The sequence below is a fragment of the Bradyrhizobium retamae genome, assembly GCF_001440415.1.
Lineage (GTDB): Bacteria > Pseudomonadota > Alphaproteobacteria > Rhizobiales > Xanthobacteraceae > Bradyrhizobium > Bradyrhizobium retamae.
Window position 1 is genome coordinate 1 of record NZ_LLYA01000157.1, and the last position, 95475, is coordinate 95475.

87 protein-coding genes are annotated in these 95475 nt (G+C 62.7%); 33 read left to right on the forward strand and 54 right to left on the reverse strand.

Annotated elements, in window-relative coordinates; all coding sequences use genetic code 11:
• Window positions 1-75: 75 nt before the first annotated feature.
• The 6 genes from CQ13_RS19280 to CQ13_RS19305 all read right to left on the reverse strand — a co-directional run bounded on the left by CQ13_RS19280 (window position 76) and on the right by CQ13_RS19305 (window position 5725).
• Window positions 76-780, reverse strand: a complete 705-nt coding sequence (locus tag CQ13_RS19280) for an ABC transporter ATP-binding protein (RefSeq protein WP_057844424.1) — start codon at window positions 778-780, stop codon at window positions 76-78.
• Window positions 764-1495 (reverse strand): ABC transporter ATP-binding protein, encoded by a 732-nt coding sequence (locus tag CQ13_RS19285; RefSeq protein ID WP_057844425.1) that lies wholly within the window; start codon window positions 1493-1495, stop codon window positions 764-766. Before CQ13_RS19285 ends, CQ13_RS19280 begins: the two co-directional genes overlap by 17 nt.
• Window positions 1492-2499, reverse strand: coding sequence for a branched-chain amino acid ABC transporter permease (locus tag CQ13_RS19290; protein ID WP_057844426.1), 1008 nt, complete (start codon window positions 2497-2499; stop codon window positions 1492-1494). The genes CQ13_RS19285 and CQ13_RS19290 overlap by 4 nt, the downstream gene beginning before the upstream one ends.
• Entirely contained in the window at window positions 2499-3377 is an 879-nt protein-coding gene (locus CQ13_RS19295; RefSeq protein ID WP_057844427.1) for a branched-chain amino acid ABC transporter permease, read from the reverse strand. Before CQ13_RS19295 ends, CQ13_RS19290 begins: the two co-directional genes overlap by 1 nt.
• Window positions 3378-3571: 194 nt before the next feature.
• The gene (locus CQ13_RS19300) at window positions 3572-4822 is read right to left on the reverse strand and encodes an ABC transporter substrate-binding protein (RefSeq protein ID WP_057844428.1); all 1251 of its coding nucleotides are present in this window, start codon (window positions 4820-4822) and stop codon (window positions 3572-3574) included.
• 81 nt (window positions 4823-4903) lie between these two features.
• Complete coding sequence (locus tag CQ13_RS19305) at window positions 4904-5725, reverse strand: putative hydro-lyase (protein ID WP_057844429.1); 822 nt, start codon at window positions 5723-5725, stop codon at window positions 4904-4906.
• Between the two features lie 120 nt (window positions 5726-5845).
• Here CQ13_RS19305 and CQ13_RS19310 point away from each other — a divergent pair, with 120 nt between their 5' ends.
• The 4 genes from CQ13_RS19310 (at window position 5846) to CQ13_RS19325 (ending at window position 9591) form a co-directional block, all read left to right on the forward strand.
• A complete protein-coding gene (locus CQ13_RS19310; protein ID WP_057844430.1) occupies window positions 5846-6763 on the forward strand; it encodes a LysR family transcriptional regulator in 918 nt (305 codons plus the stop codon).
• A 56-nt stretch (window positions 6764-6819) separates the two neighbouring features.
• Complete coding sequence (locus tag CQ13_RS19315) at window positions 6820-8070, forward strand: Zn-dependent hydrolase (RefSeq protein WP_057844431.1); 1251 nt, start codon at window positions 6820-6822, stop codon at window positions 8068-8070.
• A 25-nt stretch (window positions 8071-8095) separates the two neighbouring features.
• Entirely contained in the window at window positions 8096-9007 is a 912-nt protein-coding gene (locus tag CQ13_RS19320; protein WP_057844432.1) for an NAD(P)-dependent oxidoreductase, read from the forward strand.
• A 308-nt stretch (window positions 9008-9315) separates the two neighbouring features.
• A complete protein-coding gene (locus CQ13_RS19325) occupies window positions 9316-9591 on the forward strand; it encodes a hypothetical protein (RefSeq protein WP_057844433.1) in 276 nt (91 codons plus the stop codon).
• A gap of 190 nt (window positions 9592-9781) precedes the next feature.
• On the opposite strand, the gene CQ13_RS19330 is transcribed toward CQ13_RS19325, so the two are convergent.
• Both CQ13_RS19330 and CQ13_RS19340 read right to left on the reverse strand, forming a co-directional pair.
• Window positions 9782-10165 carry a hypothetical protein gene (locus tag CQ13_RS19330; protein WP_057844434.1) on the reverse strand — a complete coding sequence of 128 codons (384 nt, stop codon included), beginning with the start codon at window positions 10163-10165 and terminating at the stop codon, window positions 9782-9784.
• A gap of 965 nt (window positions 10166-11130) precedes the next feature.
• On the reverse strand, window positions 11131-11628 hold the full coding sequence (locus tag CQ13_RS19340) for a hypothetical protein (RefSeq protein WP_057844436.1): 498 nt from the start codon (window positions 11626-11628) through the stop codon (window positions 11131-11133).
• A gap of 167 nt (window positions 11629-11795) precedes the next feature.
• On the opposite strand from CQ13_RS19340, the gene CQ13_RS19345 reads away from it, so the two are divergent.
• Window positions 11796-12410: a hypothetical protein gene (locus CQ13_RS19345; RefSeq protein WP_057844437.1), complete on the forward strand. Its 615-nt coding sequence runs from the start codon at window positions 11796-11798 to the stop codon at window positions 12408-12410.
• A 410-nt stretch (window positions 12411-12820) separates the two neighbouring features.
• Here CQ13_RS19345 and CQ13_RS19350 read toward each other — a convergent pair whose 3' ends face one another.
• Window positions 12821-13897 carry a tartrate dehydrogenase gene (locus CQ13_RS19350; protein ID WP_057844438.1) on the reverse strand — a complete coding sequence of 359 codons (1077 nt, stop codon included), beginning with the start codon at window positions 13895-13897 and terminating at the stop codon, window positions 12821-12823.
• 175 nt (window positions 13898-14072) lie between these two features.
• On the opposite strand from CQ13_RS19350, the gene CQ13_RS19355 reads away from it, so the two are divergent.
• From CQ13_RS19355 to CQ13_RS19370, 4 genes are all read left to right on the forward strand, one after another.
• Entirely contained in the window at window positions 14073-14849 is a 777-nt protein-coding gene (locus CQ13_RS19355) for an SDR family oxidoreductase (RefSeq protein ID WP_057844439.1), read from the forward strand.
• Between the two features lie 124 nt (window positions 14850-14973).
• Window positions 14974-16395, forward strand: coding sequence for an amidase (locus tag CQ13_RS19360; protein ID WP_057844440.1), 1422 nt, complete (start codon window positions 14974-14976; stop codon window positions 16393-16395).
• A gap of 33 nt (window positions 16396-16428) precedes the next feature.
• Window positions 16429-17094, forward strand: a complete 666-nt coding sequence (locus tag CQ13_RS19365; RefSeq protein WP_057844441.1) for a sulfite oxidase-like oxidoreductase — start codon at window positions 16429-16431, stop codon at window positions 17092-17094.
• A gap of 39 nt (window positions 17095-17133) precedes the next feature.
• On the forward strand, window positions 17134-18357 hold the full coding sequence (locus CQ13_RS19370) for a bifunctional alpha/beta hydrolase/OsmC family protein (RefSeq protein WP_057844442.1): 1224 nt from the start codon (window positions 17134-17136) through the stop codon (window positions 18355-18357).
• A 42-nt stretch (window positions 18358-18399) separates the two neighbouring features.
• Here the strand turns inward: CQ13_RS19370 and CQ13_RS19375 are convergent, their stop codons facing one another.
• From CQ13_RS19375 to CQ13_RS19450, 16 genes are all read right to left on the reverse strand, one after another.
• Window positions 18400-19458, reverse strand: a complete 1059-nt coding sequence (locus CQ13_RS19375; protein WP_197427372.1) for a YeeE/YedE family protein — start codon at window positions 19456-19458, stop codon at window positions 18400-18402.
• Between the two features lie 230 nt (window positions 19459-19688).
• Complete coding sequence (locus CQ13_RS19380; RefSeq protein ID WP_057844443.1) at window positions 19689-20708, reverse strand: quinone oxidoreductase family protein; 1020 nt, start codon at window positions 20706-20708, stop codon at window positions 19689-19691.
• Between the two features lie 31 nt (window positions 20709-20739).
• Window positions 20740-22071: a phenylacetate--CoA ligase PaaK gene (gene paaK, locus CQ13_RS19385; protein WP_057844444.1), complete on the reverse strand. Its 1332-nt coding sequence runs from the start codon at window positions 22069-22071 to the stop codon at window positions 20740-20742.
• A gap of 19 nt (window positions 22072-22090) precedes the next feature.
• The gene (gene paaI, locus CQ13_RS19390) at window positions 22091-22549 is read right to left on the reverse strand and encodes a hydroxyphenylacetyl-CoA thioesterase PaaI (protein ID WP_057844445.1); all 459 of its coding nucleotides are present in this window, start codon (window positions 22547-22549) and stop codon (window positions 22091-22093) included.
• Window positions 22550-22824: 275 nt separating this feature from the next.
• On the reverse strand, window positions 22825-23904 hold the full coding sequence (gene paaE / locus CQ13_RS19395) for a 1,2-phenylacetyl-CoA epoxidase subunit PaaE (protein WP_057844446.1): 1080 nt from the start codon (window positions 23902-23904) through the stop codon (window positions 22825-22827).
• A 2-nt stretch (window positions 23905-23906) separates the two neighbouring features.
• Entirely contained in the window at window positions 23907-24410 is a 504-nt protein-coding gene (paaD, locus tag CQ13_RS19400; protein WP_057844447.1) for a 1,2-phenylacetyl-CoA epoxidase subunit PaaD, read from the reverse strand.
• Window positions 24404-25180, reverse strand: a complete 777-nt coding sequence (paaC, locus tag CQ13_RS19405) for a 1,2-phenylacetyl-CoA epoxidase subunit PaaC (protein ID WP_057844497.1) — start codon at window positions 25178-25180, stop codon at window positions 24404-24406. Before paaC ends, paaD begins: the two co-directional genes overlap by 7 nt.
• Window positions 25181-25288: 108 nt before the next feature.
• A complete protein-coding gene (gene paaB, locus CQ13_RS19410) occupies window positions 25289-25576 on the reverse strand; it encodes a 1,2-phenylacetyl-CoA epoxidase subunit PaaB (RefSeq protein WP_057844448.1) in 288 nt (95 codons plus the stop codon).
• A 10-nt stretch (window positions 25577-25586) separates the two neighbouring features.
• Window positions 25587-26579, reverse strand: a complete 993-nt coding sequence (gene paaA / locus CQ13_RS19415; RefSeq protein ID WP_057844449.1) for a 1,2-phenylacetyl-CoA epoxidase subunit PaaA — start codon at window positions 26577-26579, stop codon at window positions 25587-25589.
• A gap of 75 nt (window positions 26580-26654) precedes the next feature.
• Complete coding sequence (paaX, locus tag CQ13_RS19420; RefSeq protein ID WP_057844450.1) at window positions 26655-27524, reverse strand: phenylacetic acid degradation operon negative regulatory protein PaaX; 870 nt, start codon at window positions 27522-27524, stop codon at window positions 26655-26657.
• A gap of 231 nt (window positions 27525-27755) precedes the next feature.
• Window positions 27756-28526: an esterase/lipase family protein gene (locus CQ13_RS19425; protein WP_057844451.1), complete on the reverse strand. Its 771-nt coding sequence runs from the start codon at window positions 28524-28526 to the stop codon at window positions 27756-27758.
• 187 nt (window positions 28527-28713) lie between these two features.
• Complete coding sequence (locus tag CQ13_RS19430) at window positions 28714-30000, reverse strand: DUF445 domain-containing protein (RefSeq protein ID WP_057844452.1); 1287 nt, start codon at window positions 29998-30000, stop codon at window positions 28714-28716.
• A 222-nt stretch (window positions 30001-30222) separates the two neighbouring features.
• Entirely contained in the window at window positions 30223-30699 is a 477-nt protein-coding gene (locus CQ13_RS19435; protein ID WP_057844453.1) for a phasin, read from the reverse strand.
• Window positions 30700-30944: 245 nt separating this feature from the next.
• Window positions 30945-31538 carry a GNAT family N-acetyltransferase gene (locus CQ13_RS19440; protein WP_057844454.1) on the reverse strand — a complete coding sequence of 198 codons (594 nt, stop codon included), beginning with the start codon at window positions 31536-31538 and terminating at the stop codon, window positions 30945-30947.
• On the reverse strand, window positions 31535-32617 hold the full coding sequence (locus CQ13_RS19445) for an alpha/beta fold hydrolase (RefSeq protein WP_057844455.1): 1083 nt from the start codon (window positions 32615-32617) through the stop codon (window positions 31535-31537). Before CQ13_RS19445 ends, CQ13_RS19440 begins: the two co-directional genes overlap by 4 nt.
• Entirely contained in the window at window positions 32614-32994 is a 381-nt protein-coding gene (locus CQ13_RS19450) for a hypothetical protein (RefSeq protein WP_028350065.1), read from the reverse strand. Before CQ13_RS19450 ends, CQ13_RS19445 begins: the two co-directional genes overlap by 4 nt.
• Before the next feature lie 165 nt (window positions 32995-33159).
• On the opposite strand from CQ13_RS19450, the gene CQ13_RS19455 reads away from it, so the two are divergent.
• Window positions 33160-34074 carry an alpha/beta fold hydrolase gene (locus CQ13_RS19455; protein WP_057844456.1) on the forward strand — a complete coding sequence of 305 codons (915 nt, stop codon included), beginning with the start codon at window positions 33160-33162 and terminating at the stop codon, window positions 34072-34074.
• Window positions 34075-34098: 24 nt separating this feature from the next.
• Here CQ13_RS19455 and CQ13_RS19460 read toward each other — a convergent pair whose 3' ends face one another.
• The 7 genes from CQ13_RS19460 to CQ13_RS19490 all read right to left on the reverse strand — a co-directional run bounded on the left by CQ13_RS19460 (window position 34099) and on the right by CQ13_RS19490 (window position 43332).
• A complete protein-coding gene (locus CQ13_RS19460) occupies window positions 34099-34773 on the reverse strand; it encodes a spermidine synthase (RefSeq protein WP_057844457.1) in 675 nt (224 codons plus the stop codon).
• 61 nt (window positions 34774-34834) lie between these two features.
• Complete coding sequence (locus CQ13_RS19465; protein WP_057844458.1) at window positions 34835-38074, reverse strand: bifunctional cytochrome P450/NADPH--P450 reductase; 3240 nt, start codon at window positions 38072-38074, stop codon at window positions 34835-34837.
• A gap of 129 nt (window positions 38075-38203) precedes the next feature.
• Window positions 38204-39199 carry an alpha/beta fold hydrolase gene (locus CQ13_RS19470; protein ID WP_057844459.1) on the reverse strand — a complete coding sequence of 332 codons (996 nt, stop codon included), beginning with the start codon at window positions 39197-39199 and terminating at the stop codon, window positions 38204-38206.
• A gap of 9 nt (window positions 39200-39208) precedes the next feature.
• Window positions 39209-40753 (reverse strand): WS/DGAT/MGAT family O-acyltransferase, encoded by a 1545-nt coding sequence (locus tag CQ13_RS19475; protein ID WP_057844498.1) that lies wholly within the window; start codon window positions 40751-40753, stop codon window positions 39209-39211.
• Between the two features lie 155 nt (window positions 40754-40908).
• A complete protein-coding gene (locus CQ13_RS19480) occupies window positions 40909-41643 on the reverse strand; it encodes an esterase/lipase family protein (RefSeq protein WP_245309233.1) in 735 nt (244 codons plus the stop codon).
• A 68-nt stretch (window positions 41644-41711) separates the two neighbouring features.
• Entirely contained in the window at window positions 41712-41963 is a 252-nt protein-coding gene (locus CQ13_RS19485) for a DUF6489 family protein (RefSeq protein WP_057844500.1), read from the reverse strand.
• 115 nt (window positions 41964-42078) lie between these two features.
• Complete coding sequence (locus CQ13_RS19490) at window positions 42079-43332, reverse strand: NAD(P)/FAD-dependent oxidoreductase (RefSeq protein WP_057844460.1); 1254 nt, start codon at window positions 43330-43332, stop codon at window positions 42079-42081.
• Between the two features lie 213 nt (window positions 43333-43545).
• Between CQ13_RS19490 and CQ13_RS19495 the strand changes: the two genes are divergently transcribed.
• From CQ13_RS19495 to CQ13_RS19550, 12 genes are all read left to right on the forward strand, one after another.
• Window positions 43546-45135, forward strand: a complete 1590-nt coding sequence (locus CQ13_RS19495; protein ID WP_057844501.1) for an ABC transporter substrate-binding protein — start codon at window positions 43546-43548, stop codon at window positions 45133-45135.
• A 104-nt stretch (window positions 45136-45239) separates the two neighbouring features.
• Window positions 45240-46220 (forward strand): ABC transporter permease, encoded by a 981-nt coding sequence (locus CQ13_RS19500; protein ID WP_057844461.1) that lies wholly within the window; start codon window positions 45240-45242, stop codon window positions 46218-46220.
• Between the two features lie 11 nt (window positions 46221-46231).
• Window positions 46232-47203 (forward strand): ABC transporter permease, encoded by a 972-nt coding sequence (locus tag CQ13_RS19505; RefSeq protein ID WP_057844462.1) that lies wholly within the window; start codon window positions 46232-46234, stop codon window positions 47201-47203.
• Window positions 47200-48198, forward strand: coding sequence for an ABC transporter ATP-binding protein (locus CQ13_RS19510; protein ID WP_057844463.1), 999 nt, complete (start codon window positions 47200-47202; stop codon window positions 48196-48198). The genes CQ13_RS19505 and CQ13_RS19510 overlap by 4 nt, the downstream gene beginning before the upstream one ends.
• Window positions 48195-49193, forward strand: a complete 999-nt coding sequence (locus tag CQ13_RS19515; RefSeq protein ID WP_057844464.1) for an ABC transporter ATP-binding protein — start codon at window positions 48195-48197, stop codon at window positions 49191-49193. Before CQ13_RS19510 ends, CQ13_RS19515 begins: the two co-directional genes overlap by 4 nt.
• A gap of 202 nt (window positions 49194-49395) precedes the next feature.
• Window positions 49396-51201: a gamma-glutamyltransferase family protein gene (locus CQ13_RS19520; protein ID WP_057844465.1), complete on the forward strand. Its 1806-nt coding sequence runs from the start codon at window positions 49396-49398 to the stop codon at window positions 51199-51201.
• A gap of 12 nt (window positions 51202-51213) precedes the next feature.
• Window positions 51214-51924: a DUF1028 domain-containing protein gene (locus tag CQ13_RS19525; RefSeq protein WP_057844466.1), complete on the forward strand. Its 711-nt coding sequence runs from the start codon at window positions 51214-51216 to the stop codon at window positions 51922-51924.
• Window positions 51921-52910, forward strand: coding sequence for an ABC transporter ATP-binding protein (locus CQ13_RS19530; protein WP_057844467.1), 990 nt, complete (start codon window positions 51921-51923; stop codon window positions 52908-52910). Before CQ13_RS19525 ends, CQ13_RS19530 begins: the two co-directional genes overlap by 4 nt.
• Window positions 52907-54016 carry an ABC transporter ATP-binding protein gene (locus CQ13_RS19535; protein WP_057844468.1) on the forward strand — a complete coding sequence of 370 codons (1110 nt, stop codon included), beginning with the start codon at window positions 52907-52909 and terminating at the stop codon, window positions 54014-54016. Before CQ13_RS19530 ends, CQ13_RS19535 begins: the two co-directional genes overlap by 4 nt.
• A 40-nt stretch (window positions 54017-54056) precedes the next feature.
• Window positions 54057-55568, forward strand: coding sequence for an ABC transporter substrate-binding protein (locus CQ13_RS19540; RefSeq protein ID WP_057844469.1), 1512 nt, complete (start codon window positions 54057-54059; stop codon window positions 55566-55568).
• 147 nt (window positions 55569-55715) lie between these two features.
• On the forward strand, window positions 55716-56657 hold the full coding sequence (locus CQ13_RS19545; RefSeq protein WP_057844470.1) for an ABC transporter permease: 942 nt from the start codon (window positions 55716-55718) through the stop codon (window positions 56655-56657).
• Between the two features lie 4 nt (window positions 56658-56661).
• Window positions 56662-57549, forward strand: a complete 888-nt coding sequence (locus CQ13_RS19550) for an ABC transporter permease (protein ID WP_057844471.1) — start codon at window positions 56662-56664, stop codon at window positions 57547-57549.
• A gap of 67 nt (window positions 57550-57616) precedes the next feature.
• Here CQ13_RS19550 and cnbZ read toward each other — a convergent pair whose 3' ends face one another.
• The 4 genes from cnbZ to CQ13_RS19570 form a co-directional block, all read right to left on the reverse strand.
• Window positions 57617-58360: a 2-amino-5-chloromuconate deaminase CnbZ gene (gene cnbZ / locus CQ13_RS19555; protein WP_057844472.1), complete on the reverse strand. Its 744-nt coding sequence runs from the start codon at window positions 58358-58360 to the stop codon at window positions 57617-57619.
• Between the two features lie 122 nt (window positions 58361-58482).
• Window positions 58483-61575, reverse strand: a complete 3093-nt coding sequence (locus tag CQ13_RS19560) for a MexW/MexI family multidrug efflux RND transporter permease subunit (RefSeq protein ID WP_057844473.1) — start codon at window positions 61573-61575, stop codon at window positions 58483-58485.
• A 100-nt stretch (window positions 61576-61675) separates the two neighbouring features.
• Window positions 61676-62869 (reverse strand): efflux RND transporter periplasmic adaptor subunit, encoded by a 1194-nt coding sequence (locus tag CQ13_RS19565; RefSeq protein ID WP_057844474.1) that lies wholly within the window; start codon window positions 62867-62869, stop codon window positions 61676-61678.
• 1 nt (window position 62870) lies between these two features.
• Complete coding sequence (locus tag CQ13_RS19570; protein WP_057844475.1) at window positions 62871-63572, reverse strand: TetR/AcrR family transcriptional regulator; 702 nt, start codon at window positions 63570-63572, stop codon at window positions 62871-62873.
• Between the two features lie 320 nt (window positions 63573-63892).
• Between CQ13_RS19570 and CQ13_RS19575 the strand changes: the two genes are divergently transcribed.
• The 4 genes from CQ13_RS19575 to CQ13_RS19590 all read left to right on the forward strand — a co-directional run bounded on the left by CQ13_RS19575 (window position 63893) and on the right by CQ13_RS19590 (window position 68316).
• Window positions 63893-65113 carry a cytochrome P450 gene (locus tag CQ13_RS19575; RefSeq protein ID WP_057844476.1) on the forward strand — a complete coding sequence of 407 codons (1221 nt, stop codon included), beginning with the start codon at window positions 63893-63895 and terminating at the stop codon, window positions 65111-65113.
• 498 nt (window positions 65114-65611) lie between these two features.
• Complete coding sequence (locus CQ13_RS19580; protein WP_057844477.1) at window positions 65612-67072, forward strand: Spy/CpxP family protein refolding chaperone; 1461 nt, start codon at window positions 65612-65614, stop codon at window positions 67070-67072.
• 150 nt (window positions 67073-67222) lie between these two features.
• A complete protein-coding gene (locus CQ13_RS19585; protein ID WP_156433764.1) occupies window positions 67223-67573 on the forward strand; it encodes a c-type cytochrome in 351 nt (116 codons plus the stop codon).
• Window positions 67574-67833: 260 nt separating this feature from the next.
• Window positions 67834-68316: a GNAT family N-acetyltransferase gene (locus CQ13_RS19590; protein WP_283807512.1), complete on the forward strand. Its 483-nt coding sequence runs from the start codon at window positions 67834-67836 to the stop codon at window positions 68314-68316.
• Window positions 68317-68412: 96 nt separating this feature from the next.
• Here the strand turns inward: CQ13_RS19590 and CQ13_RS19595 are convergent, their stop codons facing one another.
• From CQ13_RS19595 to CQ13_RS19650, 12 genes are all read right to left on the reverse strand, one after another.
• Entirely contained in the window at window positions 68413-68793 is a 381-nt protein-coding gene (locus CQ13_RS19595) for a hypothetical protein (RefSeq protein WP_057844479.1), read from the reverse strand.
• Window positions 68794-68979: 186 nt separating this feature from the next.
• Window positions 68980-69273, reverse strand: a complete 294-nt coding sequence (locus tag CQ13_RS19600) for a hypothetical protein (RefSeq protein WP_156433760.1) — start codon at window positions 69271-69273, stop codon at window positions 68980-68982.
• 234 nt (window positions 69274-69507) lie between these two features.
• Window positions 69508-70371, reverse strand: a complete 864-nt coding sequence (locus CQ13_RS19605) for a sugar phosphate isomerase/epimerase family protein (RefSeq protein ID WP_057844481.1) — start codon at window positions 70369-70371, stop codon at window positions 69508-69510.
• The gene (locus CQ13_RS19610; RefSeq protein WP_057844482.1) at window positions 70371-71564 is read right to left on the reverse strand and encodes a dihydrodipicolinate synthase family protein; all 1194 of its coding nucleotides are present in this window, start codon (window positions 71562-71564) and stop codon (window positions 70371-70373) included. The genes CQ13_RS19605 and CQ13_RS19610 overlap by 1 nt, the downstream gene beginning before the upstream one ends.
• 12 nt (window positions 71565-71576) lie before the next feature.
• Complete coding sequence (locus CQ13_RS19615) at window positions 71577-72728, reverse strand: Gfo/Idh/MocA family protein (RefSeq protein ID WP_057844483.1); 1152 nt, start codon at window positions 72726-72728, stop codon at window positions 71577-71579.
• Window positions 72725-74128 (reverse strand): enolase-like domain-containing protein, encoded by a 1404-nt coding sequence (locus CQ13_RS19620; RefSeq protein WP_057844484.1) that lies wholly within the window; start codon window positions 74126-74128, stop codon window positions 72725-72727. The genes CQ13_RS19615 and CQ13_RS19620 overlap by 4 nt, the downstream gene beginning before the upstream one ends.
• An 11-nt stretch (window positions 74129-74139) precedes the next feature.
• Window positions 74140-74988: an ABC transporter ATP-binding protein gene (locus tag CQ13_RS19625; RefSeq protein ID WP_057844485.1), complete on the reverse strand. Its 849-nt coding sequence runs from the start codon at window positions 74986-74988 to the stop codon at window positions 74140-74142.
• A 159-nt stretch (window positions 74989-75147) separates the two neighbouring features.
• Window positions 75148-76146 (reverse strand): ABC transporter substrate-binding protein, encoded by a 999-nt coding sequence (locus tag CQ13_RS19630; RefSeq protein WP_057844503.1) that lies wholly within the window; start codon window positions 76144-76146, stop codon window positions 75148-75150.
• A 55-nt stretch (window positions 76147-76201) separates the two neighbouring features.
• Entirely contained in the window at window positions 76202-77011 is an 810-nt protein-coding gene (locus CQ13_RS19635) for an ABC transporter permease (RefSeq protein WP_057844504.1), read from the reverse strand.
• A 217-nt stretch (window positions 77012-77228) separates the two neighbouring features.
• Window positions 77229-77936, reverse strand: a complete 708-nt coding sequence (locus tag CQ13_RS19640) for a TetR/AcrR family transcriptional regulator (RefSeq protein ID WP_197427373.1) — start codon at window positions 77934-77936, stop codon at window positions 77229-77231.
• Between the two features lie 97 nt (window positions 77937-78033).
• The gene (locus CQ13_RS19645) at window positions 78034-78906 is read right to left on the reverse strand and encodes a VOC family protein (RefSeq protein WP_057844486.1); all 873 of its coding nucleotides are present in this window, start codon (window positions 78904-78906) and stop codon (window positions 78034-78036) included.
• Complete coding sequence (locus CQ13_RS19650) at window positions 78903-80162, reverse strand: Glu/Leu/Phe/Val family dehydrogenase (RefSeq protein ID WP_057844506.1); 1260 nt, start codon at window positions 80160-80162, stop codon at window positions 78903-78905. Before CQ13_RS19650 ends, CQ13_RS19645 begins: the two co-directional genes overlap by 4 nt.
• A 242-nt stretch (window positions 80163-80404) precedes the next feature.
• Between CQ13_RS19650 and CQ13_RS19655 the strand changes: the two genes are divergently transcribed.
• Complete coding sequence (locus CQ13_RS19655) at window positions 80405-81298, forward strand: sugar kinase (protein WP_057844487.1); 894 nt, start codon at window positions 80405-80407, stop codon at window positions 81296-81298.
• A gap of 24 nt (window positions 81299-81322) precedes the next feature.
• Complete coding sequence (gene rbsK / locus CQ13_RS19660) at window positions 81323-82237, forward strand: ribokinase (RefSeq protein ID WP_057844488.1); 915 nt, start codon at window positions 81323-81325, stop codon at window positions 82235-82237.
• Between the two features lie 132 nt (window positions 82238-82369).
• Here rbsK and CQ13_RS19665 read toward each other — a convergent pair whose 3' ends face one another.
• On the reverse strand, window positions 82370-83590 hold the full coding sequence (locus tag CQ13_RS19665) for an NAD(P)/FAD-dependent oxidoreductase (RefSeq protein ID WP_057844489.1): 1221 nt from the start codon (window positions 83588-83590) through the stop codon (window positions 82370-82372).
• Between the two features lie 271 nt (window positions 83591-83861).
• Between CQ13_RS19665 and CQ13_RS19670 the strand changes: the two genes are divergently transcribed.
• Window positions 83862-84653 carry an enoyl-CoA hydratase/isomerase family protein gene (locus CQ13_RS19670; protein WP_057844490.1) on the forward strand — a complete coding sequence of 264 codons (792 nt, stop codon included), beginning with the start codon at window positions 83862-83864 and terminating at the stop codon, window positions 84651-84653.
• Window positions 84654-84745: 92 nt separating this feature from the next.
• Here CQ13_RS19670 and CQ13_RS19675 read toward each other — a convergent pair whose 3' ends face one another.
• On the reverse strand, window positions 84746-86452 hold the full coding sequence (locus CQ13_RS19675) for an IlvD/Edd family dehydratase (RefSeq protein ID WP_057844507.1): 1707 nt from the start codon (window positions 86450-86452) through the stop codon (window positions 84746-84748).
• 165 nt (window positions 86453-86617) lie between these two features.
• On the opposite strand from CQ13_RS19675, the gene CQ13_RS43150 reads away from it, so the two are divergent.
• The gene (locus tag CQ13_RS43150) at window positions 86618-86776 is read left to right on the forward strand and encodes a hypothetical protein (RefSeq protein WP_156433762.1); all 159 of its coding nucleotides are present in this window, start codon (window positions 86618-86620) and stop codon (window positions 86774-86776) included.
• Window positions 86773-87462: a GntR family transcriptional regulator gene (locus CQ13_RS19680; RefSeq protein WP_057844491.1), complete on the forward strand. Its 690-nt coding sequence runs from the start codon at window positions 86773-86775 to the stop codon at window positions 87460-87462. Before CQ13_RS43150 ends, CQ13_RS19680 begins: the two co-directional genes overlap by 4 nt.
• Here the strand turns inward: CQ13_RS19680 and CQ13_RS19685 are convergent.
• Window positions 87459-88283: an NAD-dependent epimerase/dehydratase family protein gene (locus CQ13_RS19685; protein ID WP_057844492.1), complete on the reverse strand. Its 825-nt coding sequence runs from the start codon at window positions 88281-88283 to the stop codon at window positions 87459-87461. The genes CQ13_RS19680 and CQ13_RS19685 overlap by 4 nt on opposite strands.
• A 94-nt stretch (window positions 88284-88377) precedes the next feature.
• On the opposite strand from CQ13_RS19685, the gene CQ13_RS19690 reads away from it, so the two are divergent.
• Window positions 88378-89346, forward strand: coding sequence for an SMP-30/gluconolactonase/LRE family protein (locus CQ13_RS19690; protein WP_057844493.1), 969 nt, complete (start codon window positions 88378-88380; stop codon window positions 89344-89346).
• Between the two features lie 2 nt (window positions 89347-89348).
• Here the strand turns inward: CQ13_RS19690 and bla are convergent, their stop codons facing one another.
• The 3 genes from bla to CQ13_RS19705 form a co-directional block, all read right to left on the reverse strand.
• Window positions 89349-90239, reverse strand: coding sequence for a subclass B3 metallo-beta-lactamase (gene bla / locus CQ13_RS19695; RefSeq protein WP_057844508.1), 891 nt, complete (start codon window positions 90237-90239; stop codon window positions 89349-89351).
• Window positions 90240-90379: 140 nt separating this feature from the next.
• Window positions 90380-91810, reverse strand: a complete 1431-nt coding sequence (locus CQ13_RS19700) for an aldehyde dehydrogenase family protein (RefSeq protein WP_057844494.1) — start codon at window positions 91808-91810, stop codon at window positions 90380-90382.
• A gap of 190 nt (window positions 91811-92000) precedes the next feature.
• On the reverse strand, window positions 92001-94367 hold the full coding sequence (locus CQ13_RS19705) for a transketolase (RefSeq protein WP_057844509.1): 2367 nt from the start codon (window positions 94365-94367) through the stop codon (window positions 92001-92003).
• A 137-nt stretch (window positions 94368-94504) separates the two neighbouring features.
• On the opposite strand from CQ13_RS19705, the gene CQ13_RS19710 reads away from it, so the two are divergent.
• Window positions 94505-94966, forward strand: coding sequence for an Lrp/AsnC family transcriptional regulator (locus CQ13_RS19710; protein WP_057844495.1), 462 nt, complete (start codon window positions 94505-94507; stop codon window positions 94964-94966).
• Window positions 94967-95475: the final 509 nt, after the last annotated feature.

Genomic DNA, 95475 nt, shown 5'->3' on the forward strand with positions numbered 1-95475 from the left:
TCACCAGTCTGGCACATCGATGCCGTCGGGGGCCGTCCACCCCATCATTGCGAGCCACCCGGTCGGCGCAAAGCCTCACAATCCCAGATACGCCTTCCGCACATCCGGATTGACGCTGATCTCGGCGGCACTGCCCTGCATCAGCACGCGGCCGGTTTGCAGGATGTAGGCGCGGTCGGCGATCTCCAGGCATTCGGACATGCGCTGTTCGACGATCAGCACGGTCATGCCGGCGTCGCGGATGCGGTTCACGGCCTGGAAGATTTCATCGACCAGCTTTGGCATGATGCCCTGCGACGGCTCGTCGAGCATGAGTAGCCGCGGTCGAGTCATCAGCGCGCGGCCGATGGCGAGCATCTGCTGCTCGCCGCCGCTTAGGGTTTCGGCGCGCTGCTCCAGCCGCTCCTGCAGGCGCGGAAACAGCTTGAAGACGAGATCGAGCGGAGCCTCGCGATCGGACTGGCTACGAAAAAGATAACTGCCGAGCCTTAAGTTGTCGCGCACCGAGAGGCGCGGAAACAGCCGGCGGTTCTCCGGCACATAGGCGATGCCCCGCGAGGTGATGATGTGCTGCGCCATGCCGTCGATGCGGGCGCCATCGAACGTCACGGTGCCGGAGCGCGGCCGCTCGGCGCCCGCAATCGATTTCAGCAGCGTCGACTTGCCGGCGCCGTTGGCGCCGGCGACGCAAACGATTTCGCCCTTTGCCACCTCGATCGAGACCGCCGAGATCGCAACCAGCCCCTGATAGGCGGTGGTGACTTCATGCACCGATAGCATGACGGTCTCCCAGATAGGCGGTGATGACTTTCGGGTCGCGAACCACGTCGGCGGGCTTGCCCTCGACCAGCACCTTGCCGAGGTCGAGCACGATGGCGCGGTCGACCAGTGGCATCACGATTTCCATGACATGCTCGACCATCAGCACGGTGACGCCGGTATCGCGCACCTTGCGCACCAGTTCGACGCCGGTCTTGGCTTCGACCGGCGTAAGCCCCGTGAGCACCTCATCGAGCAGCAGCAGTTTCGGTTCGGTCGCGAGCGCACGGGCGACTTCGAGCCGGCGCTTTTCGGACGGGACCAGATCGCTGGCGAGCACGTTGGCGCGCGGGCCAAGGCCACAGAATTCAAGCACCTCATGCGCCTTGCGCCGCGCATCGCGCATCACGGTTGATCTGACCAGCGCGCCGACAATGACGTTATCGATCACCGTCATGGTCTCGAAGCTTTTCACTACCTGGAAGGTGCGGCCGATGCCGCGCTGGCAGCGCTCCGCCGCCGGCAGCGCGGTGACATCTTCGCCGTCGAAGATGATCGAGCCTTGCGTCGGCGGCAGCACGCCCGCGATCAGGTTGAACAGCGTCGACTTGCCGGCGCCGTTCGGGCCGATCAGGCCGACGATCTCGCCGCGTCCGACCGAGATCGAAACGTCGCTGTTGGCGATCAGCCCGCCGAAGCGCTGCCAGACGCCGCGCGTTTCCAGAAGAGGCGTCATCGGACAGCCTCCTTGCGCTTGGGCGAGAACAGTCCCGCAAGGCCCTTGAACGAGAACAGGCCGATCAGCCCCTGCGGCCGCGCCAGCGAGATCGCAATGATCAGGCCGCCATAGACGATCAGGTCGACACCGCGACCGGAGCCCCCGACATAGGAGCGCGTCAATTCGGTGAGCGGGATCAGGATGACAGCGCCCAGCATCGGCCCCCACAGCGTGCCGATGCCTCCCAGCACCGCGGGCAGCGCCATCAGCAGCGAGAACTGAAAGCCCATGACGCTCTCGGGATCGATAAAGTAGACGAACTGCGCATAGAAGCTGCCGCCGATTGCGACCAGGAATGCCGATACCGCCGCCGCGCCCATCTTGGAATTGAACACGACCACGCCGAGGCTTTCAGCCGCCTCCGGATTGTCCTTCACCGCGCGCCACCAATAGCCCCATTTGGAATCCTCCAGCCACCAGGTGACGAACCAGGCGACACAAGCCAGCGCCAGCGCGAAGTAAAAGTATGGCAGCTTGCTGCGTGGGAACTGGAATTTCAGCCAGCTATCGCCACGCGCCGGGATTTCGATCCCCATCGCAGCACCAGCCCAATCCCAGTTGTGGAACAGCAGCAGCCCGATCTCGGCAATGACGATGGTGGCGATGACGAAGTAATGTCCGCGCAGCCGGAAACAGGGATAGCCGAGCGCCATCGCAATAAGCGCGGAGATCACCCCGCCGCCGAGCATGCCGAACCATGGCAACACACCGAATTTGGTAAACAGCAGCGCGGTGGTATAGGCGCCAAGCCCGAAGTAGAGCGCGTGGCCGAGCGAGATCTGCCCGCAATAGCCGGAAAGGATATTCCAGCTTTGCGACAACGCACCCCACATCAGCGTCAGCACCATGATGTTCTGGACGTAAACGTCTTTGACGAACAGCGGGACGGTAGCCGCAATCGCGGCAAGAACAACTGCGACGATGAGGTCGCGGCGGCGGCGTTCTGCGAAAGCGGTATCCATCACATCGATCCGAACAGGCCGCGCGGCCGGATAAAGACCACAAGGAGATAGACGGCATAGATGCCGACCGCCTTGAGCGACGGCGGCAGCAACATGGCGGTCGTAGCTTCGACGAGGCCGACGATGATGCCGCCGGCGAAGGCGCCGAACACGCTGCCGAAGCCGCCGAGCGCCACCGTCACATAGGCGATCAGCGCAAACGAGGCGCCGACATCGGGATAGATGTAAAAGAAGATCGCCATAACCGCGCCGGCGAGGCCCACCAGCGCCGCGCCGAGGCCCCAGCCCAGCGCAAACACCTTGTTCTTGTCGATGCCGACCAGCGCCACCGCTCCGGCATCCTCGCGGGTCGCTTCCAGCGCGCGGCCGAAATCGGTGCGGTTGATGAAGAGATAGAGCGCGCCGAACGCTGCAATCGCCACCAGGGCGCCGACCAGTTGCGGCACCGGCAGGTAGATCCCGGCGATCGAGACAGTTTTGCCGCCGAGCCAGGAATGGGTGACGCTGCGATAGTCCGGCGTGAAAAAATACTGCGCCAGGCCGCGCATGACGATGGCCAAACCGAATGTCGAGAAGATCTGCACCATGCCGGCATTGGCTTTCGCACGCACCGCAAAGCGCACAATTAACAGATAGACGACGGCCCCGAACACGAACAGGGCGGCGGCGACCAGCGGCGCCGACAGCAAGGGATCGATCGCAAAGAACACGAACAGGAAGAACGTCGCGTACATTGCGATCATCAGGAACTCGCCATGGGCGAAGTTCACGACGTCCATCAGCCCGAAGATCAGCGCGAGACCTACGGCGATGAGGCCGTAAAGCAGCCCCATGAGCAGGCCGCTCGCCAGGCTTTGGATGATTGTTTCGGCGGTCACCGGGACGCCCCCCTTGCTCGTCGTCCCTGCCTAGTGCGCAATCGCACACAGGCGCAGGGACCATAACCACCGGAGTCGCACTTGAAGGAAGGACATGAGGCCACGGTGAAACTGATGCTCCTCGGCGTATGGGTCCCAACCGCGCACTAGGCAGGGACACGACGCTGCGTTTGTGATGTCTCTCCGGAAGGCGGTCAGCCTTGTTTCATCGGCCAGACGGCTTCCGCGATGGCGGCCTGCGGCGGGAAGATGGTGACGAACTTGCCGCCGATATATTGCAGCAGCACCGGGTCGGCGTCGTTGTTTTGGCCCAGCTCGTCGAACTTGACGCGTTTCCAGGGCATGATGGTCTGCTCGCCCGGGATATCGGTGGTGACCAGCGCCTCGCGGATCTTCTCGCCATCCGTCGACTTGGCGCGGTTGATAGCGTCCGCCATCACCAACAGCCCCATGAACTGGCGCGAGGTGAGGTCGTTAAAATCCTTGCCCGATTTCTCCTTGAACATGGCGTTGACCATGCCGACCATCGGCCGCTTGGCGGCGAGATCGAGCGAGAAACTGCCGCGCGAGATCACGCCTTCGAGCTTGTCGCCGACCGCATCATATAGCGCCTTTTCTGAGAAACCGGCGTTCTGCGCCACGATCGCGTTCGGCTTGTAGCCGAGCTCTGCCATGGTCTTGACCAGCAAAATGCCGTCCGTGGTGTAGCTCGAGGGCATCAGCACGTCGGCATTTGCCGCCTTGAGCTGCTGTACTTCCGCCGACAAGGACGGAGAGTTGGAGCGGTACTTGATGTCGGAGATGACCTTGTAGCCACGCTCGGAGGCCAGCTTGAGCTGGGTGTTGGCGGAGTCGGTGCCGAAAATGGTGTCCTCATGGAACAGCGCCAGCGTATCGATCTTGGTGCCCTTCTTCTTCATCGCATCGAAAAAGTTGAACATCGCGGCCGAGAACATCTCGTCATGGGGCGCGGCGCGGAAATAGTATTTGAGGCCGCGCTTGTGCAGGCTCGGCGAGGAATTGTCCGCCGAGATGAACGGGACCTGGTAACGCTCGCAGATCTGGCTGACGGTGACGGCAACCGCGCTCTGATAGGTGCCGATGACGGCGCAGACTTTTTCCTGGGTGATCAGACGCTCGGTCTCGGCGCGGCCCTTCTGCGGGTCAGCCTGATGGTCGGCGAAGACGAGGCGGATCTTGGCGCCGCCGAGGCCGGGCAATCCCTCGCCCTTCGCCAGCGGCAAATCGAAATCGTGGTTCTTGTTGATGATGTCGAGCGCAGTCTCGAACGACTTCTGGGCGTCGACACCCATCTGCGCGCTGGCGCCGGAGAACGGATAGATGACGCCGATCACCACTTCGGACGTTTGGGCGCGCGCGGCGATCGGGCCGAGCGCAGCGGCAGCAGTAGCTCCAAGCAAGACGTTACGGCGCGTGATGTTCATGGCGATATCCTTTGTGGGTCGGCAACTATCGATGAAACGGGCGAAGGGTACGGTAAAGCCTCAATGAGCAGCACGGCTGCATCAAAGCACGGCAAGCTGCTTGTTCATGAGATCGGTCACCAGCATCAGTCCCGGCGCATGCGTGATCGCGAACGGCAGCTTCGCGGCCTGGATCACCGATTGCGGCGTGACACCGCACGCCCAGAACACCGGAATTTCGTCCGGCCCGACCGGCACCGGATCACCATAGTCGGGCTTGTTGATGTCGGCGATGCCGATCGACTGTGGATGGCCGAGATGCTCGGGCGCGCCGTGCACGGCGGGAAAGCGTGAGGTGACCTGCACCGCGCGGATCGCATCGGCCGGCTTGAACGGCCGCATCGACACCACCATGGGACCTGCGAACGGGGCCGCCGGGCTGCACGCGATATTGGTGCGATACATCGGCACGCGAACCTTGCGCTCGATGTGGCGGATCGGCAGGCCCTCCGCCAGAAGCGCCTCCTCGAACGAGAATGAACATCCGATGACAAAGGCGACGAGATCGTCGCGCCAATGCGCCATGATGTCGGTCGGCTCTTCCACCACCTCGCCGTCGCGCCAGACGCGGTAGCGCGGCAGGTCGGTGCGGATGTCGAGATCGACGCCGAGCGCGGGAATGCGGGGATCGCCAACATCGGACATGCCGATGATCGGGCACGGCTTAGGATTGAGCTGGCAGAACCGGTGAAACGCGCTCGCGAGCTTTTCCGGCAGTATCGCGAGGTTGCCTTGGACGAAGCCGTTGGCGACACCGGCGGTCGATGATGCCATGCCGTTGCGGCACGCATGCCGGGCTGCCACGCTGGGCAATAAATCCGGCCTATCGCGGCCCGTCGTTTCCGTCCTCGCCAAGCCGGTCATCGTTGTCCCCGCTTCCATTCTTATCGACATCTACTCCCGCATATGGCTATGATAATGTCTAATCGTCTTTTCTAATCAAGTTCGATAAATAGCAATTATCAACCTGCGGGCTGAGGGTGCATGACTGATTTCAAGGCAATTGAGACTTTCATGTGGGTGGTGACACTCGGCAGCTTCCGCGGCGCGGCCCAGAAGCTGAACACGACTCAGCCGGCGATTTCGCAACGGATCGCCCAGCTCGAGCGCGAAGTCGGCGTGAAGCTCTTGCAGCGCGACCGTCGCATGGTGCTGCCGACGCCGAGCGGACGGCAATTGATGGTCTATGCCGAGAAGCTGATCGGGCTGCGCTCGGAAATGCTCGCTGTGGTCGGCGATCGCTCGGCGATGCGCGGCGTGCTGCGGCTCGGTGTCGCCGAAACCATCGTGCACACCTGGCTGCCGCAACTGATCAAGAGCGTCAACTACGCCTACCCCAACCTCTCGCTCGAGATCGAGGTCGACATCACCTCGAATTTGCGCAACCGGCTGTTGGCCCAGGAGATCGAACTCGCCTTCGTGCTCGGCCCGCTGACGGCGCCAATGGTCAACAACCGGGCACTGTGCGATTATCCGGTGGGCTTTACGGCCAGCCCCTCGCTCGGCCTCGGCAAGCAGGAACTGACACTGCACGACCTGGCGAAGTTCCCCATCATCACGTTTTCACGCCGTACCCAGCCCTATGAAATCGTGCGCTCCCTGTTCAACCGCCCTGACCTGCCGCCCATACGGCTGCATGCCAGCGCCTCGCTCGCAACCGTGATCCACATGGCGATCGAAGGTCTCGGTATCGCCCTGATACCGACCGCGATCGTCGAGGACGACATGGCAAACGGGCGGCTGCAATTGCTGTCGACCAATCTGCAATTGGCACCGCTGACGTTTTCGGCAAGCTGGCTCGCCTCCCCCGACACCGTCGCAGTGGAGCGCGTGGTCGAACTTGCAGCCAGCCTGGCCCGCGGCGGCGTCATTGTTGACGCGACGCCGCAGGCGCGTCATTGAAAATAACCGAACAAGAATGAACAAGCGCCTGCCCACCTGATCTCCCGGAACAGTGCATGACCAAGATCGGCTCCAATCTGCAAATCGATTCCGCCCGGCTATGGGGCACGATTCATGAAACCGCCAAATTCGGCGCGACGCCGAAAGGCGGCGTGCGGCGGCTGACGCTCGGACCTGAAGACAAGCAGGTGCGCGACTGGTTCCGCGAGCGGTGCGAGGCCGCCGGGCTGGAAGTGCATGTGGATGCGCTGGGCTCGATGTTCGGCCTGCGCAAGGGCCGCGACATGTCCAAGGCTCCGATCGGTCTCGGCTCGCATCTCGATACGCAGCCGACCGGCGGCAAATATGACGGGGTGCTCGGCACGCTGGCGGCGCTGGAAGTGGTGCGCACGCTCAACGATGCCGGCATCGAGACCGAAACGCCGATCTGCATCTGCAACTGGACCAACGAGGAAGGCTCGCGGTTCGCGCCGGCAATGATGGCTTCCGCCGCTTACGTCGGCGATTTCACCACCGACGACATTCTGTCGCGCAAGGACGCCGAAGGCGTCACGGTGGCGGAGGCGCTTGATAGCATCGGCTATCGCGGTGACGCGCCGGTGGGTCGCCAAAAATTCTCCGGCTTCGTCGAGCTGCATATCGAACAGGGGCCGATCCTCGAGGCCGAGAACAAGACCATCGGCGTGGTCGATTCCGGCCAGGGAGTTCTGTGGTACGACGGCAAGATCACCGGCTTCGAGAGCCACGCCGGCTCGACGCCGATGCCGCTGCGCCGCGACGCGCTGGCGACGCTGTCAGAAATCGTGCTGGCGATGGAGGCAATCGCCAGGAAGCACGGGCCGAAAGCGGTCGGCACCGTCGGCGAGGCGGTGATCGCCAATCCCTCGCGCAACGTCATTCCCGGCGAGATCGCCTTCACGGTGGATTGCCGCAGCGCGGATGCTGCCATCATGGACGCGCTGGACAGGGATTTGCGCGCGGCGATCGCCGAGATCGCGGCGCGGCGCAAGGTCGATGTCCAGTTCGACCTGATCTGGCGCAAGCCGCCGACCCATTTCGATCCCAAGCTGGTGGATGCGGTGGAGAACGCCGCAAAAATGCTCGGCTATTCGCATCGCCGCATCACCTCAGGTGCCGGTCACGACGCTTGCAACCTCAACACCGTGATGCCGGCCGCCATGGTGTTCGTGCCCTGCAAGGACGGCATCAGCCACAACGAGCTCGAGGACGCCACCCAAGCCGATTGCGCGGCGGGCGCCAACGTGCTGATGCATACCGTGCTGGCGCTGGCCGGCGTCGCATCCTGACAATCAAGAAACGAGGGGGAAAGCTGTGCGCGGAGTTTTCGTCGACGCAAATGAATCGCTGGCTGTGATCTTCGAAAGGCTGCACCAGCCCGGCGATCCCGAGGTGCGGATCCACCGAAATCCCGATATCACTTCGGATCAATATCCCGGGATACTCGACGGCGCCGAGATCGCAATCGTCGATCACACCGCGCTGCCGACCGATATCGCGAAGAAATGCTCGGGGCTGAAGCACGTGGTGTTTCTCGGAACCGGCGCCCGCAGCTACATGAATCCGGAAGAGCTCGCCGAGCTCGGGATCCAGGTGCACCTGATCAAGGGCTATGGCGATACGGCGGTCGCCGAATGCGCTGTTGCGCTGATGTGGGAAGGCGCGCGCGGACTTGCGAAAATGGATCGCGGTATCCGCGCCGGCAACTGGCTGCGCGACGACGGCATGCAACTGACCGGCAAGACGCTCGGCCTGATCGGCTTTGGCGGCATCGCCGCGGAAGTGGCGCGGATCGCGATCGGTTCAGGCATGCGCGTCGTCGCCTGGAACCGGTCGCCGAAGAAACATCCGAAAGTCGAGTTCGTCGATCTCGACGAACTCTTGACCGAGAGCGACGTCATCTCGATCCACCTCCTGCTCAACGACGAAACGCGTGGATTGATCTCGCGCGCCTGCATCGAGGCGATGAAACCCGGCGTCATCCTGATCAACACCGCGCGCGGCGCCATCGTCGACGAGGAAGCGATGATCGAGGCGCTGAAATCGGGCCAGATCCGCCATGCCGGCCTCGACGTCTTCAACATAGAACCGCTGCCGGCCGATCATCCGCTGACCAAACTGCCGAACGTGACGCTGTCGGCGCATTCGGCGTTCCGCACGCCGGAAGCGAGCGAAAACCTGATGCGCGCCGCGTGGGAGCATTGCCGAAGGATTGTGAAGAAGTGAAAGAGGCGTGATCTTCCTTCTCCCCTTGTGGGAATAAGGCCTTTGGAAAAGCGCTAGATGTCGCTTGTTGGCCCCAAGCCGACCAACTTCGTCGCTTGCGGCTGGTCTGCTTTTGAAAGCAGTCCGGACTTCGCATCAGCGATCGTTCGACCGCCGCTTGTGACCCAAAGCTGACAGTCGGAGGTTGGACGCACCACACAGGCTGGTGCATGCACTAACGAATATTTAGCGTTTCTTCGGTCGTATCTGGGAGCAAACGCGACCCGGAGTTAGACCAATGGCCGTTATTGCGGCGGAGGGAAATCCCTGTGACGGACAATCCCATCCTCTCCTTCAGCTTGGGCCTGTTTGGAATTCTCGTGGCGGCCTTCGTTGTCGGAGCCTTGCTGTTTCAGTTTCGCTTCCGGGCAGTCTGGTGCTTTGCGGCCTGCGAAGCATTTTTCCTGCTTTGGTACTTCTATGCATTTTATCCCGTTGACCCTCATCGGATGCAATTCAACATCTTGCAGGTGCTTTCTCTTTGCTTACTGCTGCCGCCGACATATCTGGGCTACTATTTCAACAAGCACATCCTTCATTTCTGAGCGATGGCTGTTGCAGCGACTTCCGCCTCTGGCACCTTTGAGACATGCCCGCATATCCTCAGAATGTCCGTTCACCGGGGTAGACCGGAAGTCGCAGTGGTCCGGCCAAACCGACGCGATTGACCCAAAACAGACCTTGGGCTTTTCGGCTCTAGCCGAACCAAACCCCACATGAGTCTCCTCAGTCTCATTAGTATGGGAAGATAAGATCCCATTCTGAAAGAATTGGCCGCAGACCCACTTGATTGCACTTATCTGTTGTTCCTTGGCGCGCACTATCGCCCGGGATTGCAACCCACGTGATGCGATCCCGGCTCACGGCCAAAACGACTTCGAAGTCCTTGGTGCCGGATTTGAGCAATCGAAATACGATATCCCCTGCAGCGGCTGTCTCAATACGGCCCTTCAATGCCAACCCGGCTACACTCTCGAATACGACCCTTCCTGAATCGGTATCAAACGTCACGTGATAGTACCCTTGATTCGCACACCTCACAGTGAACTGCTCTGCGTTCGCGGGTGTCGCCTCAAGCAACAACATCAAAAGTGAAATTGCTCTTGCCTTTTCGATCATGCGCAGCCAACCAAAGCACGAATGTCGGTGTTGCGACGACGCAGAACCCTGCTGAGGTTGTTGTATGCTTAGGGCATGCTGGCCGGGTTTCAATGTACGCTGCCTTTGGCTTGACTTCGCTCAAAGGTAGCAATCTAGTACTAAGAGATTATTTAGAGTGATGCCAAGATTGAAGCCGATCTTAATCAAGCCAAGTCGCCTGTTGGCACCTTTGAGACATGCCGAACCTTACGATGAATGTCGGCTTTCAGGGGTAAAGCCGATGCAACGCGGACATCGCGAGATCGTCGCTTTTGACCCGAAGCGGAAGTGGCGACGATATTGAAAATTTGATCTAAACTTTTTACCTGCTCCCCATGCGGCGCATCTACCTTCTGGCTGAACGACCGAGATTATAAGGCACGCGTAGCGATGTCTCTGAGGACGGTTACTGAGAAGATCGACAGCATCATCTTCAGCATTGTCGCTGTCTTTTGCCTTTTGATTTGGGCTATTCTCGGCTTTCCGCTCGTGTTCGAATTACTGATAACGGTGGTGACGGTGTTCGCGGTTTATGTAGCGATCCGCTGGATGGAATCCCGACATCCATGGTAGCCGAAGTGCCAGTTGGCGGATGTCGCGTCCGCTTCTGGCGGCTGAGTAGAAGCAGGGCGGTAGTTCTCGGGATTTCCGCTTATGGCACTTTTCGGACGTGCCGCGATGTCCGACTTGGGTCCGGAATGTGCACTAGAGCGGACATCCGCCTGCGCTCTTCTGGGCGGGGGGCGAGGCCTGTCAAATAGCAGACTGCAGCATTTGCGAGCGCGGGGCGTTCTGAAATTAATAGAAAGCCCTTCTACGCATCAAATTTTGATGAGAAGATTTTAGCTGCCCGGCCTGCCGAAGCCGAGCGAAGCCAGCAAAGCAAAGACGGTGGAAACCGCCCAGTTAAGAAACTGAACCCGACGGGACACGGCCCCATGATCTCAGAGCTTATTCCAGCCCCCTATATCAGCCCGTGTCTTCACGAGCCTTACCACCAAGGCAGTTGCCAGAATGATTGGCCCAAGGAAATCCAGTCGCGTGTAGTGTCCGCTTGCAGCGAGGTCTAATCTGTTGATTGACCCGAGAATGCCCAACGCGCCTAATGAAAGATAGACGTAGTCCAATTCCTTGATCCACTTTTCGCCGCGCATCTTTGTCAGACGTGCAGCCCATCCAAAGCGTAAACCATCGCAAATCAGGGCATACAATGCCGCCGCGTATATTACCAAGGTGACGCTCATCTGGCGGCGCGTGATCGTTTGCGGCGCGAGGAACATGGACGCAAAGGCCAATGGTGCCACCGCGATAATTGCCCATGCAATCACTAGCTGGACACGACTGCGCGTTTGCCCCTGTGAATGCTGAATGCTCGCCAGAAACGCGGCGGCTGCCCCGACTACATCGAAGTAGTCACGCACAAAGTTCCAGATTGCCCCCAACTAACACTCCCCACTCAGATCGTTGGCCTCGAACTCTACGCCTACCGATTGCACAAAGCACGCCTGACCACCCGATTTCCACAGAGCAGCCAATCTGACCGCGAAGTAAGATTGTGCTAGGACGTGGTGACGATTAGTTGCTCGCTGATTAATGGGGGGAGAAGGGGATGGACTGGAAGGCATTCATCGCCGCGATTGTAGGCTCGCTGGCGTGGCCTTTCGTGATTTTGAGCTTGTTGTTCATTTTGCGAAAACAACTAGTGGGGCTCGCTGATAGGCTACAAGAGTTTTCGCTCGCAGGTGCGAAAGCGACTTTTGAAAAGCAATTGGAGACTGCGCGTGAAGAAGCGGAGAGATTGCCGCCCCCTTCATCTCCCGATGCAATACCTGACGACCAACGAATCGTTCCGCTGACCGATGAGAAGAAATTTTTGCGGCTTGCCAATGAGTTTCCCGAGGCGGCGATCACAGAGGTCTATAAGGACATTGAGGGCATTCTCTTTCGCATCGGCGAAATTCTGGGCATTCCGCGCACTGGCGCTGACCGGATAATGAATGAGTTATATGAGCGTAGGGAAGTCGATGAGAATGCGCGTGATCTCTTTCATACCCTGCGGAAAGCAAGGAACCTATCGGCGCATGGTACAGGCGATAGGCGCGTGAGCCCGGGCGAGGCGTTGGATTACCGCGATCACAGCATCAGACTGATGACGAGACTTTCCTTCGTCCTCGGAAAAGTGGAAGCAGCAGCCGATATCAAAAAAGCAAAGGGGTCGGCTTAGTCATTTGCGCTTTGCCAGCGTGACCACTTTGCTGGCGGCGGGCTTAGCGAGATCGAGCAACGTCGCGCGCGTCATAGAGCTGCGTAGAGGTTACTTTCTCCCCTTGTGGGAGAAGGTGGCGCGTAGCGCCGGATGAGGGGTTCTCTCCGCGGAGACAGCCCCCTCATCCGTCTCGCTGCCGCTAAGCGTCAGCGATCCACCTTCTCCCACAAGGGGAGAAGGAAGACCTGCCACACCCTCCGCCCTCATCCTGAGGAGACCGCCAACGCGTCGCGCGAATGCGCGCCCGATGACAGGTTCCGCGCGGAATTTGTAGGGTGGGCAAAGGCGCTCTTGCGCCGTGCCCACCATCTATCGATCAACCATCACGCCGAACGGTGGGCACGCTTCGCTTTGCTCACCCTACGAGATCAATCCACCATCTCCGCGACCGCCTTGCCGCACGCCACCGTATCCGCGTTGCCGCCGAGATCGCGCGTGCGCAGGGTGCGCTCGCCCAGCGTGCGCTCGATGGCGCCGACGATGGACTCCGCCGCCTGCTTCTCGCCGAGATGCTCCAGCATCATCGCGCCGGACCAGATCATGCCGATGGGGTTGGCAATCCCCTGCCCGGCAATATCGGGCGCCGACCCGTGCACGGGTTCGAACACGGACGGGAAATTGCCTTCCGGGTTGATGTTGCCGGATGGCGCGATGCCGATGGTGCCGGTGCAGGCGGGGCCGAGATCGGAGAGAATGTCGCCGAACAGATTGGAGCCGACCACGACGTCGAACCAGTCCGGATGCAGCACAAAATTCGCGGTCAAGATATCGATGTGGTACTTGTCCCACTTCACGCGTGGATATTTCTTCGCCATCGCCTCCACGCGCTCGTCCCAATAGGGCATCGTGATCGAGATGCCGTTGGACTTGGTCGCCGAGGTCAGGTGCTTCTTCGGCCGCGACTGCGCCAGATCGAACGCGAATTTCAGGATGCGGTCGACGCCGGTGCGCGTCATCACCGTCTGTTGCGTGACGAATTCACGGTCGGTATCGGGGAACATGCGGCCGCCGACGGAGGAATACTCGCCCTCGGTGTTCTCGCGCACCACCCAGAAATCGATATCGCCGGGCTTGCGGTTGGCGAGCGGTGACGGCACGCCTGGCATCAGCCGCACCGGCCGCAGGTTGACGTACTGATCGAACTCGCGCCGGAACTTGATCAGCGAGCCCCACAGCGAAACGTGATCGGGGATCTTCGCGGGCCAGCCGACCGCGCCGAAATAGATCGCATCATGCTTGCCGATCTGCGCCTTCCAGTCCTCCGGCATCATCTCGCCGTGCTTTTCGTAATAGTCCCAGGACGCGAAATCGAAATGATCGAAATGCACGGAAACGCCGTGCTTTTTCGCTGCCGCCTCCAGCACGCGCAGGCCTTCGGGGATCACTTCCTTGCCGATGCCGTCACCGGGAATGACCGCGATCCGATACTGTTTCTTTGTACTCATCCTAGACTTCCTTGAGGTGGGCTTGCCGCGCTGGGTGCGGCCGTTCTGATGGCCCTGCAATGGACCAAACTTGGCCGTGGCGCAACGCTGCAGTGCAATGTTGACCTCGATAGCGCCTCCCGCCTACCAATTTTGCTACCCCTTCCACCATCCCCAAGCCAAGCGGAGTATTCCCATGGACCTGCATTTGCGCGGCAAGCGCGTCCTGATCACCGGCGCCTCCAAGGGCATCGGCGCGGCCGCGGCCGAAGCCTTTGCCGAAGAAGGCTGCGACGTCATGCTGGCCGCCCGCAGCGGCGAGCAGTTGCAAGCGCTGACCGACCGGCTGCGCTCGGCGCACCAGATCGGCGCGACCGCCCATGTCGTCGACCTGCGCAAGGGCGAGGACATCGCAAGGCTCGCGAAAGAAGCCGCCGATATCGACATTCTCGTCAACAATGCCGGCGACATCCCCGGCGGCTCGCTCGACAAGATCGACGAGGCGACATGGCGCCACGCCTGGGAGCTGAAGGTGTTCGGCTACATCAATCTCACCCGCGCGATCTACGCGCAGATGAAGGCGCGCGGCGGCGGCGTCATCGTCAACGACATTGGCGCTGCCGGTGAAAAATTTGACGCCAATTACATCTGCGGCAGCGCCGGCAACGCGGCGCTGATGGCATTCACCCGCGCGCTCGGGGGAAAAAGCCTCGCCGACAATATCCGCGTGGTCGGCATCAATCCCGGCCCCGTCGGCACCGATCGCCATGTGACGCTCCTGAAGACGCGGGCGAAGAACCAGTTCGGCGACGAGAACCGCTACAAGGAATTCCAGAAGAACATGCCGCTCGCCCGCCCCGCGCATGCGCGCGAGATCGGCGACCTCATGGCGTTCCTGGCGTCGGATCGCTCGGGATATACGTCGGGGGTGATCTTTACGGTGGATGGCGGATATACGGCGGGGTGGAGTTAGGCCGCATTCCTACGCCGTCATGCAAATATCTCCAGTCGGCCACAACGCTGAAGCGTTTCCACTTTGCCGGAAAATGTTCTACAGCACGATCTGCGATCGAGAAAACTGACGCAGGAGTATCGAAGTGGCTGATCAGGGGCTGGTGCGTGAGACGGCGGTTGCCATTGTCGGCAAGCTGAAATCGGGTGAAGTCACGCCGCTCGACCTGCTCGACGTGCTGGAGAAGCGCATCGCTGAGGTCGACGGCAAGGTCAACGCGCTGCCGACGCTGTGCTTCGACCGCGCTCGCAAGCACGCCACCGCGCTAATGCAGAAGCCCGTCGCCGAACGCGGCCTGCTCGCCGGTCTTCCGATCCCGATCAAGGACCTCACCAATGTCGCCGGCGTCCTGACCACGCAGGGCTCGCCGATCTACAGGGATAACATTCCGGCGAAGTCGGATATTCTGGTCGAGCATCTCGAAAACAATGGCGGCGTGATCTACGCCAAGTCGAACACGCCGGAATTCGGCGCCGGCGCCAACACCTTCAACGAAGTGTTCGGCCCGACGCGTAACCCATGGGACACGTCACGCTCCGCCGCTGGCTCCTCGGGCGGCGCGGCGGTTGCGCTCGCGACCGGCACGGCCTGGTTGGCGCACGGCTCCGACATGGGCGGCAGCTTACGCAATCCCGCGAGCTTCTGCGGCATCGTCGGATTGCGGCCAAGCATCGGCCGCGTCGCGCATACGCCGATCGCCGCGATCGATCGCAATCTCGGCGTTCAGGGCCCGATGGCGCGCAACATCGAAGACGTCGCGCTGCTGCTCGACGCCATGAGCGGCGAGCATCCAGCCGACCCCTTGTCGCTGCCGGTGTTGCCGACATCGTTTCTGTCCGCCGCACGTTCTGGCAGCAAGCCGAAGCGCGTCGCCTATTCGCCCGATCTCGGCATCACGCCGGTCGACGCGGAAGTCGCCGCCGTCACCCGCAAGGCGGCACAGCGCTTTGCGGAGCTAGGGGTCATCGTCGAAGAGGCTCATCCCGATTTGCGCGAGGCCCATGAATGCTTCCATGTGCTGCGCGCGTTCGACTTCGCGCTTTCCAAGGCGGCGCTGCTGCGCACGAAACGCGACCTGCTCAAGCCCGAGGTGATCTGGAATATCGAGGAAGGTCTGAAGCTGACGGTCGAACAGCTCGAACGCGCCGAGGCGCAGCGTGTCGCGATGACCGCGCGCACGCTGGAATTTTTCGAAAAATACGATCTATTGCTCGCCCCCGCCACGATCGTGCCGCCCTTCCCGGTCGAGAACCGCTACGTCGCCGAATGTGCCGGCAAGAAGTTCGACAATTACGTCGAATGGCTCGGCATCGTCTACGCGATCACGCTGGTGTGCTGTCCTGCGCTGTCGTTGCCGTGCGGCTTCACGGCCTCGGGCCTTCCGGTTGGGCTGCAAGTGGTCGCGCCGCCGCGCGGCGAGGCGCAATTGCTCGCCGGAGCCAAGGTGCTGGAGGATATTCTGGGCGTGCGCAGCACGACGCCGATCGATCCGAGGGCACTGATGTAAACCAGGCGCGCTTGCCGATGAGGGGCCCTTCACATGACCGATGAGAATGAGCCGCCGCCCGAGAGCAAGCTGACGCGCAGCAAGGAACGCTGGGCGCGCGAGGGAAAATTCCTCACCGGGAAGACCTCGCGGCCTGAAGACCAACGGCTGCCGCCGGGGCAGCATCTGACCAGGGATTGGCCGACGCTCGATCTGGGATTGACGCCCAATATTTCCCGCGAACGCTGGCGGCTTGACGTCTACGGCGCAGTCGAAAAACCGATCTTCTGGGATTTTGCGCAGTTCACGGCCCAACCGCAGAGCAAGTTCGTATCCGACATTCACTGCGTCACGACCTGGTCGCGCTACGACAATCAATGGGAGGGGCTGGCAACGCGTGACCTCCTGGACACCTGCCGGCCGCGCGAGGAAGCGCGTTTCGTGGTGCTGCACTCCCATGACGGCTACACTACCAATCTGGCGCTGGAAGATTTCGCCGCCGAGGATGCCCTGCTCGCCCATAGCTGGTCCGGTGCGCCGCTGGAGCAGGAGCATGGCGGCCCGGTGCGGCTGGTAGTGCCGCATCTCTATTTCTGGAAAAGCGCGAAATGGCTGCAGAGCATCGAGTTTCTGGCAGAGGATTCGCCTGGCTATTGGGAAGTACGCGGCTATCACAACCGCGGCGATCCGTGGGCCGAGCAGCGCTACTCAGGCGATTGAAGCCAAGTCCGAGGAAACCAAGTCGGAGGGAGAACAGCCGTGTCGAACGAACGCTTTCAATTCAGCGGCGAAGGCGGCCATCAGCTGGCCGCTGCCCTCGATATGCCTGACGGACCGGTGCAGGCCTACGCGCTGTTTGCGCATTGCTTCACCTGCGGCAAGGACGTGCTGGCCGCGAAACGCATTGCGACGGCGCTCACCGCAAAAGGCATCGCGGTGTTGCGGTTTGATTTCACCGGGCTCGGCTCCAGCGAGGGCGAATTCGCCAACTCGACCTTCTCCTCGAACGTTGCCGATCTCGTCCACGCCGCCGATCATTTGCGCGAAACCCGCACGGCGCCCGCGATCCTGATCGGCCATAGCCTGGGTGGCGCCGCAATCCTCGCTGCCGCGGGGCAGATACCGGAGGCAAAGGCAGTCGTTACGATCGCCGCCCCCTCCGATCCCGTGCATGTCACGCATCTCTTCAGGGATCGCCTCGACGACATCCGCACGCACGGCACGGTCGAGGTCCAGCTCGCCGGGCGGCCGTTTCACATCAAGCGCGAATTCCTCGACGACGTCGCCGAACACAGGCTGGCGGCGCAGATCGCAAAACTTCACAAGGCGCTGCTGATCATGCATTCGCCGACCGACGACACGGTCGGCATCGACAATGCAACGAAGATTTTTGCCGCCGCCAAACATCCCAAGAGCTTCGTGTCGCTGTCAGGCTCCGATCATCTGCTCAGCGGCAAACGGGACGGCGCCTATGTCGCCGGCGTCATCGCCGCGTGGGCCGAGCGCTATATCGAGTCCGCCGCGGCGCAGCCTGCTTCTGCCGCGAGCGAGGCGCCGCGCAACGTCGTGGTGCGCGAAACCCGCAACAGCAAATTCCAGCAGATCGTAGCCACAGGTCCCCATCAGATCGTGGCGGATGAGCCCGTTGCCGTCGGCGGGCAGGATAGCGGGCCCGGGCCATATGACTTCTTGCTCGCAGGCCTTGGCGCTTGCACGTCGATGACGATGCGGATGTATGCCGATCGCAAATCGCTGCCGCTGGACCGCGTCACCGTGACGCTGAAGCACAGCAAGATTCACGCAGCGGATTGCGCCGAATGCGAGACGCGGGAGGGCATGCTGGATCAGATCGACCGGGTGATTTCGATTGAAGGCGCCCTCGACGCCGATCAGCGCACGCGGCTGATGGAGATTGCGGACAAGTGCCCGGTGCATCGAACGCTGACGTCGAAGACACGGATCGTGACGAGGGCGGCGGAGTGACGAAGTAACCTCTCCCCGCGAAGAGCGGGGCGAGGGAGAAGGTCAGGCGGCCGCCAATGGCCGAACCCGCAGCGCGCCGCGCAGGCCGACGGCGGTGCCGACGAGGATGCCGGCGAAGGCAATCAGCGAAGCAAGCGCCAGCGTGGAAAATCCCGTCAACCCCTGCCCGATCGAGCAGCCGAACGCCATGACGCCACCGATGCCCATCAGCGCGGCACCACTGCCGGAGCGCAGCATGTGACGCGGCGACTGATAGCCTTCGAGTTGAAAGCGTCCGGTCAACAGCGCCGTCGCGAGGCTGCCGGCGAACACGCCGAATACGGTGACGATGCCGAAATTGAGCGTCGAGCCCGTCGACAGCATGACATATTGAAGGGCGTCCGCGATCGGCGCGATGAAGGTGAGCGAGGTCACCGGCGTGGGATTGAAATCGTCGGCGCCGAGATAGCCGGTGGCAAACCAGCCCGCCGCCACCAGGAGGCCGATGACGAGACCCGCGGCGATCTGGCCCGGTGACCGCCGGAAAGCGGGATGCGCAAAGGCAAAAATGATCAGCGCTGCGGAGATGACCGAGGCGGCCAGCATGCGCGCGGCCGTTGCGCTCAGGCCTGCGGCGGCAAACAAGGCCGGCACCGAGTTTGCCGTGGCCGTGGTCTGCGATGCCCCGACGATTGCGATGCGCGACGGGGCGATCAGGCCCTTCAGCGTCATCTGGGCAAAGATCGCCAGCACGACCACCACCACGAAGGAGCGGAGATTGCCGCGCCCGAGCAGCACCAGCGCGCGCGAGCCGCAGCCGTTCGACAGCACCATGCCGTAACCGAACAACAGCCCGCCGAAGAACATCACGGGCGCGGAGAATGACGGCTGCAGATAGATCGACTTGCCGATGTCGATGAGGCCGCCCGCAGCGAGCAACTGCGTCATGACCACCGCGACGCCGATCGCCAGCGCATAGGTGCGCACCAGCCGGCCGTCGCCTTCAGCCCAAAAACCTCTGAGGCTGCTGAGCAAACAAAACCCGCTCAACAATCCGACCGATCCATAGACGAGACCGATCAGCAATCCGCTGATGACGACGATATTGGCACTGTCCAGCACTGGTGTTTCCCCGTTCCCGCGCAGCCGATGCAGCGGTTACCGCTCAAGTAGGAAGCCATTTCAGCAGTTGCTAATATGTTGGAAAGGTGCCCGCGTCCACGCCGCAACGAAGCGGAGAATGAATCGCCCATCGAGATCGAGGATGGCGAAATAAAGTCATTGCACGCAGGCGACGGACGACGGATTTATTCCCCATGAAAGAATTGGGAATCCCGCGCCTCCAGCGAACTCTAAGGCCGCAGGATCACCCGGTCGCGCGACGAGCCGGCGACCGCGATGAAGGCAGCGCGAGCCTGTTCCAGCGGATAGATCGCGGCCGGCTTGATCGGGAACGGCTTGAGATGCCCGCTGGCGAAGCCGGGACCGAGTTCCCGCAGCACCGCGCCGGTCGCGATCGACGACAGGCCGAGGGTGTCGATGCCGACATAGGTATGCTGTCCGCGATAGAATTCCAAAATATTGAACTGCACGATGCGGTCGATCGCAGCGATCAGGATCTGCCGCCCGCGCACCGCCAGCGATTGGTGTGCGGCCTGGAAATAGGGATCGCCGACCGTGTTGAACACGATGTCGGCACCCTTGCCGCCGGTGAGTGCGCGCACGCGCGCCGCGACATCGGTTGCGGAAGTGTCGATGACTTCTACCGTTGAATTGGCGTGGCCTTCGTAGGGCTCGTTCTTGCGCACCACGCCGATCACCCGCGCGCCGTGCCAGCTCGCGATCTGCACCGCCGCCTGCCCGACCTTGCCGTTGACGCCCATGACCAGCAAGGTCTCGCCCGCCTTCGGAACGCCGGCGCGGCGCAGGCCTTCCATGGCGGTGACGAAGGGCACGCCGATGCCGGCCGCCTCTTCCCATGAAATGCCCTTGGGCTTCTCCATCACGGCGTCAGCTTCGACCACCAGATGCGTAGCATGCGTGCCGTCCCGGCGAATACCGAGATCGCCGGAAGAGCCGAACACCTCGCGCCCGATCCAACCGTCCGGCCCATCGATGACAACGCCCGCATAGTCGCGGCCCGGCGTGCGTGGAAATACCGCATAGGGCATCAGCCCGGTAGCGGCCTTGACGTCGGACGGATTGACCGCCGCAGCCCTGACCTCGATCAGCAACTCGTTGCCGGCACGCGACAACGCGTGCGTTTCGATGACCGGCGCAAGTGAGGCAGCATCGGCGGCCTTTGCTGGCAGGCGGACGCAGCGGGCCTGTATCGTGGCAGGTCGACCATCGGAATTTTCGGCAACTGACATTAGAGATTCCCGCTCGGCTTCTGAGCAGGAGTTACCCTTTCGGCCGCTTGTCGTAAACACGTTTCGCCTTGCCGAGCGAACGTTCCAGCGTTTCCGGCGCCACTGCCTTGATGCGCGCGGTGATGCCGATGGTGTTCTTGATGAACAGCGCAACTTTTTCGGCGTGCGCGAGCAATCCGCTGCCGTCCCAGCTTTCGGGACGGGCTTCGGCGAGCACGGTCATCTCGTCCATGCGCCCTTCGCGCGTCAGCTCGATGATGAAATGACCACCGCACCAGTCGGTCGCCAGCAACGCTTCCTCGATTTGGGTCGGGAACACGTTGACGCCGCGCAAGATGATCATGTCGTCGGAGCGGCCGGTGACCTTCTCCATGCGCCGCATGCCCGGGCGCGCGGTGCCCGGCAACAGCCGCGTCAGGTCACGGGTGCGATAGCGGATGATCGGAAAGCCTTGCTTGGTGAGCGAGGTGAATACCAGTTCGCCCTTCTTGCCGTCCGGCAACACCGCGCCGGTCTCGGGGTCGATCACCTCGGGATAGAAATGATCCTCCCAGATATGCAGGCCGTCCTTGGTCTCCACGCATTCCTGCGCCACGCCGGGGCCGATCACTTCCGACAGCCCGTAAATATCGGTCGCGTCCATGTCAAAAGTCTGCTCGATCTCGGCGCGCATCGCATTCGTCCAGGGCTCGGCGCCGAAGATGCCGACCTTCAACGACGACTGACGGGGGTCGAGCCCCTGCCGCTTGAACTCGTCGAGAATGGCCAGCATGTAGCTCGGCGTCACCGTGATGATATCAGGCTTGAAATCGTTGATCAGTTGCACCTGGCGTTCGGTCATGCCGCCGGAGACCGGCACCACCGTGCAGCCGAGTTTTTCCGCACCGTAGTGCACACCGAGCCCGCCGGTGAACAGGCCGTAGCCGTAGGCATTGTGAATGATCATGCCGGTGCGGCCGCCGGCGGCGCGGATCGAGCGCGCCATCACCTCTGACCAGATGTCGATATCGCCTTGCGTATAGCCGACCACGATCGGCTTGCCTGTTGTGCCCGAGGACGCGTGGACGCGGACCAGTTTTTCGCGCGGCACGGCGAACATGTTGAAGGGGTAGTTGTCGCGGAGATCGGTCTTCGCCGTGAATGGGAACTTCGTGAGATCAGAGAGCTGCTTGAAATCGGAGGGATGCACGCCGGCCGCGTCAAACGCCTTCCTGTAATAGGCGACATTGTCGTAGGCGTGCCGGAGCGACCAGGCGAGGCGCTTGGTCTGTAGCGCCATGATCTCGTCGCGCGAGGCGCGCTCGGCCTCATCCAATTCAGTGACGTAACCGCTTCCACTGGATTTCAATCTTGCCATGGCCATGGCGTGTTCCTCTCGCTTGCTATTTTTGTTTGGTCTCTTCGTCCGCGGCCGGCAGCCATGTCCCGGCGATGGTGCGGGAATGACCGCGGAACTCCGCAATCACGACATCGCCCGATGTGACGCGGACGTCATAGATCCCGGAGCGACCGTTGCGCGAAACTTCCCGCGCGGTCGCGACCAGCACGTCGCCGAGCTTGCCCGGGCGGATGAAGGCGATATCGCATTGCGCAGCGACTGCGCGCTCATTGCGGGAATTACAGGCAAAGGCGAAGGTGGAATCGGCGAGGAGAAAAATGAAGCCGCCATGGGCGATGCGCTGGCCGTTGACCATGTGCGGCTGCACCGTCATCGTCAGCGTCGCCTGCCCCGGCCTGACCTCGACAATTTTCATGCCGAGGCCCTTGCTGGCGTCGTCTTCCTTCCACATCGCCTCCGCGCAGGCGCGGGCGATCTCGTCGGGCGACAGCACGACGTTCATAGCGGGTTGCACGCTCTGCGAGATGGATCCACGACGTTCTCTCCCTGTTGCCGGGCTTGTTATCAAGCCTCGTTGCGTAATCGGTCGGTCTGGGAACGAAGCACCTGAGGTGTCAACGATCCTGCATTTCGTAGCCCAACTGCTTCCGTCATTCCGGGTCGCGCGCAGCGCGAACTGTGGTGCGCAACTGCGCACCAGAGAATCTCGAGATTCCCCGATGCGCAATTGCGCATCTGAGGTCTGGTCCTTCGGGCCATCCCGGAATGACGTTGCCGTCACACATGGTCGTAGTCCACCACGACCTTGTCCGAGCACGGCCGTGCCTGGCAGGTCAGGATGAATCCCGCTTTCAATTCCCACGGCTCCAGCGAATAGTTGACTTCCATCTGTGCCTCGCCCTCGACCAGCTTGGCGCGGCAGGTCGAGCACATGCCGCCCTTGCAGGCGAACGGCAGATCCATGCCGGCGCGCAACGCGGCGTCGAGAATGGCCTCTCCTTCGGCGACCGGCACCTCGCGGCGCTTGCCGTCGATGATCAGCGAGGCGATCGCCTTCGGCGGCGCGGACGGCTCGACAATCTTCTTCGCGCGCGGCTTGCCGCCGAATTCCGAGACAAAGCGCTCCACATGGATGCGGTCCTCCGCAATGCCGAGCTCGCGGCAAGTGGTCTCGATCTCCTCGCTCATACCCATGGGGCCGCAGATGAAGACGTGATCGACACTCGAGGCGGGCACCAGCGAGCGCAACAGCACGCGCACTTTCGCGCCATCGAGCCGGCCATGCAGGATCGGGATATCCTGATCCTCGCCCGAGATGACATGAAACAGCGACAACCGCTGCATGAAGCGGTCTTTCAGTTCCTCGAGTTCTTCGAGGAACAGCATGTTTGACGTCGTGCGATTGCCGTAAAACAGGAAGAACCGGCTGTTCGGCTCGCGCGCCAGCACGCCCTTGACGATCGACAGGATCGGCGTGATGCCGCTTCCTGCGGCAAATCCGACATAGACCCTCGCCTCATCCGGCGCAGGGGCGACGCCGAAACGGCCAGTCGGCGTCATCACGTCGAGTTCGTCGCCGGCCTTCAATTCGTCCGCTGCCCAGTGCGAAAACGCGCCGCCGTCGACCTTCTTCACCGCGATGCGCAGCTCGCCGTCGTCAGGCCCCGAGCAGATCGAATAGGAGCGGCGGACTTCCTCGCCGTCCATCGTGGTACGCAAAGTGAGGTATTGTCCCGGCGCAAAGCTGTAGTCGCCTTCCAGCTCCTTCGGGATCGCAAACGTCATCGATACCGCATCGGCCGCCTCGCGACGGAGGTCGTTGACGGCAAGACGATGGAAACGCGGCGCGACGGACATGGTCAATGACACTTGAAATAATCAAAGGGTTCGCGGCAGGCCTTGCAACGCCACAGCGCCTTGCAAGAGGTCGAGCCGAATTCGGACAGCAGCTCGGTATTCCCCGAGCCGCATTGCGGACACGCCACCTGCTGCTCGCCGAACAGCGCGCGGCGCGAGTGTGATGCCTGCGGTGGGGCGATGCCGTATTCCCGGAGCTTGTTGCGGCCGTCGTCGCTCATCCAGTCCGTGGTCCAGGCAGGCGACAGCACGGTGCGGACGGTCGGGCGCGGCATGCCGGCGCGTTCCAGCGCCAGCTCGATCTCGAGCGCGATCATGTTCATCGCCGGACAGCCGGAGTAAGTGGGCGTAATCGCGACCTCGACCCGGCCGTCATGAACCTCGACGTCGCGCAGTACGCCGAGATCGGCGATCGTAAGCACCGGTATTTCGGGATCGACCACTTGTGAAGCGGCCTCCCAGGCGCGGCGGCGCAGATCGGTGTCGCTGGGGATGGCCGTTACCATGTCGCCCCCGGAAACGTCCGTTGCATCGATTGCAACTCGCTGAGGAGATGGCCGAGATGCTCGCTGTGCCGGCCACTGCGGCCGCCCTGCTGCATCCAGTTGTTATCGGGCAAAACAAGCGTCGCTTCGCGGACGATATCCGATACCGTCTTCAGCCATTGCGGACGCAAGGTGGCAGGGTCGATCGCAATGCCGCCATCGATCAGGCCGCGCTCGCTGTCGTCGACCTCAAACATCTCGCCGGTGAAAGCCCAGAGCTCGTCGACCGCCCCTTGCGTGCGGCGGTGGCTTTCCTCGGTGCCGTCCCCGAGACGGACGATCCATTCCGAGCAATGCCTGACATGATAGGCGCTTTCCTTTTCCGATTTCGCCGCAATCGCCGCCAGCGTTGCATCGGTCGAGCGCATCATCGCGCGCCAATAGAGATCGGCGAACGCAGCATAGAAGAACTGCCGCACCATGGTGCGGGCGAAATCGCCGTTCGGCTGTTCCAGCAATAGGAGATTACGGTATTGCCTGACATCGCGGAGATAAGCGAACTTGTCCTCGTCGTTGCCCCTGCCCTCGACCTTGGCCGCGTAGGAATAGAGCTCGCGCGCCTGGCCGAGCAGATCGAGGCCCATATTGGCGAGCGCCATGTCCTCTTCCAGCATCGGCGCATGGCCGCACCATTCCGACAGCCGATGGCCCAGGATCAAAGCATCGTCAGCGCGGCGCAGGGTGTAGAGCACCAGCGGCGTTTCGGAGACCTGGATGTTGATTGCGGCCATGTCAGTTCCTGCTTGCTCAGCCGTCATTGCGAGGAGCGGAGCGACGAAGCAATCCACACTTACGTTGCCGGCGCGATGGATTGCTTCGCTTCGCTCGCAATGACGGTCTCACATATGCCCGACTTCGTCGGGCACGTCGTAAAATGTCGGGTGCCGGTAGATCTTCGACTCCGCCGGCTCGAACATCATGCCTTTCTCAGACGGATCGGACGCGGTGATGGCGCTCGACGGCACCACCCAGATCGAGAGGCCCTCGCCGCGGCGGGTGTAGATGTCGCGGGCAGCCTGCAGCGCCAGCGTGGCGTCGGTGGCATGCAGCGAGCCCACATGCTTGTGCGCCAGCCCGTTGCGGCTGCGGATGAAAACTTCCCAAAGCGGAATGTTCGGCGTCGCCATCGCGTCTCTCCTATTCGGCCGCCTGCAGCGCCGACCGTTGCCGGCGCTTCTCGGCATAGGCCATCGCTGCTTCGCGCACCCAGGCGCCGTCCTCATGCGCCTTGCGCCGCGCCGCCAGACGGTCGCGGTTGCAGGGGCCGTTGCCTGCCAGCACCTGTTTGAACTCGTCCCAATCGATCGCGCTGTATTCCCAATTGCCGTTCGCGTTCTGCTTCATGCCGGGATCGGGAATCGTCAGGCCCAGGAACTGGGCTTGCGGCACCGTGGCATCGACGAATTTCTGCCGCAGCTCGTCATTGGAAAAACGCTTGATCTTCCACTTGGTTGATGTGTCGCTGTGCTGGCTGACCTGATCGGGCGGGCCGAACATCATAAGCACCGGCCACCACCAGCGGTTCAGCGCGTCCTGCGCCATCGCCTTCTGCTCGTCAGTGCCGCGACACAGCGTCAGCATGATCTCAAAACCCTGGCGCTGGTGGAAAGACTCTTCCTTGCAGACGCGGATCATCGCGCGCGCGTAGGGACCGTAGGAGCAGCGGCACAGCGGGATCTGGTTCATGATCGCCGCGCCATCGACCAGCCAGCCGATGGTGCCGATGTCGGCCCAGGTCAGCGTCGGATAGTTGAAGATCGAGGAATATTTTGCCTTGCCCGCGAGCATCGCGTCGACCAGCTCTTCCCGCGAAGAACCGAGCGTTTCGGCGGCGGCGTAGAGGTAGAGGCCGTGGCCGCATTCGTCCTGCACCTTGGCGAGCAGCGCCGCCTTGCGGCGCAGCGACGGCGCGCGAGCGATCCAGTTGCCTTCGGGCAGCATGCCGACGATTTCGGAATGCGCGTGCTGCGAAATCTGCCGCGTCAGCGTCTTGCGGTAGGCGGCCGGCATCCAGTCGTTTGGCTCGATGCGCTCGTCGGCATCGATGCGCGCCTGAAACTGCGCAGCCCGCGTGGCGTCCTCAATGTGGCGGTCGTCGCCTTCGGACGTGTTGAGCGCCTGCGTGTACATGGCGGACCTCCCGGAATTTGTTGGGAAGAAATATATAACAAAAATTATGATATGCAATATATTTCTGTAACATATCTACGGCCCGTCAAACCGGTTCGAAAGTTCCCCGCCGGGCTTTGGCAGGGGTCCGTTTTCGTTGGTGGCATGGCGATCAAGCCATTGTTCGGACGCGGGAAGCAGCGCGCGATAGATCTCGCCACAGAGCGTTCGGGCGGCCCTGCCCGGCCAGTCCGCGGGCAATAGCGCGGTCGGCAGCAACGGGTCGCGCAGCACGACGCGACGGTAGTGATGGATCAGCAGAATCCGCGCTATGAACGCCTCGGCCTCGGTCAGCCGCTCGCCGCGACCGAGCCAGCCGTGCAGCGGCTCGAAGGTCTTCATGAATTTCTGATAGGCGTCGGCGGTGCGATCGAGCGGCCAGCTTTCGCTGAGCAGACGCCGCCCGCTGTCGTCTTCCGCCGACACTTCGAGACGAATGGCGCCGGCGGCTTCGGCAGGCACCGGCACGCCCGACGGCGCCACCCATACGCCAGGCAGCGGACTGCCGAAGCCAGCGTTCTTCAACGCCTCGCGCGCGGCGTCGCGGTCTCCGCCATTGCCGATCAGCAGCAGCTCAAATCGCCCGGTCCAGTCGGAGGCTGGCGGGCCGTAAATGTGTTTGGTCGCGATATCGAAGGTCTGCCGCTCGCCTTGCACCAGGCGATAGAAACTATTGCGGCCAACTTTAACGCGCTCGAACCAGCCGTCGGCCGTCAGCCGCGACATCGCGGTTCGCACTACGCTGGCGTCGATGTCGAGATGCTCGAAGAATTCGAGCAGCGTGCCAAGCCAGACCGAGCCGCCGCGCGGCACGATGGCATCGCCGAATACGGTGATGACGATCGAACCCGTGCGCGACGGTTCGCGCTTCAACTGCTGGATGATGCGGGCAAGCGGCGGCGGCATGCGTCAAGGCATAGCGCGTTTTGCGGGTTTGCGAAAATCGGTGGCTGCCTCCCTCTCCACGTCCTTCACGGGGTCGAGACGAGCGAAGCTCGCTCTTAGAAGGTCGGGCTGAGGGGCTACTTCCGCAAATTCGATAGACGTGAGTGCGCGGAGAGAGCGCCCCCTCACCCGACGCTACGCGCCGACCTCTCCCCGCAAGAGCGGGGCGAGGTTAGCAAACACCCGCGTCTGCTACCGATGCGGATTCGGGTAAACCACGCTGCGCCAGCCGCTTCGATCGAACGGCGACCATTCGCCTTCCGGCTGCGCCAGGCGATCTGCAACCGCGTACACGACCGCGGGGTGATGGCCCATGCCGCAATGGCTGCTTTCGACCTCGATGCTCTCGGATGTCGCCGACGTCTTCTCCATGCAGCCCTGCCAGGCGCAGATGCCGTCGGTGCGGCTGAAGATCGCGGTGGTCGGCACCGGCGGCGTGGCCGACAGCGCGCCGCCGAAGCGGGCGTCCTCCTCGTCGGCGCGACGGCCGCTCGCCATTTCGTAAACGCGCCAGGCGTTGGTCGCCTTCGGTCCCGACGCAAACGGGCTGCCGAGCGTGATCACCGAGCGCACGCGCTCCGGCATCATCTTGGCAAGCTGGCGCGCGTAGAGACCGCCCAGACTCCATCCGACCAGCGAGACCTTGCGGCCATGCATGTCGTTCAACTCCCGCACGAGATCGACCATGGCGTTCTGCACGCCGTGGCGCAGGCCGAGGTTGCGCCCCTGACGCCAGCCGCTGACGGCATAGCCGCGCGTGCGCAGGAAGCTGCGCAGCGGTCGCGTCGAGGCGTCGGATGCAACAAGGCCGGGCAACACCAGCACGGGGTGCCCGTCGCCGCGCGGCGCCAGACTCAGCAATGGCAGTGCCCCCAGAAACGCGCCGAGTTCGTGAATGGCACGCCCCTCCAGAAGCATCAGGGTTCTGGATGGCGGGGCAAGCGTCTGCGCAGCAACGGACATCATATCTCCTCTCGGGCTCGGCCCCTTACGTCGCGGCAGCCGGCCACCGGTTCAGTTAGACGCCAACGCGGTAGAATCGTTCGGCACTGCAATATAGTTCCACAAAAAAGCTAGGGAACCGGCTTTCCCCTTGCAAGCAGTGCAGGTCACATCTCGGATAACTAAAAGCGTTGACGTGATGAATTAGTCACAGCAGCCGCAGCAGGTATTCGAGAGTGTACAGCGCCAATCCCGCTAGCCCGCCGATCAGCGATCCGTTGAAGCGGATGTATTGCAAGTCGCGGCCGATGTTGATTTCGATCAGCGAGATCAACTGCCCCATGTCCCAGGACTTCACCTGGTCGGAGATGAAGGTCGAGACGCCGCTCTTCTGTTCGGCGATCACGGTGCGCAACACCGCCACGAGCCCCTGGTTGATCTCGGTGCGCATCTCGGCGTCGCCCGCCAGCGCCTCACCCGCTTTCACGAACATGCGCACCAGATATTGCTCCAACACCTGCGTCTCGCCCGAGGCGCTGCGTTCGAAGAACGAGCGTGCGTTGGCCCAGATGTGGCGTGCGAGACCCGTCACTTCGGGACGCGCCAGGAGATCGCGCTTCAACCCTTCGATCCGCTCGGCGTAGCTTGGATCGGTGCCGAGGCGATCGACGAAGGTCATCACCATGCGGTCGAACTCGCCGCGGAACGGATGCGCGGGATCGTTGCGGACTTCCTCGAAGAAGGCGGTGGCGGAAGCCACGATCTTGTTCACCAGGAACTTGTCGGCGCGATAGAGCTTTAGCAGCGTCGGCAGTTCGGCGCGGATCTTTTCGCGGATCATCGCCATGGTTTCGGCCTGCGTCATGGTCTGATGCACCGCGCGCAGGATGTCATCGAGCAGCCCTGAATGCCGCCCCTCCTTCACGAAAGCGCGCAGCGTTCCGGCCGCCAACGGCGCGAGATCGATCGACATCAGTTGCGCGGTGATGCGGCGACTGACGAAGGTCATCAGCCCGGAGGTCTCCGTCGCCGCCACCGCTTCGGGCAACAGCCGCAGCGCAAAGCGCGCAAGATCCTCGCTGCGCTTGCGGTCGCGCAGCCAGTCGGCGATGAACGCGCCGAAATCGATCTGCCGCAGCTTGGTCTCGACGGGAGCAGCTTCCAGGAAATGCTTCTCGATGAATTCGCCGAGCTTGTCGGCGATGCGGTGCTGGTTGCTCTGGATGATTGCAGTGTGCGGAATCGGCAGTCCCAGCGGCCGTTTGAACAGCGCCACGACGGCGTACCAGTCGGCCAGGCCGCCGATGGTGGCGGCTTCCGCAAACGCCGCGATGAAGCCGAAGGCCGGATGCAGCGGCAGCAGCGCTCGTGCGGCGAGGAAGATCGCAAACGTCGCCGCCAGCACCGACGTTGCCAAAATCTTCACGCGCCGCAACTCGGCGGCGCGGATCGCGTCGCCGGGAGAGTCGATGACGAAGGTGGCGGGAAGCGTCATGGCGGCTTTCGAGGAACGGTTCGCGTCCGCATCAGACTAGCCGTCATTGCGAGCGAAGCGAAGCAATCCATGTCGCCGCACCGAAACGATGGATCGCTTCGTCGCTATCGCTCCTCGCAATGACGGCAACGGGTCATGACGAGGAGAGGACAAAAAGAAGGCCCGCAAAAGCGGGCCTTCGAAAACGGCAGTTGTCAGCGGATCGCGATCAGGCGGTCTTCATCAAGCGGTCTTGGAATAGACCTTGGCAAAGTTGTCCTGCGCGGTCCTGGCGCTGTCGGCGACGAGCTTGCCGAGATAGTCGGTGGCGGCCTTCGCCCGCGTGACGAGCACTTCGCCGCGCGCACGGACCAGGTCCGACTGGATCTGGGCAGCTTCGCTCAGCGACTTCGCCGAAGCGAGCTTGTCGATGCCGGCGAAGAACGCTTCCGCGTCCTGGTAGAGCGCCTGCTGGATGTTGCGGCTGATCTTGGCGGCCTCGGAAACCGAACCGGCAACGGCGGTTTCGATCGCAGCAGTCGCCTTCTCCGAACCGGCATAAAAGTCGGCGGTGCGCTCCTTGGCGGTCTCGGTCTGCTTCTTCACGAACTCACGGGCGGCTTCCGGAACTTCCAGGTTCTGGAGCTTGGTGAACGCCTCGGTGACGGGCGCGAAGGCTTCCTTGACGGTGTTCAGCACGGAATTGGTTTCGATGGTCATGGGGGTCTCTCCATCCTCAGGTTTGAGCTATGGGCTCACCCCGTCCGGATTGGCCCGGGGCGCGAGTGTTGTGCCATAGTTAATGGTGCACCGCAACATCAATGTTGCAGCGCGATATCACGAACTCGTGAAAAGCCTGATGGATGAGCGGTTCGCCCAGAGAACCGGCAAAGGTTCCACTTTAGGCTAATGCCGGCCGGCCCCATCTACTTTGCATGGGGTTGTTTTCGCGATTTTGTGTTTGGCTAGTGCTGCACGGCCCCCGGGAGCCCATAGGCTTCCATCTGTGCCCGAACCTGCGCCACATTGTGCCCGAGCACGACGATGTCGTGCTTCTTGCCGTCGACATCGCTGACGTGGTCCCGCAGCAGGGCCTCGGCCCGGAAGCCGAGGCTCTCGAACAGGGCGATCGCCGCTTGCTGGTCGACGGTCATCTGTACCGACAGCTTTTCCAGCCCGGCGCCCAGCGCCAGCGCAAACGTTTCCTGCGACAGCGCCCGGCCGACCCCCTGCCCGCGGACGTCAAGCGAGACCACCATCCGGATTTCGCCGAGATGGGGCGACCAGGAATGCGGGTCGCGCACCAGCGTGCCGCAGCCGACCACCGTCCCATCCTTCACTGCCAGCAGGCTTACGATCTGGCCGCGCTCGATCTCGTTGATCCAGGCCGAGAGCACCTTTGGCTGGCTGATGTTGCGCGGCAGGAACAAGAGATCATGCGTCGGGAGCTTTTGCGCAAATGCCAGCACGGCGGCTTCGTCCGCCCGCCCCATCATGCGGAATTCGATCTCGCCGGCATCGGTCTTGACGTGGCGCGGATAGGAACGTGTCTCGCTCATGTTGATCTCTTACCTAGCCAGGAATCCAGTCTCGGCCACAGCCGCTTGATCGCGTTGGCGCCGGCGACGAGGCTGACGTGACCGCCCTTGAGGATCACCTCTTCCTTGTCGGTCGAACCGACCTTGGCGATCAGGTGCTTGGCCGCATCATAGGGCACGATGTGATCGTGTTCGGCGACCGCATGCAGGATCGGCACCTTGATCCTGGAAATATCCGCCGCACGCCCGCCGACCGACATGTTGCCGTTAAAGAGCTTGTTGTCCCACATCAGGTTCTTGGTGATGTCGCGGAAATACTCGCCCGCCAGTGGCAGCGTATCCGTCGCCCAGCGGTCGAACATCCGGTACGACTTCACGAACTCGTCGTTCCAGATGTTTTCCCACAATTGCACCTGGCTGACGGTGCGCGACGCCGGCCGCAGCATTTCGAACGAGGACAGGATCATTTCGGGCGGCACATTACCGACACTGTCGACGAGGCGATCGACGTCGAAATAGCGGCGGTCCGAAAAGTTCTGGAACAGCTTCATCTCGCGGAAATCGATCGGCGTGGTGAAGCAAATCAAATTCTTCATCGGCCCGTCGTGGAAGATCGAGCCGTACAAGAGCGACAGCACGCCGCCGAAGCAATAGCCGATCACGGTAACGTCCTGCTCGCCGGAATCCTGCTGCACGCGGCGGACGCAGTCGGGGATGAAGTCGAGGACGTAGTCCTCCATCCGTAAGGATTTTTCTTCCGGCTTGGGCGCGCTCCAGTCCAGCATGTAGACGTCGTAGCCGCGCTTCAACAGAAACTCGATAAAGCTCTGGCCGGGCACCATGTCGAGGATGTAGCCGCGGTTGGTGGTCGCCATCACGATCAGGATCGGCACGCGGTAGATTTCATCCGCCATCGGCCGATAGTGATAGAGGTTCATGGTGCCGCGGGCGGCCAGGATGTCCTTTGGCGTCGAGCCCAGCGACGGGCCGGAGGTCGAAAAATACTCGACGCCCTTGATGCTACGCTGGATCGCGCGCTGCACCTCGGACTGGACCCGCTCCGAAATGGAAGCGAGATCGAGACCCGCGGGAGCGTTCATTTCTGCTCTCCCTCCGCCGGCGGACGCTTGGTGCGCGGCGGCCGCGGCGTGCCGTAGCCGCTCTCCGGCGCCAGCGAGTTGTGGTGCACCTGGTGCAGCAGCGCCTTGATCTCGTTGAGCTGGCCCTCGATAGCTTGCAGCCGCTCCGCCATGCCGACGAGCTGCGCCCGGCTCGGCAGGTTCATCGCCAGCAGGTATTTCTCCATCAGTTCGCCGAGCTGCTTCTGCGCGCCTGCGCTGACGCCGCCGACCTGGTTCATCATTTTCGAGAATTCGGGCGAGGCCATCGCCTGGTTGGCAAAGGAGTTGAACCCCTTCTCCATCTCCCCGATCATGGTCTGCCAGATCACGGCAGGATCGTTGCCTTTGTCGGCCATAGGCGCCCTCTCCCGAAAGATTACGAGCGCTTGCCACGCTTCGCTTGTGTTTGGCCCATACCACACCGTTGCAGCGGGCCGGTCAACCGCTGCGACGTCTTCTGCGGTGCGGGAAACCGTGCCATAGTTACTTGAAGCCAGATAACACTTGAGGGAAGACACGCGATGCTCGCCCATCAGCCGCCTCAGATCGCCCGCGCCAACGGCATCGATATTTGCTACGAGATTTTTGGCGATCCGGCCGCGGAGCCGATGCTCTTGATCATGGGGCTCGGCGCCCAGATGATCCATTGGGATGACGATTTCTGCCGCCAGCTCGCCGCGCGCGGCTTTCGCGTCATCCGCTTCGACAATCGCGATATCGGCAAGTCCTCTCACATGTCCGGCGGCAAGCGGCTGACACCGTTCGAACTGCTGAAGCTGCGATTCCTGAAGATTCCGGTGGCCGCACCTTACAAATTGATCGACATGGCCAAGGACACTGTTGGCCTGATGGACGTACTCGGCGTCCAGTCGGCGCATCTGGTCGGAGCGTCGATGGGCGGCATGATCGCGCAGGAAGTCGCGCTCTCGTTCCCGCAGCGGGTGCGTTCGCTGACCTCGATCATGTCGACCACGGGCAATCCAAAAATACCGCCGCCGACGCGCGAGGCTGCGGCCGTGCTGATGGCGCCGCCGCCGCGGACCAAGGAGGAGTATTTCGACCGGTTCGCCCAGACCTGGAAAGTGCTGCGCGTCGGCTCGTTCCCGGAAGACGAGGCCCTCGACCCTGCCCGCGCTGCCCGCACCTATGAACGCGGCCTCAATCCGAACGGCGTTGGCCGGCAGTTGCGGGCGGTGCTTGCCTCCGGCAGCCGCAAGGAACGGCTGCATCACATGAAAATCCCGACGCTCGTCATTCACGGCACCGTCGATCCGTTGGTGCACCCCGAAGGCGGCAAGGATACCGCGGCATCGATCCCCGGCGCAAAGCTCCTGATGATCGAAGGCATGGGCCACGCGCTGCCGATCCCGATGTGGCCGCAGATCATCAACGCGATCGCCGGCCACGCGCAGGGTGCGGCCGCAAAGGCGGCGTAGACGTTCCGTAACACGCTTCTGACGCTAGGCCTTCATCGCAATCCAGATCACGTGGCGCACGCCGCGGCCTTTGCCGGTGGCGCGGATGTTGACTTCGTTCACCTCGAAGCCTGCACCACGAAGACGTTTTGCGAACGCAGCGTTTGGCCCCGAAGACCATATGGCCAGGATGCCGCCCGGTCGCAGTGCGGCGTGCGTCGCACGCAAGCCTGCAGCGTTGTAGAGCGCATCGTTGGCCTCACGAGTAAGCCCCTCCGGTCCATTGTCGACATCGAGCAGAATGGCATTGAACTTCGAACGATGCGACCGGATGATGTCGGTGACATCCGTCTCGCGAATGCTGACGCGGGGATCGTCCAAGCTGTCGCCGAAGATTTCTGCCATCGGGCCTCGGGCCCAACTGACCACCGCCGGCACCAACTCCGCCACCAAGATCTGCGCTTCATTGCCGAGCCCGGCGAGCGCGGCACGCAACGTAAAGCCCATGCCCAATCCGCCGATCAGTACACGCGGCTTAGCGACATTTTCGATCTTCTTCGCAGCGAGCGTCGCGAGCGCGGCTTCCGAGCCCGACAGGCGGCTGTTCATCAGCTCGTTGCTGCCGAGCTTGATGGAAAACTCTGTGCCGCGGCGCATCAGGCGGAGTTCGCCGCCGGTGCCAGGAATGCGGGCGGTGTCGAGCTTTTCCCAGGGAATCATGTGGAGGGTTGTAGCATGCTGTCTCAATAGTCGTCGTCCCTGCGTTCGCACGGACAACGGTTTATCCGCCCGCCCAGACGTCCAGCACGTAGCGGTTCTTGGTGCCGAGATCGTCGATCCAGCGCAGGCCGGCATCGGCGTCGGCGCCGGACTTTTCGCGATAGATCGCAACCAGCGCGGCCTTGACATCTGGCTCCATCTTGCCGCCATCGCCGCAGACATAGATGATCGCGCCCTGCTCGATCAGGTTCCAGACGCGGTCCTTTTGCGCCGCCACCTGATGCTGCACATAGGTCTTCGGCCCGTCGGCGCGCGAGAAGGCGGTGTGCAGCTCAGTGATGCCGTTGATCGCGAAGGCCTTCAACTCCGTGGCATAGAGAAAATCCTGTTCGGGATGGCGGCAGCCGAAGAACAGTATCGCCGGGCCGAGCTTTGCGCCCTGCGCCTTGCGGTGCGCGCGCTCCTGCAGGAAACCGCGGAACGGCGCTAGCCCCGTACCGGGACCGATCATGATCACGGGTTGGGCCGGATCGTCCGGCAGCCGGAAGCCGGCCTTGGTCTCGCGTATGGTCGCATGCACGGTATCGCCAACGCGGCGTCCGGCGAGATAGTTCGAGCAGACGCCTTTGTAGACGCCGCGCCCCGAACTCGCGGGCGATTCCACCACGGCGACGGTGACGCTGCAGCGCGACGGATCGGTCGAAGGCGACGATGAGATCGAATAATAGCGAGGCGCCAAGAGCGACAGCATTTCCAGATAGGCGTGGAATGGCAGTTCGCAGGCCGGATGCTCTTCCAAGAGATCGAACACCGATTTGCGCCTGGCCAGCACGTCCGATCGGTAACGCTCGGTGGAAGCATCGTCGTCGCCGACATAGCCGAGCAGCTTCGGCTTGGTGACGGGACAGCGCGTGTGTTCCGACATGATCTGGATTTGCTTGCGGGTCGCGATCTGCTGCAACTCGACGAACTCGGTCAGCAACCTCCCGACCGACACGGCATCGCCGACCGGCAATTGCGCGCGGCGGCCCTCCGCGACGTGCAGCCGGATCTGGTCGGCGGGCAGGAAACCAAAACGGCGCGCGACGGAATCCACCAGTGCCGGATCGTTGCGCGGCACCACGCTGAGGTGGTCACCGACGCGGTAGGCGATGCCGGGCGGCAATTCCACCTCGATGTGGCACGTCGAGCGGTCGGAAGGACTGGCGCCGGCCTTGTTCTGCAGTTCGGAATTCACCAGCACCTTCATCGGCGCGACGCCGCCCTGCGCGACGATGGTGTGAACGGCCGATGGCGCCACCGGCTCGATCGAATAAAGCGGCGCGTCGTCGGCGCTGCGGGCGAAACCGGAATCGACGCCCAGCTCCTTCATGGCCGCGGGTGCTGCCGCCGCGAACCATTTTTCGAACTGGCCGTCGAGATCGCTGCGGGCATCGCCCTCGCCGCGGCTGTAGAGGCTGCGCGCGCCGTGCGCCGTCAACTGCTCGTCGATCATGCGCGGCACGGATTGATAGGTCGCAGCCCAGTCGCTGTTGCCGCAGCCGAACACGGCGTATCGCACTTTGGCGAAGGCGTCGCTTGGCAGGCCGCTGTCCAGCCATTTGACGAACTGCGTGGCGTTGTCGGGGGCTGCGCCATTGTAGGAAGCGCAAAAGATCATCAGCGCGCCCTGCTCCGGCAGTTTGCCGACGTAATCGTCAAGCGCGCCGAGTTTTGTGGCGAAGCCATTGACCTCGGCGAGGTCAGCCACCCGCGTCGCCAGCTCTTCCGCGGTTCCGAGGTTTGAGCCATAGAGCACCAACAGCGGCGTGTTGTGGCCCGGACGGGTCCGCGCCTGTGGCGCCGCCGCGTTTGAGGCGGCGGCCGCGATAGCGGTGCGGCCGGCAAACGCGCCACGGTCCTTGTCCGCGCGCGGGCGCACCTTGATTTTGAAACCGTCCGGCTTGACGGTCAGCGTTTCCTTCAGGTGCATCTGGTAGCGATGCACGTCGATCAGCTTGAAGCGCTGCAGGATCATGCCGATCGCCAGCGCCGCCTCGTGCATCGCAAAACCGCGACCGATGCAGGCGCGCTGGCCGTTGCCGAACGGTTTCCAGGCATTGATCGGACGCGTGGCCTCGGCCTCGCGGCTGAAATTCTCGGGATCGAAGACGTCCGGGTTGGGTCCCCAGACGCTGGGGTCGCGGTGCAGCGCCATAACCAAAACGGTGATGAACGTGTTCTTCTTCAGCTTATACTTGCCACCGCCGATGGCCTCGTCCTGAAGCGGCGTAATGCCGTAGGCGGGCGCGGGCGGCCACATCCGCAGCGCTTCCTTCAGGATCTGCGTGATGTAGGTGAGCTGAGTGACCTGCTGATAGGTCGGCCTGGCGTTGATATCGGGCCCGAGCACCCGGTCGACTTCCTCGTAGGCCTTCTTCAGCACTTCCGGATGCTTGAGCAGCGCGTAGATGGTGCACGAGAGAAGTCCGCTTGTGGTCTCGTGGCCCGCAATCAGGAAGGTGTTGATCTGGTAGCGGATGTTGATGTCGTCGAGCTGCTCGCCGGTCGAGCGGTCGATGCCGGTCATCATCGCGCCCAGCATGTCCTTCTTGCCTTCGGCGGCTTCCGCATTGCCGCGGCGCTCGGCGATGATCTCGTCTACCATCTTGTTCATGAAGGCGACGTCCTGGGCCAGCGTCTTGCGCCGCTTCTGCATCCACAGATTTTCCAGCGGAAGACCGCGGGTCATCATGATGGTCTCGAGCGAGCGCACCAGCGACTCCACGAACGGGTGATAGTCGCGGCGGTAGAATGAATTGAAACGGTAGTCGAAACCACAGAGACCGATGGTGTCGAGCGTGAGCGCCGTCATGTCGTGCACGACGTCGATCTCCTCGTCGGCGTTGAGCCGCTCCCATTTCTTCACGAGTTGCTCGGCGATATCGACCATGCTCGGGTGATAGGCTTGCATCGCGCGGTTGCCGAACGGTTGCAGCAGGATGTTGTGCGCCTTGCTCCAGTTCGGCTCTGTCGTATCGGCCGTGAACAGCCCGTCGCCGCCGACGGCGCGGACGCGGCGCAGCGAGCCGCGCACCGTCTTGTCGAAACGCTTCTCGTCGGAGAGTTCATCGATCAGATCGTGGCCGGAGACAATCACGATCGGCGCACCCATCATGTCGAGCCAGAAGATCGGCCCGAGCTCCTTGGACAGCTTGACCAGATGCTGCACCGGCGCGTTCGGGTCCAGCGACAGCATGTTGCCGACGACGGGCTTCTTCGGCGGATGCGGTATCGGACTGAGTTTATTGCTGGACGCCATTGTCGAAGTGTCTCCCCTGCCTGACTCAACCGTCATTTCGAACGAAGCGAAGCAATCCATCGCTCGGCAAAACGAAGAATGGATTGCTTCGTCGCTGCGCTCCTCGCAATGATGGCTCGTTATGCGGACCTATCCAAATCTTTTTCTGCGCCACTCGATCAGCTTGGCGCTGACCTCGTCCGGCTTTTCCTGCTGGGTCCAATGGCCGCTATCGCGCACGAGATATTTCTCGAGGTCCGGTACCAGCTTCTCCATGCCCTCGGCCGCCGACGGCGGCAGCACCGCGTCGTTCTCGGCCATGATCATCAGCGACGGCACGCGGACGGTATGGTCGAGCCCTTCCGAGCGCTGCCAGTTGCGGGAAAAATTGCGGTACCAGTTGATGCCGCCGGTGAAGCCGGTCTTGGTGAAGGTATCGACGAACACCTGCTTTTCTTCCGGTGACAGGATCGGCGTGCGCGGATCGTGTTTGGCATCGTAATTCGCGATCATCTGCGGAAACGCCAGATTGAGTCGCGCTGATGCGCCGACACCCGCAATCGGCTGCTCCTCCGGCGCACCCGGGGGTCGCGCCACCGGCTTGCGCATGAATGCGTCAAAGGTCTGCTCGACCCGGCTGCCGAAAATCCTGTCCGGCTCGCGGCCAGGATCCTGGAATTGCACGATGTACATCTTGTCGCCGAAGCGCTGCCGAAACAGCTCGATCGGATCGGCCGGCATGCGATCCCAATGCGGGGTGTTGACGCCGACGACGCCGGCGACGCGACTAAGATGACGCAGTGGCATCTGCCAGACGACGAAGCCGCCCCAGTCGTGGCCGACGAAGATCGCCTTGTCGATCTGGAGATGATCGAGCAGACCGACGAGATCGCCGGTCAGATGCTCCATGTCGTAATCCTCGACCGGCTCGGGGCGGTCGGTCGCGCCATAGCCGCGCTGATCCGGCGCAATCACCCGGATGCCGCCCTCGCTGAGCGCCCTGATCTGGTGCCGCCAGGAGAACGCGATCTCTGGCCAGCCATGGCAGAGAATGACCGGCGGCTTGTCGGACTTCGGCCCCGCCTCGTAATAGCCCATGCGAATACCGTTCACCTCGGCGAATTGTAGCGGCGGCATTTCAATCATGTCAGCCCCCTATTCAGCGGCGCGGGTCATGCTCGGCGGCGGCGCGAACGCCGCCTCCAGCGCTTCAAATTCGACCGGAAGCATGTCGCAGAGAATGTGGACATGCGGAATGATGTTGGCGCCGGCGATGAAACCGAAATCGAGCTGGTCGCGGTAGCTCTGCACGGTGATGTTGAGCGCGATGCCATGCGTCGAGATCGACACCGGGAAGATGTGCAGCAGCTCGGCGCCGGCGGCATACAGCGTCTGCCGCGGACCGGGCACGTTTGATACGGTGATGTTGGCCGCCGGTGGCAGCACGTCGGAGAGGTTGGAGCGGCTGTAGAGTAACGCAAGGATCTGGGTCACGATCGGCGCGCCCAGCATCGAAAGATTGGAGACTTGCGGCATCAGCGCCCGCAGCGGATGCGACATCTCCTTCGACTTGGTGGATTGCGCGATGATGGTTTCCAGCCGCGTCTTGGGATCGTCGACATTGGTGGCGATCGCGCAGATCATGCCGAACACCTGGTTGTTGGCATCGGCGTTGCCCTCCTCGCGCAGCGAGATCGGCACCGCTGCGGTCAGGGATTTGTTGGGCAGCGCGCCCTGGCTTATCAGGTAGCGGCGCACCACGCCTGACGACAGCGCCAGCACGACGTCGTTGAGCTTGCCGCCGGACGTCTTTGCCAGCGCCTTGGCGCGCGACAGCGAGATCGAGGTGCCGGCGAAGCTGCGCTCCGACGAGATCGTCTTGTTGAGGATGGTCGGCGGCGAGGCCATGCTGGCCAGGCTGTCACGCGACTTCGGATCCGAAACCTTGCCGACCACATCGGACACGCTCTTGAGCATTGTCGGAATGCTGCTGGCGAATTTCACCGCACTCTCGATCTGGAACATGGCGTTGTCGAACAGGATCGATCCAAGATCGCTTTTTCCCGAGCGCGGCAGCTCGAGGCTCTTCGGCGCCGCCTTCGGATCGAACGGCTGGGTCCAGAGCTGCTGGTAGGAATCGATCAGGTTGGCAGCGATGTCGCGCGGCTCCGGCGCCACCTTGCGCGCCGTCGGCGGATCGACCTGACGCGGCACCGGGGTGATGTCGTAGATCATGCTGGTGAGCGCGGCGCCGGCGCCGCCATCGATGCAGGCATGATGCATCTTGGAGTAAAGCCCGATCTCGTTATCCTTCATGCCTTCGAAGACATAGAACTCCCAGAGCGGGCGGGCGCGGTTGAGCAGCTTGGCATGCATCCAGCCGACGATGCGCTCCAGCGTCGCACGATCGCGCGGCGCCGGCAGGCTGGCGCGGAAGATGTGGCGGTCGATGTCGAACTGGTCGTCCTCGACCCAGGACGGATGATCGATGTCGAGAGGCGCCTTCTCCAAGCGGGCTTTCAGAATCGGCGCGATGTGCAGCCGCGAGGCGATCATCGCCTTGAACTCTTCGAAGAAGTCGCCCTTGTAGCCTTCGGGCAGGCGGAAGATCGCCATGCTGCCGACATGCATCGGCATTTCCGGTGTTTCCAGATACAAAAACGAAGCGTCCAGCGAAGACAGCTTCTTGGCGTCCGCCATATTTTCCTCCCGCAGTAGAAAACGCGGCGCCTTGGCGGCGCTTCTGGCGTCTGGAATGTCTTTATTATTGGAGCATATCCGAAAACCGGCAGCCATCCCGCACCAATTGCAGAACGGGATCTTTCGCGATCATGCCCTTAGCTCAGGGCGTGGATTCAGGATTGTGCATTTTCGGGGGGCCCATAGGCAATGGCAAATGGTCCTGATCGGTCAAAATGCTTAAACTCGCCCTCCGCCTGCGCCAAGCGGTCGGCTACTGCCCACAACGCTGCGGGGTTGACGCCGAGCCCGATATGGCTGGCAAGGTAGACCTCGATGTTTTCGGCGGTTGCGGAGGGGTGCAATAGGCTGGTGTGCCAGTTCACGATGCCGTCGGTGCGGGAATAGATCGAGGTCGCCGGCACCGGCAGGTCACCGGCGATGGCCAGGCGGATTTCCGGATTGTCGTCGACGGTTTCTCCCGACAGCAGCTCATAGAGCCGCGTGGCGTTGGTCGCGCGGATGTCGCTGGCAAACGGGCTGCCGAGCGTGATCACTGAACGCACCATGCCCGGCATCTGCAGTGCGAGATCGCGCGCATAGACGCCGCCGAGACTCCAGCCGACCAGACTGACCTTGCGGCGAGTGGCTCCATAGATGCGCCTCAGCAGAGCTTGCAGTGCTCCACGCTTGGAAGCGATGCCGCCGAAATTGCGGCCCATGTCCCAGGCATAGGTGTCGTAGCCGAGTTCTTTCAGATAGCGCCGCATCGGCGCCATCGATAGATCACTGGCGAGAAATCCCGGCAGCGCCAGCACCGGATGCCCGTCGCCCCTCGGCGCACGCAACAAGAGCGGCGACAGTAACAGGCTCGAATTCAGTTCGAACAGCGCCCGCGTCTCGGCCAGCATCAGAAGCAGACTTGGCGGCCGAAGCCGCTGCTCTTCCGTTGCTGCGCCGCTTTCCGCGATCGCCACTCTCACTTGTCCTTCTTGGCCATGCCGCCGAGCCCGGCCATGGTCACGAACATATCCTGGAATCGCTCGGCGATCTTAGGATCGAACGTGAACCAACTTTGGATCAGCGATTCCGGCGACACCTTTTCGATGTTGGCCATCACCTGCTGCTGCATCTTGTCCATCACGGCGATCTGCATCGGCGAGACGTCGGGCAATCCGAAGAACTGACGGGCCTCCAGCGGCGTGCAATCTATTTCCACGTTAACCTTCATGACCGCTCCTTTTTTCTGCCCTTGGTGCAGTATCGCCACGATGACCCGCGTCACGCAAGGACAAGACCCGGTCCCCGGCCCCCTCAATTCCCGATATGGTCAACTCCCGATATGGTCAACCAAAGCGTTCGATGGCAAACGGCCTGACATCGGCAAACGGCGTCTCGCCGGTCATCATTTCGGCCAGCAGGCGGCCGGTCGCGGGTCCGAGCGTCAGGCCGTGGTGCTGGTGGCCGAAATCGAACCATAGCCCGCCATGGCGGGGAGCCTTGCCGATGACCGGCAGCATATCCGGCAGGCAGGGCCGCGCACCCATCCAGGGCTTGGTGTCCACCGGTTCGCCGAGCGGGAACAGTCTGTGCGCCCGCGGCAGGGCCCGCTCGACCTGGATCGGTGTTGGTGGTGCATCACGGTGGGCGAACTCGGCGCCGGTCGTGAGCCGAACGCCGCGGTTCATCGGCGCCAGGAGATAGCCGAGATCGGTGTCCAGTACGGGATGGTTCAAGACCGCGTTGCCACGCGGCTTGAGATGCAAATGGTAACCACGCTTGACCTGAAGCGGGATCGAATAGCCGAGTGGCGCCAGGATCTGGTCGGACCACGGCCCCATCGCCACCACCACTTCGCGCGCCGTAATGGTGCCTTCCAGCGTCGCCACTCGCCACCGTCCGCCAGCCTGTTCGAGCGTTCGGGCGTCGCCGACCAGATAGCGCCCGCCCTTGCGGCCGAACAGCGCCGCATAGGCCTTGGCCAACCCACCGGGATCGGGCACAAATCCCGGCGCGGGAAAATGGATCGCGCCGCTGAAATCGCCGGTCAGATGCGGCTCGCGCGCGATGATCGCAGGCCGATCCAGCACCTCGCCCACGACGCCATGCCGGCCTGCGCGCTTGAGATCCTGCACCGCATCCGCAAGGGTCGTCTCGGAACGAAACAGCTTGATCCAGCCGGTCCGCCGCAACAGCTCCGGCACATTGGCTTCCGCAATCAGCGCCTCATGCTCGATCAGACTGCGCTGGATCAGCGGTAACTCGGCCATTGCGCTGTGCTGTGCACGCTCCGGTGAGGAGGCGAGAAAATACCGGGCCAGCCACGGCAGGAAGACCGGCAAATCCCTGAAATGGTAACGCACCTGCGGCGCGCGAAGAAACGCGTAGCGCAGGATCTGGCCCACGTCGCGCGGAAACATATAGGGAAAGACCGAGGCGCATTCGATCAGCCCGCCATTGCCGTAACTGGTTTCTTCGCCGGCGGTATCATGGCGGTCGATCAGAACCACGTTCCGGCCGCGTTTTTGCAGGTGCAAAGCGGCGCTGACGCCGACCATGCCCGCACCCAGGACGAGAACGTCGGCCTTCAGTTCCGCCATCCGGCACTCCGAAAGTTCAATGTAACGTGCTTGCGCATACATCTTAAGGTGAGACTAGTCATTGTCTTAAAGGTGAGACTAGTCATTGCCGCACCGCCGCGCAAACCGGCACGCAGTGCGGGATAATGAAGCTTGCGCGGTGGCTGGACTCTGGCAACATGGCTCGGCAATATCCGGCGGAAATTGCTGATCAAAAGCGGGGAAATCGAACAAATGTCGATACGTCAGACTTTGCTTGCAGCGGCCACGGCTTCCATCCTGGCAATGGCGCCGGCATCGGCCCAGACCCTGCGCTATGCGAACCAGGGCGACCTCAAATCGCTCGACCCCTATACACTGAACGAAACCACCACCCACGCCCATCTCGGCCATGCCTATGAGGGTCTGATCGCTCGCGACAAGGACCTGAAAATCGTCCCCGCCCTGGCGGAAAGCTGGGAAACCCCAGAACCGACCCGTTGGCGCTTTCATCTACGCAAGGGCGTCAAATTCCACAACGGCGACCCCTTCACTGCCGACGATGTCGTTTTCTCGGCAGAGCGCGTTCGTGCCAAGGGCTCGAACCTTCCCACCCGCATTCCATCCGATGCCAAGGTCGTCAAGGTCGACGACTACACCGTGGATTTCATCCTGACCTCGCCAAATCCCATTCTGCATTCGCAATGGGATACCTGGTACATCATGGACAAGAAATGGGCCGAGGCGAACAACTCGATCGCCCCGACTCCAGTGGCCGCAACTTCGCCGAGTTTTGCCTCGCTTAACGCTAATGGCACCGGTCCCTTCATCATCGAGAGCCATCAGCCCGGGGTGAAAACGGTGTTCAAGCCAAATCCGAACTGGTGGCGCGAGCCCGAGCACAATCTGAAAGAGATCGTCTTCACGCCGATCGGCTCCGCCGCCACGCGCGTGGCCGCCCTCCTGTCGGGCGAAGTCGATGTCATCGAGCCGGTTCCGATCCAGGATATCACACGCGTGGATTCCAGCCCCAACGCCCAGGTGCTGAAGGGACCGGAACTTCGCACCATCTTTCTCGGCATGGACACGCTTCGCGATGAATTGCTGTATTCCAACATCAAGGGCAAGAACCCCTTCAAGGACGTTCGCGTTCGCGAGGCCTTCTACAAGGCAATCGATGTCGAGCTGATCAAGACCCGGGTGATGCGCGGACTTTCCACGCCATCGGCGCTGATGATCGCACCGCAATTATTTGCGCTGTCAAAGGATTTCACGCGGCCGAAAGCCGATCCGGATGCGGCCAAGAAGCTGCTGGCGGAGGCTGGCTACCCCGACGGTTTCGAAGTCACCCTGGATTGCCCCAACGACCGTTACGTCAATGACGCCCCGATCTGCCAGGCGGTGGTCAGCATGCTGGCCAGGATCGGCGTCAAGGTTGACCTCCTCGCGCAACCCAAGGCGCAGTACTTCGCCAAGGTTCTCAAGGCGGGCGGCTATCAGACGTCGTTCTTTCTGTTGGGCTGGACTCCCGGAACTCTCGATTCCCATAACGTGCTCTACGACGTTATCGGCTGTCGCGACGATCCCAAGAGTTCGCGCGGAGAGAACAATCTCAGCGGGTATTGCAACAAGGAAATCGACGCCCTCACCGACAAGATATTGCAGGAAGCCGACACCACCAAGCGCGATCAGTTGATCAAGCGCGCTTACCAGATCCTCGACAAGGATTTCGGTTATATCCCGCTGCATCAGCAGGCGCTGGCCTGGGGTGTGTCGAAAAAGGTGAAGCTGACGCAGCGCGCCGACAATCAGGTTCTGCTGTACTGGGCGACCAAACAGGACTAGTTGGGCGTCAAACGAGGTCCCGGCGGCTTGGTGCTTCCGGGACTTTTCGTTTCCAGGCGACTGCGACGTCCGCCGCCGCACCAAGAGAGCAGTGAAAGGAATACATGCTCGCTTTCACTCTTCGCCGCGCAATCCAGGCCATCGGCGTCATGATCGCAGTCGGCGTGATCGCGTTCTCGATGTTCCGTTTCGCCGGCGATCCCGTCAACCAGATCGTCTCGTTGGACACGCCGGCCGCCGAACGCGAGGCGGTCCGCAAGTCGCTCGGGCTCGACGATCCCGTGCCGGTGCAGTTCGCACGCTATTTCGCCAATGCCGCGCAATTCAAGTTCGGGGTCTCCTATCAGTTCCGTCAGCCGGTTTCGAACCTGTTGATGGAACGAATGCCGGCGACGCTGGAGCTTGCCGCCTGCGCCACCGTTCTCGCCATGGTGTTCGGCATCCTGATGGGGGTCTATTCGGCACTGCGGCGCGATACGATTCTGACAAAGTTCTTCCAGGCGGTGTCGCTGATCGGAATCTCGCTGCCGACCTTCCTGATCGGCATCCTCCTGATCTATCTCTTCTCGGTGACGCTGGGTTGGCTGCCTTCATTCGGCCGCGGCGACGTGGTGCGGATCGGCTGGTGGACCACCGGCCTGCTTACGCTTTCCGGCCTGAAGGCGCTGATCATGCCATCGATTACGCTTGGCCTGTTCCAGATGACCCTGATCATGCGGCTGGTGCGCGCTGAAATGCTCGAAGTGCTCCGCACCGACTACATCCGCTTCGCCCGCGCCCGCGGCCTGACCACGCGCGCGATCCATTTCGGCCACGCGCTGAAGAACACGCTGGTTCCCGTCATCACCGTCGCCGGCTTGCAGTTTGGCTCGGTAATTGCATTTGCCATCATCACCGAAACCGTCTTCCAGTGGCCGGGCATGGGATTGTTGTTCGTGCAGGCCGTGCAAAATGTCGATATCCCGATCATGGCCGCCTACCTGCTGATGGTGTCGCTGATCTTCGTTACCATTAATCTGGTGGTCGATATCCTCTACACCGTCGTCGATCCGCGCCTGCGCTCGACCATCCGCCGTCCGGCATGAGTGAGACTGATATGTCTGACGCCGTAGTACCACACCGAATAGAGTCGAGCCCGCAGCGGGCACGCTCCAACGCGAGCTGGCTGAAGCGCGTGTTCGACAGCGACATCTTCTACTCGTTCCGCCGCTCCCGGATGACGATGGTGGCGGCGGCGGTAACGGTCCTGTTCTTCCTGCTGGCGATCTTTGCATCGCAACTGGCGGTGCAGAACCCGTTCGATCCGGCGCAACTGCAATTGATGAATTCGCGGATCTCGCCGCTGTGGACCGCCGAAGGCCAGAGCCCGTTCCTGCTCGGCACCGATGAACAGGGCCGCGACGTGTTTTCTGCGATCCTTTACGGCTTGCGGATTTCGCTCGTCGTCGGCGTGCTCGGCGTTATCTTCGCCGGCACGCTCGGGATCACGCTTGGCCTCATTGCAGGCTATGTCGGTGGCGCGGTCGACGGGCTGATCATGCGCATCGCCGACGTGCAGCTCACCTTCCCGGCCATCCTGATCGCGCTTTTGGTCAACGGCGTCGCCAAATCGGTGTTCAACAACCGGCTCGACGCCGTGAGCACGCTGGCGGTTCTGGTAGTCGCGATCGGTCTCAGTTTCTGGGTGCAATATGCCCGCACCGTGCGCGGCTCGGTCATGGTTGAGAAGAACAAGGACTATGTCGCGGCCGCGCAACTGATCGGCCTTCCCGCGCCGAAGATCATGCTACGCCACGTGCTGCCCAACACCATGGGCCCGATTCTCGTGATTGCGACCATCAACCTCGCGCTCGCCATCATCACCGAGGCAACGCTGTCGTTCCTGGGCGCCGGCATGCCCGACACCATGCCCTCGCTCGGCACGCTGATCCGGATCGGCAACAACTATCTGTTCGCCGGCGAATGGTGGATCGTCGCCTTTCCCGGCATCGCGCTGGCGGGGCTGATCCTCTCCATCAACCTGCTCGGCGACTGGCTGCGCGACGCGCTCAATCCGAAACTCCGATGACCGTTCCCGTCCTCTCCGTGCGTAACCTCGAGGTGGAATTCATCACCCGCCGCAGCACGCTGCGCGCGATCAACGGCGTTTCCTTCGACATCGCCAAGGGCGAAGTGCTCGGCGTGGTCGGCGAATCCGGCGCCGGCAAATCGGTCACGGGACTAGCCGTGATCGGGCTGATCGATCCTCCCGGCCGCATTTCGGGCGGCGAGATCTATCTGTCGGGAACGCGGATCGATCATCTGCCGCCGGAAGAAATCCGCCGTATCCGGGGCAAACGGATCGGGATGATCTTTCAGGATCCGCTGACAAGCCTCAATCCGCTCTACCGGATCGGCGACCAGATCGTAGAGACTATCCGAACCCACATGAATCTGTCGGAGACCGCTGCGCGCAAGCGCGCCATCGATCTCTTGGCTGAGGTCGGCATCCCCGCGCCGGACAAACGCATCGACGCCTATCCGCACGAATTCTCCGGCGGCATGCGCCAGCGTGTCGTGATTGCGCTGGCGATCTGTGCCGAGCCGGAACTGATCATCGCCGACGAGCCGACCACAGCGCTCGACGTTTCCGTGCAGGCGCAGATCATCTCGCTGATCAAGCGTCTCGGGCGCGACCACGGCACGGCGGTGATGCTGGTCACCCACGATATGGGCGTGATCGCCGAGACTTCCGACCGGGTTGCGGTGATGTATTCGGGCCGGATCGCCGAGATCGGCCCGGTGCAGGATGTGGTGCAGAACCCGCTGCACCCCTACGCCAGGGGCCTGATGGGCGCGATCCCGACGCTCGCGGGCGAAGACAAGCGGCTGGTGCAAATTCCCGGCTCGATGCCGCGGCTGTCGGCGATCCCGCCGGGCTGCTCGTTCAATCCGCGTTGCGCCTTTGCATTCGACCGTTGCCGCGTCGATCGGCCGGAGCCGCTCAAGCACGGTTCGCAAGCTGTGGCCTGCCATCTCTTCGACACCGCGCCCCATGAAGCGGCGAAGGAGACCGCGGCATGAGCCCGCCCTTTGTCGATGTGAGGAATTTGCGCCGCGTGTTCGACGTCTCAAAGCCGTGGCTCAACCGCGTGCTGGAAGGCGGCCGTCCCGAATTCCTGAAAGCCGTCGACGGCGTGACGTTCGACATCAGGAAGGGCGAGACTTTTGCTCTCGTCGGGGAATCCGGCTCGGGAAAGACCACCGTGGCACGTATGGTCGTGGGACTTCTGCCGCCGACTTCGGGCGAAGTCATCATCGACCACGTCTCGATGACGAATGCCAGGCAGGCGCAGGCACGGCAGCGGCTGCGCCGCCGGATCCAGATGATTTTTCAGGACCCCTACGCGAGCCTCAATCCCCGCTTCCGGGTCGATGCCATCGTCTCCGAGCCTATCCGCGCCTTCGACCTGATCCAGGGCGAGCGCGATATCCGCCTGCGCGTCGGCGAATTGTTGAATCTCGTGGGCCTGCATCCCGACGACGGGCTAAAATATCCGCATGAATTCTCCGGCGGGCAGCGCCAGCGCATCGCGATTGCTCGCGCGCTGGCGTCAAATGCCGAATTCATTGTTTGCGACGAGCCGACCTCGGCGCTCGATGTCTCGGTGCAGGCACAGATCCTCAATCTGATGCGCGACCTGCAGGACAAATTCGGCCTGACCTATCTCCTCATCAGCCATAACCTCGCCGTGGTCCGCCACATGGCGACGCGCATCGGCGTGATGTATCTCGGCCGTATTGTTGAAATCGCCGAGGGCCGCGAATTGTTCGCCAATCCGCGGATGCCCTACACCAAAATGCTGCTCGGCGCGGTTCCTGATCTCGCGATGTCCGGCCGGCAACGCATTCCGGTCAAGGGCGAGATCCCGAATCCGATCGACCCGCCACCCGGCTGCGCCTTCAACCCGCGCTGTCCGCTCGCCTTCGATCTGTGCCGGCGGCAAGCGCCCGAGCTGATCAACGGGGTTGCCTGCCACGCCGTCAACCAACCGGTTGAGGCTGCCGCCGCGGTATGATCACGGAGATGGGTGCAATGCGTGGCATCCCAGCAGTTGGCATCCAGCCTCGCCTGTGGTCAAGTGCGCGCACTAGAGCATGCTTCAACTGAGTTGAAGCATCCTCGTCGATCATCTTCTTGTTTGAGCATGATCTTTTCGGAAAACCGGTGTCCACTTTTCCGGATCATGCTCCAGGATACCAGCACGGCATTGGATTCCAATGAGCAACATCAATCCTGATCCGTTCACCACGAGGCCGGAGATCGAAGGCACCTTCGGTGTCGTGACCTCGACGCACTGGATCGCGACCGCCGTCGGCATGAGCATTCTGGAAAAAGGCGGCAACGCATTCGATGCCGGCGTTGCCACGGCCTTCACGCTGCAGGTGGTGGAGCCGCACCTGAACGGTCCCGGCGGCGACGTGCCGATCATCGTGCATGATACCAGGCGCGGCCGCACCGAGGTGATCTGCGGCCAGGGTCCGGCGCCCGCGAAGGCAACCATTGCGCACTACAAGAGCGAAGGGCTAGAGATGGTGCCCGGCACCGGGCTCCTCGCGGCGTGCGTGCCCGGCACGTTCGAATCCTGGATGCTGCTCTTGCGCGATTACGGCACGATGCGGCTGCGCGATGTACTGGAGCCCGCGATCGCCTACGCCCGCGACGGCTACCCGCTGGTCGAGCGCGCTTCCGCAACGATCCAGGTGGTCGAGCAGTTGTTCAGGAAGCACTGGACGACATCGGCAGCGGTCTACCTGCCGAACAACGAAGTGCCAAAACCCGGCACGCTGTTCACCAACAAGCAACTCTCCGAAACCTACGCCCGCATCCTTAAAGAGGCCGAGAGCGCAGGCGGCGACCGCATCGCACAGATCGAGCGCGCGCGAAAGTCCTGGTCGCAGGGTTTTGTGGCGGAAGCGATCGACAAGTTCTGCCGCACGCAGGAAGTGATGGACGTCAGCGGCTCACCGCATCGCGGCGTGCTAAGTGGCGACGACATGGCACGCTGGCAGCCGACCGTCGAGGCGCCGCTGACCTATGATTACGGCCGCTATACCGTCTGCAAGCCCGGCGTCTGGAGCCAGGGCCCGGTGATGCTGCAGCAACTCGCCCTGCTCAAGGGATTTGAGCTCGACGGGCTCGATCCTGCAGGGTCCGACTTCATCCATCTGCAGATCGAATGCGCGAAGCTCGCCTTCGCCGATCGCGAGAAGTTTTATGGCGACCCGAAATTTACCGAAATCCCGATCGCAACGCTGTTGTCGGACGCCTACAATGACGAGCGCCGCAAGCTGATCTCTGGGGATAAGGCCTCGCTCGATTTCATCCCCGGCTCGGTCGAAGGTTTCGGGTCGATCGTCAAGCTGCGCCGTGCGGAAGGCCATCGCGAGGCGGTCGGCGCCATGGGGGCGGGCGAGCCGACCGTCGGCCGGTTCGGCGAGGTGCGCGGCGACACCGTGCATTTCGACATCATCGACCAAGCCGGCAACATGGTCTCGGCGACGCCGTCCGGCGGCTGGCTGCAATCCTCGCCGGTCATTCCCGAACTCGGCTTCTGCCTCGGCAGTCGCGCGCAGATGTTCTGGCTGGAGGAAGATCACCCGGCAGCACTTGCGCCCGGCAAGCGCCCGCGCACCACGCTCTCGCCCACCATGGCGCTGCGCGACGGCGAGCCGTACATGGCCTGGGGATCGCCCGGCGGCGACCAGCAGGATCAATGGACCACGCAGTTCTTCCTGCGGCATGTCCACGCCAAACTGAACCTGCAGGAAGCGATCGACGCGCCAGCCTGGCACTCCGAACATTTTCCGATTTCGTTCTGGCCGCGCACCGCGCGTCCCGGCGTGCTCGTGCTCGAAAGCCGCGTACCGAACGCGACTATCGACACGCTGAAGAGCCGCGGCCATGTCGTCGAGGTCGGTCCCGAATGGTCGGAAGGCCGGTTCACCGCGGCCTCCAGAGTTGGCCGCCGCCGTCGCGCCGCCGCCAATCCGAGGGGCATGCAGGGTTACGCAGCGGGCCGATAGAGGCGACTTGAGATGACCTGGTCGATCATTGCCCGTGATTTCTCAACCGGCCAGATCGGTATCGCGGTCGCGACCAGGTTTTTTGCGGTCGGCGCCCGCGTGCCTCATATCGCGCCCGGCGTCGGCGGCATCGCGACGCAGGCGCTGGTCAATCCCTATTACGGCATTGACGGCGTGAAGCTGCTACGCGAAGGCCGCAGCCCCCGCGAGGTGGTGGACATTCTGCTCGTTACCGACGATGGGCACGAGGCCCGCCAACTTCATGTCATGGATATCAAGGGCCGCATCGCAGCGCATACCGGCCGTGAATGCATCGACTGGTGTGGGCATATCCAGGGTGACGGCTTCTCCCTCGCCGGCAACATGCTGGCGGGCGCGGCCGTGCTCGATGACACGGCGAAAGCCTTTGTCGCCAATGCCAGCCTGCCCTTTGCGCAGCGACTGATCGTAGCGATGAAGGCCGGCGAAGCCGCCGGCGGCGACAAGCGCGGCAAGCAATCGGCGGCGCTGTTGATCCACGGCGAAGAAGAATGGTCCGATCTCGACCTGCGTGTCGACGACCATACCGATCCGTTGGCCGAACTTGAACGTCTCGAACAGGTGAGCCGCGAGCGCTGGGTGCATTTCCGCCCCTTCCTGCCGACGCGCAAGAATCCGGCGGGGATCACCGACCGCATGGTCATCGATGCCCGCATCGAAGCGGCGACGGCGCGCAAGGCATGACCGCGAGCCCGCTGATCGAAATCGAGGGCCTGCGCGTGGTCTTCCACGGCGATGATGGCCGCACCACGCACGCGGTCGACGGTGTCGATCTCAGCGTGGCCAATGGCGCGACGCTTGGCCTCGTCGGCGAATCCGGCTGCGGCAAGAGCGTGACCTCGCTCGCCGTCATGGGATTATTGCCAAGGCGTTCCGCTGAGGTGTCGGGTTCGATCCGTTTCGACGGTTTTGATCTCCTCGACATTCCCGACGATACGCTGCGCGATCTGCGCGGCAATCGGCTCGCGATGATCTTTCAGGAGCCGATGACTTCGCTCAATCCGAGCTTCACCATCGGCGACCAGATCATCGAGACCATCCTGCGCCATCGCGGCGGGTCGCGGCGGCAAGCGCGCGAGCGCGCGATCGAGCTGCTGCGGCGGGTGCACATCCCATCGCCCGAGAAACGTGTCGACGAATATCCGCACAAGCTGTCCGGCGGCATGCGCCAGCGTGTGATGATCGCGATGGCGCTGGCCTGCGACCCGCGCCTTTTGATCGCGGACGAGCCGACCACCGCGCTCGACGTCACGCTGCAGGCGCAGATCCTCGATCTGATGCGCGAGCTGAAGGCCGCCAGCGGCGCCGCGATCATCCTGATCACGCACGATCTCGGCGTGGTCGCCGAAGTCTGCGACGAGGTTGCGGTGATGTATGCCGGCGAGATCGTCGAACGCGCGCCGGTCGACGAACTCTTTGCCAGCCCGCAGCATCCCTACACCGTCGGCCTGCTCGGCTCGATCCCACGGCTCGGCCGCCGCACGGCGCATCTGGCGACGATCGAGGGCATGGTGCCGAACATGACGACCCCGCCAGCCGGCTGCCGCTTCGCCGCGCGCTGTCCGTTCGTCATTGAGGCCTGCGTCGCCGCACCGCCGCCGCTTGCGATGGTGAGCGCGGGTCATGCCTCGCGCTGCATCCGCGCGCCGCTGGAGCTTCTGGTATCATGACCGTGCTACTCGAAGTCGACGGGTTAGTGAAACATTTCGTCGCCGCGCGGTCGGTATTCGGCCGGCCCACGGCCTACGTAAAGGCAGTCGACGGCGTCAGCTTCACGGTCGAGGCCGGCAAGACGCTGGCGCTGGTCGGCGAGTCCGGTTGCGGCAAGTCCACCGTCAGCCGGCTGGTGCTGCGGCTGATCGAGCCGGATGCGGGCAACGTTCGCTTCGAGGGCCGCGACCTCGGCGCGCTCAGCGCCAACGAATTGCGCGCCTTCCGCCGGGATGCGCAGATCATTTTCCAGGATCCCTATGCGTCGCTCAACCCGCGCATGACGGTGAGCCAGATCCTGAGCGAGCCGCTGGCGCTGCACGATCTGGTGCCGGCCCCGCGCCGCCGCGAACGGGTCGAAGAGCTGTTGCGGCTGGTCGGGCTCGAGCCGCGCTTTGCCAGCCGCTATCCGCACGAATTTTCCGGCGGCCAGCGCCAGCGCATCGCGATTGCGCGGGCGTTGGCGGTAGAGCCGAAACTGATCATCTGCGACGAGCCGGTCTCCGCGCTCGACGTCTCGATCCGCTCGCAAATCCTCAATCTGCTGCGCGACCTGCAGGACCGGCTCGGCCTCGCCTACATCTTCGTCTCCCACGATCTGGCGGTCGTGAAGCACATCGCCGACCGCGTCGCCGTGATGAATCTTGGCGGTATCGTCGAGACGGCGGACGCCGAAGCGCTGTTCGCCGCGCCCCGGCATCCCTATAGCCGTGCGCTACTGTCGGCGATTCCCGTGCCCAAACCGCAGGCCCGGCGCGGCCGCATCGTGCTGGAAGGCGAGATGCCGAGCGCACTCAATCCGCCCTCCGGCTGCCGTTTTCATACCCGCTGCCCTTACGTCATCGAGCGCTGCCGCACCGAAATTCCGCCCCTGCTCGCCGACGGCACGGGACACGCGACGGCGTGTCACCGCACCGCCGAATTGCCGTCGCCCGGGGCCATCGTTCCCGCCGATGGCGGATTTTCGCCGGTGCTGGAAAAATTGGTCGCCGCCTTCAGCGGTGGCACGGAAGGTGCAGGTCGCGTCGGGGTTGATGTATCAGGAACACGGCCAAGTGCAGTGTAATGGCCAAGTGCAGTGTAATCGTGGATAAGGGGATGGCAGCATGAAAATCTTTCGTTTGGCAGTCACCGCGGCGGCGCTGCTGCTGTCGCTTCCGGCAACCGTTCAGGCCCAGACCACGCTGCGCATCGGGCTCGCCGAAGACCCTGATATCCTCGACCCGACCATGGCCCGCACCTATGTCGGCCGCATCGTGTTCGCATCGTTCTGCGACAAGCTGTTCGACATCGACGAGAAGCTCAATATCGTGCCGCAGCTCGCGCTGAGCCACGAGACCTCAGCCGACGGCAAGGAAGTCACCATCAAGCTCCGGCCCGGCGTCAAGTTTCACGACGGCGAGCCGCTGGACGCCGAAGCCGCCAAATATTCGATCGAGCGCCACCTCACCATGCAGGGCTCGTTCCGCAAGCCGGAGCTGGCGAGCGTCGATCGTGTCGAGATGGTTGATCCCCTCACGATCAAACTTAAGCTGAAGGCGCCGTTCTCACCGCTGATCGCGCAGCTCACCGATCGCGCCGGCATGATGGTCTCGCCGAAAGCCGCCAAGGAAGCCGGCGACAAGTTCGGACTCCGTCCAGTCTGCGCCGGGCCGTACAAATTCGTCGAGCGCGTTCAGCAGGACCGCATGGTGTTCGAGAAGTTTGCGGATTACTGGAACAAGGACAATGTGTTCATCGACCGCATCGTGTTCCTGCCAATTGTGGACGCCACGGTTCGCCTCGCCAACCTGAAATCCGGCGGGCTCGACCTGATCGAGCGCGTGCTTGCCACTGACATCAAGGATGTTCGGACCGATTCACGGCTCAAACTTTCGACCGCGATCGAACTCGGCTATCAGGGTATTACGCTCAATATCGGCAAAGATAAGGCCAAGGGACCACTCAGCCAGTCCGCCAAGGTGCGCCAAGCGCTCGATCTCTCGCTCGATCGTGAAGCCATCAACCAAGTGGTGTTCAACGGCGAGTTCAAACCGGGCAATCAATGGGTCAATCCGGATCATCCCTATTACCAAAAGGCCTTTCCGCTTCGCGGACGCGACGTCGCGAAGGCCAAGGCGCTGCTGAAGGAAGCCGGCGTCGCGCCGCCGGTCAGCGTCGACCTCATGGTGCCCAAGGGTGCGGAGACCGAGGCGGTCGCACAGGTAGTGCAATCGATGGCCGCCGAATCTGGCTTCGACATGAAGATCAGGGTCACGGAATTTGCGACCTCGCTGAAGCAGGCCGAAGCTGGTGAGTACCAGGCTTTCATGCTGGCCTGGAGCGGTCGGATCGACCCGGACGGCAACTCCTATGTCTTCCAGAAGAGCGACGCGCCGCAGAATTACAGCGGCTGGTCCAATAAGGAGGCCGACAAGGCGCTCGACGATGGCCGCCTGGCTACCGATCAGGCGCAGCGCAAGGCGATCTACGAAAAACTGGCGAAGATCGTGCTGGAGGAAAAGCCGCTGCTCTACATCTACCACCGCCGCATCCTGATCGCGCATACGACGAAGCTCGAAGGCTACAAGCAGATGCCGGACGGGCTGGTGCGGGTGGTCGGGCTGAAGCTGAAGTGAGCGGGGCTCGCGCAGTCTCGTGTCCCGGACGCGTTGCAGCGCGAAGCGGTGCAACGCTGAGCCAGTACCTACCGCCTCTCTCGCATGGGTCCCGGTTCTGCAGCGCATCGTTGCACGCTGCGCTGCGCCCGGGACACGGATAGTGCCATGCTGAACTTCCTCGCGCGGCGGATCGTCCAGCTCATCCCGACGCTGTTCTTCGTCTCGATCCTGATCTTCTCGCTGCAGCAATTGTTACCGGGTGATCCGGCGCTGGTGATGGCCGGCGAGGAACGCGATCCTGATGTGATCGCGCAGATCCGCGAACAGTACCGGCTCGATCAGCCGGTGCCGGTGCAATATGTCTACTGGGTCAAGGGCGTGCTGTCGGGCGATTTCGGCGAGTCGATTCGCAACAAGGTGCCGGTGCGCGAATTGATCGCCCAAAAGCTGCCGGTGACGATGCAGCTTGCGTCGATGGCGATCGTGATCGCTTTCCTGATCGGCATTCCGGCCGGAATCATATCGGCGGTCAAGAAAGGCACGGCCTGGGACTATGGCGCCAATTTCTTTGCGCTGTGGGGAATCTCGACGCCGAACTTCTGGCTCGGCATCATGCTGATCTTCCTGTTCTCGATCCAGCTCGGCTGGCTGCCGGCATCGGGCTATGTGCCGCTGACCGAAAACTGGCGCGCCAGCATCGCCTCCACCATCATGCCGGCCTTCGTGCTCGGCAACGCCATCGCTGCGATCCTGATGCGGCACACCCGCAGCGCCATGCTGCAGGTGCTGGAAAGCGATTACGTCCGCACCGCCCGCGCCAAGGGGCTTCTCGAGCGCTCGGTCATTCTCAAGCACGCCATGCGCAACGCGCTGACGCCGGTGATCACGCTCGGCGCGCTCGAGCTGGGCACGCTGTTGTCGGGTGCGGTGCTGACGGAGCAGATCTTCTCGATTCCCGGTTTCGGCAAGCTGATCGTCGATGCGGTCTTCAACCGCGACTATGCGGTCGTGCAAGGTGTCGTGCTGACCACGGCGACGATCTACATCACGCTCAATCTCATTGCCGATATCGCCTATGTCCTCGTCAATCCTAGGCTGAGGGCTTAAAGCCATGGTCGACACCACGCTCAATGCGCTACCGATTGCCGACTCCGACGAGCTGGAGAGCCCGGCGCGGCGCGCGCTGCGCCGGCTGTTCAAGCGCAAGGGCGCGGTGGCCGGGTTGGTCGTGATCGCAACCTTCATGTTGCTCGCGGTGTTTGCGCCGCTGATCTCGCCCTATGAGCCGATCGCGACAAGCTGGTCGCTGGTGCGCAAGCCGCCTTCCGCGCTGCACTGGTTCGGCACCGACGAGCTCGGCCGCGATATTCTCGCCCGCGTGATCTACGGCGCGCGGGCTTCGCTTCTGGCCGGCGCCATCTCGGTCGGGATCGCGTTGTCGATCGGCGTGCCGCTCGGCCTCCTGTCGGGCTATCGCGGCGGCTTCATCGATGCCCTGATCAGCCGCATCACGGATGCGATGCTGGCCTGCCCGTTCCTGATCCTGGCGATTGCGCTCGCGGCATTCTTAGGGCCCAGCCTCGGCAACGCCATGATCGCGATCGGCATCTCGGCAACGCCGATCTTCGTGCGGCTGACCCGCGGCCAGGTGATGAGCGTCAAGGTCGAGGATTACGTCGAGGCCGCGCGCGCCATGGGCAATCCGCGCTGGCGCATCGCGCTGTTTCACATCCTGCCTAACATCATGCCGGCGCTATTGGTGCAGGCGACGCTGTCGATAGCGGCTGCCATCATCGCCGAAGCCGCGCTGTCGTTTCTCGGCCTCGGCCAGCAGCCGCCCGCCCCGTCCTGGGGCAGCATGCTCAACGCTGCGCAGCGCTTCCTGACCAATGCGCCGTGGATGGCGGTCTGGCCGGGACTGGCGATCTTTCTCGTGGTGCTGTCGTTCAACCTGGTCGGCGATGGTTTGCGCGACGCGCTCGATCCGAGGGAGCGGTAGTTGAGACCTTCATGGTGAGGAGCGCGCTCGCGCGCGTCTCGAAACATGAGGCCCGCTGGTGGCCTGTCTAGATCACGATCTCCCGTAGCACCCTTCGGCAATCCATCTCATACTCCAGATCGATCACCGGCGGCCGGACAAAGTGCCAGGTCAGGCCCCCGCGCGCGGCGCCGCGGCGAACCAGCGCATCGGCAAAGACGTGGTGGAAATCGTGGATGGTGTAGGTCTGCACGTCAGTCGCGTCTTTCCAGCCGCACCCGAACTCGCCCATGCGCCGCTCCATCACGCCGGCGACGTAGCGGACCTTCTCCGCAATACCCTCAGGACTGACATCGCGGTAACGCACGGTGCGTTCGGCGTAGCTCGCATTGCCCTCCTGCGACTCGCCGCTGCCCGCGATCACGAAGCTCGGCGCCGTGCTTTGGCTCGGCCGCGTGAATGAAAATGCGTAGAATGACGGTTCGGCCGGCGGATCGATCTCCGGACAGACATTGCTGCGCGCCACCGGATTGGTCGTGCCGTCATAGACGCCCCATTCGCTGAGCGTCTTGACGTAGTGCAGGTTGAAATTGCGGAACCCCTCGTCGGTGAATGCCGCCGGCGACCGTAATTCGCAGGCGCAGAACGAGGTCAGCGGCCTGCCCGCTGCCTCGATGTACCTTGCGATCCGCGCAAAGCCTTCGGCCAGCGGCAGCCATTGGTCGAAGCGCACCCGCTCGATCTCGAATCCGGGATTGGCTGCGACACCGCCCGAATACTGGAACACGGCGGGAATGAAGCGGTAATTGCCGGCGGGAAAGTCGCTCGTCATGTTGGCTCCCCTGTTTTTCTATCTTTAGCATGGAGACACACCGACGTCGCATCTCCCGGCATGAAAAAGCGGCGGCAACGATTTCCCGCTGCCGCCGCTTGCTATTCTGCAGTTACAAAGGCTCAGGTTGGCTTGAGCGCGGACCCAAGATCGAAATCCGCGATCTCCTTGGTCCGCTTGGAGCCAGCCTTGGCCTGGTGATCGGTCGCCAACCAGACATAGACCGCCGGCAGCACGAACAGCGTGAACAGCGTGCCGATCGACATGCCCGCGACCACCACGAGACCAATCGAGAATCGGCTGGCAGCGCCCGCGCCGGTGGCGGTCAGCAACGGGATCAGACCGGTGACCATCGCCGCCGTCGTCATCAGGATTGGCCGCAGCCGGATGCGGGCAGCCATTTCGATCGCCGAACGCTTGTCGAGGCCTTCCTTGAGCTGCAGCTCGTTGGCGAACTCCACCATCAGAATGCCGTGCTTGGTGATCAGGCCGACCAGCGTCAGCAACCCGACCTGGGTGTAGATGTTGATGGTCGCCACGCCGAAGAACAGCGGGATCAAGGCGCCGACGATCGCCATCGGAACGCTGATCATGATCACCAGCGGATCGCGCAGGCTTTCGAACTGCGCGGCCAGCACCAGGAAGATGATGATCAGCGCGAAGCCGAAGGTGATCGCGAGCTGATTGCCTTCCTGCACATATTGCCGGGAGTCGGCCAGATAATCGTGGCCAAAGCCGGCAGGCATCTTCTTCGCTTCGCCCTCCAGGAAATCCACCGCCTGCCCAACCGTCACGCCCGGCATCGGCACCGCGGAGAACGTCGCTGAATTGAGCTGGTTGTAATGCGTCAGCGCATTCGGATCGGTGGCGGTTTCGATCGACACGATGGTGGACAGTGGCACTAGCTGCCCTGTGTTGGTCGGGACGTAGTAACCGCCAAGAGCTTCCGGCGAGAGCCGCTTGTCACGCGACACCTGCGGGATCACCTGATACGAGCGTCCCTCGAGGTTGAAGCGGTTGACGTAATTGCCGCCCAGAAGCGTCTGCAAGGTAGCGCCAACCTGCGACATGTTGATGCCGAGGTCGCTCGCCTTTGAGCGGTCGATCGAGACGCGAACCACCGGCTGATTGAATTCGAGGTCGCTGTCGGAGACGATGAACATACCGCTCGCGCGCGCCGCGTCCTTCAGCTTCGCCATCTGTTCATAGACGGCCTGGAAACTGGCGGTCGAATTGATCACCATCTGTATCGGCAGGCCGCCGGGCCCGCCCGGCAACGGCGGCAGGTTGAACGCAAATGCCTGAACGCCTTCGATCTTGCTGATCTCCGCCTGCACCAGCGGCTTCAGCGCGATCGAGGAACGCTCACGCTCGTCCCACGGCTTGAGCAGCATGCCGGCGATGCCGCCCTGCGGCCCGTTGATGCCGTTCAGGACGAAACGCAGGTCTGTCTCCGGAAAACCGGCAAAGGCCTTGTCGAGCTTGTCGCCATAGAAGTCGATATAATCGATGTTGGCGTATTTCGGCGCCTTGGTCACCGAGAACACGATGCCCTGGTCCTCCTCGGGCGCGAGCTCCTTGGAGGTGTTCATGTAGAGGAAACCGACCAGACCCAGGATCGTCAACGCGAACAAGCCGGTAATCGGGCGATAGTCGAGCGACCGGTCGAGCTGGCGGCCGTACCAGCGTGTCATTGAGCCGAACACCCTGTTGACCAGCCTCGAGAACCGCCCTTCGTCCGCGCTCTTGAGGAGGACCGAGCACATCATCGGCGACAGCGTCAACGCGATCACGCCCGACACGATCACCGAGCCCGCCAGCGTGAAGGCGAATTCGCGGAACAGCGAACCGGTCAGGCCGCCGAGGAAGCCGATCGGCGCGTACACGGCGGCAAGCGTAATCGTCATGGAGATCACGGGGCCGACGATTTCGCGCGCGCCCTGCAGCGACGCCTGGACGGGCGTCTTTCCTTCCTCCAGATGGCGATGGATGTTCTCCACCACCACGATGGCGTCGTCGACCACGAGCCCAATCGCCAGCACCATCGCCAGCAGCGTCAGAAGATTGAAGCTGAATCCCATCATCAGCATCAGGCTGCAGACACCGATCAGCGACAGTGGAATTGTCACCACGGGAATGATGACCGAGCGGAACGAGGCCAGGAACAGGAAGATCACGACCACGACGATCAGGACGGCCTCGATCAGCGTGTTCTTCACCTCGTCGATCGACGACTGAATGAACTTGGTGGAATCGTAGGCCACTTTCATCTTCATCGATGGCGGCAGGTTGCGTTCCAGCTCGGGAAACAGCGCGCGCACGCCCTTGACCAGCGTCAGCGGGTTGCCTTGCGGGGTCGCCTGCACGCCGATGAAGATCGCACGCTCGCCGCTGAACGCGACGCTCGCGTCCGAGCTCTGCGCCGCAAGTTCGACGGTCGCGATATCCTCCACGCGCACGAAGCCGCCGTCCTGGGACTTGACGATCATCTTCTTGAATTGCTCGAGGTTCCGCAGGTCAGTGTTGGTCTGGACGTTCGAGACGATGAAGTAGCCCTTGGACTGACCGGCCGCGGCCTGGAAGTTGTTGGCCGCGATCGCCGCCGAGACATCGCTTGGCGATACGCCACGGCCCGCCATGCGCACCGGATCGAGCCACAGCCGCATCGCGAAGGTCTGGCCGCCGAGGATGTCGGCGGATGCGACGCCGTCGACCGTCGACAGCACCGGCTGCACGACGCGCGTCAGATAGTCCGAGATTGCCGAGCCCGAGAGTTCGTCGCTGGAGAAACCGAGATACATCACGGCCGTGGTCTGGCCGGTCGTCTTGGTCACGACCGGATCGTTCGATTCCTTCGGGATCAGATATTTGACCGAGTTTACCTTGGCGAGAACTTCGGTCAGCGCCTGGTTCGGATCGAAATTCAGCTTGATGTAGACCTGAATCGTGCTGGTGCCCTGCACCGACGAGGAAGTGATGTAGTCGACGCCCTCGGCGGAAGCGACCGCCTGCTCGATCGGCGTGGTGATGAAGCCTTGAATCAGGTTAGCCGACGCGCCCGGATATGAGGTGATGATGTTGACCACCGTATTCGACAGCTTCGGATATTGCCGGATCGGCAATACGCTGGCGGCGCGTAGACCGATCAGGAGGATCAGCAGGCTGACGACGACCGAAAGAACCGGGCGCTTGATGAAAATATCGGTGAAGACCATCGTAAAATATCCCGCTGAATTCAGCATTTCCGGAGCGCGGTCGAGTCATAGACCTCCGCCCCTCCTTCGCCGCGGCTCCTCAGGGGAGCCGCACCATTTATCAGTAGCGCGGCGGCTTCGCCGGAATCTGCGGCACCGGATCGTTCGAAATTGTCACGGCTGCTCCGGACTGCAGCTTGAGCTGGCCCACCGCCACGACGCGGTCGCCCTCCTTCAAGCCCTTCAGGATTTCGGCGCGGCCCTCGATGCGCTTTCCGGTCTGCACGAAGGTGCGCGTCGCGATCAGGCTGGTCTTGCCGTCCTCCTCCTTCTTTTCACTGAGGAGGTAGACCGAATCGCCATAGAGCGTGTAGTCGACCGCGGTTTCGGGCACGGTGACGACCGGCGGCTTGTCCGGCAGCACTACGGTGGTGGTCGCGAACATGCCGGGCTTGAGGATCCTGTCAGGATTCTGGATCGTCGCCTGCACGCGAATGTTGCGCGTATCCGCCGCGATCTGCGGCTCGATGGTGGTGATCTTGCCCTCGAAGGTGCGGCCCGGATAGGCGTCGACCGCGATCCGAACGATCTGGCCGACCTTGAGCTGGCCGGAGTCCTTCTCCGTCACGGTGAAGTTCGCATACAGCATTGACAGATCGGTCAGCGAGACGATCTGCGTACCCGCAGTCAGATATTGTCCGACTTCAACCCTACGAACGCCGAGTTCACCGTCAAAGGGCGCGCGTACCAGTTTCTGCGAAATGATCGCTTCGGTCCTGGCGATGCCGGCGCTGGCCTGATCGAACACAGCCTGGGCGTTATCCACCGTCGCCTGTGGTCCGACCTGACGCTCGGCCAACTGCTTGGCGCGATCCAGCGAGAGCTGCGCCAACCGCTGCTGCGCCTTGTAGTTGGCGAGGTCTGCCTGCTCGGGACCGTCGAACAACTGAACCAGCGGCGTGCCCTGCTTCACACTGGCGCCCGCCGTAAACAGGATATCGGTGATGCGGCCGTTGACGTCGGAGGTCACGTTGACCTGGTGCACGGCGGCGAGATCGCCGACGGCGGTCAGAAGATTCGGAATCGTTTCGGATTTCGCCGCGGCGATGTTGACGCTGGTCGGCGGCGGCTTCATGGTCGCGAAGAACTGCGCGATCATCTTGCCGCGGAAGTAATTGAACCAGACCAGGCCACCAACCAGCAAGGCCAGCAGCGTTCCAACGATGATGAGCCACCGCACCATGCGGACCGGCCGCTTGTGCGGCTTTTCCGTTATCGGCTTGCCCGAAATCTTGTGTTCGGTCACGATATTCATGTCATGCACTTTCTGCAGTTACCGATTGTCCCGAATTCGGTGACAGCTCGCCGTCCAAATGAGAAGCAATTGCGGCTTCGGTAAGTCCGATGCCGCGCAGGATGAATTGACACAACTGCCGCTCCAGGTCGGCGGCGTTGCCGTAGGAAAGACAGGGCACGGGCGGAAGCCTCGTCAGCGCCGCCATCAGCACGGTATGGTGCGCGAACCAGAACAGGTTGAGCGGATCGCTGCCTATCCGCGTCACGTCGCCGGCCGTTACAGCGCGCTCGATCGACGCGGTGAACACCGGCCCGATCAGGCCGGCGACCTTGTCGTAGAGCAAACGCGCGAACTCGCCGTCATCGAGATGGCTGGTCGTCATCAGCCGCAGCCGCTGCGCTTCCTCCTGATCCGAGCCGTCCGACACCTCCATGAAATGGCCAACCATACTCTTGACCAGTTCAACCAGTGTGGCCGTTGAAGGCTGCTGGCCGAGCAGGTGCGCGAAATCCGGATCGGCCTCGCATTCCTCGGCGAGGATTTCGGCATAGAGCGCTGCCTTGGACGGGAAATGCTTGAACAACAGCCCTTCCGAAATGGCCGCAGCCGCCGCCACGCTCTTGGTCGTGGTGCCGGCAAAGCCGTGACGGGCAAAGCACCGCTTGGCGGCGCTCAAGATCAATTGCCGCCGCAAGTCACTGGTCATGCGCAGAGTAGACATGGGGGCGTGAGTAATCACTCACCTTGACGAAGTCAAGGATACATTGCAGCGCACCAGGTGGATTCTGCTACCGGGTGGCGTCAAAGACACAACCTCATCGCTTTGTTTGGGCACGGTTTTTCGGGAAATCGGGCTCTCCCGTTGCAGACTTATCCCGAGTTGGGCGCAACCCCAGGGCGCTTGGATCCCAAGGCGCTTGGATAGTGCGGGCTGAAAGCTGCGCCGACTTGACGCCTTGAAAGCGGTGTCTAAGATAGTTGCAAATGCGACTAATTTGACGGCCGCTTATCTTTCCCTCTTCCCAACGAGTACGGCGAGCCATGAATCTGGATGCGCGCGAACTGGCGGCCACGTTCGACCTCGAAAAGCTGACGCCCGAGTTTTATGCCAACCCCTACCCGACCTATCGCGCGCTGCGCGAGAGCGAACCGGTCAAGCGGTTGCCGAATGGGTCGTATTTCCTGACCCGCTACGACGATCTGGTCACAGCCTACAAGAACACCAAGGCCTTCTCGTCCGACAAGAAGAAGGAGTTCTCGCCGAAGTATGGCGACTCCCTGCTCTACGAGCACCACACCACGAGCCTCGTGTTCAACGATCCTCCCGCCCACACCCGCGTCCGCCGGCTGATCATGGGCGCACTATCGCCGCGCGCGATCGTCGGCATGGAGCCCGACCTGGTCCGGCTGGTCGACCGTCTGCTCGACGCTATCGCCGCCAAGGGCAAGGTGGACCTGATCGACGATTTCGCTGCTGCCATTCCGATCGAAGTGATCGGCAATCTGCTCGATGTGCCGGAAAGCGAGCGCGATCCCTTGCGCGACTGGTCGCTGGCCATTCTCGGCGCGCTGGAGCCGGTGATCGGTCCGGACGCCTTCGCCCGCGGCAACGCGGCGGTGAAGGACTTCCTGGCGTACCTCGAAGGGCTGGTGGCGCGGCGACGGGCCAAGCCCGGCAATCCCGACCGCGACGTGCTGACGCGCCTCATTCAGGGCGAAGACAATGGCGAGCGGCTGACTGAAAAGGAGCTGCTGCACAACTGCATCTTCCTGCTCAATGCCGGCCACGAGACCACCACCAACCTGATCGGCAACGGGCTGGTCGCGTTACTGAACCACCCAGACGAGAAACGCCGGCTGATTGAAAATCCCGAGCTGATCAAGACCGCGGTCGAGGAAATGCTGCGGTTCGAGAGCTCCAACCAACTCGGAAACCGCATGATCGTCGAGCCGTTCGAACTCGGCGGCGTCGCGATGCCACTGGGCACACCGGTGACGCTGTGCATCGGCGCCGCCAACCGCGACCCCGCCCAGTTTGCCGATCCCGAACGTTTCGATATCGGCCGCACGCCGAACCGGCATCTGGCCTTCGGCACCGGCGCGCATCAATGCGCCGGCATGGCGTTGGCGCGGCTCGAGGGCGCCATCGCGATCTCGCGTTTCCTCGCGCGCTTTCCGGATTATGCGCTCGACGGCGAACCGGTACGCGGCGGCCGCGTGCGCTTCCGTGGATTTCTGAGCGTGCCTTGCACGGTCAGCTAAGGCGCAAGCGAACTGTATCGGTCCTGCGTCGTAAAATCGCAACGTAAGTCATAGCCGCGACGAACGAATTCTACGCTCGCGCGTTGATGGTTCCAGGCGACCAAGCATGAGGGAGTTGAGATCATGCTTTCGCGTGGCGCTCGCATCGCAGCATTTTTTCTTGGTGTCTCCGCGATAGCGGTAAGCACCGGCTCCGCCCAGGATCGAAGAGGCCTCGGCGCAGGTGGTGGCCCGGCTGCGCCAGCAGCTCGACCGGCTGCACCGCCACCGGCGATGGCCCGCCCGGCGGCACCGCCACCTTCTATGGCCCGGCCAGCAGCACCCCCGGCTATGGCTCGTCCCGCCGCGCCGGCGTTCCGTGCAGCCCCTCCGGCACAGCGTCCAGCCATGGCCCCGCCTCCGGCGCCGCGTATCGCCGCGCCACCGCGGCCGGCAGCGCCGCGTGTCGTAGCGCCGCGGCCTGAGATTCATCGTGCCGCGCCGTCGCAGCGACCGGCCATGGCGAGGCAACCGGAGCCGCGTATCACCGCACCGTCGCGGCCGGGCACATCGCCTGTCGCGGGCGCGTCGCGAAAGGAACAGATCGAAACGCGTGCGCAGCAGCGCGAGCAGCGCCTCCAGCAGCGGCAGCAAATGGTGCAGGAGCGGCAGCGCGATATGCTGTCGCGCCAGAGCACGGAGCGGCAGAGCCGCATCGATCGCTTGCAGCAGCGCGTCCAGCAATTGCAGTCGCAACAGCCGGAAGGTCTCCGGGCGCAACGCGAGCAGCAAAGATCGCTGCAGACTCAAAACCGCCTGCTCCAGCGCGAGCAGCGCATCCAGGAACGTGACCAGGCGCGCCTGCAGCGGCTGGGGCCACAGCCCTCGGCTGAACGATCCGCCTCTGCCGCGGCCGTGCAGGCGGCGGCCCGCGGGCGATTTTCCGCGCAGTTCCGCAGCAATGATGCCCTGCAAGCCCGCGCGGTGTTGACCGCCCGGGAGAACCGCTGGGCTCCGCGCCACGCCTGGCGGCGCGGCCATCGCGCCGCGTTCGTGGCATGGCTCGGCCCGGTGTTCTGGCCTTACGCGTATTCCGACATCTTCAATTACACGTTCTGGCCCCACGCCTACGACCCCGGCTATTGGGCGTATGCCTACGACGACTTCGTCGATACGGTGTTTTGGGGTACGGACAGCCCCTATTCCGCCTATGCCAGATATCCGGAGCCCGGAGCGGCAGTCACCGATTTCCGAGCCAGCAAGCGCGCAAGCGTGAGCCAGCAGGCGCTCCGGCAAGTGTGCAGAGAACCGGACGAGGGCGTGACCGCCTGGCCGATTGCGTCGATCGTGCGCGCAGTGCAGCCGACGCCCGAGCAGCGCGCCCTTCTCGACGAATTGAAATCCGCTGCGGCAAAGGCCGCCGATGTGTTCAAGGAATCCTGCGCCGATTCCTATGCGATGACGCCGCCCGGCCGCTTGCGGGCAATGACGAACCGCGTCAGCGCAACGCTCGACGCGGTGAGGATCGTCCGGCCGGCACTGGAGCAGTTCTATAATTCACTGAATGACGAGCAAAAAGCGCGCTTCAACGCGCTCGGCCCGAACGTGGGCGAGCGTTCGCAACAGCAACCGCAGCAGGAAGCGAATACGCAAACCGAGCGCTGCGGCGAGCCGAAGTCCAGCCTCACGCAGCTACCGATTGAGCGAATCGAGGCCGTGATACGTCCGGCAGGCAAACAGAAGGACGCGCTCGATCTCTTGAGCAAGGCGACGAACGACGCGGTTCAGAAGTTGCAGGCCGCTTGCCCCGACGACGTGCCGCTTACACCGCTCGGACGGCTGGAGGCAATGGAGAAGCGGCTCGACGCCATGCTGCAGGCGGCCGCGCTGGTGCAGCCGGCTCTGGACGAGTTCTATGCCACACTGAGCAACGAGCAGAAGGCGCGCTTTAATACGATGCCGCAGGTCGCAAGCCAGTGACCGAAACATGCCGGCATCCTTCTTGACGAGGATCGAATGAGGCAATCGCACTTTATCATGCGGCTCGCCCGGCCAACATCCAGCCGGCGAGATGCAGGTTTGAGGCACGGTCGGACGTTCCTGATAGGCGTGTTGAGCGGACTGGCGTATATGCTTGCTTCGCCTTCCGCCCTGCCCCAGGCGCCGCAAGGCGCGGAGGGCGTCTCAGGACAACAGGCGTTCAACAACGCCTGTCGGACGTGCCACATCATGAGAGAGGGCGACAATCGGCTGGGTCCCAACCTGCACAAGATTATCGGACGGAAAGCTGGATCGCTACCAGACTATGGGTTTTCCAGCGCAATGAAGGAGGCAGGATTCGTCTGGGACGAGGAGAAGCTCGATCGCTTCATTGCCAACCCCGATGAGGTCGTGCCCGGCAACAGCATGAAGCCGTATGGTGGCCTCTCATCGAGCGAGGATAGAAAAAAGATCATCGCCTTCCTTGCTCAATCACGCTAACGCCGCAAGATGGCTACCCGCGCCGCTCGAAGCGCTGCGAAGTCGGCCGAATCTAGTCGCGCCAACAAGGGACGTTCGAGCACTAACCCCACGCCAGATAACTGAGGCCGGCGCCGTGCAGTGGCCACCACGTTTGAATTCTGAACTACCAAACTCCCCGCAAACCTGATCGAAGACGATCCACAGGAGACGTTGTGTGCCGCATCGCTACTCGGTATGTCTCTACCATGGTGCCAATGCTAGAAACGCCACGTCTGTGCATGCGTCCCCGGAGCGCAGCCGACATCGATTCCTACGTTGCCATGGACAGGGACATCGAAGTTCGGCGCTTTATCACGCCTGAGTTTCGGGACAATTTTGACGTCACCCGGTACCAAGATTCGCTGCGCGAGCGTTTGGCTTTCGATCCGGGAAAAGGACTTGGATGGTGGACGCTCCGCAGATCTGACGACGGCTCGTTCTTGGGCATGGCCCTACTTATCCCACTGGCGCTGGAAGGCCCCGAAATCGAAATAGGCTGGCGACTGCCAAGGGCTGCATGGGGTAGCGGTTACGCCACAGAAGCTGCCTTTCGCGTCGTTCAGTACGCGAGCGATGAACTCGGGTTGGAAGAGATCATCGCCTGCATTAATCCGGAGAACGAAAGGTCCGTACGAGTCGCGAATAAACTCGGCTTCCTGCCAGATGGTCGTAAGAAGGCTTATGGAACGGAGTTTGACTGTTATCGGCTACGATTGAATTAGTCGGGCAATCCCGGTCGGTTCTCGGCCCATCGGGACATTCGCAGCTTCGAGCGGTTCGCGGCGCTCGAAGGGCAGACTGGACTTGACCGAAATGCGCTAATTGCCTGCAGTGTTGAAGCGGGAAAGGTCGCAATCCCGTTCGGCATATCTCACGCGCCGCAGGCCCTCGCGGTCTTCGACCACGGTCGGCCGGCAGCGTTCGCTCCAGGCAGCCTGGGCGGCTTCATCGGCTTTCAGTTCTTCCGCCGTCCGGGGCGTGATCTTTACGGTGCCACGGCTGCCGACGTAGAAATTGGTTTGCTGGCTGGGAAGCAGCGGCGCGCCCGAGGCAATGGCCGCGGCCTTGGCATCCGCTGCGGCCCGCGCCGTGCGGGCGGCCTGGGCGGCATCTGCGGCATGGCCGTGGTCCATCGCGAATTGCGCGGACGCGGACGATACCGAAGCGACGACGATCGAGACTGCGATGAAGACGCGCATGGACACTGCCCCTTGATGAATGCGTCCGTCAGGAATGACCGACAAGCATTGAGGCGGCGTAAAGCTGTGTGACTAACCGGATCGCAATTTGGTCGATAAAGGTTTAGCGGTCGTTCGGGCGCGCATTGCCCGTTCATCGAGCTGTGGTGCTCGGAATTCTCCCCGCTCGCTGCGAGGAGAAGCGTGCTACTCGCTGCGGCCGAACTCGCAGCCCTTGCGGGCGTACACCAGGCGGACGACACCTTCGTTGTCGTAGGTGCGTTTCGGCTTGCAGAACGCTTCCCACTTCTCGATGCTGGCGCGCCTTGCCTTTGCGTCTTCCTGATCCTGCGCCTCGCTGCGCACCGGATCGTCCAGATAGGACGTCGTGCATACCCTGCCGTGGAACTTGCTGTAGGTGCAGCGTTCCACGACCTGCCAGGCCTGCGCCGACGTCGACGACAGCAGGACCAGCGTCGCAATTGCGTAAAGGATCTTCATGTTGTCGCTCATCGCTCGAGGAGACTTTCTCCGTGCGACTAGCTAGCGCCGGAGTTTATCGAGGCGCAACGGTAACCCTTTGTTAATCTAAATACCCGCGGAAAAGGTTAAATCTGGAACCGCGCGCTGTCTCTTCACGCGACACTATCACAACCAGAACGCGCGGCAGTTCACATACGAGACAACATCGTCCGTCATTGAGACAGCGGAACAAGCGTCTTCGCGTGACCGCTGCTAGACCACCGTCCGATGCCGCGCGATGCAGGTCTGCAGGACCTCGTCCATCGGCCTTGTCCACCACTCGCTGGAGAAGATTTCGATCTCGGAATAGCCGGCAAAGCCCTGCGCCTCGACCGCTGATCGCACAGATGTGATGTCGATGACGCCGTCGCCCATCATGCCGCGGTCGTTGAGGATGTCTTTCGTCGGCACCAGCCAGTCGCAGACGTGAAACGCCAGCAGGCGATCTTTTCCCGCGCGCGCAATCTGCGGCATCAATTCCGGGTCCCACCAGATGTGATAGACGTCGAGCGCAACGCCGAGCGCGCCGGTGCGCTGCGGATCGAGCTGATCGCAGATGTCCAGCGCCTGCTTCGTCGTGTTCACGCAGGCACGGTCGGCGGCGTAGGCCGGATGCAAGGGCTCGATCGCGAGCGGCATGTTGGCCTCTCTCGCGTATTCCAGCATTTCCGCGATCGCGTCATGAACCTGCGTACGTGCAGCCGCAATGTCCTTCGAGGCGGCGCTTCCCGGCCGCGAATATTGCGGCAGGCCGCCGACGACCAGCACGATGCACGGCGCACCCAGCGCCTTGGCTTCGTCCACCGCGCGACGATTGTCGTCGCGCGCTTCGATGCGATGCGCCGCATCCGCCGTGAACATGCCGCCGCGGCAATAGCCGGACAACTCAAGGCCGGCGTCGCGCACGGCCCGCACTGCGCGGTCGAGGCCGATGGCCGCAACCTGGTCGCGCCAGGGATCGATGGCGCGGATGCTATGCCGCGAGCAAGCATCGATGATGGCAACAAGGTCGCCCTGCTTGCGGACGGTCGCCGTGTTCAGCGACAGCCAGCGATGATCGCTCGAGAAATCACGCATCAGGGTTCGATGCCGCGCATTGCCAGCACCGTCTTCATGCGCCGCGTTGCCAGTTCAGGGTTGGACAGGAGACCCGCCTTGTCAGCCAGCCGAAACAGTTCGGCCAGATGCAGCGTCGAGCGCGTGCTCTCCTGCCCGCCGACCATGGTGAAATGATCCTGGTGGCCGTTGAGATAGGCCATGAACACGATGCCGGTCTTGTAGAACCGCGTCGGCGCCTTGAAGATATGCCGCGACAGCGGCACCGTCGGCCCCAGTATGTCATGGAAACCGGCCTCGTCGCCGGCAGCCAGCCGCGACAGCGCGTAGGAAGCCGCCGGCGCGATGGCATCGAAGATGCCGAGCAGCGCATGCGAAAATCCTTGCGCGTCGCCCGCGATCAGTTCGGCGTAGTTGAAATCGTCGCCGGTATACATTTTGACGTTCTTGTCCAGCCGCCGGCGCATGTCGATCTCGCGCTGCTTATCGAGCAGCGAGACTTTTACGCCATCGACCTTGGCGGCATTGGCGTTGATGATGGCAACCGCCGTATCCATCGCCTTGTCGAGATCGGCCGTTCCCCAATAGCCCGACAGCGCCGGGTCGAACATATCGCCGAGCCAGTGGATGATCACGGGCTCGCGAACCTGTGACAGCACCCTGTTGTAGACCTTTGCATAGTCGTCGGCGCTGCGGCCAAGCTTTGCCAATGCGCGCGAGGCCATCAGGATGATGCGGCCACCTGCCTTCTCGACCGCCGCGCTCTGTTCCTCATAGGCGCGGATCACGTCGTCGATCGATTTTGCGTCTTCCACCGCGAGGTGATCGGTTCCGGCGCCGGAAAACACCAGCGCATTGTCCTTCGCTTTCGCAGCCTTTACCGAACGCCGGATCAGTTCCAGCGAAGTCGGCCAATCCAGTCCCATGCCGCGCTGCGCGGTGTCCATCGCTTCGGCAACGCCAAGGCCGAGATCCCAGACATACTCGCGAAACGCGATGGTGCGGTCCCAGTCGATGGCGGATGTCAGCCACGGGTCGTTGTCGGCGAGTGGGTCCGCCACCACATGGGCAGCAGAAAACGCCACGCGGTTGAGCACACCTTCAAGCTTCGCCGGAAACGTCCGCGATGCCGCCAGGCGATAATCCTCGATTTTGCGATCCGCCGTCGGCAGCTTCAGCGATAGCGACGACATCGGCAGGACTGGCTTGTTCATGCTTAAGCCTCCTCACACCTTGATCGGGGCAACGTCGATCCAGCGCCGCTCGCGCCAGCTCTGCAGCGCGCACTCGGCAAGCTGCACGCCCTTGGCGCCTTCCAGCAGCGTGTATTTGTAGGGCGCGTCCTCGCAGACATGGCGGATGAACATCTCCCACTGCTCCTTGAAGCCGTTGTCGTAGACAACGTTGTCGGGAACTTTCTGCCAGTCGGCGTAGAAATCGTGGGTGCGCTTCTCGTCCGGATTCCACACCGGCCGCGGCGTCGCCTGGCGCGCCTGGATCACGCAGTCGGTCAGGCCCGCCACCGCCGAGCCGTGCGTGCCGTCGACCTGGAAGGTCACGAGATCGTCGCGGTAGACGCGCGTCACCCAACTCATGTTGATATGCGCGATCACGCCGCCCTTGAGGCGGAAGGTGGCATAGGCAGAGTCGTCGGCGGTCGCCGTGTACTTCTTGCCCTTTTCGTCGAAACGTTCGGGGATGTCGGTGGTGCCGAGGCAGGAGATGCTCTCGACCTCGCCGAAGAGATTGTCGAGCACATAGCGCCAGTGGCAGACCATGTCGAGAATGATGCCACCGCCGTCCTCGCTGCGGTAATTCCACGACGGCCGCTGCGCTTCCTGCCAGCCACCCTCGAATACCCAATAGCCGAACTCGCCGCGCACCGAGAGCATGCGGCCGAAGAAGCCGGAATCGCGCAGGAAGGCGAGCTTCTTCAGGCCCGGCAGGAACAGCTTGTCCTGCACCGTGCCATGCTTGACGCCCTTGGCGTTGGCCAGCTTCAGCACCGCGACCGCCTCTTCCAGATTGGTCGCGATCGGCTTTTCACAATAGACGTGTTTGCCGGCCTCGATCGCCTGGGTCAGCAGCGAGGGGCGCGCCTGCGTGGTCGCGGCGTCGAAGAAGATGCTATCGTCCTTCGCGGCCAGCGCCTTGTCGAGATCGGTCGACCAACGCTCCACGTTGAAGCGCTTCGCAAGACGCTCGACCTTGTCCGCATCGCGGCCGATCAGGATCGGGTCGGGCAGCATGCGGTCGCCGTTCGACAGCAGCACGCCGCCCTGGTCGCGGATCGCGATGATGGAGCGGACCAAATGCTGGTTGAGTCCCATCCGGCCGGTCACGCCGTTCATGATCAGGCCGAGGCGTTTGGTCGTCATACTGCTTTCTCCAAAGGAATTCTGGCTGTGGGCTGCGCGAGCGGCGACATCGCGGACCAGTCCGGATGCGTGGCGGTGGCGAAGCCTGGGGTGGTCAGTGATCCCGTCAGGAGATCGCCGTCGTGGATCGCGAGACGAATTTTATTGCCGTCGCGGACGTAGAGATCGGGATGGCCCGCGAGAAACGCCTCCGCCTCCGCGGCCGGCGTGTCGCCAAAGCCATCGACGTAATGGTGGCCGTTGCGCTCGGCGTGGGTGACGCCGATCAGTGCACCGAGCGCGAGGTCCTGCTGCACGGCGAGGCCCGCCTGGCAGGTCAGGTCCTCACCGGCGATGAAGCATTTCTCACCGGCGGCACTCCATCTGGCCGCGCGCGTAGCATTGATGATGGACTTGTAGATGCCCTTGCAGGATTTCGAGGAGATGCCGCGATAGCCGAGCGCCCGCGTCACCGGGAAGGCGTCGTAGGAATCGTCAGCCTCGTCGACGATGAAATCTCGCCGCGCCAGCGCGCCGAGCGGCGATTGCCGCGTAATGTCGCGTGGCATCGGCTGCTCGATGTAGAGGAGCTTTTGCGCGATCGGCCGCAGCGCCGCATCGCGGTCGAGCCGTTCGACAAGCGCATTCAATGCAGTGAGGTCGGCGTACTGTTCATTGGCGTCGAGCGTGACACGATAATCGTACGACAGCGTCGCCAGTTCATTGCCGATCCGCATCAGCCGATCGGCATCGTGCGCGGGGTCGCCATTTAGCTTGAGCTTGAAGTAGCGCGCGCCGGCGTTTTCTCTGATATCGGCAACGCCGCCCTCGCCTTCGACCTTGTCGTCCATGCCAACCGTATGCCGGATCGCGACGCGCTCCAGCCGCTTCCGGCCTGCGAGAAAGCGCGACACGTCATCATCGCCGAGATCGCGCGACAGGCGTGCATCCACGCCGGCGATGTTGTTGGCCATGCCGTCGAAGAAGCCGGTTCCCGTGCAACGCAGCAGCGCGTCGAGAATCGCCTTGTCGATCTCGGCCGGTCCGTAGCCCGCCGCCAGCGGCGGAATGTCTTCTCGTGCGCAGGCTTCGATCTGCGCGCCGATGCAGGCCGCATGCAGGCCGAACGCAGTCTCGAAGCCGGAATGCGCCAGATAGATGCCGCGCGCGATCAGAAGCGAGCAACGCAGCTCCTCGACTGTCTGATCTGGCGCGAGATGTGGCCGCTTGTCGAACCACTTTGGAACCAAGAACTCGGCGCTCGCGCCGACAGCCCTGCTCTTGCCTTCGACCTCGATCTCGACGCGCACAAAGGCCTGCGGCGTTGCATTGATGGCGACCGCGCCGAACCGGAACGGCCGGGCGAAGGTGACCGGACGTTCGAAAAAGGAGATGTCTCGTACGGCCAAGCGTAACGGCATCGGGCCAGCTTTCAGTCCAGCGCGCTTTGCGTGAAAAAATGCTTGCGAATCCGCTGCACCAGTTCGGTGAAGGCGGGATCGGCCATCGCGTCGAGCGAGCGCGGGCGCGGCAGTGGCACGTTGTAGATCGCGGCGATCGCGCCGGGCCGTTCGGTCATGACAAGCACGCGATCAGCCAGGAACACGGCTTCCGGAATCGAGTGCGTGATCAGCAGCACGGTCTTGCCGGTTTCGCGCTGGATGCGCATCAGCTCGACATTCATCTTCTCGCGCGTCATGGCATCAAGGGCGCCGAACGGCTCGTCCATCAGCATGATCTTGGGATCATGCACCAGCGCCCGGCAGATCGAGGCGCGTTGCTGCATGCCGCCGGACAATTGCCAGGGCAGCTTTTTCTCAAAGCCTTCGAGGCCGACCAGCTTCAACAGCGCTTTCGCCCGGGGCAGATATTCGTCGCGCGGCAATTTCTTCATGTCGATCGGCAACATCACGTTGGACAGGATGTTGCGCCAGGGCAGCAGCAGCGCGTTCTGGAACACGATGCCGACATTGCCGTGCGGTTTTGTAACTTGCTCGCCTTCGACCAGAATCTCCCCCGTGGACGGCGCGAGCAGCCCCGAGATCATCTTCAACAGCGTGGACTTGCCGCAGCCGGACGGGCCGACTACGACAAAGAACTCGCCCTCGTTGATGTGGAAATCCAGCGGCCGCAGCGACGGCACGTCGCCGTCCCGCGACCGATAGGTTTTTGAGACGCCTGACAGTGTGATCCCGGACGCCGCGCCGCCGGCGCGATCCGACACCAGGCGCAGATGTGCGGCCGGTTGGTCGATCTCGGTTGGTTTGGTCGCAGGATTCATTCAGCAAAGTCCATCTTTCCGTTGTCCCTGCGAACGCAGGGACCCATACGCCAAGACCTATCGTTCGGGCACTCCGGCAGAGACCTTCTGCAATAACCAGGGCCGGTGGTTATGGGTCCCTGCGTTCGCAGGGACGACGGTGAGTGCGTCATCAGCGGCTTACGAACCGCCCTGCGGCAGGTACTCGTTGGTGTAAAACGCCTTCGGATTGTCCTTGGCCTTGGCATCCAACCCGCCATATTCGACCATCAGATTGACCGTGTCGGTCATGTTCTGGTCGGTCACCTGGAACGGCCGCTTGTTCTTGGTTTCAGCCGTCCGGTAGAGCGGGATCGTCAGCTCAAAGCCCTTCGTCAACGTCTCGATCTTGCCGCCCTTCGGGTTGGCATCGAGGATCGACTGCGCTGCACCCTTCGGATCCTTCTCGGCGGCTTCGACCGCTTTCGTCGTCGCCGACATGAAGCGCTTGACGAGATCGGCATTGGCCTTGACGAAATCGGTGTTGGCGACGACGCCCGAGCAGACCATGTTGATGCCGTAGTCGGCGAACTTGATCGCGTTGACGTCCTTGCCCGTCGCGTCCTTGATCTTCATCGACTGGTCCATGACATAGCCGAGCAACAGATCGGCCTGGCCATTGATGACGGCGTTAAGCTTGGTCTGGCCGTCGCCGGCCACCGTCTGGAAGTCGCTTTCCTTCAGGCCGGTCTTCTTCAAAAACAGCGGCCAGATCTGCGTCATCGAGTCCGCAGGCGTGATCGCCACCGTCTTGCCCTTGATGTCCTCGGGCTTCTTGATGTTCTTTTCGACAAAGCCCATCGCCGACATCGGGCTGGTCTGCAGCAGCACGCCGGTGGCCACGATCGGGGCACCCTTCACGGCCGCGCGCATCATGGTAGGCACGTCGACATAGCCGAAATTGGCGGTCTTGGCCGCAACGGCCTGCGTGGTCGCCGCCGAGCCGCGGCCTTCCTGGATCTCGAGGTCGATGCCCTCGGCGGCATAAATGCCCTTGGCCTTGCCGTAATAGAACGGCGCGTGCTCGCCATAGACGTACCAGTTCAGCATCAGCACCACCTTGTCGGCGGCCGATGCCGGAAGCACTGAAAGCGCGGTCCAGATCAGGGCGGCGGAGATCGCTGTTATCACTCGTATCATGGTCATCCTCCCGTTTGGTGATGCAGCCCTTGGATAGGCCGCCTGTTAATTTGGCTTAGGAAGCAAAAACAATGTCTTCGCGCTGGCTGACATGCCAGGGGATCACGAGGCGCTCGATCCGGTCGACGACCCAGAACAGCACCACGCCGAGCAGCGCCAGGATCACCAGCGCGGCAAACATGGTCGGCAAATCAAAGGTGCCGATCGAGCGCTGCATCACGTAGCCGATGCCGGAATTGGAGCCGACGAACTCGCCGACGACAGCACCGACGACGGCAAGCGTCACCGAAACTTTCAGGCCGGAGAAGATCGCCGGCATCGCGTGCGGCAGGTTGACGGCGCGAAACACCTGAAAACGGCTGCCCTGCATCGCGCGGGCGAGATCGACCATGTCGGGGTCGACCGACTTAAAACCCTGCACGGCGGAGACCACCACCGGGAAAAAGCCGAGCAGGAACGCCGAGATCACCTTTGGGATGATGCCGAAGCCAAACCACACCACGAACAGCGGCGCGATCGCGATCTTCGGCACGGATTGGGAGAATACCAGCAGCGGATAGACATAGCTCTCCACCGTCTTCGATCCCGCGATCAGCATGGCGACGGGAATGCCGAACACGGCCGACAACAGGAAGCCGCAGATGGTGGCGTAAGTGGTGGGCCAGGCCTGCCGCAGCAGTTCCGGCCAATCCGTCCGCAGCACCGCCACGACATCGCCCGGCGCCGGGATCTGGTATGCCGGAATCTGGAACAGGCGGATAGTGAGGTCCCACATCACCACGATGAACAGCAGGAACAAAAACGGCCGCACCCACGCCGCGTTCAGCGCTTTCGACACGCCACTCTCGCGCTTCAACTCGGCCACGTCCCGCTCCCTGGTCATCGTCTTATGGGCGGGAAATTAACCCGTTGGATAAATACTGGCAAGCGGGTTTTTGTGCGGCGAAATGGCCTGTTCCGTCGCCCCTGCGAAAAGCAGGGGCCCATAAGTACAGCCGCGTACGTTGCGAAGCCTGGGCTGCTTCCCGGTGCAGCTAGTTAGGGTCGGGGCTATGGGTTCCTGCTTTTCGCAGGAACGACGGTCAAACTGGCTGATGCGCCGGCGGCCGGACGCCCTGCCCCACGGCCTTGCCGAAATCCGCTGTTGATTTCCCCGTCAGCGCCGCCAGCACCAGCGCCACCATGTGCGCCAGCCGCTCGTCCCTCGCTTCCTTCTTCAGGAGGTCGCGGCCGAAGATCACGGAAAGCGTCGCGCTGTTGGAGAGATAGAAGAAGCACAGCGCGGCGATCGAGATATAAAGCTGGACGGGATCGACAGTGACGCGGAAATCGCCGCTTTCGACGCCGCGCGTCACCACGGTGCGGATCATCTCGACGAACGGCGAATGCATCGACTTCACCTTGGTCGAGCGCTTCAGATGGCGCGCTTTTGCAAGGTTCTCGGTGTTGAGCAGCGCCAGAAATTCCGGGTTACGGAGGAAATAATTCCAGGTGAAATCGATCAGCCGCTCGATCGCCTCGGGCGGATCGAGGTGTTCGAGATCGAGCCCGCGCTCCTCGGAGCGGATCTTCTCATAGGCGCCTTCAAGCACCGCAAGGTAGAGGTCTTCCTTGTTGCCGACGTGGTAGTACAGCATGCGCTTGTTGGCGCCGGCGTTGGCCGCGATGCGATCGACGCGCGCGCCGGCCAGGCCATGGGCGGCGAATTCCTGCTTTGCAGCCTCGAGAATGCGAAGCCGCATCCCCTCGGGGTCGCGCTGCCATTTCTGAACGCGTTTTGCCTTTGCCAAATCAATCGCCTGTTGGTCGCATCGGGCAAGCTGTAGCATGCAGGGAAGCGTTTGAGAATGAAGGTTGTTCACCCTCCCCTGGAGGGTAGGGTAAGCTTCAGTCGGGCTTCCCCGCCGAGGGCTGCACCAGCAGCGTGGGCACACCGCATGTACCGCTCCGTACCGTCATCACCTGCGTTCCGGGCTTGCGCCCGGTGCGGACTTCCGAGACGTCGACGCCGGCCTGGACAAGCCGCGCATGGGTGGCGTCGATGTCGGTGACGCGCCAGCACAGGCCACGAAGCCTGTCTTGAAGTTTGTCTTGAGATTGGTCCTGCGGCGTATCCGTCTCCTTGCCCGGCCGGTGCGTGACCTCGACGATGAGGTCGCCGCAGCGGAAGAACATCAGCCGGCCCCAATCGGGGTGCGAGCGGTCGAGCACCATGTCGAGGCCGAGCCGCGCACCGTAGAGCGCTGCGGCCCGTTCCGGGTCCGACGTCGAGACCACGACATGGTCCAGCGCCGTGATCGAGCCGGGCGTGGTTCTAATCGACAGCGGGCGCTCCTTGTCACGCTCGAGGAAAAACATGCGGACGCCGCGCGTGGCATCTGTTGCCGCGCGTGTGCGCTTCCACGACAGCACAGCACCCGAGATCGCGTCGCGGCTTTCGACGTCGGCGATTACGTCCGGCTTCAGCGTCAGTCGGTCGAGCCTGCGATGCATTTTGGCGATGTCGCTGGTTCGGAAGCAGATGCTTGCGAGCCCCTCGCCTTGCGCGGCAAGAACGCTGCGAATGCGGTCGGCGTCGGTGCCGTCGCCGCTCGGCGCCATCAATTCCAGCGTGGTGTTGTCGAGCGTGAACAGCACGCGGTCGGCGCCGTCCCCGCTGTTCTGCCAGGCCGGTGCGCGGGCCAACAAGATCTGGTAAGCGGCGGAGGCTGCGTTGATGTCGCCGGTGAGAACGACGACGTGATCGAGGCCGGTGATCACGGAAAAAGCCCCCGCACGTTTTTGGCGGCGCGCACCTTCTCGACGCCGATCGCCATCGCCGCCGTGCGATGCGGGATCTTGTCGGCTTTGGCCCGCTGCAGCATCTGGTCGAAGGCGCGATCGAGGATCGCATATTCGCGCCGCGTCACTTCCTCTTCCTCCCAGAACAATTGCTGCAGGTCCTGCACCCACTCGAAGTAGCTGACGACGACGCCGCCGGAATTGCAGAGAATGTCGGGGATCAGGAACAGTTCGCCCTGGCGCTTTTCCAGCACCAGATCGGCCTCCGGCGTGGTCGGACCGTTGGCGCCCTCGGCCAGCACGCGGCACTTCAGGTTTTCGGCGACCCTGGCATCGATCACCCGCTCCATCGCCGCCGGCACCAGCACGTCGCAGGGCAGCGTGAGGATTTGCGCGGGATCGAAAATCAACTCGTTGGAGAACCCGGCGATACTTCCATGCGCGCCCGCATGTCGCATCAATGCCGGGATATCCAGCCCCCTCGGATCATGCAGCGCGCCAGTGTGATCGCTGACCGCGATGATCTTCAGGCCATATTGTTGTAGTTCCAGCGCGGCGTAGGAGCCGACATTGCCAAAGCCCTGGATCACGGCGGTCGCGCTGCCCGGATTGATCGATAGCTCCTTGAGCACCCGCTTGGCGAGATAGGCGACGCCGCGCCCGGTTGCTTCGCGCCGGCCGAGGGTACCGCCTGATGAGACCGGCTTGCCGGTCACGATCTCGGTCACCGTTTGGCCTTGGTACATCGAATAGGTGTCCATGAACCAGGCCATCACCTGTTCGTTGGTGCCCATGTCCGGCGCCATCACGTCGGTATGCGGACCGACGAACGGGATCATCTCCTGCATGTAGCGCCGCGACAGCCCTTCCAACTCGCGCTTGGAGATCGTGGTAAGATCGACATTGACGCCACCCTTGGCGCCGCCATAAGGCAAACCGACAAGGGCACATTTCCAGCTCATCCAGATCGCGAGCGCAGCGACCTCGCCGATGTCGACAGAGGGTGCAAACCGCGTGCCGCCTTTGGTGGGACCGAGGGTGAGGTGGTGTTGGACACGATAACCTTCGAATACTGCGACCGTGCCGTCGTCGCGGTGGATCGGGCAAGAGACGGTAACCGCCCGCTTCGGCATCAGGATGCGATCGCGCTCGTCCATCGGAATTTCCAGATGGTTGGCGATGACGCCAAACTGATTAACCGCCATATCGAACACCGGACCGGAATAAACCGTCATCATTTCCTCCACTTTTGTCGCGTTGCTGGGGGAAACCCGGGCAGCCGTCAGCCGTTATACGACGGTATGCCAAAGCCCCCCTTAAGGACGGTCGCAGTCTCCTCTATACTCCCATCTCAAGCAGCAAAGACGGCACGGTTGCGAATAATTTCAGCGAATGCATCCGATAACCAGTGCTAATGTGTGTGCGCCGCGCCGGGACCATCTTCGCCCAACATTCTGCAGGATATGACGGAAAACGCATGCAGGCCCTCTTCATCGGACAAACCTATATCGACGTTACCTTCATCACCGACCACATGCCGACCGGCGACGAAAAACATGTGGCCTCCGCCTACGCGGTGTCGTTTGGCGGCAACGCCGTGACGGCGGCGTTCTGCTGCGCCAAGCTCGGGATCGTGCCGGACCTGATCTCGACCATGGCCAACGACTGGCTCGGCCGCATGTTTCAGGACATGGCCGCGAAATATGGAATCTCGATCCATCCACGCAAGGTCAACTCGTCGTCGCTGTCGTTCATCATGCCGAAAGACGGCAAACGCGCCATCGTACGTTGCCGCGACGACGAGCACATTCATCCCTTCCCGATGCTGAACTTGAAGGGCTGCCGCGCGCTGCATGTCGACGGCCATCAGCCGGACGCTGCGATCCACTATGCCAAACTCTGCCGCGAGGACGGCATTCTGACATCGCTCGACGGCGGCGGCCTGCGCACCAATACCCATGAGCTGCTGGAATTCATCGATGTCGCCATCGTGGCCGAACGGCTGTGCGAACAGATGGACAAGACGCCGGAGGCCATGCTGGATTATCTGAAGAGCCGCGGATGCCGGATCGGCGGCGTCACCATGGGCGAGAAGGGCCTGCTCTGGTATGACGAGACCGGCGCCGTCCGCCGCCTTCCCGCACTTCCGGTTACACCCGAACGCGTTATCGATACCAACGGCGCAGGCGACGTCTTCCACGGCGCCTATGTCTATTCCTATCTCGCCAATCCCGCTAAAAGCTGGCAGGAGCATTTCGAGCTTGCGCGCGCCGCCTCGACCTTCAAGGTCCAGCGTCTCGGCAACGAGGCCGGGCTGCCGACGCTCGCCGACATCGAGGCGATCACGCGGGAGTTTCAGGTCAGCGCCTGACGAAGCGAACGGGGGGTAGTACGCATGGGGCGCGTGTTCGTCGCCGGCAGCATCAACATGGATGTAGTGACGACGGCCGACCGGCATCCGAAGATCGGCGAGACCGTCGCAGGCCAAGCGGTGCATTATTTTCCTGGCGGCAAGGGCGCCAACCAGGCCGTGGCCGCCGCAAAACTCGGCGCACCGTCAACGCTGATCGGCCGGCTGGGCGCGGATGCGTTCGGCCAGCAACTGCGGCAGTTTCTCACCGCCCAAGGCGTCGACCTCGCTTTGGTCAAGGACACTGCGGATGTCCATACCGGAACGGCCGTGATCACCATCGCCGACACCGACAACACCATCGTCGTCGTACCCGGCGCCAACGCGCTGGTCAGTGCCGGGGATGTCACAGCCCCCGTGCTTGCCAAGGGCGACGTTGCCGTGAGTCAGTTCGAAATTCCGCAAGCCACGATCGTCGCCTTCTTCAAACGGGCACGCGCGGCCGGCGCGACCACCATCCTCAATCCGGCGCCGGCGACCGTCTGCGGCCACGAGCTGCTCGATCTCGTCGATATCCTTGTTCTCAACGAAACCGAGCTGGGGCTTCTCGCACAGACCGAGCTTCACGACACCGACGATCCCGTCCGTTTCACCGAAGCGGCGCGGCGCCTGCCAACGGGCCTCGACAAAACCATCTGCGTCACACTCGGCAAGCGCGGCGTGCTCGCGCTTGTCGGCGGCGAACCCTCGCTGATTGCGGGACGGACCGTCAAGGCCGTGGACACCACCGGCGCCGGCGATTGCTTCGTCGGTGCCCTCGCTGCGCAGCTTGCCAACGGCAAGGCAATCCGCGACGCGCTTGAATATGCCAATGCCGCCGCATCGATCTGCGTGCAGCGAATGGGCGCCGCGCCGTCGATGCCGACGGCGGCGGAGGTGGCGGCGGTTTTGCGTTCGTAGCCTGACTTCGGTAGGGTGGGCAAAGGCGCATTTGCGCCGTGCCCACCATTGCGCACTCCGCAAGAGCGGTGGGCACGCTTCGCTTTGTTTGCCCGCCCTATGAAGCTACATAGCCGCTCTCGCTTACTGGCTTCAAGTCAGCGCACCCTTCAGGTCGAAGCTCGCGTCGGCGGCCTGCTCGGGCGAGATCGAGCCATAGGCGGCAAGCAGGCGCCGTCCGAACATGTGATCGCCCGCGCGATTGACGGACTCGATGCCGACGAGTTGCCCGCCCCTGTAGCAAAAAGCCGAGAATGCCGCCTGGGCTTGATCGCCGCGCACCACCACGCGGTCGTAGCCGGTGGTTAGTCCCGCAATCTGGAGCTTGTCGGGCCCCTGATCGCTCCAGAACCAGGGCAGGCCGTCATACGGCTTGGCATCGCCGGTCAGCCGGGCCGCAACGCAGCGCGCGTGGTCGGTGGCGTTCTGCACCGACTCCAGCCGCAGTGAGCCGCCGAAACGCGGGCTCGCAAACAGCGCGCAGTCGCCGATCGCCGAGATATTGGGATCGGCGGTCAGCAGGTGCTCATCGACGATGATGCCCGACGCGACCGGCAGGCCGGCGTCCGCCGCCAGTTCCACATTCGGCAACACGCCAACGCCGACCACGATCAGGTCGGCTTTCATGTGCCGGCCGTCGCTGAGGCTGACGCCGGTGACCTTGTGGCCGTCGCTCTCGATGCTGGTGACCTGCACGCCCAGATGAATACGAATGCCTGCTGCGCTATGCCGCGCCTGGAAGAACTCCGATATCTCCGCCGTCACCGCGCGCGCCATCACGCGCGGGCCGAGTTCGACGACGTCGACTTCGAGGCCCTTGGCCCGCGCCGTCGCCGCGAACTCCAGCCCGATAAATCCGGCGCCGATCACGACGACGCGCTGGCCTTCGGTGATGTAGTCGCGCAGCGACTGGCTTTCGTCGAGCGTGCGCAAGTAACGCACGCTGTGGAGATTGGCGTTGGGAATGTCGAGCAGGCGGTTGCGCGCGCCGGTCGCCAGCACCAGATGGCCGTAATCGAGCGAAGCGCCGGAGGCGAGCACCACCTTGCGGGCGGCGCGATCGATGGACACCGCGCGATCGGAGATCAGGTCGATCTTCTGGTCGAAATAGAATTTTTCCGGCCGGAACATCAGGCTGTCGGGCCCACCGGTTCCTTTCAGGTAGGCTTTTGATAGCGGCGGCCGCTGGTAGGGCAGATGGCCTTCATCGTTCAACAACACGATGCGTTCCGAAAAGCCGTGCTGGCGCAGCGAGGCCGCAAGCTGATAGCCGGCGTGGCCGGCGCCGATGATGACAACCGCTCCTGCCGTCATAGGGACATCCTACGTTCGAGCGCACGGGAATGACCCATGTCGTTTCCTCTCCAGTGATTTTGGCTTGCCTGCCTCGTCCCCTGGGAGCGGCGCTCGTGTCCGTCCCGAACGATGACGGGCGCTATCTGACCTCATGGAACGACGAGACGCAAGGGCTCGGCGGCCCTGAGGGCGGCGTTTGCCGCATTTTGCGGGCCTGGCCGGGGATTGTCACCTTTTGCCTTCTCTATTTAAATGTCCGGCCCATACGCCGCGCCCCCGAGGCCTCGCCATGTCGACTTCCGATGATACAGCCGCCCCTGCCCTGCTCAGGATCGAGGGCCCGATCGCCACGATCACGCTCAATCGACCCGCGGCCTTCAACTCGATCAATCTGTCGATCGCGCAAAAGCTCGAGCAACTCGGCGCGGAGGTCGAGGGCAATGACGACGTAAGGGTGCTGGTGATCGAGGGCGAAGGCCGCGCCTTCTCGGCCGGCGGCGACCTGCAGACCATCGGCGCCGCCGCCGCCAACGACACGATCGCGCCCGTGGTCGGGGAGTTGCTGAAGCACTACCACGCCTTCATCGAAGCAGTGCGGCGGATGCCCAAGATCGTGCTGTCGAGCGTCCACGGCTCCGCCGCCGGCGCTGGCATGGGCTTGGCATTCATCACCGACCTCTGCATCGCAGCCGATGACGCCCGTTTCACGCCAGCCTATGCCAAGATCGGCGTCTCGCCGGATGGCGGCAGCACGGTCGGCATGGTCGGCACCGTCGGCACCCGCCGCGCCCTGCAGATCTTTCTGGCCGAAGACAGTTTTACCGCGCAGCAGGCCTATGAGTGGGGCCTGGTCGCCCGCGTCGTTCCGGCGGCAGAGTTGAAGGCTGAAACGCGCAAATTCGCCGAGCGGCTGGCACAGAACCCGCCAGCGGCGATCAGCGGCACCAAGTCGCTGGTCTATCAGGCCGCGGTTACGCCGACGAAGCAGCAGCTCGATGCCGAGGAGGCGAAGATCATCAACGCCATGCAAACGGAAGAATTTCGCGTTGCGGTGAAGAAGTTCACCAGCAAGTCCAAATGAGATCTTCGGCGACGCTTTGCTAGTCCTTCGTCGTCCCTGCGACGCATGCGTTCGCAGGGACGACGCTAGTTCGGGCAGATGTGCGTGGACAGCTATTCCCCGCCCTGCCCGCGCATGAAGTTGAAATCGCAGCCCTCGTCGGCCTGCAGGATCGTCTCGTTGAACAGATGCGCGTAGCCGCGCTTGGCCCAATCGGGCGTCACGGCCGGTGCCAGCGCCGCGCGCCGCTTTTCCAGCTCCGCCTCGTCGACGAGCAGGTCGATGCTACGCTTGGAGACGTCGAGCCGGATCATGTCGCCATTCTTCACCAGCGCCAGCGGCCCGCCCACGGCCGACTCCGGCGTGATGTGCAGCACGATGGTGCCGAACGCCGTTCCGCTCATCCGCGCGTCCGATATCCGCACCATGTCCTTGGTGCCGCCACGCGCAAGCTTCTTCGGGATCGGCAGATAGCCCGCTTCCGGCATGCCTGGCGCGCCTTTGGGGCCGGCGTTGCGCAGAACCAGCACGTCGTCAGCGTTGACGTCGAGATCCGGATCGTCGACCCGCAGCGTCATGTCTTCGACCGATTCGAATACCACGGCGCGCCCGGTGTGCTGCAGCAGTTTTGGGCTCGCCGCCGATTGCTTGATGACGGCACCACGCGGCGCGAGGTTGCCATGCAGCACCGCCATTGCGCCTTCGGCCTTGATTGGATTGTCGCGCGGACGGATGGCGTCCTGTCCTGGCACATCTTCCGCGCCAGCGACAACGTCGCGCAGTGTCTGGCCAGTGATGGTCTTGGCGTCGAGATCGATGAGATCGCCAAGTTGCGCCATCAACTTCGGCACGCCGCCGGCGTGATGGAAATGCTCCATGTAATGCTCGCCCGACGGTTTTAGATCGACGAGCACCGGCACCTCACGGCCGAGCCTGTCGAATGTCTCGAGGTCGATCTTGTGCGGCGAGCGATGGGCGATCGCGGTGAGATGGATCAGGCCATTGGTCGAGCCGCCAATCGCCTGCATCACGACCTGCGCGTTGCGGAACGATGCCGGCGTCAGAATCTCGCTCGGCCTCGGTCCCTTGGCTTTCGCCATTTCGGCAGCGACCCTGCCGCTGGCCTCCGCCGAACGAAAACGTTCGGCATGCGGCGCCGGGATCGTCGCGCTCATCGGCAGCGATAACCCGAGTGCCTCGGTGATGCACGCCATGGTGCTGGCGGTGCCCATCACCATGCAGGTGCCGACCGACGGCGCAAGCCGGCCGTTGACGGCTTCGATCTCGTTCTCATCAATTTCGCCCGCGCGATATTTTGCCCAGAGCCGGCGGCAATCGGTACAGGCGCCGAGCACCTCGCCCCGGTGATGCCCGACCACCATCGGGCCCACCGGAATGACGACGGTCGGCAGATCGGCTGAGACTGCGGCCATGATCTGCGCCGGCAACGTCTTGTCGCATCCCCCGATCACGACCACGGCGTCCATCGGCTGCGCGCGGATCATCTCCTCGGTATCCATCGCCATCAGATTGCGCAGGTACATCGAGGTCGGATAGGCAAAGCTCTCGGCAATCGAAATCGTCGGGAACACCATCGGCATCGCACCCGACAACATCACGCCGCGCTTCACCGCTTCGATGATTTGCGGAACGTTGCCGTGACAGGGATTGTAGTCGCTGTAGGTATTGGTGATGCCGACGATCGGCCTGTTCAGCGCATCATCCGAGTAGCCCATGGCCTTGATGAAGGCCTTGCGCAGGAATAGCGAGAAGCCAGCATCGCCATAACTCGTCAGTCCCTTGCGAAGTCCGTCGGCCATTTTTTTCTTCCTGTCGTCGTGGATGGGCACTTAAGGAGCCCGGCAGATTATTGTCAATGTTCAATCATTTGGCGCCATGAGCGGGCACACCGCCCAACATGCTGCGGTATTATTGACAATAATGTGCTTGCGTGCTGACTTTCCGTCCAACCTGGAAACGCGCTCATGAACCAACCGTTGCGCATTGCCATCGTCGGCGCCGGCATGGTGAGCCGCCATCGTCTCATCGCCTGGGCGAGCATATCAGATCAGGCCCCCGTCGTGGCGATCGCTGATCACTTCAGCGATTACTACCGGCTGTCGGGCCGGGAGGCCTTGCGATGAAGCCGCAGGCATCACTGACCGAAATTTCCGCGCCGACGCGCGAGGAGGAACAGGCGGAAGTCATCCGCCGGCTGGAAGAGGACGTCATCTTCGGCCGCTTCGCGCCGGGCTCGCGGCTGGTCGAGGACACGCTGATGCAGCGCTACGGCGCCAGCCGGCATTTCGTCCGTCAGGCGCTATTCCAACTCGAACGCCAAGGCATCGTGCTGCGCGAAAAAAACATCGGTGCCACCGTGCGGTTCTATTCTGCCGAGGAGGTGCGCCAGATCTACGAGGTCCGGGAAATGCTGACGCGGCAGGCGGCGCTGATGATTGCGCTGCCCGCCCCGGCCAGCCTGATCGAGCAGTTGAACGAGCTGCAGCGGCAATACTGCGCCAGGGCCGACGCGCAGGATTTGCGCGGCATTCACGAGACCAACGACGCGTTCCACGTCGCGCTGTTCTCCGCCTGCGGCAACCCGTATCTGGTGCGCTCGCTGCAGGATTACATGAACCTGACGCTGCCGATGCGCGCCAAGAATCTAGCCGACCGGGAAGGGTTGGCGCTGTCGCGCCGCCAACACGAATTGATGATCGAGCTGTTGAAGGGCCGCGATAGCTGGGCGCTGGCGCAGCTCTGCGTCGATCATATGCAGTTCAGCAAGTCGGATTATCTCGGGCGCATCGCCGATGAGAGCAAGCGCTAGCGCTTGCTCCAGTCCACGATGCGGCTCTCGTCGCCGTCGAACTCCATGCTGCAGAACGTGCCGCCCTGGTAGTAATCGCCGACCGGATCCGGCTTCAGCTTGGCCTGCTCGGCCATCGCGTGCTCGCGGAAATCCTCAGCCCGGCCGGTCGGCCGATAGCCGAGTTCGTAGGCGCGATGGTTGTCCCACCAGGCGCGCTCGTTGTAGGAGGCGCCGTAGAAGATTTCGAAGTGAACGTCGGGATGATCGAGCCCGATGCGGCAGAGCTGCACCAGGTCCTCCGGCTTCAGCCAGATTGACAGCCTACGGTGATCCAGCGGCTTCTCGCCGAAATTGCCGATCCGGATACAGGTGACGCCAAGCCCGTGCTTGTCGGCATAGAGCGCGCCAACCGCCTCGCCGAACACCTTGCTGACGCCGTAGCGGCTGTCGGGCCGTGCGGTGACGTCGGTGCCGATGCGGTGATGGCGCGGATAGAAGCCGACCGCATGGTTCGACGAGGCGAACACCACGCGCTTGACGCCTTTTTTCCGCGCCGCTTCGAACAGATTGTAGCCGCCGATGATGTTGGACTGCAGGATCGAATCCCACGGACCTTCCACCGAGTAGCCGCCGAAATGCAGGATGCCGTCGATGCCTTCGCAGATCGCCTCGACCTGCGCCATGTCGGCGAGATCGGCCGCCTTGAACTTCTCGTCCTTGCCGAGATCGGCCGGCGGCTTCAAGTCGCTCAGCAACAGGTCCGGATAGATCGGCGGCAACAGCTTGCGCAAGGATGTGCCGATCCCGCCGGCCGCGCCGGTCATCAATATGCGTGGCATTTGTTTCCTCTTAATCTCGCGATCGATTTGCGGTCATTAGCAGGTAATGATAGCTAACCCAAACGCTCTGGGAACGCACCAACGAGAACAGCAAATGTCCGATGCAGCATCGCATTCAGCCGGCTGGCGCCCGGCCACCTCTTATCCCGATCCGGCCATCCGCGCGCTCGATCCGCGCTTTGAGAAGTATTGGCTCAAGCTGTCGGCGGTGGAGCGGCTGACCACAGGGTTGCGCTGGGCCGAAGGGCCGGTGTGGTTCGGCGACGGGCGGTATCTGTTGTGCAGCGACATTCCGAACCAGCGCATCATCAAGTGGGAGGAGGAGACCGGCACGGTCAGCATCTTCCGCAAGCCGTCGAATTTCGCCAACGGCAACACCCGCGACCGGCAGGGACGCCTGGTCACCTGCGAGCACGGCGGGCGACGGGTGACGCGCACCGAATATGACGGTTCGATCACGGTGCTGATCGATTCCTTCGACGGCAAGCGGCTGAACTCTCCGAATGATGTCGTCGTGAAGTCCGACGGCTCGATCTGGTTCACCGATCCGGTGTTCGGCCTGCTCGGCAATTACGAGGGCTACAAGGCCGAACCCGAGATCGACGCCAATGTCTATCGGCTGGATACTGCGACCGGCAAAGCCACCATCGTCGCCGAGGGCGTGCTGGGACCGAACGGGCTCGCTTTCTCGCCGGATGAAAAAATCCTCTATATCATCGAGTCCCGCGGCGTACCCAACCGCAAGATCCTCGCCTATGACGTCTCGCCTTCCGGCGACGAGCTGTCCAACAAGCGCGTGTTTGTCGATGCGGGACCAGGCACGCCGGACGGTTTTCGAATAGACATCGACGGCAATCTGTGGTGCGGCTGGGGCATGGGCGATCCCGAACTCGACGGCGTCGTGGTGTTCGCGCCCGACGGCGTCATGATCGGCCGCATTGCGCTGCCCGAGCGCTGCGCCAACCTCTGCTTCGGCGGCTTGAAACGCAACCGACTGTTCATGGCCGCAAGCCAGTCGATCTACGCGCTCTATGTGAACACGCAGGGCGCGCCGGGCGGATAGGTTTACCCCTTCTTTTCGTGCGCGGCGCCGGTTTGCTTGGCAAGCGCGTCTTCAAACGCCTTCTCCAGCGTCGCCGCATAGGTATTGAACTCGCCGGGATTGACGAACGGATTGGGCCCGCCATCAGCCAGCTTGGCGCGCTTCTCCGCCATCTTGTACATTTCCGGATGCGGCGCGAGCAGCACATCCGGCTTGATGTCCTTTGCCCGCGCGAACGTCTTCCGGTAATCGGTAACGATTCCGGAATAGGTCGGGTTGCCGGCGAGGCGGTTCAGCGCCACCGTGCCGCTGCAGAAGATGAGGACCGAACGCGTGGCATCGCCTTCCTTTACCGAGAATGCCCAGCTCGTGCAGCCCGGCGAATGGCCGGGCGTTTCGCGGGCGGTCAACGTGATGTCACCCACGGTGACCCTGTCGCCTTCGCGAACCGTGCGATCGACCTTCACGGGCGGGAACGCCAGTGCGGTATCTTCTTGCGCGCCCGGATAGTAGCCGCCTTCGAGCAGCGGCTTGTCGGCTTCGCCGGCGACCATCTGGCCGCCGCTGGCCTGCTTCATTTCGGCGAGGCCGCCGGTGTGATCGATGTGCGCGTGGGTATTGAGCAGATATTTGACGTCGGTGATCTTGAATCCGAGTTTCTCGATGTTCGCTTTGATCTGCTCCGTTGATTCCGGCATTACCGTATCGACCAGGATATGGCCCTGCGGCGATGTGATCAGATAGGACGCGAGGCCATCGGTTCCGACATAGTAGACGTTGCCGATCATCTTGAACGGCTCGGTCGGCGTGTTCCACTTTACCTTGAGGGCCGCGATCAGGTCCTTCGGCGTCTGCGCCTCCGCGGCGGCAGTCAGCGGCATCAGCGCGACGAGCGCAACGGCAATTTTCTTCACGGGCATCCTCCACACTTTTCTTCGTCGCTGTATCGGCGCGCATTGACGTTGGCTTCAGGCTGACGATGATTCTGGTCAAAAAAATGCCGGCCGCGGTTCCGCAGCCGGCATCTTCACGATCGGCGCGAGCGCCGCATTAATTACGCCGCGTTGTAGCCGGCGACCGCCTTCACCTCGAGATATTCTTCGAGGCCGTACTTGCCCCACTCGCGGCCGTTGCCGGACTGCTTATAGCCGCCGAACGGCGCGGTGCGGTCGTTCGGCACGCCCTGCAGGTTGACGTTGCCGGCGCGGATCTGGCGGGCCACGCGGCGCGCGCTTTCTACCGTGTCGCCGGAGACGTAACCGGCGAGACCATACGGCGTGTCGTTGGCGATGCGCACCGCATCGGCTTCATCCTTGGCGCCGATGATCGTCAGCACGGGTCCGAAGATTTCCTCGCGCGCAATCGTCATCTCGTTGGTGACGTCGGCGAAGATGGTCGGGCGGACATAGAAGCCCTTGTTGACGCCCTCGGGGAGACCGGGACCGCCGGCCACCAGCGTTGCGCCTTCGTCGATGCCCTTCTGGATCAGTGCCTGGATCTTGTCCCACTGGCCGCGATTGACGACGGGGCCGATGGTGGTGCCTTCGGCGCGCGGGTCCCCTGCCTTGGTCTTGTCGGCGACACCCTTGGCGATGGCGGCGACTTCCTTCATCTTCGACAGTGGCACGATCATCCGCGATGGCGCGTTGCACGACTGCCCGGAGTTGTTGAACATGTGCATCACGCCGCCGGTGACGGCCTTGGTGAGGTCGGCGCCTTCGAGGATGACGTTCGGCGACTTGCCACCCAATTCCTGGCTGACGCGCTTCACGGTGGGCGCAGCGCGCTTGGCAACGTCGACGCCGGCTCGGGTCGAGCCCGTGAACGAGATCATGTCGATGTCCGGATGCTCGGCCATCGCGGCGCCGACTTCGGGGCCAAGGCCGTTGAGCAGGTTGAACACGCCCTTCGGCACGCCCGCTTCATGGAGGATTTCGGCGAAGATCAGGGCCGAGGTCGGCGTGAACTCCGACGGTTTCAGGATCATGGTGCAGCCGGCGGCGAGCGCGGGCGCGACCTTGCAGGCGATCTGATTCAAGGGCCAGTTCCACGGCGTGATCATGCCGACGACGCCGACCGGCTCGCGCACGACCACGGCCGAACCGAGCGTCTCCTCGAAATGATAGTTCTTCAGCACCTCGAGCGTGGAGGCGATGTGGCCGAGGCCGGCGCCGGCCTGCAGGCGTTCGGCCATCGGCAGCGGCGCGCCCATCTCGTCGGACACGGCGGCGCCGATCTCCTTCATGCGGCCCTTGTAGATCTCGATGATCTTTTCCAACAGCGCGATGCGCTCTTCGCGGCTGGTCTGCGAATAGGTCACGAAGGCGCGCTTGGCGGCGGCAACGGCCTTGTCGAGGTCGGCCTTGGAGCCGAGCGCAACTTCATACATCGCTTCTTCGGTCGCCGGATTGACGACGGGCGTGGACTTCTTGACGACAGGATCGACCCAGCCGCCATCGATGTAGAATTGCATGCGATTGACCATCGGAAACCTCTTTAATCTCGGAGCAATGGAGGGAGGAACGGAAGCGTTCGGCAGGCATCCTTGCACGAAAGCCAGGGCAGTTGAACCCGCCATATGCGGGGTGCCGCAATGCGGCAGGCGCTGGATATAAGGACAGGGCGGCGAAGGTGGCAAGGTGAGCACTGCTGTTTACCCTCCCCTGGAGGGGAAATCACACCGCCATCTTCCGATGCCGCACCGGCGCACCTACGGTGAGGCTTTCGGCGGCGTCGATGATGGCGTTGGCGTCGATGCCGTAGTGGCGGTAGAGGTCGCCAATCGTGCCGGTCTGGCCGAACTGCTCGACGCCGAGCGCTTCAGTGCGCTGGCCGCGGACGCTGCCGAGCCAGCCGAGCGCGGCCGGGTGGCCGTCGATCACGGAGACGAGGCCGCAATCGCGCGACAGCGGCGCCAGTAGCTTTTCGATATGGCTGAGATGCTGGATGCCACGGCGGTCACGGCGCAAGTTCCGCGCGGCGGACCAACCGGCATGCAGCCGGTCCGCGGAGGTTACCGCCAGTAAACCGACATCGCGGTGGCTTTCGCCGATCAAGCCCACCGCCTCGATCGCCTCGGGCGCGACCGCGCCGGTATAGGCGATCACGATATCGCAATTGGCGCCTGGCTCACGCAGCCAGTAAGCGCCCGCGGTGATATCGCTCTGCAGAGCCGGCGTCATGATGCGCTGCGGCTGGTCGACCGTGCGGGTCGACAGCCGCAGATAGACCGAACCGCCCTCGCCGTCTTCGCGCTGCATGTGGCGAAAGCCCCACCCCATGATCACGGCAAGTTCATCGACGAACGCCGGCTCGAACGAAGCCAGCCCGTCCTGCGCCATGCCGATCAAGGGCGTGGCGATCGACTGATGCGCGCCGCCTTCCGGCGCCAGCGTGATGCCGGATGGCGTCGCCACCACCATGAAGCGCGCGTCCTGGTAACAGGCGTAGTTCAGCGCATCGAGGCCGCGCTCGATAAAGGGATCGTACAACGTGCCGACCGGCAGCAGCCGCTCGCCGTTGATCTGATGCGACAGCCCGAGCGCCGACAGCATGATGAACAGGTTCATCTCGGCGATGCCGAGTTCGAGGTGCTGCCCCTTCGGCGAAAACTCCCAGGTGTAGGCGGACGGGATCTTCTCCTGCCGGAACAGGTCGTGGTTTTCGGCTTTGGCGAACAGTCCGCGGCGGTTGACCCAGGCGCCGAGATTGGTCGAGACGGTGACATCAGGCGATGCGGTTACGATGCGCGCGGCCAATTCGGTATCGCCGCGCGCGAGCTCATTGAGCACCAGCCCAAAACCCTGCTGCGTCGACATCTGCGCCGACGGCTTGAAGGTAAGCCGCTCGGGCACCTCGATCACTGGCGCGGTCAGCCGGCGGCGGCCTTCCTGGTTGAAGGGCGCTGCCGCCAAAAATGCTTCGAGTTCGGCCGGCGTCTGCGACAGGCCTTCGAACTTGTCCCATTCATGGCCGGGTCGGATGTTCTGCGCGGCGCGCCACTTCTCCATCTGCGCCATCGTCATCAGGCCCGCATGGTTGTCCTTGTGGCCCTGCATCGGCAGGCCGACGCCCTTGATGGTGTAGGCGATGAAGCAGACGGGCCGATCGTGATCGATCGATTCAAACGCCTCGATCATGCTGGCCATGTCGTGTCCGCCGAGATTGGACATCAGCGCCAGCAATTCGTCGTCGCTGCGGCGGTCGATCAGTTGCGAGACCTGCCCCTGATCGCCGATGTCGTCCTGCAAGTGCTTGCGGAACGCGGCGCCGCCCTGGAAGCACAGCGCCGCATACATCTGGTTCGGGCAATTATCGATCCAGCGCCGCAACGCCTCGCCGCCGGGCTCGGCGAATGCCGCCTGCATCAGGCGGCCATATTTCACGATCACGACCTCCCAGCCGAAATTGCGAAACATCGTCTCGAACTTCGCCCACAGCCCTTCACGGACGACCGCATCGAGGCTCTGGCGGTTGTAATCGACCACCCACCAGGTGTTGCGCAGCGCATGCTTCCAGCCCTCGAGCAGCGCCTCGAAAATATTGCCCTCGTCCATCTCGGCGTCACCGACGAGCGCAATCATCCGCCCCTCGGGGCGCTCCTTCATCCAGCCGTGGGCAGTGACGTAATCCTGCACCAGCGAGGAGAACAGGGTTTGCGCGACGCCGAGGCCGACCGAGCCGGTAGAGAAATCGACGTCGTCGGCATCCTTGGTGCGCGACGGATAGGATTGCGCGCCCTTGAAGCCGCGGAAATTTTCCAGCTTGTGGCGGGTCTGGTGGCCGAACAGATACTGGATGGCGTGAAACACCGGGCTCGCATGCGGCTTCACCGCGACGCGGTCCTGCGGCCGTAGCACGGAGAAATACAGCGCCGACATGATGTTGGCGAGCGAGGCCGATGACGCCTGATGGCCACCGACCTTCAAGCCATCGACATTGGCCCTGACGTGATTGGCGTGATGGATGGTCCATGACGACAGCCACAAAACCTTGCGCGCCAGCGCGGTCAGCATTTCCAGGCGTGCGGGCTCGATCGGCATGGCCATGCTCCGGAGCGTTCAGTATGCGCCGATTTTAGCGGGCGGTGGGCCACCAAAATTCTCAATTTCCTGCGACATACCGCCCGATATTGGGATAGTTTCCCACAATCCGCCTCCAAACCCCTGAGTTCATCCCAATGCCCTCCCTCGACGCCATCGACCGCAAGATTCTTGCCCTGCTGCAGTCCGACAGCCGCATGACCATGCAGGAGCTCGCCGACAAGGTCGGCCTGTCCGTGTCGCCCTGCCATCGCCGCGTCAAGCTTCTGGAAGAGCGCGGCGTCATCACCCGCTACATCGCGACCGTCGACCAGAAATCGTTGGGCTTGCATGTCAGCGTCTTCATCTCGATCAAGCTGGCGCGGCAGAAGGAGGAAGACCTCAACCGCTTTGCCAAAGCGATCTCGAAATGGGACGAAGTGCTGGAGTGCTATCTGATGACCGGCAATCGTGATTACCTCCTGCGCGTCGTCGCGGCCGACCTCTCCTCCTATGAAGCGTTCCTGAAGACCAAGCTGACGCGGCTCGACGGCATCGCGTCCATCGAGTCGAGCTTTGCGCTGAGCCAGGTGAAGTATTCGATCGCGCTGCCGGTGTGATGCGGCAGAGCATACTTGTTGCGAGCGGATAGTCTCGATGCGCGGGCGGTGGGCTCCCTCCCCTTGCGGAGGAGGGCTGGGAAGAGGGGTTCTCTCCACAAGCACCGCCGAGGGAACAGACCTTCTGTGCGGAGACAATGTGTATGATGCGCCACATACAAAGCTGTCGTCCCCGCGAAGGCGGGGGATCCAGTACGCTGCGGCTTATCGGTTCAATCACTGCTGTCTCCGAATCGTCATTGCGAGCGCAGCGAAGCAATCCATCTTTCCGGGTATGAGGTCACAATGGATTGCTTCGCTGCGCTCGCAATGACGTGGATATAGCTTCGCATTCTCGCGGCGCATTGCGTCCGAGCTTTGCTCTCAACTTCCCGCCCTCTCATTCAGAGGGCACAGGGAAGACCGGGTGCTGGCTGCACCCGCGGTCTCGTGTGCGATTTGCGCAAACAAAACTGCACACGAGCATACAGGTACAGCGGGAGCATCCCGGCCTTCCCTGCGCAATGGCC

Coding starts and splice junctions, on each gene's coding strand:
- CQ13_RS19280 (WP_057844424.1), bottom strand. CDS start 780: ATGCTATCGGTGCATGAAGTCACCACCGCCTATCAGGGGCTGGTTGCG.
- CQ13_RS19285 (WP_057844425.1), bottom strand. CDS start 1,495: ATGACGCCTCTTCTGGAAACGCGCGGCGTCTGGCAGCGCTTCGGCGGG.
- CQ13_RS19290 (WP_057844426.1), bottom strand. CDS start 2,499: ATGGATACCGCTTTCGCAGAACGCCGCCGCCGCGACCTCATCGTCGCA.
- CQ13_RS19300 (WP_057844428.1), bottom strand. CDS start 4,822: ATGAACATCACGCGCCGTAACGTCTTGCTTGGAGCTACTGCTGCCGCT.
- CQ13_RS19305 (WP_057844429.1), bottom strand. CDS start 5,725: ATGACCGGCTTGGCGAGGACGGAAACGACGGGCCGCGATAGGCCGGAT.
- CQ13_RS19310 (WP_057844430.1), top strand. CDS start 5,846: ATGACTGATTTCAAGGCAATTGAGACTTTCATGTGGGTGGTGACACTC.
- CQ13_RS19315 (WP_057844431.1), top strand. CDS start 6,820: ATGACCAAGATCGGCTCCAATCTGCAAATCGATTCCGCCCGGCTATGG.
- CQ13_RS19330 (WP_057844434.1), bottom strand. CDS start 10,165: ATGATCGAAAAGGCAAGAGCAATTTCACTTTTGATGTTGTTGCTTGAG.
- CQ13_RS19345 (WP_057844437.1), top strand. CDS start 11,796: ATGGACTGGAAGGCATTCATCGCCGCGATTGTAGGCTCGCTGGCGTGG.
- CQ13_RS19350 (WP_057844438.1), bottom strand. CDS start 13,897: ATGAGTACAAAGAAACAGTATCGGATCGCGGTCATTCCCGGTGACGGC.
- CQ13_RS19355 (WP_057844439.1), top strand. CDS start 14,073: ATGGACCTGCATTTGCGCGGCAAGCGCGTCCTGATCACCGGCGCCTCC.
- CQ13_RS19365 (WP_057844441.1), top strand. CDS start 16,429: ATGACCGATGAGAATGAGCCGCCGCCCGAGAGCAAGCTGACGCGCAGC.
- CQ13_RS19380 (WP_057844443.1), bottom strand. CDS start 20,708: ATGTCAGTTGCCGAAAATTCCGATGGTCGACCTGCCACGATACAGGCC.
- paaK (WP_057844444.1), bottom strand. CDS start 22,071: ATGGCCATGGCAAGATTGAAATCCAGTGGAAGCGGTTACGTCACTGAA.
- paaI (WP_057844445.1), bottom strand. CDS start 22,549: ATGAACGTCGTGCTGTCGCCCGACGAGATCGCCCGCGCCTGCGCGGAG.
- paaE (WP_057844446.1), bottom strand. CDS start 23,904: ATGTCCGTCGCGCCGCGTTTCCATCGTCTTGCCGTCAACGACCTCCGT.
- paaD (WP_057844447.1), bottom strand. CDS start 24,410: ATGGTAACGGCCATCCCCAGCGACACCGATCTGCGCCGCCGCGCCTGG.
- paaC (WP_057844497.1), bottom strand. CDS start 25,180: ATGGCCGCAATCAACATCCAGGTCTCCGAAACGCCGCTGGTGCTCTAC.
- paaB (WP_057844448.1), bottom strand. CDS start 25,576: ATGGCGACGCCGAACATTCCGCTTTGGGAAGTTTTCATCCGCAGCCGC.
- paaA (WP_057844449.1), bottom strand. CDS start 26,579: ATGTACACGCAGGCGCTCAACACGTCCGAAGGCGACGACCGCCACATT.
- paaX (WP_057844450.1), bottom strand. CDS start 27,524: ATGCCGCCGCCGCTTGCCCGCATCATCCAGCAGTTGAAGCGCGAACCG.
- CQ13_RS19425 (WP_057844451.1), bottom strand. CDS start 28,526: ATGTCCGTTGCTGCGCAGACGCTTGCCCCGCCATCCAGAACCCTGATG.
- CQ13_RS19430 (WP_057844452.1), bottom strand. CDS start 30,000: ATGACGCTTCCCGCCACCTTCGTCATCGACTCTCCCGGCGACGCGATC.
- CQ13_RS19435 (WP_057844453.1), bottom strand. CDS start 30,699: ATGACCATCGAAACCAATTCCGTGCTGAACACCGTCAAGGAAGCCTTC.
- CQ13_RS19440 (WP_057844454.1), bottom strand. CDS start 31,538: ATGAGCGAGACACGTTCCTATCCGCGCCACGTCAAGACCGATGCCGGC.
- CQ13_RS19445 (WP_057844455.1), bottom strand. CDS start 32,617: ATGAACGCTCCCGCGGGTCTCGATCTCGCTTCCATTTCGGAGCGGGTC.
- CQ13_RS19450 (WP_028350065.1), bottom strand. CDS start 32,994: ATGGCCGACAAAGGCAACGATCCTGCCGTGATCTGGCAGACCATGATC.
- CQ13_RS19455 (WP_057844456.1), top strand. CDS start 33,160: ATGCTCGCCCATCAGCCGCCTCAGATCGCCCGCGCCAACGGCATCGAT.
- CQ13_RS19460 (WP_057844457.1), bottom strand. CDS start 34,773: ATGATTCCCTGGGAAAAGCTCGACACCGCCCGCATTCCTGGCACCGGC.
- CQ13_RS19465 (WP_057844458.1), bottom strand. CDS start 38,074: ATGGCGTCCAGCAATAAACTCAGTCCGATACCGCATCCGCCGAAGAAG.
- CQ13_RS19470 (WP_057844459.1), bottom strand. CDS start 39,199: ATGATTGAAATGCCGCCGCTACAATTCGCCGAGGTGAACGGTATTCGC.
- CQ13_RS19475 (WP_057844498.1), bottom strand. CDS start 40,753: ATGGCGGACGCCAAGAAGCTGTCTTCGCTGGACGCTTCGTTTTTGTAT.
- CQ13_RS19480 (WP_245309233.1), bottom strand. CDS start 41,643: ATGCTGGCCGAGACGCGGGCGCTGTTCGAACTGAATTCGAGCCTGTTA.
- CQ13_RS19485 (WP_057844500.1), bottom strand. CDS start 41,963: ATGAAGGTTAACGTGGAAATAGATTGCACGCCGCTGGAGGCCCGTCAG.
- CQ13_RS19490 (WP_057844460.1), bottom strand. CDS start 43,332: ATGGCGGAACTGAAGGCCGACGTTCTCGTCCTGGGTGCGGGCATGGTC.
- CQ13_RS19495 (WP_057844501.1), top strand. CDS start 43,546: ATGTCGATACGTCAGACTTTGCTTGCAGCGGCCACGGCTTCCATCCTG.
- CQ13_RS19500 (WP_057844461.1), top strand. CDS start 45,240: ATGCTCGCTTTCACTCTTCGCCGCGCAATCCAGGCCATCGGCGTCATG.
- CQ13_RS19505 (WP_057844462.1), top strand. CDS start 46,232: ATGTCTGACGCCGTAGTACCACACCGAATAGAGTCGAGCCCGCAGCGG.
- CQ13_RS19510 (WP_057844463.1), top strand. CDS start 47,200: ATGACCGTTCCCGTCCTCTCCGTGCGTAACCTCGAGGTGGAATTCATC.
- CQ13_RS19515 (WP_057844464.1), top strand. CDS start 48,195: ATGAGCCCGCCCTTTGTCGATGTGAGGAATTTGCGCCGCGTGTTCGAC.
- CQ13_RS19520 (WP_057844465.1), top strand. CDS start 49,396: ATGAGCAACATCAATCCTGATCCGTTCACCACGAGGCCGGAGATCGAA.
- CQ13_RS19525 (WP_057844466.1), top strand. CDS start 51,214: ATGACCTGGTCGATCATTGCCCGTGATTTCTCAACCGGCCAGATCGGT.
- CQ13_RS19530 (WP_057844467.1), top strand. CDS start 51,921: ATGACCGCGAGCCCGCTGATCGAAATCGAGGGCCTGCGCGTGGTCTTC.
- CQ13_RS19535 (WP_057844468.1), top strand. CDS start 52,907: ATGACCGTGCTACTCGAAGTCGACGGGTTAGTGAAACATTTCGTCGCC.
- CQ13_RS19540 (WP_057844469.1), top strand. CDS start 54,057: ATGAAAATCTTTCGTTTGGCAGTCACCGCGGCGGCGCTGCTGCTGTCG.
- CQ13_RS19545 (WP_057844470.1), top strand. CDS start 55,716: ATGCTGAACTTCCTCGCGCGGCGGATCGTCCAGCTCATCCCGACGCTG.
- CQ13_RS19550 (WP_057844471.1), top strand. CDS start 56,662: ATGGTCGACACCACGCTCAATGCGCTACCGATTGCCGACTCCGACGAG.
- cnbZ (WP_057844472.1), bottom strand. CDS start 58,360: ATGACGAGCGACTTTCCCGCCGGCAATTACCGCTTCATTCCCGCCGTG.
- CQ13_RS19560 (WP_057844473.1), bottom strand. CDS start 61,575: ATGGTCTTCACCGATATTTTCATCAAGCGCCCGGTTCTTTCGGTCGTC.
- CQ13_RS19565 (WP_057844474.1), bottom strand. CDS start 62,869: ATGAATATCGTGACCGAACACAAGATTTCGGGCAAGCCGATAACGGAA.
- CQ13_RS19570 (WP_057844475.1), bottom strand. CDS start 63,572: ATGTCTACTCTGCGCATGACCAGTGACTTGCGGCGGCAATTGATCTTG.
- CQ13_RS19575 (WP_057844476.1), top strand. CDS start 63,893: ATGAATCTGGATGCGCGCGAACTGGCGGCCACGTTCGACCTCGAAAAG.
- CQ13_RS19580 (WP_057844477.1), top strand. CDS start 65,612: ATGGCGAGGCAACCGGAGCCGCGTATCACCGCACCGTCGCGGCCGGGC.
- CQ13_RS19585 (WP_156433764.1), top strand. CDS start 67,223: ATGCTTGCTTCGCCTTCCGCCCTGCCCCAGGCGCCGCAAGGCGCGGAG.
- CQ13_RS19590 (WP_283807512.1), top strand. CDS start 67,834: ATGCGTCCCCGGAGCGCAGCCGACATCGATTCCTACGTTGCCATGGAC.
- CQ13_RS19595 (WP_057844479.1), bottom strand. CDS start 68,793: ATGCGCGTCTTCATCGCAGTCTCGATCGTCGTCGCTTCGGTATCGTCC.
- CQ13_RS19600 (WP_156433760.1), bottom strand. CDS start 69,273: ATGAAGATCCTTTACGCAATTGCGACGCTGGTCCTGCTGTCGTCGACG.
- CQ13_RS19605 (WP_057844481.1), bottom strand. CDS start 70,371: ATGCGTGATTTCTCGAGCGATCATCGCTGGCTGTCGCTGAACACGGCG.
- CQ13_RS19610 (WP_057844482.1), bottom strand. CDS start 71,564: ATGAACAAGCCAGTCCTGCCGATGTCGTCGCTATCGCTGAAGCTGCCG.
- CQ13_RS19615 (WP_057844483.1), bottom strand. CDS start 72,728: ATGACGACCAAACGCCTCGGCCTGATCATGAACGGCGTGACCGGCCGG.
- CQ13_RS19620 (WP_057844484.1), bottom strand. CDS start 74,128: ATGCCGTTACGCTTGGCCGTACGAGACATCTCCTTTTTCGAACGTCCG.
- CQ13_RS19625 (WP_057844485.1), bottom strand. CDS start 74,988: ATGAATCCTGCGACCAAACCAACCGAGATCGACCAACCGGCCGCACAT.
- CQ13_RS19630 (WP_057844503.1), bottom strand. CDS start 76,146: ATGATACGAGTGATAACAGCGATCTCCGCCGCCCTGATCTGGACCGCG.
- CQ13_RS19650 (WP_057844506.1), bottom strand. CDS start 80,162: ATGACGGTTTATTCCGGTCCGGTGTTCGATATGGCGGTTAATCAGTTT.
- CQ13_RS19655 (WP_057844487.1), top strand. CDS start 80,405: ATGCAGGCCCTCTTCATCGGACAAACCTATATCGACGTTACCTTCATC.
- rbsK (WP_057844488.1), top strand. CDS start 81,323: ATGGGGCGCGTGTTCGTCGCCGGCAGCATCAACATGGATGTAGTGACG.
- CQ13_RS19665 (WP_057844489.1), bottom strand. CDS start 83,590: ATGACGGCAGGAGCGGTTGTCATCATCGGCGCCGGCCACGCCGGCTAT.
- CQ13_RS19670 (WP_057844490.1), top strand. CDS start 83,862: ATGTCGACTTCCGATGATACAGCCGCCCCTGCCCTGCTCAGGATCGAG.
- CQ13_RS19675 (WP_057844507.1), bottom strand. CDS start 86,452: ATGGCCGACGGACTTCGCAAGGGACTGACGAGTTATGGCGATGCTGGC.
- CQ13_RS43150 (WP_156433762.1), top strand. CDS start 86,618: ATGAACCAACCGTTGCGCATTGCCATCGTCGGCGCCGGCATGGTGAGC.
- CQ13_RS19680 (WP_057844491.1), top strand. CDS start 86,773: ATGAAGCCGCAGGCATCACTGACCGAAATTTCCGCGCCGACGCGCGAG.
- CQ13_RS19685 (WP_057844492.1), bottom strand. CDS start 88,283: ATGCCACGCATATTGATGACCGGCGCGGCCGGCGGGATCGGCACATCC.
- CQ13_RS19690 (WP_057844493.1), top strand. CDS start 88,378: ATGTCCGATGCAGCATCGCATTCAGCCGGCTGGCGCCCGGCCACCTCT.
- CQ13_RS19700 (WP_057844494.1), bottom strand. CDS start 91,810: ATGGTCAATCGCATGCAATTCTACATCGATGGCGGCTGGGTCGATCCT.
- CQ13_RS19705 (WP_057844509.1), bottom strand. CDS start 94,367: ATGCCGATCGAGCCCGCACGCCTGGAAATGCTGACCGCGCTGGCGCGC.
- CQ13_RS19710 (WP_057844495.1), top strand. CDS start 94,505: ATGCCCTCCCTCGACGCCATCGACCGCAAGATTCTTGCCCTGCTGCAG.